We start from the raw sequence: 113,402 nt of genomic DNA on the forward strand, positions 1-113,402 counted from the left end.
AGACGCCGCCGGCCTGCTGAACAAGACCTTCGGCACCGACGCCGTCAAGCGCGGCCTCCTCGTCGGCACCGCCACCATCACCGCACAGATCAAGTAACACCCCGCACCACCACAATCGGCCCGGACCACGCAGCAGCGCGGTCCGGGCCGACTTGCGTTGCGCGAACCGCCGGCGGCCGCCGTCGTCACGGGCTGGGCGACACCTCACGTGCTCACGTTCGCGTGGTCTGTCGCTCAGCGCAAAATCCGCCCCCGCGCCGCACCGCGCCACCGCTCAGCGGCGCCGCCACCACCGCCGCGGCTTCGCCTCGAGCCGTGCCTGCTCCGCAGCCCGCGCGGCCGAAGCCATGCGCACCTCGCGGCGCTCCCGCCAGGCGAGCACCTCGGCCTCGACGTCGCGCATCGGCGTCACCACCGGCGGCCCGCCGAGCAGCTGCCGCCGGGCTTCCTTCACCCGCGCGTTGAAGTCCACGAGGACGTCCCGCACGTCGGACTCCAGCGACAGCGCGTCGAGTGCGTCGTCGAGTTCGGCGTCCTCGGTCCGGAGTGCCAGGGCCGGCGGCGCGATGCCCCGGATGTCCTCACGCTCGATCTTCGACTTGATCCACCAGTCCGGGTCGTGCTGCCCGTCGAGGCCCGGCAGCGGCTTGCCGTGGTACGGGTTGCCCTCGAAGACCCCGCGGCGCTCGGCCTCCGCGATCTGGGCCCGGGCGTGCGCGGCGACGTCGGCGGCCTTGAGCAGCCGACGTTCCTCACGTTCCGACCGCACCTCGTCGGGGTCGAGCGACCCCCGCTCGATCTCCTGGTCGACGAGCTGCTGGTAGCGGTAGCGCGCGGCTCTGCGGAGCCGGTCCATCCGTGCATCGACGTCGTTCATCGTCAGACCATGATGCCCCGCGCCCCCGACGGTTCGTCCAGCCCGGTCAGGACTTCTCTGAGACTTCTTCGATGGTCAGCGCGGCCTGGATGAGGGCCAGGTGCGACAGACCCTGGGGGATGTTGCCCATGAAGTCCCCGTCGACGGCACTGAGCATCTCGCTGAACAGGCCGACGTCGTTCGCCTGCGCGACCATGTCGTCCATCAGCTGCTTCGCGTCGTCGACCCGTCCGACGCAGGCGAGAGCCGCAGCGAGCCAGAACGAGCACGCCACGAACGGCGATTCCTCGTCTTGGATGCCGGAGTACCGGTACACGAGCGGGCCGTGCTGCAGCTGCTCCTCGATCGCCCGGATCGTGGACTCCATGCGCGGTCCACGGTCGAACGCCGACATCGCGTGCAACAGGATCGAGCAGTCGAGCGCGTCGGTGCCCGGGTACATGACGTAGTGGCCGAGCTCCTCGTTCCACCCGTTCTCGGCGACCCAGTCCTCGATGAGCTCGCGGTTCTCGATCCACTTCTCGCGCGGGCCGTCGATCATCCCCGCGTCGTGCAGCTCGACCGCGGCGTCGAGCGCCTGCCAGCAGCCGATCTTGCTCGTCGTGTAGTGCTGCGCCTCCTGCAGCTCCCACATGCCCGAGTCGGGCTCCGGCCAACGGTGGCACGCGTCGTCGGCCAGGTCCTGCAGCACCGAGGCCGTCTTGCGGTCGAGGACGTTGCCGGCTCGGACGTACTGGCGCATGATCTCGAACACGTCGCCCCAGACCCCGAGCTGCAGCTGGTCACCGGCGCGGTTGCCGATCGTGACCGGCCCGATGCCGTTCCAGCCCGGGACGTCACGCTCCTCGACGGTGTCGCTCTTCGACCCGTCGAGCCCGTAGAAGATCGGCATCGTCTCGTCGTGCTCGGCGATCGTGCGCATCACCCACGACACGGCGGCGTGCGTCTCCTCGCGCAGGCCGAAGCGGGTGAGCGCGTGCACCGTGTACGCCAGGTCGCGCACCCAGGCGAACCGGTAGTCCCAGTTCTTCCCGCCGGTGCGGTCCTCGGGCAGGCTCGTCGTCGGGGCTGCGGCGATGGCGCCGGTGGGGGCGAAGATCAGGAGCTTCAGGGCGAGGGCGCTGCGCTGGACCGCGTCCGACCAGGGGCCGTCGTAGCTGAACTCCTTCGACCAGGTCGCCCAGTTCTCGATCGTGCGGTCGACGCCCTCGAGGGTGCGCTCGGGCTCGGGCAGGAAGATCGGTTCGTCGTACGTGCCGACGATGGTCAGGATCGACTTCGAGCCCTCGGTCGTCGAGAACCGTCCGGAGAACCGGGGGCCGTCGTCGTGCACCGGTTCGAAGCCCTGCTCCACGATCGCGATGGTCACGCCGTCGATGCCGATCACCGTGCCGTTCGCGGTGTCGAGTCGGCGCGGTTCCGCCGTGTTCAGGATCGTGCCGGGCACGACCGCCCACTCCATCTCGACCGACCCTTCGACCCCCTGCACGCAGCGGCCGATCTCGGCCCACGGCAGGCGTCCGGCCACACCGGTGACCATGGCGTCGGTCACGGTGGCGGTGCCGGACGGGGTCGTCCACGTCGTCACGAGCACGTTCGTCCCCGGCAGGTAGGCGCGGGACACCTGCGCCTGGTCGTCCACCGGCCGCAGGGCGACGTGTCCGCCGTGCTCGGCGTCGACGATGCTCGCGAACACCGGCGGCGAGTCCATCGACGGGATCGGCAGCCAGTCGATCCGGCCGTCGAGCGCGATGAGGGCGACCGTCCGCCCGTCGCCGATCGCGCCGTACGAACGGAGCGGGACGTACCCGTTCGTTCGTTCCTCGTTCTCGGTCGCGTCGGGGGTGTCTCGCGTGCGCTCGGTCATGCGTCCAGCCTGCCCCGGCCCCGGTGGCGACCATCAGGCGGACGTACCCCTCGTGGAGAACGCACGCCGGGCCTCCCGCCTGTGGAGAACCGCCGGAGCACCCCCCGCGCACCGCCGGAACACCCAAGGACAACCGTCGGCGAACCCCCGGCGCCCAGCCGACACGCCCACGCGACTTGCGCATCCCGGGCGTGTCGCACTAGCGTCGTGCTCCTGCCGATCGGCAGACCGCCCGCCCCGGGCACACCGGAAGGACCGCGCATGCGCACCGTGCAGCACAACGAGGAACGCGTCGAGCTCCAGCTCGCCGCGGCCGCCGTGCTGCCCGAGCAGCAGTGGTCCCTCCGCTATCCCGCGTAGGCACGCGACGTCCCACGACGCCCCGTGCCCACCCGGCCCGGGGCGTTCGTCAGCACCGCTTCCTTCCGTCCGCCACGTCCGGCGACGACCAGGAGGCCCGGCGTACGACCGTCTCGGACCGTCACCTCGACCGTCACGAAAGCGAGACGACTCCATGAAGAAGATCAACGACCGATTGCTCAGCTGGGCCTCGATGCTCGAGGACAACACCGAGCAGCAGGCCCGCACGACCGCGCGCATGCCGTTCGTGTTCCCGCACCTGGCCCTCATGCCCGACGCACACCTGGGCCTCGGGGCCACCGTCGGGTCGGTCATCCCGACCCTCGGCGCGATCATGCCGGCGGCCGTCGGCGTGGACATCGGCTGCGGCATGATCGCGGTCCGCACGCAGTTCACCGCCACCGACCTGCCCGCCGACCTGCAGGGGCTGCGCGAGCAGATCGAGCGCGCGATCCCGCTGTCGGCCGGTGCGTCGAACCGGAAGATCGTGGCGACCGCCGTACCCCGGATCGCCGAGCTCGAGGCGATGGCCGAGACCGCGGGGTTCGACCCCGACGGCGTGCACGGCGGCTGGCGGAACCAGCTCGGCACGCTCGGCTCCGGCAACCACTTCATCGAGGTCTCCCTCGACGAGCAGGACCGGGTCTGGCTCTTCCTGCACTCCGGGTCGCGGGGCGTCGGCAACAAGATCGCGCAGCGCCACATCAAGGTCGCCAAGAAGGCGATGGAGCGATGGTGGATCCAGCTGGCGGACCCCGACCTGGCGTACCTGGTCGAGGGCACGCCGGAGTTCGACCGGTACATCGCCGAGCTGCGGTGGGCCCAGCACTTCGCGCTGCTCAACCGCGAGGAGATGATGGACCGCGTCGTGCGGCAGCTGTCCGAGGCTGTCGGCACGCCCGTCGACGAGCGCGAGCGGATCAACTGCCACCACAACTTCACGCAGCGTGAGACGCACTGGGGCAAGTCCGTGTGGGTGTCGCGCAAGGGTGCGATCCAGGCGAAGGCCGGTCAGCCCGGCCTGATCCCCGGGTCGATGGGCACCGCGTCGTACGTGGTCGAGGGACTCGGCAACAAGCCCTCGCTCGAGTCGTCCCCGCACGGTGCGGGTCGGCTGTTCTCGCGGAGCGCTGCCCGGCGGACCTTCACCCACGAGCAGCTGCGCGAGGCGATGGCCGGCATCGAGTACCGCGACACCGACGCGTTCCTCGACGAGATCCCGGCGGCCTACAAGCCGATCGACCAGGTCATGGCGGACGCCGAGGACCTCGTGTCGATCCGGCACACCCTGCGGCAGGTCGTCAACGTGAAGGGCGACTGAGACGCGCCCACCGACGGACGGGAGGCCCGTGGCGGCACCGCCACGGGCCTCCCGTCCGCCACGTTGCGGACCGCACGGCCCGGCGCGCCCCGGACAGGACGGCACGCGTCGGGCACGCTGGGCCGTGATGAGCGACACGGCGGAGCACGCAGCGAAGGAAACCGGACGACAGGTCCGGCGGGCGGCCGACAGCCGCTGGTTCGAGGTCACGGCACGCGCCGGGTTCGTCGGCAGCGGCATCGTCCACCTGCTGATCGGGTACCTGGCGATCCTGCTCGGGATCGGCAACGCGTCCTCGGGTGGCGAGACGGACCAGTCCGGTGCGCTGCAGCAGATCGCCGCGGTCCCCGGCGGGGTGTTCCTGCTCTGGCTGATCGCCGTCGGCACGGCCGCACTCACCGTGCGCCTGGTCGTCGAGGCGATCGTCGGCGGCCGTTCCGACACCACCCGGGGCTGGCTCGCCCGGCTGAAGGACGTCGCGAAGGCCGTGGTCTACGGCGTGATCGCCTACTCGGCGGCCTCGTACGCGCTCGGTGCCGGGTCGAGCTCGAGCAGCTCGTCGCAGAGTGCCGCGGCGAAGACCCTGGCGACACCGGGCGGGGTGTTCGTGCTGGTCCTGGCCGGGGCGATCGCGGTCGCCGTCGGCATCGGCCTCGTGGTGATCGGCTGCCGCCGGTCGTTCCGCAAGCAGATCACGCGACCGTCGGGCCAGCTCGACCGCGTGGTCACCGTGCTCGGCGTCGTCGGGTACGTCGGCAAGGGCGTCGCCGTGGTCATCGTGGGCGTGCTCATCGCCGTCGCGGGGCTGCAGAGCGACCCCGACCAGGCCACCGGCCTCGACGCCGCCTTCGACGCGGTGCGGAGCATGCCCGGTGGGGTGTTCGTCCTCGTCGCGATCGGCATCGGGTTCCTGGCCTTCGGCGTCTACAGCTTCTTCCGCGCGCGGTTCGCCCGCCTCTGACCCGCGGGCGCACGGACGACCGGGCCGGCGCGGACTTTCGCGCTGCCCGACACCTCACGGGCCGAAGCGGGCGTGAGGTGTCGCTGAGCCCGTGAACTCGCCGCCGCGCCACGCGCGACCGCGCCGCCGCGCACGCCTGAGCGAGCACGGACCGCCCCCGCGGTAGACGGGGTCGATGCGCACCAACGCCACCACCGGCCCCGCGACCGTCTTCGCCGACGCCCGAGCGGTCCTCGCCGAGAGCATCGTCTGGGACCCGTCCGCACAGCTGCTCCGGTGGGCCGACATCACCCTCGGCACCCTCAACACCGCCGAGGCCGACGGCACCGTGCGCTCGAGCGTGCCGCTGCCGCCCCCGTTGGCGAGCTTCCAGCCCCGGGCCTCCGGCGGGTTCGTCGCGGCCCTCGGCGACACCGTCGTGGTGACCGACGAGCAGGGTGCCGTGGAGCGCGAGATCGCCCGCGTCACCCACAGCACCTCGGGCAACCGGTTCAACGAGGGCAAGTGCGACCCGTTCGGCCGGTTCCTGGTCGGCAGCATGAACGTGACGACGGGCGAACCCGACGCTGCGCTCTACTCGATCGAGGCCGACGGCACGACCCGGGTGCTCCGCGGCGGCTTCGGGGTGACGAACGGCATGGAGTGGTCGGAGGACGGCAGCACGATGTACGTCACCGACACCAGCGCCTCGACGGTCTTCCGCGGGTCGTACGGCCCGGACGGCGAGCTCGGCGAACTCGAGCCGTTCATCGTCGGTCAGGCGCACGACGGCCTGGTCCGCGACGACGAGGGCTGCTTCTGGAGCGCGATCTACGGCGGATCCCGCGTCGAGCGCTACGGGCCCGACGGCTCGCACCTGGAGACGGTGGAGCTCCCCGTCGCCAACCCGACGTCGGTGGCGTTCGGCGGTCCGGACATGTCGACGCTCTTCGTCGGGACGGCCCGCGAGAACCTCACCGAGCAGGACCTGGAGCAGGCGCCGCGGTCCGGTGCGGTCTTCGCGGTGCCGACGACGGTGCACGGGTTCCCCGCGAACACCTTCAGCGGCTGAGCACGTCGTCGCCGCCCGCGCGGACGGCGGCCGGGTATCCTGGGCGACCGCCCGACCGGAGGAGACCCACGTGGACGACGAACGCCAGGCAGCCCGGCCGGACCCGGCCGGCGAGCTCGCCCAGGCCGAGGACGCCGACGTCACGGTGCAGGTGGACCGGGTCGCGGTCGACGGCACCTACGTCCGGGTGAGCTCGATCGGTGAGCCGGGCGAGCGGGCCTTCGTGCTCGTCGCGGGGCTCGGCATCGCCTCGACCTACTACGAGCGGCTCGCCCCGCACCTCAACGAGAACGGGCCGGTGCACGCGCTCGACCTGCCGGGCTTCGCCGGCGTCCCGCGGTTCCGCGGCAAGGTCTCGATCGAGCGCTACGCCGACGCGGTCGAGCGGGTCATCGACGACCTCGGGCTCCAGGACCCGGTCCTGGTCGGGCACTCGATGGGCACGCAGGTCGTCACCGAGGTCGCCGCCCGCCGTCCGGGGATCTCCGACCTCGTGCTCATCAGCCCGGTGGTCGACTCGTCGGCACGGACCGTGCGGCAGTCGGCGTTCCGGTTCCTCCGGTCGACGCTGCACGAGCCCGCCGCGGTCCGCTGGCACGGCATCACGGCGTACGCACTGTGCGGCTGGCACTGGTTCCGGAAGGTCCTGCCGCGGATGATCGCGTTCCCGATCGAGGAGCGCGCCGCCCACGTGCAGGCCCGCACCCTGATCGTCCGCGGTGAGCACGACGCGATGGTGCCGCGGGACTGGGTCCGTCGGCTGGCGCGGGTGTTCCCGTACGCGGTCCTCCGTGAGGTCGTCGACGGCGCACACTCGGTCATGCACGCACAGGCCGACGCGGTCGCGCGGCTCGCCGTGGCGCACGTCGACCACCGGATCCCCGACCGGGGCGTGTCGTCGCTGCAGCGGGTGCGCGACGACTCGACGTCGTCGGACCTGGCGCGGCTCAGCCCGGGGGACGCCTGGTTGCTGGTCAAGTCGCGGTTCATCGAGCTGTTCGGGATGGCCCGGAACGACGACGAGACGCTCGAGGCGGCCAAGTCCGCACACGCCGTCGCGATGGCGGACGGCGACGACCTGCCGGTCGACCCGGTCGATCGCCGGGCGGTCGTCGACGAGGTCGCGCCGGAGTCGAAGTAGCGAGCACGGTCGAAGTAGCCAGCGCCGTCGAAGTAGCGACCACGGTCGGACCAGCGTCCGCCGCGATCTGCGGGTGACCGCCTGGAGGCCCGGTGCCGGTCCATCGGACCGGCACCGGGCCTCCAGGGCGTCGCGACCACCGCGACGGGCGAGCGGTCAGGGCGTGATGCGGCCCGGCAGCATGTCGGGCGTCAGCGCGTTCGCCTCGGCGAGGACCTTGCGGGCCTCGTCGGTCTTGTCCCACACGTTCCAGAGCAGCACGCCCCGGACCGTGTCGTCGTCGTCCAGGTAGTAGACGACGCCGGTGACGGTGGGGTCCTGCCAGTCCTCGACCGTGCGGAGCTTCGAGCTGACCTGCCCCACGGCCTCGTACCCCATGTCGAAGACGTCGGAGTAGAACATCGGCGTGTGGTCGTAGGTCTCATCGGCGTCCGCCAGGTTGCGGCCGGCCTGCCGACCCTGCTGCTGGGCGTTGTCAACGTGTTCCACCCGGCGGGTGCCGAGGATGCGGTCCGGGTACTCGGCGACGTCACCGGCGGCGAACACGGAGTCGTCGTCGGTGAGCAGTGTCGAGGTCACCACGATGCCGTCGCGGACGGTGAGTCCGGCGTCGGCGGCGAGCTGCGTGGCGGGTTCGATGCCGAGTCCGGCGACGACCGCGTCTGCCTCGACCACGGAACCGTCGTCGAGCGTCAGTCGCACGCCGTCTGCCGTCTCGGTGCCCTCGGACACCCGACGACCGGTGCGGAGCTCGACGCCGTGGTCGACGAAGCGCTGCTGGAACGCCCGAGCCAGGTCGTCCGGGAACATCCGTCCGCCGACGACCTCGTCCGGGTCGACCAGCGTGACGCGTGTACCGTTCTGCACGATCCCCGCCGTGATCTCCTGACCGATGTACCCGCCGCCCACGACGGCGACGTGCGCTCCGGCGTCCGCGAGTTCGCGCAGCCGGCGGTAGTCCGACGCGCTGCGGTAGTCGAGCACGCGTGCCGACGGGGACAGCCCCGGCAGCCCCCGGGGCTTCCCGCCGGTCGCGAGCAGGAGCCGCTCGTAGCCGTGGGTCGCGCCGTCGGCCGTCGTGACGGTCTTCGCGGCACGGTCGATCGCGGTGACCGCGGTTCCCAGGACGAACTGTGCCCCGGTCTCCTCGGTGTGCAGGTCGACCTTGTCGTCCCAGCTGAAGTCCGGGTCGGTCCAGAGCTTCTTCGAGAGCGCGGGCCGGGCGTAGGGCCGGTCGACGTCCTCGCTGAGGATGCCGATCGACCCGTCGGTGTCGAGCTCGCGGATGCCGCGGGCAGCAGCGTCGGCGACCATCCCGCCGCCGACGATGAGGTAGCGGAAGTCGGTCATGACGCCTCCTGGCGGTGCTGTGGTGCCACGATCAGATCGAGGCGACCGAGCCGGAGTCGACCCGGTAGTTGGCGCCGTTCACGAAGCTGGCCAGGTCCGAGCACAGGAAGGCCACCACGTTCGCGACCTCTTCCGGCTCGCCGCGGCGCTTGAGCTCCATGTACGGCCGCTCCTCTTCGAGGAAGCTGCCGATGGCCTCGTCGAACGAGGTCCCGCGCTGCTTCGCCCGCTTGTCCATCATCGCGTCGGTCATCGGCGTGTGGATGAACGCGGGGGAGACCGTGTTCACCAGCAGGCCCTCGGAGGCGTAGGAGCGCGACAGGCCCTTGGCGAACGAGAGCACCCCGGCCTTCGCGGCGCAGTAGGGCAGTTCGTCGTCGTACGGCTGCGAGGCGTCCTCGGACACCAGGTAGACGATGCGTCCCCAGCCGCCCTGGCGCAGATCGCCGATGAACTCGCGGGTGATCCGCACCGGCCCCATCAGGTCGATGTCGATCGTCTCCGCCCAACCGGCCTCGTCGATCTCGTGGAACATGCCCTGGGCACCGGTGACGCCCGAGGACTGCACCAGGATGTCGATCTCGCCGACGGCTTCGCGCACCTTGTCGTGCAGGGCGGCGAGGCTCTCGGCGCTCCGGACGTCGGCGGCGAACGCGTGCAGCTTGCCGAGCGGCGCCTCGAGCTGGTCGGCACTGGTGTCCAGACGGCTCTGGTCGATGTCGGTGACGACCACGGTCGCACCCTCAGCCAGGAGGATGCGCGCCGTGTTCCAGCCGATGCCGGAGTCGCCGCCGAAGACGAGTGCGGTCTTGCCCTGGATACCGAGGTCCACCCGGGCCCCTACGCGTGTGCCGACGCGTCGGCGACGGCGGGCGTGGTGGCGGAGGCCAGCGGGGTGCTGGGCGCGCGGTTCTCGGCGGAGACCATCCACGCGAGCTGCTCGAGGCGCTCGATGAAGCCGTGGAGCAGGTCCGCGGTCGTCGGGTCTTCCTCGTCGACCTCGTCGTGGACGTCGCGCATGGTGCCCGTCGCCTGGTACAGCCGGAGCGTGACCTGGTCGATGGCGTCGTGCGTGGTGATCTCGCCCGAGGGGAACGCGTCGAGGTGGCTGCCCGCGGAGACGGTCGCCGAGCGGCCGTCCGGCACGAGGTACAGCGCACGCATGCGCTCGGCGGTGTCGTCGGCGAACTCACGGGCTGCGTCGACGATCTCGTCGAGCTGCAGGTGGAGGTCGCGGAAGTTCGTGCCCAGGATGTTCCAGTGGGCCTGCTTGCCCTGCAGGTGCAGGTCGATGAGGTCCACGAGGACCGCCTGGAGGTTCTTGGCCATCTTGTCCGAAGCGTGCATGGTTGTGGCTCCTTTCGCGTCGGTGTGACCGTTCCGGTCTACGCGGTGCCGCAGTGCACGCTCTCAGTGCGCTCGGAGGCAGCGTCCCCCGAGGGCGTTCGGTGCAGCGTCGCTCAGTGCGACGGCGCGGGGTCGACCTGGTCGACGGCGTCGCGCATCTGCTCCAGGAAGCCGGCGACGATCCGCGCCTCGGACGCGGGGAGCCCCTCGGCGATCGACATCATCCGGCGGTGCATCACACCGAGCGTGGCGCGGACCTCGTCGTCGGTCTCGGTCGTCGGCGTGATGACGAGGGCCCGGCGGTCGGTGGGGTGCGGGTCGCGGCGGACGTGGTTCGACTTGACCAGGCGGTCGATGAGGATCGTCGTCGAGGCCGACGAGATCTTGAGGTACGCGGCGAGGTCCTTCGGGCTCACGGCGGTGCCGGAGCGCTGCGCCTGCAGCAGGAAGCGCACGGCGAGCAGGTCGGTCTCGCCCATGCCCATCGAGTCACGGGTCCGGCGGCGCATGGCCGTCTCGGCGGACCGGTACCGGCGCAGGGCGTTCAGCACCGCGACCCCGCGTTGGGTCGCGTCGTCGTCCGGGAACCAGTACCCGGACGCCTCGGTGATCTCCTGCGTCGACATGGCGTTCAGGGTAACCCGTCTCGTATCTCGGTCGTCTAGCGGACTCCCGGGTTCCGCCACGACCGGTGCGTCCGCACCGTCCGATGCGTTCGCAACGACCGTTGCGTCCGCACCGGACGGACAGGAGGCCCGTGGCGGGGTCGCCACGGGCCTCCTGTCCGGTGGTTCGTCGCGTTACGCGGCTGCCTGCTCGTCCGTGCCGGCTGCGGCCTCGGCGAGCGCGGTGAGCGCGCCCTGCACGAGCGTCGTGACCTCGGCGTCCTCACGCGGGTGGGTCTCCGCGAAGCGGACGACCGACTGCGGGATGGCGACCTTGACGTCCTCCAGGACCTTCGCGCCGGCGATGCCGGCGGCCTTGCGGGCGTCGTCGTGGGCCCAGACGCCGCCGTACTGGCCGAACGCCGAGCCGATCACGGCGAGGGGCTTGCCGGACAGCGGCGAGGCGCCGAACGGACGCGAACCCCAGTCGAGCGCGTTCTTCAGGACGGCGGGGATGGTGCCGTTGTACTCGGGGGTGATCAGCAGGACGGCGTCCGCGGTGGCGACGGCGTCGCGGAAGGCGACGGCAGCGGCGGGCGGGGTGTCGCCGTCGATGTCCTCGTTGTAGAACGGCAGGTCGACGATGCCGTCGAAGGTGTGCAGCTCGATGCCCTCCGGCGCGTGGTGCGCGGCGGCCTCGGCGAGCTTGCGGTTGATGGAGTCGGCGCGCAGGCTGCCGACGAGGACGAGGACGTTCGTCATGGAGCTCCTTCTGTTGCGGGATGCTGTTGCTGGACGGAAAGGTGTCAGCGACAACCAATGCGATCGTAGGGGGCGCTATTCCCGGTCCGCTGAGTACGGTGGCGTCGTGACCACGCTTCGGACCCCGGCCAGCACGCCACGAACCACCGACCCGACCTGGTGGCGCGATGCCGTCGTCTACCAGGTCTACCCGCGCAGCTTCGCCGACACGGACGGCGACGGGCTCGGTGACGTCGCGGGCATCACGAGCCGGGTGCCGTACCTGGCGTCGCTGGGCGTCGATGCCCTGTGGCTCTCCCCGTTCTTCCCGTCGCCGCTCGCCGACGGTGGTTACGACGTCGCCGACTACCGCGCCGTCGACCCGAAGCTCGGGTCCCTCGACGACCTGGACGCCCTGGTCAGGGCCGCCCACGAGCACGACCTCAAGGTCATCGTCGACATCGTGCCGAACCACACCTCGGACCAGCACGAGTGGTTCCGGGCTGCGCTGGCGTCCGCGCCGGGGTCGGGGTCGGCCGAGCGTGCGCGGTACGTGTTCCGCGAGGGCTCCGGCGCCTCCGGGGAACTGCCGCCGAGCGACTGGGTGTCGAACTTCGGCGGCAGCGCGTGGACCCGGGTTCCGGACGGGCAGTGGTACCTGCACCTGTTCGCCCCCGAGCAGCCGGACCTGGACTGGTCGAACCCCGAGGTCCGCGCCGACTTCGAGGACACGCTCCGCTTCTGGTCCGACCGCGGCGTCGACGGGTTCCGCGTGGACGTCGCGCACGGGCTGGCGAAGGACCTGTCGACCCCGTACCGGCCGTCGAACGAGCAGGACCTGCCGCTCGACGGTTCCGACCCGCTGTACGACCGCGACGAGGTGCACGAGATCTTCGCCACCTGGCGCCGGGTGCTCGACGAGTACGACCCGCCCCGTGCCGCGGTCGCCGAGGCATGGGCCCCGGCACCCCGCCGTGTCCTGTACGCCCGGCCGACGGAGCTCGGGCAGGCCTTCAACTTCGACCTGCTCGAGGCCCCGTTCGAGCCCGATGTGTTCCGTCGGATCATCGAGCGGAACCTGGCCGCCTCGGAGCAGTCCGGTGCCTCGAGCACCTGGGTGCTGTCGAACCACGACGTCGTGCGGCACCCCACCCGCTACGGCCTGCCGGACGGCACCGACACCGACGCCTGGCTCATGACGGACGGCACGACGCCGGAGCTCGACCGTGCACGGGGGCTCCGTCGTGCTCGAGCGGCGACGATGCTGATGCTGGCGCTGCCCGGGTCGTCGTACGTCTACCAGGGCGAGGAACTCGGGCTGCACGAGGCCGCCGCGATCCCGCGCGACCTGCTGCAGGACCCGAAGTGGCTCCGCACCGGACACACCGTCAAGGGCCGGGACGGCTGCCGCGTACCGATCCCGTGGACGCGCTCCGGACCGTCGTTCGGCTTCGGGGACGTCGCACCGCACCTGCCGCAGCCGCAGGACTTCGGGGAGTCCTCGGTCGAGGCCGAGGACGGCGATCCCGAGTCGACCCTGTCGCTGTACCGCCGGGCGCTGGCCGCCCGGCGTCGGCTGCAGCAGGGGGAGGCGCTGACGTGGCTGGAGTCCGGCTCCGAGGTCGTGGCGTTCGCGCGGCACGACGGCTGGCGGTCGGTCACGAACTTCGGCACCGCGCCGGTGCCCCTGCCGGCCGGGACCGTCGTCGTCGCGTCCGGGCCGCTCGACGGGGTCGCACCGGGGCTGCTGCCGGGTGAGACGACGGTGTGGCTGGCCTGAGCGGTCCGCTCGCGTCGTTCGTCCTCCACAGCCGGGAGGCCCGTGGGGGCGTTCCACAGATCGTCTCGCCGCCGCCCGGGGGTGACGTCCCGGTCGCGAGCATCGGGGCATGACAGATCCCACTGCATCAGCTCCAGCTCCTGCCCCAGCGCCTTCCCTCGACCGGCGGTCGTTCCGCTCGCGGGTCGTCCGCCGTCTCGCCGCGGCGTGCGCCACCCTGACCGCGCTCGGCGTGCTCGCGGCACCCGCGGTCCTGCCGTCCGGGTCGAGTGCGGCCGCCCTCGACTTCCCGTACGTCAACCAGTTCTCCAGTGCGTCCGGCGGTGCCCTGCACGGTGACGCGGCGGTGTCCGGCGGTCGACTGCGCCTGACCGACGACGTCCGGAACCAGGCGGGAGCGTGGTCGACGAACGACACGTTCCCGTCGGACACCGGGCTCGAGATCGAGTTCACGTACGCGATGCACACCGAGAAGGACGACCCCGGCGCCGACGGCCTGCTGCTGTACCTGGCCGACGGCGCTGCGGCGCAGGGCGTCGGGTCCTTCGGCGCCGGTCTCGGGTACGCCTGCCGCAAGGAAGCGACCGAGGGCGGGGGCCGGGAGTGCGACCTGCCGGGCGTCCCCGGGGGCTTCGCGGCCGTCGCGATCGACCACTACGGCAACTTCTCGTCACGCATCAACGGGTCCGGTCCCGGAGCGCAGCCCGACCACGTGGTCGTCCGGGGCTCCGGCAACGGGACCGAGGGCTACCGGTACGTCGCGGGTGCCGCGGCACCGGGCGGCACCGTGACGGCCGGTTCGACGCCCCGGACGGTCCGGATCACCCTGCTGCCCGACGACGGCGGCGGGCTCGCGGTCTCCGTCCGGCTGCAGGTCGGCTCGACCATGCGCACCGTGCTCGACTCGGTCCCGCTGCACGGCGACGGCCAGGCCGCGCTGCCGAGCACGCTGCGCCTCGGGTTCGCCGGTGCCACCGGCAGCCACGTCGACAAGCACGAGGTCGACGCGCTCCGGGTCTGGAAGCCGGCGGACCTGTCCGTCGAGCACGACCTGCCCGCGACCGCGACGGCCGGCGAACCGCTCCGCTACACCGTGACGGCGCGGAACCCCGGCCCGAACGCCGCCGACCCGAGCCCGCTGCAGGTCGACGTGCCCGACGGCGTCGAGGACGTCACCTGGACCTGCACGGCTGCGGACGGCTCCGCCTGCGCGACCGGGTCGGGCACCGGTGACGTCGCGACCGACCTGTCGTTGCCCCGAGGGGGTTCGGCCGTCGTCACGATCGAGGGCCGGGTGGCCGAGGGCACGTCCGGAGCGCTGGAGAGCGTGGCGACCATCGCCCCGCCGACCTCGTTGTCCGACACGAACGAGGCCGACAACGCCTCGCGGGCGACCACCACCGTGACAGCACCGGTGATCGCCGCCGACGTCGAGACCGACAAGTCGGTGTCGCCGTCGACCGTGCGGCCCGGTGACGAGGTCGAGTACCTCGTGACGGCCCGGAACCGGGGGCCGTCCGTGGCGCAGCAGGTCGGGGCGGTCGACGACCTGCCCCGGGCCATGCGGTTCGTGGGCTCCGACGACGGGTGCACGGCCGAGGGGCAGCGGGTGACCTGCAGCTCCGACGTGTCGCTCGAGGTGGGCGAGACCCTGGACTTCCGGATCCGCGCCGAGCTCGACCCCGCGTACCAGGGGGACGGCTCCGACGTGGTGAACGTGGCGACGGCGACCTCGCCGACCGACGCGGACGGCGGCGACCCGTCCACCGGCGTCGCGATCGTCGTGGGTCCGGACGACGAGGGGCCCGCGCCGAGCCCCGCGCCGACGAGCGGCCCCGTGCCGACGACCGGGCCGGCTCCGGACGACGGGGACGCCGGTGGTGACGGTTCCGGCGGCGACGACGGTGACGGCGCCGGTGCCGACGACGGCGGAGCGGGTGACCCCGCAGCCGACCGTCGGGCGGCTGCCCCCGTCGGAGCCCTCGCCTACACCGGCGCCGAAGGGCTCGGCCTCGCCGCGGCGCTCGCCGCCCTGGCCGCCGCCGCCGGGTCCGTGTGCTGGCGGCTCGCGCGACGTCGTGCTCGTCGGAACGCGCCGACCGACGACCCGCAGCAGCCCTGACACCGCCGGGACGGCACCGGACGGCGGTGTCGTCCCGGTGCACGGGTGTGGACGTCCACAGGGGCCGAGTCCGCTCCGGTCGGGCGTCCACCCCACCGGCGGTAGGATCGGATCCACGATCCGCATGCCCGAAAGAGGTCTCGTGTCCGACACCGTGGACGACGCCACCACCGTGGAAGACGCGACCCAGCGCGCGCGGTACTGGCCGATCCCGATCCTCCGGGCGGTCCCCGCAGCGGTCGTCGCGATGGTGATCACCTTCTCGACCAACCACGCCGCGGGCTACGGTCTCCTGCTGTTCGGCGGCTTCGCCCTGATCGAGGGTCTCGTGCTCCTGTTCGGCGGGATCTCCCGACTGCCCCTCGACGGTCGATCGCGTCGCACGACCCTGCTGCAGGCCGTCATCACCCTGCTCGCCGCCGTCGCCGCGTTCGCGTGCAACGGGTTCGGGCTGCCGGCCTTCATCACGGTCATCGTCGCGTTCGCGGTGCTGACCGGGGCCCTCGAGCTGTCGCAGGGGCTCCGTGCCCGTCGACGCTCGCCTTTCGCTCGCGACTGGACCACGATCGGCGGCCTCACGCTGCTGCTCGCGGTCGCCTTCCTCGTCACGCCGCCGGACTACTCCCAGCAGCTCGGTGGCGTGGAGCAGGTCACCGGCACCCTCGACGCCTCGATCGTGCTCGTCGGCCTGCTCGGCGCGTACCTCGCCATCACGGCCGTCTTCCACGTGATCGCCGGCCTCTCGCACAAGTGGGGCACGGCCACGCCGGCCGTCGCCCCGGACGGAGCACCACACGCATGACCACCCCCAGCCGTCGTGACCGTCTGCGCCCGGTCGAGCTCCTCGGGATCTCCGCGATCATCGCGGTGTTCACCGGGCTCGTCGTGCTGTTCTCGACGCGGGAACTGCAGCTGGCCGTGATCTTCCTCGGCGTCGCGTTCATCGTGGTCGTCGTCGTGCTCGCGATGCTGCAGCTCGCCTCGTCGAGCGAGCAGGACGACAACGACATGCTCGGCGGGCACAAGACGCCGGGCGAGGGCGACGGCGACGACTTCCACTGACCGCTGATGTCTGACAGCTGACGGCCGACAGCTGACGGCTCCGGGCGGACACGCCCGAGATCACGAATCCGCCACGGTCCTGTCAGGATCGCGGGTCCTGCCGACACCTCTGAGTGAAGGAGGTGGGATGTGGACGTGACGACCGGCACCGACACGGACGAAGGACTCGTCCGTGCGATGGCACAGGGAGACACCGGCGCGCTCGCCCGGGCGTTCGACCGGTACGCCGCCACCCTCACCCTCACCCGCTACGCGTGGGCGCTGGTCGACGACCGGTCCGACGTCGAGGAGATCGTGCAGGACGCGTTCCTGACGCTCTGGCAGCGCGCCGCGACCCTCGAGCTGCCGGCGGACACGGTGCTGCCGTGGCTGCTCGTCGTGTGCCGCAACCACGCCTTCAACACCGGGCGCAAGCAGGCCCGGCGCCGCACGGACGAGCTGCCGGAGCACCTCGCCTCGCCCGCCGACCACGACGAGGCCCGCGAGACCCTGCGGTGGGTCCGCGCCGAGATCGCCGCGCTCCCGGACCTCGACCGCCGCATCTGCGAGCTCTGCCTGCTCGAGGGGCACTCGTACGCCGAGGCCGCCGAACTCCTCGGACTCACGGTCGGCGCGGTCACCCAGCGGGTGTCCCGCAACCGTCGACGACTCAAGAAGGTGGTGATGCACGATGAACACTGAGCCTCCGCAGGGAGACGACCTGCAGCGCATGCTCGTCTCGATGAAGCAGAACGTCCTCGAACGTGCCACCCCGCTCCCGAAGCGTCGTCGTGGCCGGTCCGGGATCGTCATCGGTGTCGTCGCGCTGCTCGCCGTCGGCACCGCGACCGGCGCCGTCGCCCTGACGCTGTCGCAGCAGAACGCTGACCCGGTCGCCGCTCCCACCCAGACCCAGCAGCCCGAGCCCGCGCCGTCCTCCACGACGCCGAGCTCCGCCCCGATCACGGGTGCCCCGGTCCCGAAGCCCACCCCGACGTCGACACCGACCCCCGCCGCGGCGACCATCCCCACGGACTGTCGCGCGCTGGTCCCCGCCGAGGACTACGACCGCTTCTTCGGTGACACCCCGCTGACGCAGGCCGACCCACCGTCGGGTACCGATCGAGTGCCGGACGGTCAAGACCCGGAGGGCACCCAGTCGAAGGTCTCCTGCTCGTGGCGTGACCCGCGTGCGGACGTGTCCGGGATCGAGGTCCGGGCCGGGACCGCCACCGAGGCGACCATCCAGCGGGAGATCGAGGAGTTCCCCGCGTACGACGGCGGCGGGACCTGCACGGAGCGTGACGGCGGAACCTTCTGCCAGTCCCGCGGGATCGTCGAGCCGTACGGCGTCGAGAAGGCCTACACGTACTTCGCCCGCGGTGACACCTGGATCACCATCGAACAGACCAACGTCCCGACCGACGGGCTCCTGCCCGCCCTCATCGCGACGTTCTGGGGGGACTGACGGCCCGGAGGCACGTGGCGGACCCGACCCGTGCCTCCAGTCCGTCGGTGGGATCCACCCACCGGCGCTGGGTCACCCCACCCGCGCCGCCACGATGTCGCGCGCCAGCGTCCGGACCGCGCGGCTCGGCTCCGGGGACGTCCGGACCGCCAGACCGATGCGGAGCGGGTCGACCTCGTCCTCCAGATCGAGCACCGCTCCGTCGTACCGCACGCCCGAGTCCGGCACGACCCCGACGCCGAGCCCGGCCGAGGCGAACCGGATCACGGCGGGCATGTCGTTCATCTCCGCGACGATGCGCCGACGGATGCCGAGCCGCTCGAGTGCCCCGTCGAGGATGATCCGGTTGCCGAACCCGTGCGCCGTGTCCACGAAGGGTTCGTCGGCGAGTTCGGCGAGCGACACCGACGACCGGCCGGCGAGCGGGTGGTCCGCCGCGGTGAACACCCGGAACGGCATCTCCCGCAACGGCTCCACGACGACGCCGGCGGGCACGGTGGGCAGGCCCGTGTAGGCGATGTCGAGCCGCCCGGCGACCAGGTCCTGCACGAGCCCGGTCGTCCCCGACGGCGAGGTCATCAGCTCCACGGCGACGAGCGGGTGCTGCCGCCGGAACCGCTGCAGCACGCCCGTCAGGTCGACGATGTCCATGCTCGTGAAGATGCCGAGCCGCACCCGACCCCGCAGGTCGGCGTCGTCGGCGGTGGCCAGGTCGCGCATCCGGTCGAGGGACTCGAGCACCGCGCGGGCGTTGGGGAGCAGGTCCTCGCCGGCGGGGGTCAGCACGAGCTGTCGGCCGGTGCGGTCGAAGAGCCGCACGCCGAAGCTGCGCTCGAGCGAGGCGATGCCCGCGGACACCGTGGACTGCGCGGCCCAGAGCCGTTCCGCCGCCCGGGTGACGCTGCCCTCGGCGGCGACGGTGACGAACTGTTCGAGCAGTCGGGTCTCCATCGTCCGAGTATCGAGCAGATAGATCGTGCACATCAAGCGCATCCGTTGGACTCGATGCACCGCGAGCGCGATCATCGGAGCATGTCAACCGTCACCGACACCCCGACGGGCACCGTCCCCGCCACCACCGCCGCTCCCGCATCCGCGAGCGACCGTGTCGTCGCCCCGCGCGGACGCCGTGCCCACACTCGTCGGCGCCACGGTTTCGGCTTCTGGGTCGTCGCCTTCGCGTTCCTCGCGGTGATGGCCTTCGCGACCGTCCCCGCGCCCTTGTACGTCATCTACCAGGCCCGCGACGGCTTCCCGACCTTCACCACCACGGTGATCTTCGCGGCGTACGGGGTCGGGGTCGTCGGGTCGCTGTACCTGGCGGGGCACCTCAGCGACGTGCACGGACGCCGTCCGCTCATCCTGGTGTCGATCGCCCTCGAACTCGTCGCCGCCGTGCTGTTCCTGCTCTGGAACGACGTCACCGGCCTCATCGTCGCCCGGCTCGTGACCGGCCTCGGCGTCGGGACGCTGACGGCGACCGCGACGGCACACCTCGGTGAGCTCCGGGTCCGTGCCACCGGGTCGAGCGACTCCGCGAAGGGTGCGAGCGTCGCTGCCGGGGCTGTGAACCTCGGTGGCCTGTCGCTCGGCGCCCTTGCCGGCGGAGCACTCGCCGAGTTCGTCGGGCAGCCGCTCATGGTCCCGTACGTGGTGTTCGTCATCGCGCTGGCCGTCGCGTTCGTGCTGGTGCTGGCCGCACCGGAGACGGTCGACCGTCCCGAGCAGCCCGTGGCCTACCGCCCGCAGCGCATGCAGGCGCCGGAGGGGCAGGGTGCCGCGTTCTGGGCCGCCGGGGCAGCGGCGTTCGCCGCGCTCGCCGTGCAGGGCCTCTTCACCTCGGTCGCGCCGAGCTTCCTCGGCACCACCTTCCACGTCACCGACCGCCTGGCCGCCGGGGCCACGACCTTCGGGGTCTTCGCCGCGAGCGCGCTCTCGCAGATCGTCTTCGCCCGGCTGTCGCAGCGTGCGCAGATCCGGCTCGGCATGCTGCTCCTGGTCGTCGGCCTGGTCGTCCTCGCCGTCGCCGCGGTCCTGCTGCAGGTCGCCGGGTTCATCGGCGGCGGGGTCGTCGCGGGAGCCGGCGTCGGCCTGCTGTTCCGCGCCGCGATCGGCAGCGCCGCAGCACTGGTCGGCCCGGAGCGCCGGGGCGGCGTGCTCGCCGCCACGTTCCTCATCGCCTACGCCGGGCTCACCGTGCCGGTCGTGGCCGTGGGGGCGGCGCTGCTGGTGATCCCGACGCTCCCCGTCCTGATCGGGTACGTGGTGCTCGTCGCCGTCCTGGCGGTCGTCGCCGGCACCCGGCTGGCCGCGCGCGCCTGACGTGTGGCGGGCCTCCCGTCCGCCCGGAACCAGGTTCCGGACACCGAACCACGCGATCGCGCGGTGCCGTGTCCGGAGCCTGGTTCCGTCGTGCGGTCGAACTCCCGGCATACTGGGCGCGTGCCCCGGAACCGCAACCGTCCCGTGCTCACCGGCGTCGCGGCCGTGGTGGCCGCCGGTCTCCTCGCCGGCGGGTTGTTCCTGACGGCACGGCAGGGCGCGGACGACCCGACCATCGGTGCCGGCTCGGCGTCACGGACGCCGAGCGACGCGCCGACGGCCGCCGGTGACGGCACCGTCACGATCACCCGCACCGGGCCGGACATGCCCGGCAGCACCGCACTCGGCCGGTGCGACACCACGAGCCAGGCGGCCGTCGCGCAGTACGAGACCGAGGCCCTGGGCCGCGTCACCCTGCAGTGCGGCACCGCTGCCCAGGGCTACGAGCACATCCGGGTGCGGCACACCGCCGACTGGCAGGACGTCGTCACCGGGCACGGCTCGCGCGACTGGGACGACGCCATGCTCACCGCGGTGCAGACGGCGCTCGAGGACCCGCGCACCGGGTTCCCGCTCGACGCCGGCGACGGCAAGGTCTGCTACGCCGCACCCGTCCGGTTCGACGACGGTTCACGCCCCGACGACGAGCCCTGGGTCAAGGTGATCGTCTCGGCCACCACCGACCGGGTGATCACGGCCTACCCCACGCGCACCGACGACTGCTGACCGGGCGGGCGGCGGCGCTGCCCACTGACGCCGAACGACACCGCCGATGACGTCCGACATCGGCCCTGTCGCAACCGGTGCCACGCAACAGTCCGCGTGTGCACGAAGCGACGATGTCGTCGTCGTACGACGTCGACCCTGTCGTTCGGCGTCGCCACCCCCGCCGCAGCGCCCCCGATCGCGACGCCCGCACGCCCGCGCGCCCGAGCGCGGACCCCTACGCGTGCACCTCGTACTCGTGCCGCCGGTGCGACACCGGCTCCAACTGGAACGTCGAGTGCTCCACCGGCACGTCGAAGTGCTCCGCCACGCACCGCTGCAGCTCGTCGAGGATCGCCGGGGCGTGCGCCGTCGAGAAGCAGTGGTCGTCGACGACCACGTGCGCGGTCAGGTTCGGCACCCCGGTCGCCACGAGCGTCGCGTGCAGGTCGTGCACCGCGATGACGTGGTCGAGCTCGAGGATGTGACCCCGCACGTCGTCGAGGTCGAGCCCCGGCGGCGTCGACTCGAGCAGCACGTTCGCGGTCTCGCGCAGCAGCCGGATCGCCCGCGGCAGGATGAGCAGGCCGATCAGGATCGCCGCGACGGAGTCCGCCCGCTCCCACCCGGTCAGCATGAGCACGACCGCGGCGATGATGACGGCGACCGAGCCGAGGGTGTCGTTGAGGACCTCGAGCCGGGCGGCGCGCGAGGTGAACCCCTCGCCCGAGGCCCGCAGCAGCACCGCGTAGGCCACCAGGTTGCCGACGAGTCCGACGATGCCGAAGACGAGCAGCGGCCCGGAGTGGATCTCCTCCGGCACGAACAGCCGCTGCACCGCCGAGATGATCACGTAGACCCCGACTGCAAGCAGGATCGCGGCCTGCGCGGTGGCCCCGAGGACCTCGGCCCGCTGGAAGCCCCAGGTGCGCTGCGCGGTCGGGGACCGGCGGGCGAGCCGCGTCGCGACGAGCCCGATGCCGAGTCCGCCGGTGTCGACGACCATGTGCCCGGCGTCGACGAGCAGCGCGAGCGAACCCGTGACCACGGCGCCCACGACCTCGGCGAGCAGGATGCCCGCCGAGATGCAGAACGCGATGAGCAGGGCGCGCTCCGAGGCGTGCCCGACGCCGTGCCCGTGGTCGTGTCCCATGTGCGACATCGTAGGGATCCGCACTGACGACATGCCAGGATCGAACCGTGAGCCGGTCGCCCTACGAGCTGTCCACACCGCCGGACGTGCTGGCCCGGCTGCACCCGCGGCTCCGCACGTACTTCGGCGAGATCCGGCCCGGGCACGTCGGCCGCGGCGAGGGTGTCTTCGACGTCGTCGGCACCCCACGTCGGTGGCTCTGGCCGGTGCTCGCGGTGTTCGCCCGCGACTCCGTCATGTTCCCGGTCTGGGAGCGGGACGTCCCGTTCACGGTCGAGAACCGGCCGGCTCGCGTCCGCCGCGGGTCAGGGGTCAGCCCGGAGGCCCGGGTCGCCGTCCGCGCGCACCGCACCTTCCGGTTCCGCTCCGGGAGCCGCACGATGGTGGACGCCATCACCGCAGAACCCGACGGCCTGGTCGACCACCTGGGTCGCCACGGGCGCGTCAGCGCCCGGCTCCGGGCGGAGGTCGACGTGGACGGTCCCGACGCGGGCGCCCTGCGCCTGGTCTCCACGCGCGTGACGTTCCGTGCGCTGGGACGCGATCTGCGCCTCCCGGCCGCCCTGAGCCCGCGTGTGACGCTCACAGAACGATTCGATGACGAAGCCGACCTGCAGCGCGTGTCCCTGGTGCTCACGGCGCCGGTGCTCGGCACGCTGTACCGGTACGAGGGGGCGTTCCGGTACGAGATCGCGCCGGACACAGAACGGGGATGAGATGAGCGACCAGAAGGGCCGCGTCGTGATCGCGGGAGCGAGCGGCTTCGTGGGGCGGTACCTGCGGGACGCCTTCACGGAAGAGGGGTACCAGGTCGTCACCATCGGCCGGACCGGCGACGCCGTGTGGGGCAACACCATGCGCATCCGGGAACTCGTCGACGGCGCCGCCATGGTCGTGAACATGGCGGGCAAGAGCGTCAACTGCCGCTACGGCCGACGCAACCGTGCGGAGATCATGCGCTCGCGGGTGGACACCACGCTCGAGCTCGCCGAGGCCATCCGCACATCCGAGCACCCGACGCCGCTGTGGATGAACGCCTCGACGGCGACGATCTACCGGCACGCCGACGACCGCCCGCAGGACGAAGCGACGGGGGAGATCGGCGAGGGGTTCTCGGTCTCCGTCGCCCGCGCGTGGGAGGACGCCTTCTTCGGCGCCGACCTGCCCGGCACCCGTCGTGTGGCGCTCCGGATGGCGATCGTGTTCGGCGACGGCAGCGCCCTGCTGCCGCTCCTCCGGCTCGCGCAGGCCGGCCTCGGCGGGCCGCAGTACGACGGGCCGTGGGTGCCGACGCGCTCCCGGCTCCGCGCCGGCACGTACCACCACCACCGGCCCACGTACGGTCGGCAGCGCTTCAGCTGGGTGCACATCGCCGACGTCCTCGGGTCGATCCGGTTCCTCCGCGACCACCCGGAGATCGAGGGGCCGGTGAACATCTCGAGCCCGAACCCGTCCGACAACCGCACCGTGATGGCCACCCTCCGCGACGCCGTCGGGCGCCGGTTCGGCGTGCCCACCTGGCGGTGGATGCTCGAGCTCGGGTCGTTCGCGATCCGCACCGAGACCGAACTCGTGCTGAAGAGCCGGTGGGTGGTGCCGACCCGGTTGACCCAGGCGGGCTACGAGTTCCGGTACCCGCACCTGCGCGGGGCGCTCGCCGGGATCATCGCGGAGCGTCGCCAGCACCGGGGCTGAGCGCCGGGACCGGGACCCCGTCGATCGGGGCCGGGGTCGGCGCCGGGTTCCGGCCCGGCCGCGGCCCGCGGTCCCGCGCCGGTCGCGACGACCACAGCACGGCGGCCACGACGACCGCGCCAGCGAGCACCTCGACCAGGTCGGGCACCTCGCCGAAGGCCGCCCACGACGCGAGCACCCCGACCACGGGCACGAGCATCGAGAACGGCGCGACCGTGCTCGAGGGGTAGGCCGCCAGCAGCCGCGACCAGATGCCGTAGCCCACCAGGGTCGCGACGACCACGATGTAGAGCAGGCCGAGGTCGGCGGGCAGCGCGGCCGACGTGAACGCCGAACCGAGAGCGGTGCCGATGCGGTCCGGGCCCTCGACCACGAGCGACAGCACGGCCATCGGTACGGGCGGCACGACGGACCACCACAGGGTCAGGTGCAGGGGGTTCGCGGCCCCCGCGCGCCGGGTCGCGACGTTGCCGATCGCCCACCCGAGCGCACCGCACAGCGCGAGCACGACGGGCAGCAGCGCGGCGGTCTGGGAGCGGTGCAGGGCGATCGCGGCGAGGGCGGCCACGGCGACGGTGACCCCGACGACCTGCCGGCCGGTCAGCCGCTCGCGCAGGAACACCCCGGCCAGCACCACCGTGAACGGCGCGGAGGCCTGCAGCACGAGCGAGGCCAGCCCCGACGGCATGCCGGACGCCATGCTCAGGTACAGGAACGAGAACTGCAGCACGCCGAGCCCGAGGCCGACGAGCAGCAGCCGCCCGAAGGGGATGCGCGGCCGCGGCACGAACAGCAGTGTCGGGACCGCCAGGATCGTGAACCGCAGCGCGGCGAGCAGGAACGGCGGGAAGTGCTCGAGCGCGAGTGCCGTCGCGGGGAAGTTCAGTCCCCAGACCACGGCGACGACGACGGCAAGGAGGCGGTCCCGGGTGGTCATGCTCTTCATCGTCCCGGGCCCGACGTTGTAGGTCCATCGAAACCTTCGCGAACCACGATGTAGGGTCCCTGCATGGTCGACTTCGACGTGCAGCTGCTGGCGGTCCTGCGGGAGCTCGCCGAGCGCGGCAGCGTCACGGCCGTCGCCGAGGCCACCCACCGCACACCGAGCGCCGTCTCCCAGCAGCTGCAGACCCTGCAGCGGCAGGTCGGCGTCCCGCTGGTCGAACGCGTCGGGCGCGGCGTCCGGCTGACCCCGCACGGCGAAGTGCTCGCGGGCCTGGCGTCCGGGGTCGCGACCGCCATCGCGCGGGTGGACGCCGCCTGGCAGGAGCACCTCGGCGGCACGACCGGACCGGTGTCCCTGGCGATCTTCCCGTCGGCGGCGGAACTGCTGCTGCCCGGCGTGCTCACCCGGATGCAGGCACACCCGGGCATCGCGCTGACCCTGGTCGACGTGGACGTCAGCGAGGGGGAGTTCGCACCGCTCGCCGCCGACCACGACGTGGTCGTCGGGCACCGGTCCGACGGCGTCCGCCCGGCCGACCAGGGATCGGTCGACACCGTGCTGCTGCTCCGCGAACCCCTCGACGTCGCCCTGCCGCCCGGCCACGCCCTGGCCGGCCGCGCACGCGTGGGCATCGACGAGGTCGTCGGGGAACGGTGGATCGGCGTGCCGGAGGGTTACCCGATCGACCGGGTGCTGCACGCCATGGCCGCGGCGACCGACACCCCGCCGAGTGTCGCGTTCCGCACGATCCACCTACCGGTCATCGAGAACCTGGTGGCGGGCGGCCACGGCATCGCCCTCGTCCCGCGGTACACGTCGGGCACGCGGGCCGCCGGGCGCTTCCACCTGGCGGAACTCGCCGACGTCCGTGCCGGACGCCGCATCGAGGCACTGGTCCGCCCCGACCGTGCCGTCCGTCCCGTGGTGCGCACCGTCCTGGAGGCGCTGGTCGCCGTGGCCCTGGACGTCACCACCTGAGACGGTGGCGCCCACTGCCGGGCGCACGCCGTGCCTCCAGGCCGCCTGTCAGCGCACCTGGAACGTCAGCGCACCTGGAACGGCGTGCCGAGCGGCAGGCGCTCCGCCAGCGCCGTGATGTCGTCGTTGTGCATGCGGATGCAGCCGTGCGAGGCGGCGGTGCCGATGCTCGACGTGTCCTCCGTGCCGTGCAGCCCGATCTGGCCGGGGCCACCGCCGAACGAGTTGAGCACGTCCGAGAACGCCGTCGTGCCGTACGCGTACGGGCCGTAGCCCTCGTTGGTCGGCGCGAGCAGCTCGGTCAGCGCGAACCGGCCGGTCGGCGACGGGGTGCCGCCGGTGCCGGTGGCGACGGGGTAGCTGTCGACGACCTTGCCGTCCTTGTACAGGTCGAGCGTCTTCGTCGAGCGGGTGACGACGATCGCGTACGGGTCCTCGGTCAGGGTGACGGCGCTGGTCGGCACCCAGCCGGTGCTGCCGTTCGGGCGTTGTGCGAGCTGCACCTCGGCCCAGCCGTCCTGCTGGTCGACGACCCGGAAGACGAGCGGGGCTCCGGACGCCTGCGGGTTCTCGAGCGTCTGTGTCGCTTTGCCGCCCGCGCTCGCGCTGACCGGGACGGACGCGCCGGTCACGGCGGCGACGGTGGTGCTGGCCGGGGCGTCGACCGCGTCGACGGGTGCTGCCGACCGGGTCGGCTCCGGTGTCGTCGTGGGGGTCGGCGTCGGTGCCGCGACGGACCGGGTCGGTGTCGGGGCGGGCGCTGCTGACAGGGGACCGAGCGCGACGAACGCGACGGCCCCCGCACAGACGACGGCCACGGCGGCGGCGATCACAGTCGCACGCCGCCGTGGCTCGGTCGGGAGGATCGGCAAGATCAGCCCGTGAAGTTCGCCGTTCCGGGCACCGGGACGGCGACCGGTGCCGTGCCCGGGTCACCGGCAGCGGCCGGGTCGGCGATGAAGGTGCCATCGGCCGAAGCGGTCTGGCTCGAGGACCGGCCTTCGAGCGTGGCGGTGTACGCGCCGGCGCTCACCGCGCCCTCGGGCAGGACCACCACGACGACGATGTCGCCCTCGTCGTCCGCCACCGAGGCGTTGGTGCGGATCGAGTAGGTCTCGCCGCCCTGCGTGATGGTCGCGGCGACGGACTCGTTCGGGGCGAAGCCTGCACCCGTCACCTGGAATCCGGTGAGGGTCTGCGACACGCGCACGGACGTCGGGGCGTCGATGGTCGCGGTGGGCTGCGGCGTGAAGTACGTCGTGGTGTCGTCGATGCGCAGCGCGGAGATCGAACCGCTGGCGTCGGCGGCGAGGGACTGACCGTTCGCCTCGAGCGGGGCAGCGAGGCTCTTCAGCTCGCTGCTGGGCAGCGCGCTCGGTGCCGGGGTGCCGTCGACGGTCGGTGCCGGGGTGGGCTCGTCGGTCGGAGCGGGCGTCTCGGTCGGCTCGGGCGTCGGCGGCGCCGTGGTGTCGGCGGCGACGTCGATGCCGACGTAGACGACGTACCCGACGACCTGCGCGTCGGCGGCCTCGAGGTCGGCGGTGAGCTCCGTCGTCGACTCGACCTCGCCGGTCGCGGGGTCGATCCAGTTGCTGGTGCCGTCGGAGATGCCGACGCCGTCACCGGTCTCGGGCGCGTCCGTGGCGAAGACCACGGTCTGCGCGCTGGCGTCGCCGCCCTCCTTGACCGCGAGACCGAAGCTCGTCGCCCCGGTGGTCGTCATGCTGATGCCGGCGGCGAGGGCGGGGACGCTGCTCGCGGGCACGGGCTCGTTCAGGCCGCGGACCAGGCCGACGGCCTCGCCCTCGGAGACGGACAGGCCGTCCTCGTCCAGCGTGGCGTGGTCGGTGATCGAACCGCCACCGTCCAGGTCGGTCACGGACGCCCAGTACCACTGGTCGGTCAGCGGGAAGGTACCGGTCGGCGCGGCGGTGAAGTCGTCGGCCGAGTCGGTCCAGGTGACGATGGCCGAAGCAGCGGTGCTCGTCACCAGGGCGGTCGAGACCGTCGGGACGAGGGCGGCGGAGACGCCGAGCACGGTGGCGCCGACGGCGGCCGCGGTGATGCGAGAACGAAGCACGGTGTGGAGATCCATCCGGTCAGTGGACAGGGTGCATCCACTGCGACGCCCCCCGTGCTGAGATGTACTCAGCGATACGAACCTATCGAACCGCTCAGGATTCCGCACCCCCCGGACGCGGATCCGATGACGGACCGACGACCGTCCGGCCGCCGGTCCGTCGTGCTCAGACGTCGAGGTGGTCGACCAGCTCGTCCGCCAGGCCCGTGTAGGTCGCCGGCGTCAGGTTGGTCAGGCGAGCCTTCGCGCCGTCGGAGATGTCCAGACGGTTCACGAACACGATGAGGTCCTGCTGGCTCACCCGCTTGCCGCGCGTGAGCTCCTTGAGCATCGCGTAGGGGTCCTCGATGTTCGACTGCCCGGCCGTGACCTCGGCGCGGATGACCGTCTGGATCGCCTCGGCGAGGACCTCCCAGTTGTGGTCGAGGTCGTCGGCGAGCTTGGCCTCGTTCACGGCGATCTCGCCCAGTCCGCGGCGCAGGTTGTCGAGCGCGAGCAGCGAGTGCCCGAACGCGACGCCGATGTTCCGCTGCGTGGTGGAGTCCGTCAGGTCGCGCTGCAGCCGGCTCGTCACGAGGGTCTCGGACAGCGTCGAGAAGAGCGCCGACGAGATCTCGAGGTTCGCCTCGGCGTTCTCGAACTTGATCGGGTTGATCTTGTGGGGCATCGTCGACGACCCGGTGGCACCCGCGACGGGGATCTGCGTGAAGTACCCCATCGAGATGTAGGTCCACACGTCGGTGGCCAGGTTGTGCAGGATCCGGTTGGCGTGACGAACCCGGTCGTAGAGCTCGGCCTGCCAGTCGTGCGACTCGATCTGCGTGGTGAGCGGGTTCCACGTCAGGCCGAGGCCCTCGACGAACTCGCGGGACAGCGCGGGCCAGTCGGCCTCGGGGTCGGCGGCGAGGTGTGCCGAGAAGGTGCCGGTCGCGCCGGAGAACTTGCCGAGGTACTCGCCGCCCTCGATCTGGGCGAGCACGCGCTCGAGCCGGTAGACGACGACCGCGAGCTCCTTGCCGAGCGTCGTCGGGGTGGCCGGCTGACCGTGGGTGTGCGAGAGCATCGGCACGCTCTTCAGCTCGACGGCGAGCGTCCGGAGCTTCTCGAGCACGGCACGGAAGCCGGGCAGCCAGACCTGGTCGACGGTGTCCCGCACGGTGAGTGCGTAGGACAGGTTGTTGACGTCCTCGCTCGTGGCAGCGAAGTGGGTGAGTTCGGCGATCGCGTCGAGCCCGAGCTCGGACAGCCGGCGGCGCACGAAGTACTCGACGGCCTTGACGTCGTGACGGGTCGTCGCCTCGATCTCGGCGAGCTCCGCGATCTGGTCCTGGCCGAAGGTGTCGACGATCCGGCGCAGTGCTGCCTTGTCGTCGACGCTGAGCGGCGAGGTGGTGAACATCGCGTGGTCGGTCAGGAAGATGAGCCACTCGACCTCGACCACGATGCGCGCGCGGTTGAGGCCGGCCTCGGAGAGGTGCTCGCCCACCGTGTGCACGATCGGGTAGTAGCGCCCGTCGAGCGGGCTGATCGGCTGCGGGGGAAGGGGGGTCATGGGGCTCCCTGACGGACTGCCGGCTCGAGCTGGTGGAAGAGCGCCCGGCAGGCCCGTTCGACGGTCGAGAGCACTCGGTCGAACTCGTGCCGGTCCGCGTAGTACGGGTCCGGCACGTCGGCCTGCTGGGGCCAGGCGGCGTCGTACCGCAACAGGAGCGTCACCTTGGCGGAGTCGTCCATGGTCGGGGCCCACGAACGCAGGATGCGCTCGTGGGAGCGGTCGAGTGCGACCACCAGGTCGAGGTCCGGGAACCGGTCCGGGTCGAACTGACGGGCGCGATGCCTGCTGCCATCGTATCCGCGCGCCGCCAGCGCTGCGATCGTGCGCTCGTCGGCGGGTTCGCCGACGTGCCAGTCACCGGTGCCGGCCGACTCCACCTGGAACCGGTCAGCCAAGCCGGCGTCCGCGGCGATCTGCGCGAAGACGACACCGGCCATGGGGGAGCGGCAGATGTTGCCGCTGCAGACGAACGAGACGCGGAACGGGGCGTCGACGTCCTGGGTCATGAGCACATCATGACGCAGGGCGGGGTCCTCCGCGAGGTCCGCCGGGGTCACGCCCGCTGGCGGTTGAGCACCGGGCGGGCGAAGAGCCCGATCAGCCAGGCGAAGACCGCGAGCACGAAGGCACCGACGATGCCCCAGCCGAAGGAGTCGACCTCGAGCCCGAAGCCGAACGCCTCCGAGATGCCCGCGACGATGAGCAGCAGGATCGCGTTCACGACGAACGAGATGAGCCCGAGCGTGAGGATGTAGAGCGGGAACGCCACGATCCGGATGAGCGTTCCGATCACCGCGTTCACGAGACCGAACACGAACGCCACGAGCAGGAAGGTGAGGACGGTCGCAGTGGTCCCGCCGTCGCCGAACGGCGTCACGGAGACGCCGCTGACGATGAGCGTGGTGAGCCAGAGCGCGAGGGCGTTGACGACGAGGCGGACGAGGAATCGCATGCGCCCATGATGCCCTCGTTCCCCTCGTGGGTGCCGTGGGCCTGCCGGTAGCCTGAACCCGTGAGCGAGCAGCGTGTGCACATCCGGCCCGAGGTGGCCGTCCTCCCCGCGTACAAGCAGGGGCGACAGGCGTCCGACTCCGCCTTCAAGCTGTCGAGCAACGAGAACCCGTTCCCGCCGCTTCCCGGGGTCGTCGAGGCCGTGCAGGCCCAGACCTCGTACAACCGCTACCCCGACGCCACCGCCCTCGCCCTGCGCGCCGTGCTGGCCAACCGCTTCGGGCTGACCGCCGAGCAGGTGCACGTCGCCCCGGGCAGTGTCGCGATCCTGCACGAACTAGCCCGCGCGACCTCGGGCCCCGGCGACGAGATCGTCTACGCGTGGCGCTCGTTCGAGGCGTACCCGGGCGTCGTCACGGTCGCCGGCGCCACCAGCGTGCAGGTGCCGAACCGCGCCGACGGTGGGCACGACCTCGACGCGATGGCCGCGGCCGTCACCGAACGCACCCGCATGGTGCTCGTCTGCTCGCCGAACAACCCGACGGGGCCGATCGTGACCGCCGCGGAGTTCGACGCGTTCATGGCCGCGGTGCCGCAGTCGGTGCTGGTCGTGCTCGACGAGGCATACGCCGAGTTCGTGACCGACGAGGCCGCCGTGCACGGTCACCCGCTGCTCGCCGCGCACCCCAACCTCGTGGTCCTCCGCACCTTCTCGAAGGCGTACGGGCTCGCCGGGCTCCGTGTGGGCTACGCGCTCGGTCCGGACTACGTGCTCGACGCCGTCCGGGCCTGCGCCATCCCGCTGTCCGTGACCGCCCAGGGCCAGGCGGCGGCGCTCGCCAGCCTGGAACGCGAGGCCGAGCTGCTCGAGCGCGTGACCGAGATCGCGGCCCTGCGCGACCGGATCGTCGTCGAGCTCCGAGCCCAGGGCTGGGACGTCCCCGCTGCCCAGGGCAACTTCCTCTGGCTGCCGACGGGCGAGCGGACGGCGACCGCGGCGGCCGCGTTCGAGGACGCCGGCATCATCGTCCGGGCCTTCCCGCCAGAGGGCATCCGCATCTCGATCGGCGAGCACGAAGCTGTGGAAACGCTCCTCCAAACAGCCCGCTCACTTGTGGGGGACCTCCAGGTGGCCGACTAGTGCCTGGCGCTACGCTGGCCCGCATGTCATTCCGCGCCGCGGCTCCCGCGACGACCACCGTCCGGCTCCTCGACCCCGAGGGTCGGTTCGTGGAGACCGACGAGAACGCCGAGTTCGCCGCCGCCGCGCGGGCGATCCCCGACGAGACCCTGCTGGCGATGCACCGCCGCATGGTGCTCACCCGTCGGTTCGACCACGCCGGCCACAACCTCCAGCGCACCGGCCAGCTCGGCCTGTGGGTGCCCAGCCACGGGCAAGAGGCGGCACAGACCGGCTCGGCCTTCGCCCTGCGCGCCCAGGACCACGTGTTCCCGTCCTACCGCGAGCACGCCGTCACGATGCACCGCGGCGTCGAGCCGATGGAGATCATCGCGATGTACCGCGGGCAGACCCACGGCGGGTGGGACCCGGACCAGCGTGGCAACACGCACATCTCCACCCTGGTGATCGGCTCGCAGACCCTGCACGCCACCGGGTACGCGCTCGGCCAGAAGCTCGACGGCGACGTCGGCACGGGCGACCCGGACCGCGACGCCTGCTCGATCGTCTACTTCGGCGACGGCGCCACCAGCCAGGGCGACGTGAACGAGGCCTTCGTGTTCTCCGCGTCGACCAAGGCCCCGGTCGTCTTCTTCCTGCAGAACAACCACTGGGCCATCTCGGTGCCGGTGTCGGTGCAGTCCCCGACGCCGCTCGTCGACCGCCCGCGCGGCTTCGGGATCCCGAGCGTCCTGATCGACGGCAACGACATCCTCGCGTCCTACACGGCCTCGGTCGTCGCGACCGAGCACGCCCGCAGCGGCCAGGGCCCGGCCTTCATCGAGGCCGACACCTACCGCATCGGTGCGCACACCAGCTCCGACGACCCGAGCCGGTACCGCGCCGACGGCGAGCTCGAGGAGTGGGTCCTGCGCGACCCGATCGTCCGGTCCGAGGCGTACCTCCGCTCGAAGGGTGCGACGGACGAGCAGTTCGCCGCGTTCGACGAAGAGGGCGAGGACATCGCCGCCGACGTCCGACGCCGCACCGTCGCCCTGACCGCACCGTCCGTCGACGTCATGTTCGACAACGTGTACCGCGAACCGCACCCGCGGATCGCCGAGCAGAAGGCCTGGCTCGCCCAGTACGAGGCCGGCTTCGAAGGGGGCGCCCACGCATGAGCACCACCGAGCAGCTCTTCGACTACACCCTGCGCTCCCACCCGGGCGCCGGCGAGGTCCCGAGCGACCCCACCCCGACCCTGCCGATGGCCAAGGCCCTCAACGCCGGGCTCGCCGCGGCCATGGAAGCGGACGACAAGGTCCTGCTGATGGGCGAGGACATCGGCCAGCTGGGCGGCGTCTTCCGCATCACCGAGGGCCTGCAGGACCGCTTCGGGCCCGAGCGCGTGCGGGACACCCCGCTCGCCGAGGCCGGCATCATCGGCACCGCGATCGGCCTCGCCCTGCGCGGCTACCGCCCGGTCGTCGAGATCCAGTTCGACGGCTTCGTGTGGCCCGGGTTCGACCAGATCACCTCGCAGCTCGCGAAGATGGCGAACCGCCTGCCGGCGCACATGTCGCTGCCCGTCGTCATCCGCATCCCCTACGGCGGCCACATCGGCGCCGTGGAGCACCACCAGGAGTCCCCAGAGGCGTACTTCGCGCACACCCCGGGTCTGCGGGTCGTGAGCCCGAGCACCCCGAACGACGCCTACTGGATGATCCAGGAAGCCATCGCGTCGAAGGACCCGGTGGTCTTCCTCGAGCCGAAGTCCCGCTACTGGCCCAAGGGCCAGGTGGACCTGGTCGACGGCCACGTCCCGATGCACACGACCCGCGTCGCCCGCACCGGCACCGAGGTCACGCTCGTCGGGCACGGCGCCATGGTCGCCACCCTGATGCAGGCGGCGGACATCGCCGAGGCCGAAGGCACCAGCTGCGAGGTCATCGACCTCCGCTCGATCTCGCCGATCGACTGGGAGCCGCTGCTCGCCTCCGTCCGCAAGACCGGTCGCCTGGTCATCGCACAAGAGGCCTCGGGCTTCGTCAGCGTCGGCAGCGAGATCGCCGCGACCGTCGCCGAGCGGGCGTTCTACACGATGCAGGCACCGCCGCTGCGGGTCTCCGGCTTCGACGTGCCGTTCCCGGTCTCGAAGCTCGAGCACCTGCACCTGCCGGATGCCGACCGCATCCTCGAGGCCGTCGACCGCGCCCTCGCCTACTGACCCGTCCGACCGAGCACGACCAGATCCGCGAAGGAGCCGTAGTGGCCGCCGCCGAATTCCCCCTGCCCGACGTGGGTGAAGGTCTCACCGAGGCCGAGATCGTGCAGTGGCGCGTCGCGATCGGGGACGAGATCGCCGTCGACCAGGTGCTCGTCGAGATCGAGACCGCGAAGTCGCTCGTCGAGCTGCCGTCGCCGTTCGCCGGCACCGTCACGGGCCTGCTCGTGTCCGAGGGTGACACGGTCGAGGTCGGCAAGCCGATCATCCGCGTCGACTCGGACGCCTCGGTCGCCTCCGGTGCGGCCCTCACGCCGCCTGCGGAACAGTCGGGAGGCGCGGCGCCCGTCGCCGAGACCGCCCCGGTCTCGCCCATGGGCGCGTCCACCCCGCCGGCCCCTGCCGCCCCGTCGGCTCCGGTCGCGCAGACCCCTCCCGCTCCCGCGGCGGTGCCGGCACGCGCCGCTGCCCCCGCACCGGCAGCGCCTGCCCCTGCACCCGCACCGGCGGCGCCGGTCCAGCCGGTCGCGGTCGACGCCTCCGTCCAGGGCACGGACGAGTCCTCCGGTGCCGTCCTCGTCGGCTACGGCTCGGCGACCTCGTCGCCCTCCCGTCGCAAGCCGGGCGCCCGCCGGGCCGCAGCGCTCGCGGCCGAGGCGAGCCGCGCCTCCAGTGTGGACACCGCCGCGGCGGCCGAAGCCTCCGTCGACCCGGGCGAGGAGAGCACCGCCGAGGCGATCAGCGCCCTCGGCACGGGCTCCGCGCACAAGCAGAGCACCGCGACCAACGTGCTGGCGAAGCCGCCGATCCGGAAGCTCGCGAAGGACCTCGGCGTCGAACTGACCGAGATCGTCGCGACCGGTCTGGCCGGCGAGGTCACCCGTGACGACGTCATCCGGCACGCGAAGCAGGCCAGCGTCTTCCGGAACATCGAGACGCCCGAGTGGGGCGAGGTCCGCAGCGAGACGATCCCGGTCAAGGGCGTCCGCAAGGCCATCGCGACCGCGATGACCACGTCCGCGTTCACGGCACCGCACGTGTCGCTGTTCGTCGACGTCGACGCGACCCACACGATGGAGTTCGTCAAGCGGCTCAAGGCCTCGCCGACGTTCGCCGGCGTCAAGGTCTCGCCGCTGCTCATCGTCGCGAAGGCCGTCATCTGGGCCGTCCGCCGGAACCGCTCGGTGAACTCGACCTGGACCGACCGCGAGATCATCGTCCACCACTTCGTGAACCTCGGCATCGCCGCGGCGACCCCGCGCGGGCTCATCGTGCCGAACATCAAGGACGCGCAGGACATGTCGCTGCTCGAGCTGGCGCAGGCACTCGAGGAACTCACCCTGACCGCCCGCGACGGCAAGACCACGCCGAAGCAGATGGCGAACGGCACGGTGTCGATCACGAACATCGGCGTGTTCGGCATGGACACCGGGACCCCGATCCTCAACCCGGGCGAGGTCGCGATCGTCGCCATGGGCACGATCAAGCCGAAGCCGTGGGTCGTCGACGGCGAGGTCCGCTCGCGCATGGTGACCACCATCGGTGCGTCGTTCGACCACCGGGTCGTCGACGGTGACGTGGCGTCCCGCTTCGTGCACGACGTCGCCTCGGTGCTCGAGGAGCCCGCGCTCCTGCTCGACTAGCGTCGGTCGTTCGGTCGTTCCGCTTCGTGAGCAGAAATGGTCGGGTTGCTTCGAGCCACCCGACCATTCCTGCTCACCATCTGCGGGCTTCCGCAAACGTCGCGTGGTGTTCACACGGATGTCGGGGGTCGGCGGCATGATCGGTGCATGGTCCACCAGCTCCTGACCCCCTCGCAGGAGATCCGAACGGATCGCCTCCTGCTCACCCCGCTGACCCCGGCCGACATCGACGACGTGCACGCGCTCTTCTCGGACGCCCGCACGTGGCAGCACCTGCCCACCGGCCGGCACGTGGCGCGGAGCTCGAGCGTGGACATGGTGCAGCGCAAGATCGGCGGTCGTGCACGCCACGGCCTCGGGTCCTGGGCGGTCCGCAGCGCCTCCGACCACGCCTTCGTCGGTGTGGGCGGGGTCGACATGACCGCCGGTGGGGTCTGGAACCTCGGCTACCGACTGGCGCCCGCGGCATGGGGGCAGGGCTTCGCGTCCGAGATCGCCCTCGCTGCCGTGCGTGCCGCCGCCGATACCGCTCCGGACGTCCCGGTGACCGGCCGGGTGCTCACGAACAACCCTGCTTCTGCGGCCGTGCTGCGTCGTGCCGGGCTGTCGCTGGTGTGGCAGGGGGCTCCAGCCGCGCAGAACCGTGCGGCCGCCGGCGTCGAGGGGCAGGTCTGGACCGATCGGCTGCTCTCCGACGAGCAGTTCGCCTGGCTCGTCGCCAACGCCTGACCCGTCAGCGAGCGGGTCCGCTGAGCGTGATGCTCCGTGCGGCGCGCGCTTCGACCGATGACGAGTGCGTCGCGATCAGGACGGCCGCTCCGTCGGCCGCCAGCTCGTCCAGCAGGTCGAGCACCATCGCGGCGTTGCCGTCGTCGAGGGCGCTCGTCGGCTCGTCGGCGAGGATGACCGACGGACGCTTCACCAGGAGCCGCGCCATCGCGACGCGTTGCTGCTCGCCGCCGCTGAGTTCGTGGACGCGGTCCGTTCCGCGGCCGGCCAGACCGACACGGTCCAGGGCCTCACCAGTCCGGACGCCTCGGTGTCTCCGCCGTCCGTCCGGCAGGCGAACCACGTCGACGTTCGACTGGACCGTCATGTCGGGTACCAACCCGAAGTCCTGGAACAGGTACCCGAGGTGGCGCCGCCGGATCAGTCGTGCCCGCCGCTCGTTCGAGCCCGCCGACTCCCCGTTGATCCGGATCGTGCCGCCGTCGAGCGCATCGACGTGCCCGACACAGTCGAGCAGCGTCGACTTCCCGCAGCCGCTCGGCCCGACCAAGCCGACGATCTCTCCGCCTGCCACCTCGAACGTCAGGTCGTGCCACAGTGCACGGCCTCCGCGACGCTTCGATGCGTTCCGTACCTCGATCATCGTGATCCGTTCCCTCGGTTGCGTGTAGTGCTCCGTGCCGTGACGGCCATGACGACGAGGCTGGTGGCGCTCACCGCCGCGAGCGTCACGAGTGCGAGCGCGCCGGCGACTCCGGCCGACTGCGCGACCGGGTCGAGTGCCGATCTGAGCCCGCTTCCGTCCGGGCGTTGCGACCACCAGGTGTTGACGACGGCGGTGACGGCGATCGAGATCAGACCGGCTTCGATCGTCAGCAGGCCAGCATCGGTGCGGACGGGCGAGACGCCACTGGTGATCTTCGCGAACAGCGCACGGCCGTGACGGCGTCGGTGCGCGATCGTGGCGACCATCCCGAGCATGACGCTGACGGCGAGGGTGCTGACCAGGGTGCCCGTCCCGATCGCCACTGCCGTCGCTGCGTGCCGTGCCTGTTCCGCCGCAGACTGACCCACCGCGACGACCGCGCTGAACTCGGCGCGGAGGCCCGACGCACCGATCGACCGCTCGGCGGCAGCACGGGACGTGAAGACGACGTCTCCGGTCGACAACCACGATCCGAGTTCATCGGCCGAGAAGACGTCGACCGGCGTGGGGACGACCACGATCACGGCATCGTCGAGCCACGCGCGCGACGACGCGTCGTCCGGGTACGAGTAGACCTGCTGGCGGGCCAGCGTGCCGCCGGTGACGTGCTCGAGGAGGGCGTCGGGTGCATCCCGCAACTGCCAGTCGGTCAGACCCGCGACGAGACGCTCGCGGGAGAGGTCACTGTCGGCAGGCATCCACACGGCGATCTCCGCGCCGTCGGTGGTGATGCGGGCCCCGTCCTCGGAACGGACGTCCTGCAGGGCGAGGTAGCCCTGGTCGACGACGAGCGCAGGAACCGTCGACTTCCCTCGGCCACTCGACACCTCGACCGCAGCGGCGAGGAACGCATCACGCCGCTCGAGTGCCCCGCCGGCGAAGTCACCGATGCGGTCCCAGTAGGCCTGCTCCTCGACCGGGCGGGGATCAGGGGTGACCCAGAGCTGGACGGTTTCGCCGGCCGCCCGAAGATCCCGTTCTGCCGTTCCCTGTCGCGCGGTGGTCACCGCCCCGGTCAGTTCGAAGACGGCCGCGACGAGCAACAGCAGCGCGGGCACCCGTGCGATCTGTGCGACGAGCAGGAGCGCGCCCGCTGGTCGAGCGCCCCGCAGTGCGCCGGCCAGCGGCTGTCGACACGCGAGCACCGTGCCGATCGTGTGCGCGACGACGACCGGAACGAGCAGCCCCACGCAGAACACGGAGATCGCGGCGGCGAGGGTCGCCGCCGAAGCGAGCCCGTTGTAGAACCAGAGCCCGGTGGCCGCGACGGGCACCCCGATGACGGTGACGAGTACGGAGGTCCGGAGCTCAGCGAGCTCTTGGACGACGATGGCGGCTGTGGTGTCTCCGTGCAGTCGGCGGACTGCGCTGCGGCGAGGGGCCCCGACGGTCGTCATCAGGCAGAGCGCCACGCATCCCGAGACGAGTGCTCCGACCAGGGCCAGGGTCTGATCCAAGCCGTCGGTGACTCCGATGCGTTGCAGGAGCGGCATGCGCTCCACGCTGACCTCGTACCCGGCGTCTGCCAGTGCGGTCACGACGGCTCGCCGAGCGTCGTCGTCCCCGAAGACCGAGTACGAGCCGGTCGGGTCGAACTGGTCGAGTTCCGACATCGGACGGACGGTGGTGACCATCGATCTCGTGAAGTCCTCGTACCCGTCGAGGAGCCAGCCGGCACCGCGGCTCGAGGGCGCGTCGGTGACGAGCGCCACGCGCCGCGTCGTCGGAGCTTCGCGGTCCGCCACCACCCGTGCGATCGTCGCGTGCTCGGCCTCGGCGACCTGCTCGAGTGCGGTCGCGACCCGCTGGTTCGATTCGGTCTCAGCACCGGCGGCAGCGGTCACCACGGACGAGGCGCCCACGATGCCGGCTTCACTGACCTGCACCAGGCCGATGAAGCCCAAGACGGAAGCCAGGAGGGGCGGGACGAGGTAGGCGAGCGTCGCCGATCGGATGTTCATGGTCCCCTTGCGGCGAGGGTGAGCGGGCGCTCCTTCGGGAAGCCAGCTCCTGGCCTCAGCGGTCGCACGTACTTCCTGCGATGCTCGACCGATCGTGGCAGCGGCGCAGCACTGATGTCAAGAATCTGGAATGCATGTTTCACTGAGGCCGAGACGCCCGACGTTGGTCTTCCCGGCCTGACTCGCTACTGTGATGGGAACTGGTCATGTCCGCGCATGACCACCGCCCAGGACCAGCAACGGAGCACGAGGGACGCATGACGAGCCGCATCACCGAGGGTGCCGAACCGAAGCACCAGCAGCTGCGGCGCATCCTGCTCGACCTCGTCACCACGCGACTGGCTCCCGGCGCTGCGATCCCGTCCGAACGTCAGCTCATCGCCGAGTACGGCGTCTCGCGGATCACCGTGCGTGAAGCACTCGGGCAGCTGGTCAACGAGGGCTACCTGGAGCGCGTCCGCGGCAAGGGCACCTTCGTCGCGCACCGGCCCGTGCAGTCGACGCTGCACCTCGCCTCGTTCACCGAGGAGATGCGGGCGATGGGGCACGAGCCGACCACCGTGGTGCTCGTGCGCGAAGAGCGGGTACCGCCGGCCGACACCGCCGCAGCCCTGCGAATCGATCCGGACGTGCCCGCCTTCCACGTGAAGCGCCTGCGGATGGCCGATGGTGCACCGGTGTCGATCGACGACGCCTGGCTCGTGGCCGACGCGTTCCCGGGTCTGCTCGACCACGACCTGTCGGGGTCGGTGTACTCGATCATCGCCACGGAGTACGGCACCCCGATCGACCGCGCGCAGCAGACCGTCGCGGCGAACCCGGCGGCCGACGACGTCGCGACGCTGCTCGGGACGAAGACCGGAGCGCCGGTCCTCGAGTTCGACCGGGTGTCGTACTCGGGGGAGCGACCCGTGGAGCACACCCGCAGCTGGTACCGATCGGACCGCTACCGGGTGCAGATGGAGGTCACCGCGACCCCCGCGGTCGCGTAGCTTGCCGCACAGTTACGTGGGGCCTGATTTCTTGGGGGCGTGAACTGCACGATAGCTGCAATTCGATGCCAAGATGCTTGACAAGTTCGGCCAGAACGGTCAGTCTCGTTTCATCAGCGCGGCAAGGGGTTGCGCGTTATCTCCAGGGGGCAATTATGAGCGTGCGTGAAGCGATTTTGAGTTCGCGTTTGGGGCGCACAGTGGCGTTGACAGGGATGGCAGTTGCGGTTGCTGGGGCTGGGATTGTCCTTCCGGCAGGGGCTCCTGCGCAGGCCGCCGCCTGCTCTCTTGCGCCGAAGGCCGTTGCATATAGTCACACTAAGCGCTGCGGATTGAGCCAAATCAATTACGGATACCAGAAGACGGTTGTGAAGCCGCGGCAGAAGTGCTACTACTTCCTGGCGACTGCTTGGAACCCCTGTTCCACGCCGACACAATACTCGGCTTATGCCTGCAAAGCTATCTAAGGCACGCTGACTGGAACGGCCGGTCGCGCGTTACCGGCGTCGCGACGCCTTTCTGCTCAATGAACGCTCGGCTCAAGACGAGGGGATCCGATGGCCGCAACTAGGGATGAGCGACCAGCGGTGGTGGCTGCAGTCCTCGGTGGGGCTCGAGGAGATCTGGACGGGTGCGTGAGATCACTCACTAGTAGTGGTCTTGGCGTTCAGCTGTTCGACACGACCGTCGATGGACGCCACCAACGATTCCGCTCAAAAACTGTTCACGTGGAACGAGTGACCTGGCCCGGATCATTCGCCGAGGCCCGAAACGAGGCGTTGAATTCAATGCGACGCCGCAGTGTCGGTTCTGCAGTACTCTGGGTCGACTCCGATGAACGACTCGTTGGAGGTTGGCCAAGTGAATTCGAGGCGGTCAGCTCGACCTTGCCACAGGTGGCGTGGTGTCCAACTATCCACGACGCGCGTTTCAGCACCAGCGGTGTTGGTCGAATTCACCAACTTGAGGGCGATTCGAGGTTCACCGGACCCGTTCATGAGTATCTCGTTGACGGAGGTGGCGACCCGCTCGCCTACCGCCCCTGTTCCGTCGTCCTTCATCATGAGGGTTACGAGGGGGTCGATCGATCTGAACGCAACGCCCCGCTTCTCCAGCGAGCTATTGCCGAGGACGAAGAGAATCCGCGGTGGCGTGCCTTCCAGATACGAGATGTTGGCGGGAGCATGCCCACTGCTGAGATCGCTCGGGCTCTCCGAGCGCAGGCTCAACTCAGTGAGTTCGCCGGAACCATCGGAGGTCTCGGATCTGCCGACTACACAAGGATGATTGCATGGCATTCAGCCAATCACATTGTTCAGCGTGGAGGTTCGACTCTACTTGAACCCGCACTACGGAGATTTCACTCGACGGACCTGGAAGTCCAGTCTGAGCTGCTCTATCTGCGCTTGATTGCAAGCGCAGTAGTTGGAATGCTGGACGAGCAACTGATACTTGAGTCCTTCGACCTAAGACGCGCCTCTCTCGAGAGTGCGATCGAAACGCCGTGGCTCGATGCTGGCATAGCTGTTTCTCTAGAACTGGCTGGTCGCAAGGGCGAGGCTGAGGCGTATCGCGCTGACAGTAACCCCTACACGGACGTTTTCTGCTCAGAGTCGCGTCTGAGAGCCGAATGGCGCCCGAACACGAAGGTTCAGACGGGAGCTTTCAAACGAGCACGGGCGGCGCAGCAAGATAAATCGTCGGCTTAGACGCTGAACAGAGTGTCGCCGTCGAGCACTGTGGTGCCTACGCTTCCCTGGTTGATGCTGTCCGGCGTTGAACCGAGCACCACGACCGGGCAGATCGGCGAGTAGCCGGCTGCTGAGATCACCGAGGGGGTGAACCGGACGACGGGGTCACCGGCGGTGACGGTGTCGCCCTCGGTCGCGAGGAGCTCGAACCCCTCGCCGGAGAGCTTCACGGTGTCGATGCCGACGTGCACCAGGACGTCGGTGCCAGCGGTGCCCTGCAGGGCGAACGCGTGCGGGTGCAGCTTGACGATGGTGCCGTCGACCGGGGCCACCGCGGTGACCGCGCCCTCGACGCCCGTCGGGTCGACCGCGACGCCGGCGCCGACCAGCTGCCCGGCGAACACCGGGTCGGGCACGTCGGCGAGGGCGACGACCGGGCCGCCGAACGGGGTGCGGACGACGGTCACAGTTCGTCCTGGATGTCCTGGGCGAGGTTGTCGGCGACCGTGCCGACGATGACCTGCCAGCCGGTGCCGCCTCCGACGACGGCCTGGGCTCCGGCTGCCTGCAGGGCGGCCTTGTCGACCAGGTCGCCGTCCTCGACCTCGACGCGGAGGCGCGTGATGCAGCCCTCGACCTCTTCGATGTTCTCGGCACCGCCGAGTGCGGCGATGATGTCGGCTGCCTTGATGTCGGCCATCGTTTCCTCCTCGTTAAGGGTTTGCGTCGCAGGTTGACACCGGACCGCTCTCGGATCAGACTACGGAACTGGTCATGACCGGACAGGACCGGACCTGGCGACACCGCCGAGGTTACCTGCGCTGGCTGCACGACTCAACTCACCCCGACAGCTCCACCCAATGACGAGAGGACCTCCGATGAGCGCCACCACTGCCACGGATGTGCCGGAGAAGAAGAAGCCGAAGAAGCAGTCACGGCTGTTCGCACAGGCCCAGCGCCTCGGACGGAGCCTGCTCCTGCCGATCGCGGTCATGCCCGCGGCGGGCATCCTGCTCCGCATCGGCCAGCCCGACCTCCTCGGGGCGATCCCCGGCTTCGGTCAGTGGGCCGGAGTCATCTCGGCGGCGGGAAACGGTGTCTTCAACTGGCTGCCGCTGCTCTTCGCGGTGGGCATCGCGATCGGCTGGGCGAAGAAGTCCGACGGCACCACCGCGCTCGCGGCGGTCGTCGGCTACATGGTCATGTTCGAGGTCTGGAAGGTGATGTCGCCGATCGTCCTCGACGGTGTGAAGGACACCAACGGCGACCAGGCGATGATCAATTTCGGTGTCCTCGGCGGCATCGTGATGGGGCTCGTCTCCGCGGTCATGTGGGAGAAGTTCCACCGCACGAAGATGCCCGACTTCCTCGGATTCTTCTCGGGCCGTCGCCTCGTCCCCATCCTCACCGCGGTCGCGGGTCTCGTCATCGCAGTCGCCATGTCGTTCGTGTACCGCTACTTCGACATTGCGCTCACTGCGGCCGGGACTGCTGTCGCCGACAATCCAGTAATCGGTGGCGGCGTCTTCGGGTTCGCGAACCGCATGCTCATCCCGATCGGGCTGCACCAGCTACTCAACTTCTTCCCGTGGTTCCAGCTCGGAAGCTTCACCGCTGATGGTGGTGTGTGGCACGGGGACGTGGCCCGCTTCCTGCATGGAGATCCGACGGCAGGTACCTTCATGACCGGCTTCTTCCCGATCATGATGTTCGCACTGCCCGCCGGTGCCCTCGCGATCTGGCGCAACGCCAAGCCGCAGAACCGCAAGCTCGTCGGCGGCATCATGATCTCCGCCGCACTGACCTCGTTCGTCACGGGCATCACCGAGCCGCTCGAGTACTCGTTCATGTTCGTGGCGTTCCCGCTGTACATCATCCACGCGGTGCTCACGGGCACCTCGCTCGCCCTGGTGAACGCCCTCGGGATCCACGACGGCTTCTCGTTCTCGGCCGGTGCGATCGACTATGTCCTGAACTTCGGCAAGGCGGACGGGGCGATCTGGCTCATCCCGATCGGCCTCGGCTACGCGGTCGTCTACTACTTCCTGTTCAGTTTCGTGATCAAGAAGTGGAACCTCCGCACCCCCGGGCGTGAAGAGGACACGATCGCCGAGAACACGATCGACGCGGCCACCAAGCCGTAGACGCGAGCGTCTCCGAAACGGGAGGCCCGGTGCCAGCTGGCACCGGGCCTCCTGTCCGTCAGGGGGTGCGGTCCACCGCGCGCGCGGACGGAGGCCGAGTCGATCAGGGTCCCGGCGGGGATGCTGCCCAGCCGCTCCGTCTGCAGGGTCCGTTCGCCCAGGTAGTCTCCGGTCACGCGGTTCACGATGACCTCGCGACGGTCGATACCACCGCTGGCAGTGAGGCCGATCGCCGTACCGTGCCGCCCGTCGAGCGACGCCTGGTCGTCGGTCACGACGATGCCGGGCAGATCGGCCAGTGCGTCGAAGACCGCACCACGGAGGTCGTCCGGGACGAGGCCGGTCCGGAGGGAGTCGGCGAGCGTGTCGAACACGTGCTCGGCGTCCGTCGCTCCCTTCGCGCGCGGAGCCGCCTCGACACGACGGACGAGCGCGTCCGCATCACGGGGCAGGGTGGCGATGTCCGCCGGGGTGAGGGTGCCGGCCGGGGTGCCGCCGAGCTCGCCGTTGCCGAACGCTCCACCCGCAGCCCGGTCGCGCACGGGATCGTCGCGGTGGGCCGACGTGGCGTAGTCCCGCTGTGCTGCGTCGCGTGCGGCTCGCCCGCCGTAGATCCTCGTCGCGGGCTCGGACCACGACTCCCGCGTCCAGGTGCCGGACACGTCCCGGGGGATCCAGGTGACCGTCGTCGTGGGGAAGAGGTACCCCTCGTCGTAGTGCTCGCCGTCCGAGGTCACGTACCCCAGGGCGAGCTCGCGGACCGTCACCCGCGTGGCGGCGCCGGGGGCATCCGGCGCGGCGGTCGCGGCACGGGCGGCGTCGTGCAGGGTCGCCGCGGCCGCGGCCGCGGCCGCGGCCGCCGACTCCGGACCCAGCAGGTGCGTCACACCGACCCCGGTGGCGACCAGGGCTCCGGCCGTCACGACGGCGGCTGCGGTCACGAGCGCTGTCCGGTACCGCCGCAGGGGTCGGATGCGCCGGGCGTGCACCGGTGCGGGGCTGCTGGCCGCCTCGAATCGCTGGCGGGCGCGCTGCAGGGCGGCGTCGACCAGTTCGGGTGGGGCCCCGTCGGTCGTGGACCGGACCGAGCGCAGGAGGGTGAGTTCGTCAGGCACGGGCTGCTCCGTTCAGGGGGTCGGTGGTGTCGGGGACGGTGCGGAGCACGGTGCGGGCCCGGTTCAGTCGGGAGCGGACGGTGCCGATGGGGACCCCCGTCGCCTCCGCGATCTGCTCGTAGGTGAGTTCCGCCCAGGCGTGCAGGAGCACGGTGTCGCGGACGGCCGGACGCATCCGGTCGAGCTCACGAATGACGGCTCGGACAGCTCGTTCCTGGTCCACACGGTCGCCGGGGTCGCTCTCGAGCGCTTCCGGAAGGGCAGCGCGGGCCATCGCCCGACGGCCTCGGCTCTCCGACCGCCAGTGCCGCCGGAGCAGGTTCGTCGCGATGCCGAACAGCCACAGCAGCGGTTCGCCCCAGTCCGGATCGCGGGCGTCCCACCGGGTGAGTGCGACCACGAAGGTCTGCCGAGGACGTCCTCCGCCGTCTGCAGGTCCGTCCGGCGCGCGAGGTAGAGCAGGATGCGTCGACCGTGCAGGTCGAAGAGCGCGCCGAGCGCCGCGGACGCGTCGGGTGGTGGGTGTGTGCTGGTCACGATGGGTACTGCCCGGTCCTGCCGTCGGAGTTCCATCACGGTAGGCGGACGGCGAGCAGGTCGGGGTGCTACCGGTTTTGACAATCGTTATCACTAGTGGGTACGGTCTTCGTATGCGCAACCGCCTCCTCGCCCTCCCGCTCGTCGCCGGCGCCGCCGCGCTCGCCCTGACCGGGTGCGCCACCTCGTCCGCCTCGGGGGAGGCCAGCAGCAGTGACGGCACGATCAACGTCGTCGCCTCCACCAACGTCTACGGCTCGATCGTCAAGACGATCGGTGGCGACGCCGTCACCGTGACGAGCATCCTGAGCGACCCGTCGCAGGACCCGCACTCGTTCGAGTCGAGCGCCCGCACGCAGCTCTCCGTGTCCAAGGCCGACCTGCTCATCGAGAACGGTGGCGGCTACGACGACTTCATGACGACACTCGCGAACGCCTCGGACACCAAGGCGGACACGATCAACGTCGTGAAGCTCTCCGGCCTCGACAAGGGCGGCAGCGCCGAGTTCAACGAGCACGTCTTCTACAGCTACCCGACGATGGTGAAGCTGGTCGAGGCGGTCACGAAGGACCTCAGCGCGCTCGACGAGAGCGGCAAGGACGCCTTCGAGAAGAACGCCGCAACGCTCACCACCAAGCTCGAGGACCTCGAGTCCCAGACCGAGGCCGTCAAGAAGCAGGACTCCGGCGACAAGGTGGCGTACACGGAGCCGGTGCCCGGGTACCTGTTCGACGCGATGGGGCTCGAGAACGAGACCCCGCCGGACTTCTCCGAGGCCATCGAGGAAGGCGACGACGTCCCGCCGGCGGCCCTCCGCGACACCCTCGCGCTGTTCACCGGCAAGCGCGTGCAGCTCCTCGCCTACAACAACCAGGCGTCCAGCCCCGAGACCGAGCAGGTCCAGAAGGCGGCCGAGCAGAACGACATCCCCGTCGTCGGTGTCACGGAGACGCTCCCCAAGGGGCAGGATTACGTCTCGTGGCAGCAGGCGAACATCGACGCGGTGAAGGCAGCGCTCCAGAAGTGACGACCTCGACCGCAGCAGCGGCGACCCACAGCCCGGCGACCACCACGGTGGACGACCGGGCTGCGGCTCGTCCGGTCCTCGCGCTCCGCGACGCCGGGTTGTCGTACGGCGCCCGGAAGCTCTGGGCAGGCCTCGACCTCGACCTCGCGCCGGGGGAGTTCGTCGCGGTCCTCGGCCCGAACGGCGCCGGCAAGACCTCACTGCTCCGCACCGTCCTCGGGCAGCAGCGGCTGACGAGCGGCACGATGTCGTTCCTCGGGCAACCGGTGCACCGCGGCCACCGGAAGATCGGCTACATCCCGCAGCAGCGTCTGATGGAGGCGGGCACGCCCCTGCGCGCGCGGGATATGATCGCCCAGGGCGTGACCGGGCACCGGTGGGGCATCCGACGGGCGTCGAAGGCCGACCGGATGCGCATCGACCGGGTCCTCGACGAGGTCGGCGCCACCGCCTTCGCGGACGCCCCGGTCGCCGAGCTCTCCGGCGGAGAACAGCAGCGCACCCGCGTCGGGCAGGCCATCGCAGCCGACCCCGCCCTGCTGCTGTGCGACGAACCCCTCATCTCGCTCGACCTGCGGCACCAGCGCGGGATCACCGAGCTCATCGACCGTGAGCGCCGACAGCGCGAGGCCGCCGTGCTGTTCGTGACGCACGACGTGAACCCGATCCTCGACGTGGTCGACCGGGTCCTCTACATCGCCGGCGGTCGGTTCCGGATCGGTTCACCGGACGAGGTCCTGCGCGCCGACGTGCTCAGCGACCTGTACGGCACGCCCGTCGACGTCGTCCGCACCATGGGACGCATCGTCATCGTCGGGGCGAACGAGGCCCACGAGCACCACCCGGGCGAGGTCGACCCGCACGCCGACCAGCCCGACGAAGGGCGGATCTGATGGACCTGCTATCGACCGTCTTCTCGTTCCAGGACTACGGCGAGCTCCTCGTGCTCGTGCAGAACTCGATCTGGGCCGGCGCGGTGCTCGGCATCGTCGGCGGGCTCATCGGCCCGTTCGTCGTCGCCCGGAACATGCCGTTCGCCGTGCACGGCATCTCGGAGCTCTCGTTCGCCGGGGCCAGCGCCTCGCTGCTGCTCGGAGTGAACGTGGTGTCCGGATCGCTCGTCGGGTCGGTCATCGCCGCCCTGCTCATCGGCCTCCTCGGATCGCGTGCCCGGGAACGCAACTCGATCATCGCCGTCCTCATGCCGTTCGGGCTCGGGCTCGGCATCCTCTGCCTGGCGCTCTACAAGGGCCGGGCCGCCAACAAGTTCGGGCTGCTCACCGGGCAGATCGTCTCGGTCGACAACCCGCAGCTGACGTTCCTGATCGTGGTCGCCGCGATCGTCGTGGCGACACTGCTCGTCATCTGGCGCCCGCTGATGTTCGCCTCGGTCGACCCCGATGTAGCTGCGGCCGCGGGGATCCCGGTGCGGACCCTCGCGATCGTGTTCATGCTCGTGCTCGGACTGGCCACCGCCGTGTCGGTGCAGATCGTCGGAGCGTTGCTCGTGCTCTCCCTGCTCGTCACCCCGGCGGCCGCGGCCCTGCGCCTCAGCTCGCACCCGGTCGTCGTGCCGGTGCTGTCGACGGTGTTCGCGGTGACGTCGGTCGTCGGTGGCATCCTGCTCGCACTGGGCGGCGGCCTGCCGATCAGCCCGTACGTGACGACCATCTCGTTCGCGATCTGGGTGGTCTGCCGGATCATCGGGTCGCGACGCGACAAGCGGGGACGCAACCGCGTCGCCGGCCGGAGCCAGCGTGGCGGGGGCGAGCCGGGCCTCCAGGCAGGGACGACGTCGACAGCCGGTCGGAAGGAAGAGGTGCCAGCATGAACGCCGTGCAGAAGACCAAGCGGAACACGTGGCAGCGCGAAGCGGTGCGCGGAGCCCTCGACTCGACCGAGGGGTTCGTCAGCGCGCAGGCGCTGCACCAGCACCTGCGGGACGAGGGATCGACCATCGGTCTGGCCACCGTCTACCGGGCGCTCGCCGACCTGGCCACCGAGGGTGACGCCGACTCCCTGCAGCAGGACGGCGAATCGCTGTACCGGGCGTGCACGACGGACGCGCACCACCACCACCTGATCTGCAGGAACTGCGGCAGGACCGTCGAGATCGAGGCGGACCCGGTGGAGCAGTGGGCGCAGGACGTCGCCGCCGCCAACGGGTTCACCAATGCCAGCCACGTCGTCGACATCTTCGGCGAGTGCGCCGTCTGCACGGCAGCCCGCGCGACCGCCGGCACCGACGAGTAACCTGCCCCGCATGCACGTCATCCTGGTCCCCGGGTTCTGGCTCGACGCGAGCGCATGGGACGACGTCGCCCCGGTGCTCCGGGAAGCCGGGCACTCGGTGCAGGCCGTCACGCGCGACGGCGACACGCTCGACGAGCAGGTCGCCGCGCTGGTCGCGATCCTGGACGACGTCGCGTCGGCCGACGAACCCGTCGTGCTCGCCGGGCACTCGGGTGCCGGGCCGATCGCGTACATGGCCGCCGACCAGCGCCCGTCGCTCGTCGCGCACCTGCTCTACGTCGACACGTTCCCCGGGCCCGAGGGCGGGTGCGTCAACGACGAGCTACCCGTGGTCGACGGGGTCGTACCGCTGCCGCCGTGGGACATCTGGGAACCCGCCACCGTCCGGGGCATGACGCCCGAGGTCCGGCAGGACGTCGAGCACCGGGCGATCCCCGAGCCCGCCTCGGTGCCGTCCGACCGGTTCCACTACGCCGACCCGACACGGCACACGATCCCGGCGACGATCATCACCTGCGAGATCCCCGCCGCCGAGCTGCTGGCGATGGTGGCGGACCACCAGGCCTGGGCGGCCGAGCTCGTGGCGACCGAGGAGCTCTCCATCGTCGGGCTCGAGACGGGCCACTGGCCGATGTTCACGGCGCCGCAGCAGCTCGGCGAGCTGATGGTGCAGGCGCTGGCGCCCAAGCCGACGCAGGCGCCGTAGGCGCGCAGCGCCGAGCGCGCGGCCTCGAGCGCGCGTCGCCGTCGCCGTCGAGTGTGCAGAAGACGTCGGGCCAGCCTCCGGCACCCGGTGTCTTCTGCGCACTCGAACGCATTGGGGGCGACCACGCGTGTGCGTGAGCGGCCCCGTCCGGCCGCCACGGGCCTCCAGGCCTGGAGGCGCGGCTTGCGACACGCCCGGTCCTCGCGTAACGTGGACCCCTGGTTCTCCGCGTCCGCGCGGCGGACCCGTTGTTCCAAGCCCTCCGACCGTCGCGAACGCCGCGGTCGCGCGGTGTCCGGCTCTCCTTCGACAGGGGATGCGGACCTGGGCGGTGCACACAACCCCCTCGCACGGCCACCCCGGTGGCACTGCGCGTGTGCACCAGGCAAGTGAACTTGGGTGCGGCCGTCCGGTCGCACGGTACTCAGGAGGAAACCATGGCAGCAGTGTGCCAGGTGACCGGCGCCGTTCCCGGCTTCGGTCACAACATCTCGCACTCGCACCGCCGGACGAAGCGTCGCTTCGACCCGAACGTGCAGAAGAAGACGTACTACGTGCCCTCGCTTCGTCGTAACGTCACGCTCACGCTCAGCGCGAAGGGCATCAAGGTGATCGACGCACGTGGCATCGAGTCCGTCGTCAAGGATCTCCTCGCCCGTGGGGAGAAGATCTGATGGCGAAAAAGGGTCAGGACATCCGTCCGATCATCAAGCTCCGCTCGACGGCGGGCACCGGGTTCACCTACGTGACCAAGAAGAACCGTCGGAACAACCCCGACCGACTCGTGCTCAAGAAGTACGACCCGGTGATCCGCAAGCACGTCGACTTCCGTGAGGAGCGCTAAGCATGGCGAAGAAGAGCAAGATCGCGAAGAACAACCAGCGTGCCGTCATCATCGCGCGCTACGCCGAGCGTCGTCTCGAGCTGAAGAAGGCCCTCGTGGACCCGAACGGCACCGACGAGTCGCGTGAGGCCGCCCGCGTGGGCCTGCAGAAGCTGCCCCGCGACGCATCGCCCATCCGCTACCGCAACCGCGACGCCATCGACGGCCGCCCCCGTGGCCACCTCGGTGAGTTCGGCATCAGCCGTGTCCGTTTCCGTGACATGGCCCACCGCGGCGAGCTCCCCGGCATCACGAAGAGCTCCTGGTAAGCACTCGCAGTACACGACGCCCCGTCACCTCCTGGTGGCGGGGCGTTCGCTGTGTACGGGGTACACGCGAGCCGTCATTCGTCACATCTGCCCCTCCAGCACCCCCTCGGAGCCCCGACAACCCCGGAAATCCGGGCGAGTCGGCGGTTTTCACCCCCGGCGGCTGGTAGGTTCAACTCCGGTTCCGCCGGGCCCTCGGCCCACTGGCACCGTGGCACGGGGCACCCGCTCCGGGCGCCGGACGACACGTGCGTCCGACCGATACTGCAAGAAGTCCGAGGAGGACATCCATGGCTGACAAGTCACTGAACCGCACCGAGCTCGTCGCTGCCGTCGCCGCTGAGTCCGGCCAGAGCCAGGCCACCGTCAACGGCGTCGTCGACGCGCTCTTCAGCGTCGTCTCGTCGTCCGTCGCCGACGGCACGAAGGTCACGATCCCCGGTTGGATCGCCTTCGAGAAGACGCACCGCGCCGCCCGCACCGGCCGCAACCCGCAGACGGGTGACGCCATCGAGATCGCCGCGAGCGACTCGGTCAAGGTCAGCGCCGGCTCGAAGCTCAAGGCTGCGGTCAAGTAAGACTGTTCCGCGCATCGGGAGGGACGGCTTCGGCCGTCCCTTTCGTCGTTCCCGGGGGCGCGCGGGCGCGTGGTGCGCGGGTCCTGGCCTGGAGGCCCGTGCCGGTTTGCACAGATCGGCCCGCCCCGTCCGTCCGCCGGGTGGGCACCGCCTAGGCTTGACGGGTGAATCGGATCGCGCGCATCGCCGGTCCCGCCGTGCTCCTGCTCGTCGGGTTCGTGGCGCTGCTCACGGCACTCGTCATCGGTGGGGGCGCGAACCCCGCACTGATCGCCGACCCGGGGCCCGTCGTCCGCTTCGGGCTGCCGATCGCCCGGCTCGTCGTCGACCTGTCCGCGGCCACCACGATCGGTGGGCTCGCACTGGCGACCATCGGCCTCTCGCGCTCCGGCCCCGAGTGGAACCGCGCGATCGACGTCGCCGCCGGGGCCAGTGGTGTCTGGACGGTCGCGTCGGCTGTCGCCACGTTCTGCACGTTCCTCAGCGTCGCCGGTTCGCGCATCAGCATCGACGAGCAGTTCGGGCAGTCGATGGGGGTCTTCCTCACCGGCACCGAGCTCGGGCTCGCCTGGCTCGTCACCGTCCTCGTCGCCGCGGCCGTCACGGTGCTCTGCTTCGCAGTCCGTTCGCGGGGCATGGTCGCCCTGACCGCCGGCGTCTCGATGATCGGCCTCATCCCGCTCGCGCAGCAGGGCCACGCCGCCGGCACCGCCAGCCACGACGCCGCCGTGACGGCCCTGGGGCTGCACCTCGTCGGTGCGGCGCTGTGGGTCGGTGGGCTCGTCATGCTCGTGCTGCTGCGCGGGGTGCTGCCCGGGGACCGGCTGGCCGTGGTCGTGGCCCGGTACTCGAGCATCGCCCTCGGCTGCTTCGTGCTCGTCGCCGTCTCCGGCACCGCGTCGGCACAGATCCGCGTCGGGGCGCTGTCGAACCTGTTCACCCCGTACGGCACGCTCGTCCTGGTGAAGATCGGCGCGATCGTCGCCATCGGTGTCCTCGGCGCGGTGCAGCGCCGTCGGGCCATCCGTGCGCTGACCACCTCGCCCGGTCGGCAGCGGCCCTTCTGGACCCTCATCGTCGTCGAGCTCGCGGTGATGGGTGTGGCGTCGGGGTTCGCCGCGGCGCTCGGACGGACCGCCACCCCGGTCGACCAGATCGCCCTGAGCAAGACCACCGACCCGAGCCCGGCGGAGCTCCTGACCGACGACCTGCTGCCGCACGCGCCCGGTGCGTGGGGCTGGCTGACCCAGTGGAACATCGACCTGTTCTGGCTGATGGCCGCCGTGCTGCTCGCCGCGACGTACGTGGCCGGCGTCGTGCGACTGCGGCGGAGCGGCGTGCGGTGGCCGGCACGACGCTCGATCGCCGCAGCCCTGGCGATCGTGTCCCTGGTGGTCGCGACCTCGGGCTCGCTCCACCAGTACGACCGGTTCCTGGTCTCAGCGAACGTCGGTGCCCACGTGCTGCTCGGCCTGGTGGTCCCCGCCCTGGTGTGGGCGGCGGCACCGGTCGCCCTGATCCGCGCCGCCGTGCACCCCCGGCACGACGACAGCACGGGTGTGCGTGAGTGGACCGACGTCATCGTCGAGCACCCGTCCGTGCGGTACCTGGCCCAGCCGTTCCCTGCGTTCCTGCTCGCGGCGGCCTTGTGGTGGGCGTTCTTCGCCACCGACGCCGTGCGGTGGTCGGTGAGCGACCCCACCGGTCGTACCGTCAGCGACGTAGTGTTCCTGCTGGTCGGGCTGCTGGCCGTCCCGACGCTCTGCACACCGATCCCCGCCGGGCACCGTCGTCCGACCACGGCTGCCGCGGCCGTCCGGATCGTCGGGGCGGTGGTGATCGCGGCGGGCACGGTCTCGCTCGGCATCGCGATGCGTGGGCCGCTCGGGCTGCTGCAGGCCTCGTGGTTCGGTGCGATGGGCCGGACGTGGGGGCCGGATCCGCTCGTCGACCAGGCCCGGGCCGGCCTCGTCCTGATCGTCGCCGGAGTGCTGCTCCTGGTGACGGTGGTCGTGGTGGTGCTCGTGCGGCTGCGGCGTGACGGCGGAGACCCGGTCGACGTCGTCGACGCAGCTGCTGCCGGCGACGCAGCTGTGGCCGGTGCGACCGTCCCCGCCGTCCCTGCTGCCCGGGCCGACCAGGACGATCTGGACTTCGACGACGGCAGCGACGACCTCGAACCATCGCCCGGGGCGGACGCCCGATGAGCATCGAGCTGAGCGACGAACAGCGCGCCGTCTTCGAGTACATCGAGCACACCCGTGACCACGTGTTCATCACCGGCCGGGCCGGCACGGGCAAGTCCACGCTGCTCAACCACCTGTCGTGGAACACCGAGAAGCAGGTCGTCATCTGCGCCCCGACGGGGGTCGCCGCGCTCAACGTCGGCGGCCAGACGATCCACTCCCTGTTCCGGCTGCCGATCGGGCTCATCGCCGACGCGGAGCTGCGGCAGGGCCCGGACACCCGCAAGCTCCTCAACACGATCGACACCCTGGTCATCGACGAGGTCTCGATGGTCAACGCCGACTTGCTCGACGGCATGGACCGGTCGCTCCGCAAGGCCCGCGGTCGGCAGTTCGAGCCGTTCGGCGGTGTGCAGGTCGTGATGTTCGGCGACCCGTACCAGCTCCCCCCGGTGCCCGGCGACGCCGACGAGCGCGCCTACTTCACCGACCACTACCGGTCGATGTGGTTCTTCGACGCCAAGGTGTGGCTCGAGGCCGAGCTCAACATCATCGAGCTCGCCACGGTGCACCGACAGCGCGACGACGCCTTCGCAGCGATGCTCACCGCCGTCCGGCACGGCCGGGTCACCGCGGACATCGCCGAGCAGCTCAACACCGCAGGGGCCCGCCCGGCCCCGGACGACGCCATCACCCTGGCGACCCGCAACGACACGGTCGCCCGGATCAACAAGGCTGCCCTCGAGCGGCTGCCCGGCAAGGTGAAGACCGCCAAGGCCGACGTGAACGGCGACTTCGGTGGACGGAACTTCCCGGCCGACGAAGCCCTCGAGCTGAAGCCCGGTGCGCACGTGATGTTCCTGCGCAACGACGCCGACCAGCGCTGGGTGAACGGCACCCTGGGCATCGTGACGGCCATCCGCGACACGGTGTGGGTCGACGTCGACGGTGAGTCGTTCGAGGTCCAGCCATCGGTGTGGGAGAAGTTCAAGTACTCGTACGACGCGGACAAGAAGGAACTCAAGAAGGACACCGTCGGGGAGTTCCAGCAGTTCCCGCTCCGGCTCGCCTGGGCCGTGACCATCCACAAGTCGCAGGGCAGCACCTACGACCGGGCCGTGGTCGACCTCGGCAACCGGGTGTTCAGCGCGGGTCAGACGTACGTGGCGCTGTCGCGGCTGACCTCGCTCGAGGGGCTGTTCCTCACCCGGCCGCTCCGGCCGCAGGACATCATCGTCGACCTGGACGTCCGACGCTTCATGTCCGAGGCGCCCCGCATCGTCGCCACCGAGCTCGAAGCTCCGAAGAAGCAGCCCGACGCCGAGCCCGACGCCGACTGACGCGTCCGACTGACCCGTCGGGTCCGCTTCGTCTTCACGCCGCCGGGCACGCGCGCCTGCCTGCCCGGACGCACACCGCCGAGCGGTCACGACTCCCCGTCGGTCCTGCGCCGAGTGGTCACTCGTCGTCGACTTGAGACTCTGCATCCGACAGTTCGTGACCGGCCGGCGGACCTGAGCGGGGAGTCGTGACCGGACGACAGCCCCCGCCGGACCACCCCGCCGCCCCGCCTTCACCGTCACGACGACGCCCGCCTGCCGGAGCGGCAGACGGGCGTCGGGAGTGCAGTCGAGCGGGTGCGTCAGGCGCGCGCCGCGCGCAGTGCGCGGAGGTTCTCCTTGTCGGCACCGATCGCGGTGAGGAGCAGGAGCACACCGACGATCGCGTGGAACACGTTGTCCGTGGTGTTCAGCGCGAAGACGTTGGCCGAGGTGTCGACGAAGATGAAGCCGTACACCGCGAAGAGGACGAGCAGGACCCCGACGAGCAGGTTGCCGTTGCGCGATCCGACGGTGTTGCCGAGGCCGGTGATGAGCAGCACCGCGGCGAGCAGTACCCACACCAGGCAGAGCGCCGGGTTCACGCCGAACGCGTTCCACAGCATGCCGCCCTGGCGGTTGAAGAAGCCCGGGTCGCCGTCGGCGGCGAAGAAGAAGCCCAGGACGCCCCAGAGTGCGAGGACGCCGCCGGCCGTGAGTGCGAGACCCCGGTTCGGCGAGGCGATGATGCCCGGTTCCTTGATGGCCACTTCGGTTTCCTCCTCGTACACTGCCGACGCGACGTGCGTCGGTCCCGCGTGGTGCGACGGCCCGGCGGGGATCACCGATCCCCTCGTGTCAGCGCGCAGTGCACGGCCGACGGGGGTGCGGTTCCCAGCCTCCGGCCGGTGCTCCAACGGTATCGTGTCGGACCCCGACCGACCCAATCGCAGCGCCGCCGCCAGTCGTGCGACGAGCCCGACGACGACCACTCCCAGGAGGACCAGCCCGGTGACCTTGACACCCGAGCGCAGTGCATCCGAGTCGCGCGGACCGTGGGTCTCGCGGCGGGGGCGGTGGGCTGCGCTGGCGGCTCTGGGGTTCGTGATCGTGCCTCTCGTCTACGGGGTCGCGGTGCTGACCCCGGTCGGTCAGAAAGCGGAGGACGCCGCGCTCGGCGGGGTCCGGGAGTCCGACCTCTTCAGCTCGGACACTGCGCTCAACGTCATCTCGGTGCCGGTGATCCTGTTGCTCGTCGTCGTGATCGTCGCCGTGGCGTTCGCCAGACGGCGGCTCTCGGTGGGACTCGGCGCGGGGGTCGTGGTACTCGCGTCGGCGGCCACCTCGACGCTCGTCAAGCGTATCGCCGTGCGCCCTGAGATCGCTCAGTCGACGACGCCGAACTCGTTCCCGTCCGGGCACGCGACGATCGCGCTGGCGGCGCTGTTCGCGGTCCTGATGGTCACGCCTCGTCGGTTCCGCCCGCTGGTGACCATCGTCGGCGTCGGGTACGCGGTCTTCGTGGCGAACCAGACCGTGGTCTACGGCTGGCACCGGGTCAGCGACATCATCGGCGCATGCGCGATCGCGGTGTTCTGGCTCGGCATCGTCCGCGCGGTCGGCCCCCGGGTCGACCGGGGGCTCCGGGGCGACCGTGACGGCCGGCGGGGGCCGCGGCGGGTGGTGAGCGTCGTGCTCCTCGTCGCGACCGGGCTCACGCTGGTGATCGGTGTCGCGGCGCTCGTGGTCGGCCTGACCGGTGACGGCGCGTACGACCACGCCGCGATCCTGGTGGCGGGGCGGTTGGCGTCCAGCGCGAGCGTCCTGGCGGTCGTGACCGTCGTGTGGTTCCTCGACGGGATGCACCACGCCGCGCGCACCGACCCGGCCACGCTGCCCGCCGCCGGCTGACCCGGGGAGCCGAGCCGGGCCTCCCGGCCGCCCGTCCGACGGGCGCGAGCCTGGCGGGAATGCCACGCCGTGCGCTACGTTGTATCCAGCAAGTCGATGCAAACGCATCGATATCGCGAAAGGCGGCGCATCATGCAGTTCGGCATCTTCACGGTCAGTGACGTCACGACCGACCCCACGACCGGCACCACGCCGGACGACACCCAGCGCGTCCGCGACATCCTGACGATCGCCGAGCACGCCGACCAGGCCGGGCTCGACGTCTTCGCGACCGGCGAGCACCACAACCCGCCGTTCGTGGCCTCGTCGCCGACCACGCTGCTCGCCTACCTGGCGGCGAAGACGAAGGACATCACGCTGTCCACGTCGACGACCCTGATCACCACGAACGACCCGGTGCGCATCGCCGAGGAGTACGCGATGCTGCAGGTCGTCTCCGACGGTCGCATGGACCTGATGATGGGCCGCGGCAACACCGGTCCCGTCTACCCGTGGTTCGGCCAGGACATCCGCCAGGGCGTCAACCTGGCGATCGAGAACTACGCGCTCGTCCGCCAGCTGTGGGAGAACGACGTCGTCAACTGGCAGGGCAAGTTCCGCACGCCGCTGCAGGGCTTCACCTCGACCCCGCGTCCGCTCGACGGTGTCCCGCCGTTCGTCTGGCACGGCTCGATCCGCACGCCGGAGATCGCCGAGCAGGCGGCCTACTACGGTGACGGCTTCTTCCACAACAACATCTTCTGGCCGATCCAGCACACCGAGCAGATGGTCGGCCTGTACCGCCAGCGCTTCGAGCACTACGGCCACGGCCGCGCCGACCAGGCGATCGTCGGGCTCGGCGGGCAGTTCTTCGCGCGGAAGGACTCGCAGGACGCGATCAAGGAGTTCCGGCCCTACTTCGACAACGCTCCGGTCTACGGTCACGGCCCCTCGATGGAGGACTTCACCGCCCAGACCCCGCTCACCGTCGGTTCGCCGCAGCAGGTCATCGACCGGTACGCGGCGATGAAGGACCACGTCGGCCACTACCAGCGCCAGCTGTTCCTCATCGACCACGCCGGCCTGCCGCTCAAGACGGTGCTCGAGCAGATCGACATCCTGGCGACGGACATCGTGCCGGAGCTGCGCAAGCTCAACGACGAGGGGCGCCCGGCCGACGTGCCGTCGGACCCGCCGTCGCACGCGGCACGCGCCGCTGCCGCGATGGCGGCCGGCACGGTCGGCAGCGACCACGTCGCCGCCGAGGACGAGTGGACGGGCGCGTCCGTCTGACGCTCGTTTCGTGAGCAGGAACGGTCGGGTCCCGCGAGGTGACCCGACCATTGCTGCTCACCATGCGCGGTGGGCGCGACCCACAGACGGACGGGAGGCGCCGTGCCAGCTGGCACCGGGCCTCCCGTCCGGCTCGGCGCGCGTGCTCGGACCGCACTCGCCTCACGGGGTCAGCGACACCTCACGGGATCGCTGGCGCGTGAGCTGTCGCTCAGCGCGTGAGGTCGGCGGCGGGGCGGGCCGGCACGAGCTTGAGGCCCACGACGCACCCGACGATGCCGGCGATGAACAGCAGGCGCAGGACGGTGACGTGCTCCGCGCCGGTGGCCATGCCCCAGAGCACGGTGAGGGCGGCGCCGGTCCCGGTCCACACCGCGTACGCCGTGCTGATCGGGATGTGCTTCAGGACGTAGCCGAAGGCGACCAGGCTGATCACGATCGTGACGGCGAACACGATCGTCGGGCGGAGCTCGGTGAAGCCGTCGCTCTCACCGAGTGCGGTCGCCCAGACGGTCTCGAGCGCGGCGCTGACGAACAGGACGATCCATGCCATGTCAGCTCACCACCTTGAGGCCGATGACGCACGCCACCAGGCCGAAGACCAGGGCGAGGCGGGCGAAGGACGCGGCCTCCTGTCGGCGGAGGATCGCGACGACCACGGTCAGGGACGCCCCGATGCCGACCCAGACGGCGTAGGCGGTGCCGACCGGGATGCTCTTCATCGCGAACGCCAACCCCACCATGCTCAGCGCCATGCCGGCGACGAACACGATCGTGGGGACGACCTTCTTGAAGCCGTTCGAGGCACTGAGGGCGGTGGCCCAGACGGCCTCGAGCACGCCGCTGAGCACGAGGATTGCCCATGCCATGACGATGTCCTTTCCTGCGGGAGTCGTTCGTTCTCGTTGTCGTACGACTGTGCGACAACGACCTCGACGGTAGCACGAGTTCGTACGACTGTGCGAGTATGGCGTCGTGGCCAGGAGCATGGACGTCGACGAACGGCGCCGCACCGTGTCCGAGGCGGCGTGCCGGGTCCTCGTGCGCGACGGGCTCGGAGCGTTGAGCGTGCGGAACGTCGCCGCCGAGGCCGGACTGCCGCCGAGCACGGTCCGCTACACGTTCCCGACCCAGGCGAGCGTCCGCGAGCACACCATCACGCTCGTGTTCGACCGGATCCGCGAGCGCATCGACGCCATCCCCGACGACCTCACGCCGGCCCGACGCGCACGCCGGATCGTGCTCGAGCTGCTGCCCCTCGACGAGGAGCGGGTCGTCGAGCTCGAGGTCTACCTGGCGCTCGGCAACGCCGCGCTCACCGACGTCGGGCTCCGGCCGACGCTCGACCGGACCGTCGCGGCGATGCGGACGTGGTGCGAGGAGGTCCTCGGGCTGCTCGGGGTACCGGCGGACGACCGGGAGTACGAGGCCTGCCGCCTCCACGCGCTCCTGGACGGACTCGCGATGCAGGTCGTCCGACTGGCTCCGGGGGAGTCCGGCGACTGGGCGATCGACGTGCTCGACCGGCACCTCGACGGCGTCACCGCGGGTTGAGCCGCCCCGTGTGCAGCCCCGGGCAGGAGGCGTCACCTATCCTGTCCCGGTGACGACGACCACGCGGCCGCCGCAGCGCACCCGGAGCCTCACCGGCCCCGGCCTGGTGCTGCTCGCCGTCGTCGTCCTGCTGGGCATCCGGCTGTTCTCCCCGAGCATCGGGTCGACCGGGCTGCCGGACGTCGTGCAGGACTTCCTCACACTGGCGATCAGCGTCGTCGTCGAGTCCCTGCCGTTCGTGGTGCTCGGCATCGTGCTGTCGATCGTCGTCGAGGTCTGGGTGCCGGTCGGCGCGCTCGAGAAGGTCCTGCCGCAGAACGCCTTCGGCCGTCGCGCCGTGATCTCCCTGATCGGCATGCTCTTCCCGGTGTGCGAGTGCGGCAACGTGCCCCTCGCCCGCGGCCTGATGATGCGTGGGTTCACGCCGGCCGAGGCCGTCACGTTCCTCGTCGCGGCCCCGATCCTCAACCCGCTCGTCATCATCAGCACCGCGCAGGCGTTCGGTTGGTCCGGGTGGATCCTGCCGGTGCGCATCGTCGGCGGGTTCGTCATCGCGAACCTCGTCGGCTGGATCGTCGCCGCGCACCGCCGTCCGGCCGACCTGCTGCTCCCCGCCTTCGAGGCCCGGTGCCGTGCGGCCGTCGGAGCGCCCCGCGGCCTGCACCGCTGGCGGCAGAGCGCCGCGCAGTTCGGCGGCGAGACGGCGACGATGATGCCGGCACTGTTCGTCGGTGCCGGCCTCGCCGCGGCGATCCAGGTCGCCGTGCCCCGATCGACCCTGGTGGCCGTCGGCTCGAACCCGGTGCTGTCCGTCGCGGCGATGATGCTGCTGGCGATGACGGTGTCGCTCTGCTCGAACGTCGACGCCTTCTTCGCGCTGTCCTTCGCGTCGACGTTCCTGCCCGGGTCGATCACGGCCTTCCTGATCATCGGGCCGATCATCGACGTCAAGATGATCGCCCTGCTGCGCACGACGTTCCGGGTCCGCTTCCTGGTGCTGCTGTCCGTCGTGTGCGTCCTGTTCGCCGGAGCCGTCGGGTTGGTGATGAATGTCCTCGTCTGATGCACGCAGCAACGCGGCCGCGTACCTGGGTCTCGGGTCGGTGCTGGCCGCCGCCCTCTGCACGCTGTGGCTCGCGCTGGTCGGGCACCTCGACCTGTACATCAACCCGCGCTACTCGGTGTTCACGGTCGTGCTCGCCGCCGTCGGGGTGCCCGCGTCGATCGCCGGACTGGTGGCCACCGCCCGCGGGTACGGCCACACGCACGGCGACGACGAGGACGACCTCGATCTGCACCAGCAGCAGCGGACGGGAGGCCGCCGTCGCGCCGTCCGCCTCGCCCTCGGCGGCGCCGCCGCCGTCGTCACGATCGGCGTCACCGTCGCGATGCTCGTCCTGCCGCCGACGACCCTGTCCGCCCGCACCGCCCAGCAGCGGAGCGTGGACTCCGCGACCCTGTCCAACGCCACCGGCTCGGAGTCCGCGGTGCAGCTGCTCGGCAGCGAGGGCGTCGACACCTCGGAGTACGGCGTCAAGGACTGGGCCGCGCTGATCCGGCAGACCACGGACACCACGGCCCTGGTCGGCAAGCAGGTCGAACTGACGGGCTTCGTGGTGCCGGGCGACGACGAGTCCTTCACCCTCACCCGCTTCGTGATCAGCTGCTGCGCCGTGGACGCGCAACCGGTGGGCCTCGGTGTCGTGACCGGCGACGGCGACGGCGCCGGGACCGTCCCCGACGAGGGCCAGTGGGTCACCGTCCGCGGGGCCCTGGCCGCCAACCCGGACCAGTCCGCCGACGCCCGCATCGTCGTCAAGGCCGCGAAGATCACCGACATCGCGCAGCCCGAGGACCCGTATGAGTTCTGAGCGCCGCCCCGTCGCACACCGCTTCCACCGCCGGTACGTCGCCGTCGTGGTGGTCCTCGCCGTGGTCGCCGCGCTCGCCGCCGTCGTCGGCTCGCAGCAGGGCCCGCGGCTCCGCGACGTGTCCTACGACGCGACCGGTCTCGTCACCCGGCCGGCCCAGCGGGTGATCCTGACGGCGAACCAGGCGCTGCAGAAGGTCGCCGCCGCCGACGTCCGGGTCAGCCCGGCTGCGGCGCACACCGTGACCTCGAGCGGCAACACGATCGCGGTCGAGTTCGCCGGACCCCTGGCGTACGACCGCGAGTACACCGTGACGGTCGCGGACGTCCGGGCACCCGGGCAGCGTGCCACGTCCGACCTGACCGCGGCGATCCGCACCGGCAGCACCGACGTGCTCGCACTCGTGCCGGGGCAGGCCGGGGCGAAGGACCGCATCGTCCGGCGCTCCCTCGACGCGGGCGGTGCCACCACGGTCTACGAGGGCACCGCGATCTCCGAGTACGCCCGGCTCGGCCGTTCCCTGGTGGTCGTGAGCGGCACGGACGCGAGCTCGTCCGTGGACATCGTGGCGCTGAGCGGTGGCGTGCAGGACGCCGACGCCCCCGTCGAACACCTCACCCTGCCGACCGCCGAGGGCCGTGTCACGGCGCTCCACGTCGCCGACGACGGTGCCTCGTTCGGGTTCGAGTACGCCGACACCTCGACCGGGCAGTCCCGGAACACCGGCCTGTACGTGGTCGACATGACGGGCACCCACATGCCCACGGCGATCGCGGCGAACGGCAAGCCGAAGACGGGCGCCGTGCCGATGACGGTCGGGCAGTGGGCCTACGTCCCGCGCACCGAGAGCGCGCTGGTCCGGACGGGCAGCGACGACCTGGTGCTCGTCGACATGAGCGGGCGTGCCGACCCGGTCCGGCTCGGCAGCGCCACCTACCTGCACGGCTTCGTCGGCACCGGCACCACGGCCGTCGTCGAGACGGGCACCGGGATCGAGCGGCTGGACCTGACCGACGGGTCGAAGTCTGCGCTGCAGGCGCCCGCCGAGAGCACCGATGCGGCCGTCCTCGGCCGCATCGCCCAGCTGTCCGACGACACGTACCTGCGGGTGCTGGGGGACGTGCGGTCGGACGGCACCATCGCGGCACGGATCGTGCGCGTGGACGGGGGACGGGCCTCCCGGCTGCCCGTGACGATCCCGGACGACGCGAGCGTCACCGCGGTCTGCCCGTCCCCGAACAGCCAGTTCGTCGCGGTCGCGACGAAGTCGGCGACCGGCGAGCTCGTGAGCATCGTCGACGCGGCCTCCGGCGCGCTCGAGGCGAGCATCGACGCGGGCTCCGTCGACTGGTGCGGCGCGCTGCCGTCCGGTGACGAAGTCGGCTGACGGCATCGAGACGACAGACGGGAGGCCCGTTGCCAGCCGGCAACGGGCCTTCCGTCGTTCAGGTGGTGACGACTACGCCAGCGTGGCCGCGTCGATCACGAAGCGGTAGCGGACGTCCGAGGACAGCACGCGCTCGTAGGCCTCGTTGATCTGGTCGGCGCTGATGAGCTCGGTCTCCGGGAGGATCCCGTGCTCGGCGCAGAAGTCGAGCATCTCCTGGGTCTCCTGGATGCCGCCGATGGCGGAACCCGCCCAGCTGAGCCGACGCGGGATGAGCGCGAAGGCCGGCACCTCGAGCGGCTCGGACGGAGCGCCCACGTTGACGAGCGTGCCGTCGACCTTGAGCAGGCCGAGGTAGGAACCCATCGGGATCTTCGCCGAGACGGTGTTGATGATCAGCTCGAAGGAGTTCGCGAGCTTCTCGAACGTCTCCGGGTCCTTCGTCGCGTAGTGGGCCTTCGCGCCGTAGCGGAGCGAGTCCTCCTGCTTCGAGGTGGTCTGCGACAGGACGGTGACCTCGGCGCCGAGCGCGACGGCGATCTTGACGGCCATGTGGCCGAGCCCGCCCATGCCGACGACGGCGACCTTGGTGCCGGGGCCGGCGTTCCAGTGGTGCAGCGGCGAGTAGGTGGTGATGCCGGCGCAGAGCAGCGGCGCGACCTTCTCGATGTCGAGCGACTCGGGGACACGGAGGACGAAGTCCTCGTTCACCACGACGGCCTGCGAGTAGCCGCCCTGGGTGATCGAGCCGTCGGCCGGGTCGACGCTGGCGTAGGTGCCGATGTTGCCCTTGAGGCAGTACTGCTCCTGGCCGGCGACGCAGTTCTCGCACTCGCCGCACGAGTTGACCATGCAGCCGACGCCGACGCGGTCGCCGACCTTGTGCTTGGTGACGTTCGCGCCGACCTCGGTGACGTGGCCGACGATCTCGTGGCCGACGACCTGCGGGTACTGGATGGGGCCCCACTCACCGCGGACGGTGTGGATGTCCGAGTGGCAGATGCCGGCGTAGGCGATGTCGATCGCGACGTCGTCCGGGCCGACGTCCCGACGGGTGATGGTGGTCTTGACGAGCGGCTCGGTCGCTGACGGTGCCGCGTACGCGTTGACGGTGCGCAATGATCTCCTCGTGGGGGTGGTGCGTTGCGGGCCGGTTCCGGCCCGGAACCAGTGTGCGCGCAGCCGCGGCCGGGTGGGAGGTACAACCAGGACACCCCTGTGTCCGCGGACGGGCGCGTCGCGGCGGCTGCCCGGCGCGGCGGGGCGGCTGCGGTGCTCGCGTCGTTCTGCTCGCTCAGGCGAGCCGGGCCAACCGCTGCCCCGCGATCGTGGCGAAGCGCAGCGGGTCGGCGAGGGCGTCGTCGGGCTCGCCGGTGGTCTGCGTCGCGAGCACGGTGAGCGACGCGGCGGCCGCGTAGTCGTGGAGCGGGGCCTCGATCGCGCCGGCGACGAGCATCGAGCGGGCTCCGGGAGCGTGCGCCGCGGTCAGGTCGCGGACCACCGAGGGCACCTTGCCGACGGCGCTCTGGCCGTCGAAGCACCCTTCGCCGCTGATCACCACATCGGCGCCGTCGAGCAGCGCCGGCAGCCCGAGGACCTCGGCGACGGCCGCGGCCCCACCGGCGAGCGTGGCGCCCCACACCAGCAGGCCGAACCCGACACCGCCGGCGGCTCCGGACCCCGGGGTGTCCGGGTCGACGTCGGGGAAGCGCGCGGCCCAGGTGGCGAGCCGCTCGTCGAAGTACGCCACACGGTCGGGCGTGATGCCCTTCTGCGGGCCGAAGACGGCTGCGGCACCGGTCGGACCGAGCAGCGGGGAGGCCACGTCGGTGAGCACGGTGACGCCGAGCGGGGGGAGCGCCCGGAGGTCGCCGGTGCCGGCTCCGTCGCTGTCGAGTCCGAGCGCCTCGAGCACCGGACGCCCGCCGTCGGTGGACGCGCTGCCCCCGATGCCGAGCACGAGCCCCGTGGCACCGGCGTCGAGCGCAGCGGCGATCGCCTCGCCGAACCCGCGGCTCGTCGCCGTGTCCGGCATCGGTGCGTCGAGCAGGGGGAGGCCGCTCGTCGCCGCGAGCTCCACCACCCCACGGCCGTCGGGCAGCCGCAGCCAGTGGGTGTCGACCGGCGTGCCGGCCGGCCCGGTCACGGTGACGGGGACCCGGACGGCTCCGGGGACCGCGGTCTCGAAGGCGTCGAGCGTGCCCTCGCCGCCGTCGGCCATCGGGGCGAGCACCACGTCGTCGTCGGGGCGTTCGGTCAGCCAGCCGGCACGAACGGCCGCAGCGATCGACGCCGCCGTCGCGGTGCCCTTGAACGAGTCCGGAGCCACGATGATGCGCACGGCTCCCACCGTAGCGGCCGGTCGCCAGACGACGGCGTGCGCAGAAGACGACGGCGTGTGCGCGGGTGTGAGACGCCGGTGTGTGCGCAGGACGCCGCGTCGTCCGCGAGACGCCTCCGGATTCGGCGGCGTCTCGACGACATGACGGCGTCGAACGAACAATGCCGGCGTCTGGCGAACGACCGCGCGCTGGCGTCAGGACGCGGGCGCCGGGTCCGGCAGGGCGAAACGCGGGTGCGGCACCCCGCCCGTCGCGAGGTCCGCGAGCATCTCGCCGAGCAGCGGCGCGAACTTGAAGCCGTGCCCGGAGAACCCCGTCGCCACGGTCAGCGGCCCGACCCGGTCGATGACGAAGTCTTCGTCGGGAGAGTTGTCGTACAGGCAGCTGATGAACTCAGGCTTCGTCGCGTCGACCCCCGGCACGTACCGCGCGACGTACGCCTGCAGTCGCTCGGCCTCGGCCGGTACGGGCACGAAGTCCCGGTGGTCCGGGTCGACGACGGGGCCGGTGCCGTGGAACCCGACCTTGACGCCCTCGCCCGGCGTCAGCAGCCCGTACACGTCGTCGCCGTCGGCCCAGTGCACGAAGCTCGGCCAGGCCGCGTCCGGCAGGTGGCTGGGGAAGTGGGCTGGCTGCTCCTGGGTCACGCGGATGGCCGGGAGGCCCGCCCCGCGTCCGGCGAGCAACCCGCCGACCAGCGTGGGGGCCCACGAGCCCACGGCGGCCACCACGGACGCGGTACGGACGGCGCTGCCGTCGGACAGCGTCACGGTGACGGCGTCACCGTGGTCCTCGAGCCCGGTGACCCGGGTGTCGAACCGCAGGTCGGCGAGACCGGTCCCTTCGGCCAGCGTGAGGAACACCTCGATCGTCCGGTCGGAGCGGATGCGTCCGGCGGAGGGATGGGTCAGCACGTTCCCCTCGAACGCGATGCCGGGCCAACGTGCCGCCGCCTGCTCCGGTGTGAGCGACTCGTGGGGGATGTCCGCGTCGGCGAGGGCCGCGGCGATCGCGTCGACGACCTCGGGCCGGCCGTGGTCGACGGCACCCGTGCGGACGATGAGCTCTTCCCCGGCAGCGGCCTCGAGCGCTTCCCACAGCGCCAGTGCCCGCGTGGTCAGCGCGACGTACTCGGGGTCGGCGTAGCCCTGCCGGAAGATCCGGGTCGCACCGTGCGAGGAACCGAGGTGGTGGCCGCGAGCGTGCTGTTCCACGAGCAGGACGCGCTCGCCGCGGGCGGTGAGGGCGTACGCGGTCGCGGCGCCCACGACCCCGGCACCGATGACGACCACGGGTGCGGTGTGTTCGGGGGAACCGGAGGAGGAGGACATGCGGTGAGCGTACGTCCGACGGAGCGAGTGACGGGAATCGAACCCGCGCTACCAGCTTGGGAAGCTGGAGTTCTACCATTGAACTACACTCGCGCGCCCCGCAGAACGGGACTCGGCAAGCCTAGCGGATTCTCGCCTGGAAGCCAGCCGACCGCGCACCGTACGCCGTCTCGCGGGCGCGTGTCGCGCCTCCCGAGTCTCCGCTGTGAGGGTGGGCGCCTGACGGACAGGTGTCGCCCCCGTGTGTACCGTCCAGGGAGTTCCAGCCCCGAACCGAGGAGGACCCGGATGGTCAGGCATCCCCTCATCGACGACGTGGTCGGCTCGGCGATCGTGGTCGAGTCCGCCTCGCCCGTCGTGTGGCTGACCGATGCGCTCGCCTCGCTGCTCCGCCGGTCTGCGGACGCCGGACGGACGGTCGTGCTCCGCACCGGCCGGGCCGCGGCGATCACCCCGGCGCTCCGTCATGCGCTCGGCGCGTACGGTGCCGCGTGGGCGGTGTCCGACTTCGACGGCACGCTGCGTGACGGCCGGACCGGCGTCGCCGCCTCCGACATCGAGGACTTCGTGCACCGCGGCCCCGAACTCGTGGGCACCCCGTCGCCCGAGCACCCCGTCTCGGCCGACTCGGTACGACAGATCAGCATCGACCTGACCCTCCGCCACCACCCCGGCCGTGCGGTCGACATGGGCTCCGCGATCGAGGCGCTGTGCCACACCGTCGGCACCTGCCCGACCCGGTGGGGCACCGCCGAACCGCTCACCGTGCCGTGGGACCGCTGGGTCGTCACGCAGTACGCGAAGCACGAGGCACCCGGCATCTCGACCTCGTACGCCGTCGGCGAGGGGTTCTCCGCGACGATGACCGCGCACCTGGTCGGCGGGGTCGTCGTCGAGACGATGTCCGCCGTGCTCACCGTGCCCGAGGAGAACACCGACCCGGGCCTGGCGAACCGGATGTTCGACGCCGTGCAGCGGGTCGCCGACCAGGTCGTCCCCGTGTTCGGCGTGGTCATGCAGCGCCGCGGCGACGCGGACCACCTGGTCCGGGCCGTCTCGCACGGCGAGCCGTCGCCGCTCGCCGTCGTCGTGGGCCCCGAGGCCGCCGGCTTCCTGGACCGCGACGGCGTCTGGCCGCCACCGCGCACCACCACCGCGACCTTCGCAGCCGGCTCCGGCTCGGCCGCCCGTCCGGATGCCGACGCCGCTGACGACGGCGGCATGATCGTCCGCTTCGAGGACGGCTGGGAAGCGCTCGAGTCGTTCCTCGACCGCATCGACGAGGACCGCTTCCTGCAGCTGGTCGGCGGCGCACCGCTCGACCCCGCGCACGACGAGGGCACACTCGACGGCCACGTCCGCGACGACCGGATGGTGGGCGGTCAGGGTGCCGCGTGACGTCACCATCCTCTGCCGCCAGCCGGTCGAGACGCGCGAGGTGGCGGAGGCGCTCCTGCTGCACGACGAGACCTGGGGTGTCCGGGCGCTCGACGACGGCCCGATGATGCAGGTCTGCCGTGACGCCACCCACCCGGTGATCACCGTGCTCGGCGTGCGCCGCGTGGACTCCTTCGACGAGGTCGAGCGGATCCTGCCGGACGCCCCGACCCTGGCGACGCCGCTGTGGTGGGTCGACACCGTGACCCCCGCCGGCCCCGACGGGGAATCGGGGATCTCGGCCGCGCTCGAGGCCGCGATGGACCTCGACGCGGTCTGCATCGTCCACGGGGACTGACCGGAACCGCGCCCGCCGAGTGGCCGGAGCGGCGGGTCAGTCCCGCTTGCTCATCGCCGCCAGACGCTCGTTGTAGGCCTTGAGTTCGGCGTCGCCGTCCCGGTCGGCCTTGCGGTCGAGGCGCTTCGCGTCGCGCTTGTCCGAGCGCATCCAGTTCCGGACGACGAGCAGGGCCACGAACACCATCGGGAGCTCCGACGCACCCCAGGCGATGCCACCGCCGGTGTGCTGGTCGTCGAGCAGCGCGGCGTCGTTCGTCTGGCCCAGCGCGTGGAACCAGTCGATCGCGAACACCGACTGCGACGTCATGACCGCGACGCCGAAGAACGCGTGGAACGCCAGGGTGGCCAGCAGGGTGATGATGAGCATCGGGTACGGCGGGCGCTGGGGGCCCGGATCGACGCCGACGAAGACCCAGAAGAACAGGTAGCCGCTCAGGACGAAGTGGATGATCATCGCGACGTGCCACTCGTGCGACTGCATCGCGGCCTGGTACGCCGGCGTGAAGTAGAAGACCACGAGCGACCCGGCGAAGATGATCCCGGCGACGGCGGGCTTGCCGAGGAACTGCATCCAGCGGGAGTGCACGAAGAGCATGAGCCACTCGCGGGCGCCGCGTGAGCCGTCGTTCCGGACCGGCAGGGTGCGGAGCGCGAGCAGCACCGGGCCGCCGAGCACGAGCGGCAGCGGGACGAACATCATCAGCAGCATGTGCTGGAGCATGTGCGACGAGAAGTGGATCATGCCGTACACGGCGGGGCCGGCCGACGTGGTCCAGATGAACAGGGCGCAGCCGATCAGCCAGGCGATGGTGCGCCCGATGGGCCAGGCGTCGCCGCGCTTCCGGAGCTTGCGCACCGCCAGCAGGTACCAGACGGCCCCGACGACGGCCAGGCCGAGCCACACCCAGTCGATGTGCCACTGGGTCAGGTACGTCTGCGTGGTCTGTGCCGGCGGGAACGGGAACCCGATCAGGCCGGAGCGGGTGTCCTCGCCCGTCGCCGGGGTCTGCGGGATCGGCGGCTGCGAGCGGGACACGGCGACCGAGACACCGATGGCCACGGCCATGAACACGATCTCGGCCAGGGCGAACCGGGTGAACAGGCGGCGGTCGAGCGGCGCGCGGAGGAGCCCGGGTACGAGCTTCCGGCGCTGCACGATGCCCGCGACGCCGAGCAGCACGAGGATGAGCGCCTTGACGGTGATGAGCCAGCCGTACGTCGTCGTGAACAGGTCGAGTGGACCGGTCAGGCGCAGCGACGCGTTGACGATGCCGGAGAACGCCACGGCCCCGAACGACCAGCCGGCGAGCGTCGAGTACCGGGCGATCACACGTCCGGTCGCGCCCTTGGTGCGGGTGCGGAGCAGGACCACGGCGACCAGGCCACCGGCCCACACGCACACCCCGACCAGGTGGATCGCGAGCGAGTTCACCGCGTTCGCGTGCTCGAGCGACCCGGCCGCGTGGCCGGACAGGGCCAGGGGGAGCAGGGCGAACAGGCCGATCACGGTGGCGAACGCCAGGGTCGTCACCCGGGTGGCGAAAGCGGCGACCACCGTGGCGACCAGGATCGCGGCTGCCGACACCACGAGCGCCTGGCCGATCTCGACCTGGAACGCGAAGAGCATGAAGTTGCGGGCGAACACCGGGCTGGTGAGCGGGACACCGAGGGTGTTCGCGCCGGTCAGGACGATGCTCACCGCGGCGGCCAGGAACCAGACGGCGCCGGTCGCTGCAGCCCACCGGGTCGCACGGTGCTGCACGCTGGACAGGGCGCCGTGGTCCTTCTTCTGCGCGGGCAGCGCGAAGGCGGCGACGATGAGGAGCCCGATGGTCAGCGCTGCCATCGTGTCGTGCACGACGCGGGCGATCGGCAGGCCGTACTCGACGACCTCGCCGGCGGACACCAGCTGCTGGCTCGCGCTGAAGGCACCGGTGATCGTCAGCCCGAGGATCGAGCACGCGACGGCCAGCGGGATCGCGATGACGAGGACCGTCGCGACGGTGGACGAGCGCCCGGTGGTGGGGGCGGCGTCCGGCGCTGACCCCGTGGGCTGGGTTTCGGGTGACGTGACGGTCATGACCGTCCAATCGTAGGCGTGTCGGCTGGACGGCGGCCCCTCGGATGCGCGCTCAGACCCGCCGTTCCCAGATGCCCTCGCAGCCGACGCCGACGAACCCCACGGCCTCGTTCACGTCGAGCATGTGGCGGTTCTCCTCCGCGTTGAACGTGATGACCGAGGGGCGCCCCGGGAACCGCCGGTCGAGCTCCTGGATCCCGACGACCTTGAGCAGCCAGCCGAGCCGGTGGCCGCGGTGCTCGCGGAGCACCAGGGTGTCCCACTGCTGTGCCGGCCGTGCGGGGTCGTCCGGCACGGACAGCTGCGTGAAACCGGCCAGGGTGGTCGTCGGCACGTGCTCGACGGCCACGGTGAGCAGGATGCGCGGTGCCCGGGCGAGCTCGTCCTCGTGCTCCCGGAGTCGTTCGGCGGTCCAGACGTCCTCGGGCTCCTCCATGTCCCCTGCGGGCGCGTCGGTGCTCATCCGGGTCTCGAGCAGGGCGATGCCGTCGAGCCACTGCTCCGGCGTGCGACCGGTCCAGGCATGCACGCGGTACTCCGGCCCGGCGGCAGCAGACGCCCGCTCGTGCAGTCCGCGCACCACGGATGCGTCGGCGGGCAGCGGGAGCCGGCTGATCCGGTTCACCTGGCCGAAGTGCCAGCCGCGGGCGGTCAGGAACCGCACCCCGGCCTCGTCCTCCGGGACGGCGCCGAACCCCGTCGGGGCCTGCACGTACCCGGGCCCGGACGCGGGCCCGACCTGCCGCGAGACGGCGTACGTCTTCCACTGCGTGCGGCCGTCGGCGCGGGCCATCGACTCCAGGTGGTCGGCGAGCAGCGTCCCGACACCGCGGCGCTGGTGCTCGGGGGCGACGCCGACCGACAGCCAGCAGTTGGTGGTGCCGGGCTCCTGCTTCGTGTCGTACGAGCCCGCACCGACCACGGTGCCGCGGTCGTCTCGGGCGACGACGAGCCGGCTCGGGGCGCCCGGCTCGCGGCACAGCGGCAGGTACTCCTCCGGCGTCCAGGCCAACTCGTGCAGCCCGTGCACGGCGGCTTCGGCGCCGTCGGACACCGCGAGCCACTCGGCGAAGGTCGCGACGGTCGCCGGGTCGTCGTCCATGGTGGCGGGCACCGTGATCTCGTCGACGGTGTACGTGGTCATCACTGCTCCGAACGCCGCCCGCCCGGGTGGTGGGCAGCCTGGCAGCATACCGGCGCGACGCCCGCTGCCGCTAGGCTTCGTCCGTGCTGCTCTCCGACCGCGACATCACCGCCCAGCTCGCCGAAGGCCGGATCGGCCTCGACCCGTACGACGCCTCGCTCGTGCAGCCGTCGAGCATCGACGTCCGGCTCGACAAGTTCTTCCGGCTGTTCGACAACCACAAGTACCCGCACATCGATCCCGCTGTGGACCAGCCCGACCTGACCCGCCTGGTCGAGACCGACCCGGACGAGGCGTTCGTGCTGCACCCGGGCGAGTTCGTCCTGGGCTCCACGTTCGAGGTCGTGACGCTGCCCGACGACATCGCCGCTCGGCTCGAGGGCAAGAGCTCGCTCGGCCGCCTCGGCCTCCTGACCCACTCGACCGCGGGCTTCATCGACCCCGGGTTCTCCGGGCACGTGACGCTCGAGCTGTCGAACGTCGCGACGCTGCCGATCAAGCTGTGGCCGGGGATGAAGATCGGGCAGCTGTGCTTCTTCCAGCTGTCGAGCCCGGCCGAGAAGCCCTACGGTTCCGCCGAGTACCAGTCCCGCTACCAGGGTCAGCGTGGCCCGACGGCGTCCCGCTCGGCGCAGAACTTCCACCGGGCGGACGTCTCCGACCCGCGCTGAGCGTGCGCCGCTCCGGCGGCGGACGAAATGTTGGATGCTGTGTATCGTTGCAGCATGTCCGCTGTTCCCCCACGGTCCGCCCCGCCACTGTCGGCCGCGGTGCTCATCCGCGACGCCCGTGAACGCGCCGAACTGACCCAGGTCCAGCTCGCCCAGCGCGCCGGCGTCACGCAGAGCGTCATCAGCACCTACGAGAACGGTCGACGCGAACCGTCGCTCGCAGCCCTGCAGCGGATGCTCCGTGCGGCGGGCTTCACGACGACGATCGACCTGCAGCCGGTCGAGGAGCCGCCGCCGCTCCTCGAGCGCGTGGTCGCGGCCCGACAGGACCTCCTCGAGATCGTGCAGCGGTTCGGCGGGCGGAACCCCCGCATCTTCGGCAGCGTCGCCCGGGGTGAGGACGGTCCGGACAGCGACGTCGACCTGATGGTCGACGTCGATGCGGGGCTCGGCATCTTCGCGCTGATGCGCATCCAGGACGCCGCCGAACGGTTGCTCGGGGTCCGGGTCGACGTGGTCGACGCCGCGGGCATGCGCCCCGGGGTCGTCCGGACCGCGGTGCCGCTGTGAGTGGGCAGCCCGGCATCCGCCGTGCCGTGGCCGACCGCCTCGACGACGTCATCCGGGCGTGCGAGGCGATCCGGCGCTACATCGACGACGAGCGGCTGCCCGAGGACCTGGTGCACGACGCGGTCCGGATGCGCCTGGTCGAGATCGGTGAGGCGGTCCGGGTGCTCCCCGCCGGGGTCACCGCGAGCGAGCCCGGCATCCCGTGGTCGCGCGTGTCCGACCTGGGCGAGCGGCTGACCCGGCGGTACTTCGACACGACGCGTGCGCTGGTGTTCGGCACCGCCCGCACCGACGTCCCGCACCTCGCCGACGCCGCGCGCCGGTTGCGCGCTGCCCACCCCTGACGGACGCGGGCACGGACCGGGCGCGGCCACGTGCCCTGGGCGGACCACACGGCGGACTGGAGGCACGGATCACGACGTGCACCGAGCCTCCCGTCCGCCGTGTGGCCGGCCCCCGGACGACGCAGGACGGCCCCGTCTCGCCGAGGCGAGACGGGGCCGTCCGTGGTGCGGGGGAGATCAGCCCTTCTTGGCGAGCTCCTCGAGGGTGTCGTTGCCCTTGTAGGCCTCGACGGCGTTGTCCTTGGTGACCAGGACCGGCGTGAGCTCGATCGCGGGGACCGTCTTCTTGCCGTTGTAGTTGTTCGTCTTGTCCATCTTCGTGTCGGGCTTGTCGCCCTTCGACAGCGTGGAGACGAGGTCGACGGCCGCCTGGGCCTCCTTCGACGTGTCCTTGAAGATCGTCGAGTACTGCGTGCCCTTCATGATGAGCGGGATGGACGCGGTCTCCGAGTCCTGGCCCGTCACGACGGGGTTGTCCTTGCCGGCGGCCTTGGTCGCGGTGAGGATCGCACGGGCGAGGGTGTCGTTCGGCGACAGGACGCCGTCGAGCTCGGTGTCACCCGTGTAGTACTGCGAGAGCAGGTCGGTCATGCGCGACTGGGCCTTCTGCGCGAGCCAGCCCTGCGTGACGACCTTCTGGAACGTGGTCTGACCGGAGACGACCTTGATCGTGCCGTCGTCGATCTTCGGCTGCAGGACGTCCATCGCACCGTTGAAGAACACGGTCGCGTTGGCGTCGTCCGGCGAACCGGCGAAGAGCTCGACGTTGTACGGCTTGTCGCCCTTCTTCTCCTCGAGGCCCTTGAGCAGCGCCTCGGCCTGGAGCTGGCCGACCTTGAAGTTGTTGAACGCCACGTAGTAGTCGACGTTCTTCGTGTTCAGGATGTTGCGGTCCCAGGCGATGACGACGGCGCCACGGTCCTTGGCGGACTTGACCTGCGCGGTCAGCTGCGAACCGTCGGCGGCACCGATGATGACGGCCTTGGCGCCCTTGGTGATCATGCCGGAGATCTGCGACTGCTGGTCGGGGACCGGGTTGCCGGCGTTGGCGTACTGGATGTCGGCCTTGAAGCCGGCGTCCTCGATCGACTTCTTGAACGCAGCACCCGCGAGGACCCAGTTCTGCGAGGTCTTGGCCGGCAGGGCGACGCCGATGAGGTCGCCCTTCTTGATGCTGCTGGTGCTGCCGGCGTCGTCGGACGAGCCGCGTGCCGAGCAGCCGCTGAGGGCGAGGCCCGCGATGAGCGCCAGGCTGAGGCCGGCGACGATCTTCTTGCGCATGTGATTGCTTTCTCTTCGTTGAGGAGGTGTGGGGCCGAGGCCCCGGTGTGGGGAGTTGGGACTAGGGGAGGGTGATCTTGTCCGGCTGGTCCTCGATGGACCGCGGCTGCTGGGCGGCCACCGTGTTCTGCTCGGTGTCCTTCCGCTGGAACTGCCGCATCATGCCGCCGATCAGTGACGGGCGTCCCTGCGACTTCGAGTAGACGTCGAAGGCGACGGCGACGAGCAGGACGAGACCGCGGATGATCTGCACCTGGTTGGACTCGAGGCCCATCAGCTGCAGGCCGTTCGACAGCAGCGCCATCACGAGACCACCGATGATCGAGCCGGAGATCGTGCCGACACCACCGGCGACCGCTGCACCACCGACGAACACGGCGGCGATCGCGTCGAGCTCCCAGCCGGTGCCGTCCGCGGGGCCCGAGGCGCCGGAGTAGGCGACGAACACCATGCCGGCGATCGCGGCGAGGACCGACATGTTCATCATGACGAAGAAGTTGACCCGCCGCGCCGAGACGCCGGACAGGACGGCTGCGTTGGCGTTGCCACCGACGGCGTAGACCTGGCGACCGAAGATCGTGTTCTTCGTGACGAAGCCGTAGACGATGGTCAGGATGCCGAGGATGATCGCGACGATCGGGACCGAGGTGCCGACCGGACCGGCGCCGAACAGGTACGTGGCGACGAGCGTGACGGCGACCAGGATGCCGGTGCGGACGATCGAGACCCACAGCGGCGGGACCTCGGCCTGCATCTTCCGACGGCGGGCACGGCCACGGGCCTCGATGATGATGAGCGCGAGGATCGTGACGAGGCCGATGAGCAGCGTGCCGTTGCTGAAGCCGAAGTCGGGGCCGAAGTCACCGAGGAAGCCGGCGCCGATCGGGGTGAAGGCGTCCGGGACGGGGACCGACGTCGAGTTGCCGATGATCTGGTTCACGCCACGGAAGATGAGCTGACCGGCCAGCGTCACGATGAAGGCCGGGACCTTCACGAACGCGACCCAGAAGCCCTGCCACGCACCGATCAGGGCACCGCACGCGAGACCCAGGATGATGGCGGCCCACACCGGGAAGTCCCACACGGCCATGGACTGCGCCACGACGATGCCGACGACCGCTGCGACCGAACCCACCGACAGGTCGATGTGCCCCGCGATGATGACCATGACCATGCCGAGCGCCAGGATCAGGATGTAGGAGTACTGCAGGAACAGGTTGATGACGTTGGTCGGCTCGAGGATGAGCCCGTTCGTCGTGATCGAGAAGAAGATCAGCAGCACGATGAGGGCGATGATCATGCCGTACTGGCCGATGCTGTTGCCCTTGCCGAAGAGCAGTTTCAGGTTGTTCATGAGGCGGTGGCGCCCTTCCGCGCGGAGGTCATGCTGCGCATGAGCGATTCGGGATCGGCCTGGTCGGCCGGGAGGTCAGCGGTGATCTGGCCCTCGAAGATGGTGTAGATCCGGTCGGAGAGACCGAGGAGTTCGGGGAGCTCGGACGAGATGAGGATGATGCCCTTCCCCTCGGCCGCGAGCTGCTGGATGATCCCGTAGATCTCGAACTTGGCGCCCACGTCGATGCCGCGGGTGGGCTCGTCGAGGATCAGGATGTCCGGGTCGGTGAACATCCACTTGGACAGGACGACCTTCTGCTGGTTGCCACCGGACAGCTTGCCGACGTTGTCCTCGACGCTCGGCACCTTGGTGCGGAGCATCTTGCGGTACTTCTCGGCGACCGAGTACTCCTCGAGCGAGTCGACGACACCGGCCTTCGAGATCTTCCGCAGGTCGGCGGCGACCGTCGAGCGCTTCACGGTGTCGAGCAGGTTCAGGCCGAGCGCCTTGCGGTCCTCGGAGACGTAGCCGAGGCCGTTCTCGATCGCCTGCTGGACGTTCGTGACCTTGATCTCGCGGCCGTCCTTGATGATCTGGCCGTCGAGCCAGGTGCCGTACGAGCGACCGAACAGGCTCATCGCGAGCTCGGTGCGTCCGGCGCCCATCAGGCCGGCGAAGCCGACGATCTCACCGCGGCGGACGTGGAAGTTCGAGGCCTTGCAGACCAGACGCGACGAGTCGAGCGGGTGCTGCACGGTCCAGTTGCGGACCTCGAAGAAGGTCTCGCCGATCTTCGGGGTGCGGTCGGGGAAGCGCGACTCGAGCGAGCGGCCGACCATGCCACGGATGATGCGGTCCTCGTTGACGCCGTCCGCCTTGACGTTGAGCGTCTCGATGGCCTTGCCGTCGCGGATGATCGTGATCTCGTCGGCGATCTGCTCGATCTCGTTGAGCTTGTGGCTGATGATGATGCTCGCGATGCCCTTGGCCTTCAGCCCGACGATCAGGTCGAGCAGGTGCTGCGAGTCGTTCTCGTTGAGCGCGGCGGTCGGCTCGTCGAGGATCAGGAGCTTGACGTCCTTGTGCAGGGCCTTCGCGATCTCGACGAGCTGCTGCTTGCCGACACCGAGGTTCTTGATCTGCGTGTCCGGGTCGTCGGCCAGGCCGACGCGGGCGAGCAGGTCCTGCGCACGCAGCTGCGCGGCGGTCCAGTTGATGACGCCACCGCGGCCCGGCTCGTTGCCGAGGAACAGGTTCTCGGTGATCGAGAGCTCCGGGATGAGCGCCAGCTCCTGGTGGATGATGACGATGCCGGCCTGCTCGGACTGCTTGATGTTCGAGAAGCGGACTTCCTCGCCCTCGTAGACGATCTCGCCGCTGTAGGTGCCGTACGGGTAGACGCCCGACAGGACCTTCATCAGGGTCGACTTGCCGGCGCCGTTCTCGCCGCAGATCGCGTGGATCTCGCCGGCGCGGACGCTGAGGGAGACGTCGGCCAGCGCCTTCACACCAGGGAACTCCTTGGTGATCGAGCGCATCTCGAGGATCGTCTCGGGTGCGGTGATCGACCGGGTCTCGAGGCCGGTGTCGATCGGGGTTGACGCCACAGTGCATCTCCTTCTGCCGCTTCGGTGCGGCAGTGTGTTCGGGTGGTTCTGCTGCGGCAGCGAAAGCACAGGGGGCCTGTGTGGACTTCGTTGTCGCGTCCGGATCCGGCTCGGTGTGACGCTCATGTGAACGGTCACATCGGCTGGACGGAGGCAATTTACGCACAGCCTCGGTGCGGCTGTCAATTCGGATTGGTCGCGTTTTCGTAACGGCGTGCGTGATCCGGAGGGAACGTCCCCCGGGTTGGGGCCAGGGGGCTCGGGAGCGCGCGTTTCGTTGCGCGAATCCGCATGCGCGGACGGGAGGCCCGTGGCGGGCCCGCCACGGGCCTCCCGTCCGCTTCGTGGTCGCGCCCGGAGCCACGCTCGCCCTGTCGGAGCGGGCTTGGCTGGTGCTTCCGGGCGTCCCTGGTCGGAAGTTCGTGACAGGTACGCCCGTTCCTGGCAGGTACTCCGGGGCGGCCGGGTGGTTCCGGGCGTACCGGGTCGTTCCGGGCGTACCTGGTCGGAAGTTCGTGGCAGGTATGCCCGTTCCTGGCAGGTACTCCGGGGACGCCGGGCGGTTCCGGGCGTACCGAGTCGTTTCGGGCGTACCGGCTCGTTTCGGGCGTACCCAGTCGTTTCGGGCGTACCGGGTCGGAAGTTCGTGGCAGGTATGCCCGTTTGTGGCAGGTACTCCGGGGTGGCCGGGTGGTTCCGGGCGTACCGGGTCGTTTCGGGCGTACCGGGTGTCTCCGGGCGTCCCTGGGCAGAAGTTCGTGGTGGGTACTCCGGGGCGCCGGACCAGCCCGAGCTCCGTCAGCGCGTGCGGGGCGCGCTCGTGGAGGCGCGCACGACCAGCTGCGGGACGATGTCGATCGGGCGGAGCAGTTCACCCTCGCTCGGCAGCAGCAGGTCCACGCAGCGACGCCCGAGTTCGGCGAAATCGACCTGCACCGTGGTGAGCGGTGGCCAGAAGTGCTTCGCCTCGGGGATGTCGTCGTAGCCGACCACGGACAGGTCACCCGGGACGTCGAGCCCGTACGAGCGCGCTGCGTGCATGACGCCGAGCGCCATCTGGTCGTTCGAGCAGAAGATCGCGGTGCAGTCCCGCCACCGCAGCAGCTCGCGGCCGGCGTGGTAGCCGAAGTCGGCGGTCCAGTCGCCCAGGATCGGCGGCGCGACGGCCATGTCGCGGTCGGACATCTCGCGCAGGAACCCCTGCATCCGGGCATCGGCCTCGATCCAGTCCTGCGGTCCGGCGATGTGCCGCACGTACTCGTGACCCAGGTCGAGCAGGTGCGCGGTCGCGAGTCGCGCGCCCTCCATCTGGTCCACCCACAGGGCCGTCGGGTCCTCGCCGACGCTGGCGCGCATGGTGACGTAGGGGGTGCGGATGCCGAGCTCCGCGATCAGGTCGAAGACCCGCTGCTGGGGCGCGATGACGACGATGCCCTCGACGTCGAGGTCGAGCAGGTGCCCGAGTCCTTCCCGCACGGCGGCATCGGTCGCCTCAGCGATGTTCGCCGTCGTGACCGAGTAGCCACGGAGCATCGCGGCGTCCTCGATCGCCTGCAGTGCCACGGCCGGACCGTAGTGGGCGCGGCGGGCCGTCAGGACGCCGATCGTGTGGGTCCGGCTCGTGACCAGGGCGCGTGCGGCCCGGTTCGGCCGGTACTGCAGCTGCTCCATGGCCGCCAGGACCTTGTCGCGTGTCTCGGCCCGGATCGCGTCTGAGTTGTTCAGCACCCGCGAGACGGTCTGGTGCGAGACGCCCGCGATCCGTGCGACGTCACGGATGCTGGGCGAACGCGGTTGCTGTGTCCGCGATGACGCCATTGCTGCTCGTTTCCGCCCGGGTGTCGTGGCACATCGATGTGCACGTTCACATCCGGGCCAGATCATTATGCACGTCCGGCGGATCGACGCCACCTGTGCGCCGATCCGCCGTCCGCTCAGAGCCAGTTGCGCTTGCGGAAGATCGCCCAGAGCACGCCCATCAGCAGGAGCATGCCGAGGATCGCGACCGGGTAGCCGTAGTGCCAGTGCAGCTCGGGCATGTGGTCGAAGTTCATCCCGTAGACACCGGCGATCAGGCCGGGCGCGAACAGGATCGCCGCCCACGACGAGATCTTCTTGACCTCCTCGCCCTGGCGGTGTGCTGCCCGGGCGAGTTGCCGGCTCTCCTCGCCCTGGGCCAGGCTCGCGCTGGTCATCCGGCGCATCGCCTCGTTCTGCTCCTGCGACACCAGGGTGGCGTGCAGGGTCAGAGCGTTCTCGAGCAGGGCGCGGAACGAGTCGACCCGCTCGGTGACACGGAGCGCGTGGTCGTGCACGTTGCGGAGTCGGTGCTGCACGTCGTCGTCCACGCCGTACTTGTCCGCACCGCGGAGCAGCCCCGTGACCATCGCCGGCACCGGGGTGGTGGCCCGCTGGAACGCGAGGACCTCGCTGAGCAGCTGGTAGATGCGCTTCGAGACCCCCGGGTCGACCTGCCCGGCGAACAGCTGGTCCTCGATGGCGTCGATCTGCTCCTGCAGGACCTGGACGACGGGGCCGTAGCCGTCGACGACCTCGTCGAGCACGGCCGCGGTCACGGCCTCGGACCCCTTCGCCAGGAACTCCGGATCCGCCTCGACCTGTGCGCGCAGCACCGCCAGGTCGGGTCGGGCGGCGTGCCGGACACTCACGACGAAGTGGTCGCCGACGAACAGGTGCACCTCGCCGAACTCGACGGTGCCCTCGGACGGGTCGAACCACGCGGGCCGGAGCACCAGGAACAGGGTGTCTCCGTAGCGCTCGAGCTTGGCGCGCTGGTGTCCCTTGCGGGCGTCCTCGACGGCGTTCTCGTGCAGGTCGAACTCGGTGGCGACGGCCTCGAGCTCATGCGGGTCGGGCCGGAGCAGCCCGATCCACGTCAGGTCGCCACGAGCCGGGCGCGACAGGGTCGACGGAGACTCCACGCGGCGTCCCCGGACGTAGATCGCGTTGTCGATCAGTGCCATGTGCGTGCTCCTTCGGTGGGGAGCAGGCGGGCGCGATGGCGCCCCGGAGGCGATCCGGAGCGGGGCAGGGTCAGCGAGCGGGCGCGACGACCGACACGGGCGGCCGGCCCGATCGAGGATGGTCACCCGACATCGCGCCTCACCTGCCCTTCTCGTCTCGTCGTGGCGGCGCCCAGAGCGCTGCCGACGGTCGAGCGTACGCCTGCGGCGCGGGTCGGACAACCCGTCGCGGCAGGCGCAGGAGCGTCAGCGCGTGACGTGCAGCCCGGCGGTCTCGAGTTCGGCGAGCTGCCACCCGAGCCACGGGCTCCAGGCGAACGGCGCGCCGGCGACGGCCTGCCTGAGAGAGTCCTCGGACACCCATGCCCACTCGGCGACCTCGTCGTCCGCGGGCGCCGGGGTGTCGTCGGTCACGGCACGGAAGACAGGGCAGACCTCGTTCTCCACGATGCCCGAGGCGTCGACCGCGCGGTACCGGAACTCCGGCAGCACGACCTCGACGTCACGCACGGTGATGCCGAGCTCGCGGGAGGCCCGACGGCCGATGGCGTCCTCGAAGGACTCGTCCGGACCGGGATGGCCGCAGAAGGTGTTCGTCCACACCCCCGGCCAGGTCTTCTTCGACAGCGCTCGTCGGGTCACCAGGACGTCGCCGTCGGTGTTCCGGACGTGGCACGAGAAGGCCAGGTGCAGGGGCGTGTGGGCAGTGTGGACCGTGAACTTGTCCGCCGTGCCGATCGGGGTACGGTCGTCGGCCAGGAGCACCACGGATTCAGGGAAAGCGTTCATCTGAGTCGATAGGTTAGGCCAATGAGCGAGGAAGCGACCACCGTGCCGCACATCGACCTCGCGCTCGTCGACGACTGCCTCGAGCGCTTCTTCGCCGTGTCGTCGGCACGCGCCGAGCGCTACGGCCGACCGTCCGAAGAACTGTGGCGCGTGCTCCGCAAGGCGAGCATGGGCGGCAAGCGCTTCCGGCCCCGCATGGTCATGACCGCGTACGCCGGCATGGGCGGCACCGACGCGCACGCCGCAGCCAACGTCGCCGCGGCCTACGAACTCCTGCACACCGCACTCGTGGTGCACGACGACGTCATCGACCGCGACTGGTCGCGCCGCGGTCAGCCGAACGTCGCCGGGTCGTTCCGCGACAACGGGACGACGGGCGGCCTGCCGCTGCCGACGGCCGAACACCGGGGGATGAGTGCCGCGGTCATCGCCGGCGACCTGGCCCTCGCCGGTGCACCCCGCTTCATCGAGGCTGCGGGCGTCGACGGCACCCGCCGCGAGCGGCTGCTCGAACTGCTCGACGAGGCGGTGTTCGCCAGCGCCGCCGGCGAGATGACCGACGTCGACCTGGCACTCGGCGTGATGCCGACCGTGGACGAGGTCCTGGCGATGGAGCGGGCGAAGACGAGCGTGTACTCGTTCGAGGCCCCGCTGCAGTCCGGTGCCGTCCTGGCCGGAGCCGACGAGGAGATCGTCACCGCCCTCGGGGCCTTCGGTCGCGAGATCGGCATCGCGTACCAGATCGTCGACGATCTGCTCGGGGTCTTCGGCGACGAGACCATGACCGGCAAGACCGTGCTCGGCGACCTGCGCGAGGGCAAGCGCACCATGCTGATCGCGTATGCGGCGACCACCGACTGCTGGCCCGACCTCGAGCCGTACCTCGGCGACCCGGACCTGACCGAGGCCCGCGCGGACGAGGTCCGTGCGACCCTGGTGTCCTGCGGTGCGCGCGGCGCCGCGGAAGCACGTGTCGCCGACCACACCGCACTCGCCCGGGCCGAGCTCGCCCGGCTGCCGTACGACCTCGCCGACCGCCTGGAGGCCCTCGTGACCGAACTCGTGGAGCGCGCCCGGTGACCCACAGCACCGCCACGGCGACCGGGTCCCGTCCGGCTCGCCTCCAGCTCTACGACGCCACCGCCGAGGCCGCGTCGGGTGTCGTCATCGACCGGTACTCCACGTCGTTCGGCCTGGCGAGCCGCATGCTGGCCCGCGACACGCGCGAGCACATCCGGAACGTCTACGCGCTGGTCCGCGTCGCCGACGAGGTCGTCGACGGTCCCGCGACCGAGGCCGGGCTCGACCGCGAGCTCGCCCGCACGGTGCTCGACGAGCTCGAGGCCGACACGGAACGGGCCATCGCGCTCGGCTTCTCGGTGAACCCGGTCGTCCACGCCTTCGCCCGCACCGCCCGTGCCACCGGCTTCGGTGCCGAGCTCACCGCCCCGTTCTTCGCCTCGATGCGCATGGACCTCGACCGCACCGAGCACGACGACGCCTCGTTCGACGCGTACGTGTACGGCTCGGCCGAGGTCGTCGGCCTGATGTGCCTGCGTGCGTTCGTGTACCGGGCCGGTCGGCCGACGTTCGACCAGGCCGAACTCGTCGCCGGTGCACGTGCGCTCGGCGCCGCGTTCCAGAAGGTGAACTTCCTGCGCGACCTGCACGCGGACTTCGAGGTGCTCGGTCGCTCGTACTTCCCGGGCGTCGACATCCGGTCGTTCGACGAGGCCACGAAGGACCGCCTGGTCGCCGACGTGCAGGCCGACCTCGACCACGCAGCACGCACGATCCGGCTGCTGCCGGCCGACGCCCGCAACGCCGTCGGACTCGCGCACGCGCTGTTCCAGGAACTCAACGACCGACTCGCGCGCACACCGGCGAGCCGCCTCGTCACGACGCGCGTGCGCGTCCCCAATCCGGTGAAGGTGCGCCTCGCGGCGCAGGTCCTCGCCGGACGCGCACCGCTCCGGTCGCGCGTCACCACCCACCGGCCGGGAGGCTCCTCATGACCCCGCCCCGCGCCTCCCGACCGACGACGGTCGCCACCACCACCCGGCGCAAGGTGCCCGCACGCCGCGCCGTCGTCATCGGCGGCGGCATCAGCGGCCTGGCGGCCGCCGCGCTGCTCGCACGCGACGGCTTCTCGGTGACGGTGCTCGAGCAGCGCACGCAGCTCGGCGGCCGTGCCGGTTCGTGGGAGCAGGACGGGTTCCGGTTCGACACCGGGCCGTCGTGGTACCTCATGCCCGAGGTCTTCGACCACTTCTTCCAGCTGCTCGGGACGTCGGCCGAGGCCGAACTCGACCTGGTGAAGCTCGACCCCGGCTACCGCGTCTACAGCGAGGGCCACGACGAGCCGATCGACCTGCGCGCCGACGCCGAGGCCAACATCGCCTTGTTCGAGTCCATCGAGCCCGGTGCCGGCGAGCGGATGCGGAAGTACCTCGCGTCGGCCGAGGACACCTACACGATGGCCGTCCGCCGGTTCCTCTACACGAGCTTCCAGGACCTCACGAAGCTCGCCGCACCCGACGTCCTGCGTCGCCTGCCCAAGCTCGCGCGTCTGCTGCTCGAGCCGCTCTCCACCTTCGCCGAGACCGCGGTGCGCGACCGTCGCCTGTGGCAGATCCTCGGCTATCCGGCGGTGTTCCTCGGCACGAGCCCGTACGCGGCGCCGAGCATGTACCACCTGATGAGCCACCTCGACCTGGCCGACGGCGTCCTCTACCCGAAGGGCGGCATCACCGAGGTGATCTCCGCCGTCGAGCGGGTCGCCCGGGCCGAGGGCGCGAAGATCATCGCCGGTGCGAAGGTCGAACGGATCGTCGTCGAGGACGGCGTCGCCACCGGGGTCGTCCACCGCGACCGCGACGGCGTGCAGCACACGGCCCCCGCCGACCTCGTGGTCAGCGCTGCCGACATGCAGCACACCGAGATGCAGCTGCTCGAGCGTGAGCACCGCACCCACGGCGCGGACCACTGGAAGAAGCGCGACCCGGGCCCGAGCGCGGTGCTCGTGTACCTCGGCATCGACGGTCCGACGCCGGGCCTGCTGCACCACACCCTGATGTTCACCGCGGACTGGAAGGCGAACTTCGGCGCGATCTTCGGGGACGACCGCCACGTGCCGGACCCCGCCTCGATCTACGTCTGCGCCCCGTCCGAGACCGACCCGAGCGTCTCGCCGCCCGGCACCAGCAACCTGTTCATCCTGGTGCCCCTGCCCGCCGACCTGTCGATCGGCAAGGGCGGCATCGACGGTGCCGGTGACTACCAGGTCGAGCAGATCGCCGACCGTGCCATCGACGTGCTGGCCGAGCGCGCCGGGGTGCCGGACCTGCGCGACCGCATCCGGGTCCGTCGGACGATCGGGCCGCGCGACTTCGCCGACGACCTGAACGCCTGGAACGGCTCGATGCTCGGCCCGGCGCACACCCTGAAGCAGAGCGCGTTCTTCCGCGAGAAGAACGCGTCGAAGAAGGTCGAGGGGCTGTACTACGTCGGTGCCTCGACGATCCCGGGCATCGGTCTGCCGATGTGTCTGATCAGCGCCGAGGTCCTGCTCAAGCGCATCCACGGCGACCGGAGCACCGAGCCGCTGCCGACGCCCCTCGGGGCCCCGCAGGACCGGACCGAGACCGCCTGATGCCCGGGGTCTACCTCGCCGGCCTGGTGGTGTCCCTGGTCGGCATGACCGTGCTGGACGCCCGCTTCCGGCTGTTCTTCTGGCGGGCACCGTGGCGGGCGGCTGCCGTGATGGTCGTCGGTGTCGCGTTCTTCATGGTGTGGGACGTCGCCGGTGTCGCTGCCGGGATCTTCTTCATCGGGCCGCAGAACCTGCTCACCGGGGTGCTCCTGGCGCCCGAGGTCCCGCTCGAGGAGCTCTTCTTCCTGCTGCTGCTCTGCTACTCGACGATGGACCTGGTCGGCTTCGTCCGGCCCCTGGTGCAGCGGGCGACCGATCGGCGGCGGGCGTGAACGGCACCGGGGCGTACGCGCTCCTGGCCCTGCCGTTCTTCGGCGTCACGGCCGTCGTGGCCGTGGTCGCCGGCGTCGTCGCCGCCCGCCGGGCCCGTGCGGCGGGTCGACGGCCTGCGGTCGGGCGCCGGGTGGCGGTGCTCACGTCCGTGATCGCGGGCGTCGCGCTGCTGGTGATGACGATGGTGTTCGACAACGTCATCGTCACGTTGCGGATCGTCGCCTACGACCCCTCGCTCATCAGCGGTGCGAAGATCGGTGCGATCCCGGTCGAGGACCTCGCCTACGCGATGTCCGCCATCGTGCTGCTGCCCAGCCTGTGGGTCCTGTTCGACCGGACCGGCGGACACGACCGGACGGGCGCACGCGACCGGACCGGCGCGCGCCCCGCGCTCGGCCCGACCACAGCACCAGCAGAGGACATGAAGTGAACGCCAGCACCGCCTCCCGGCCGTCGACCCTCCGCGCCCTGTTCGTGTCGTCGCGCCCGATCAGCTGGGTGAACACCGCCTACCCGTTCGGCGCCGCGTACCTGCTCGGCAGCGGGGTCGGTGTCGAGGGCGGCGGCGGGTTCTCGCTCGTCGCGTTCCTGGTCGGCGTCGTGTACTTCCTGGTGCCCTACAACCTGGCGATGTACGGCATCAACGACGTCTTCGACTACGAGTCCGACCTGCGCAACCCGCGCAAGGGCGGCGTCGAGGGCGCCCTGCTCGACAAGAGCGTCCACCGCACCACGCTGTGGGCCGTCGTCGTCACGAACGTCCCCTTCCTCGTCGCGCTCGTGGTGCTCGGCGCGGTCAGCGGCAACGGGCCGTGGTCGTGGTTCGTCCTGGCGATCAGCGTGTTCGCGGTCATCGCGTACTCGGCACCGGGGCTGCGGTTCAAGGAGAAGCCGTTCCTCGACTCGCTCACGTCGAGCACGCACTTCGTCTCGCCGGCGATCTACGGCCTCGCCCTGGCGGGCCCGCACTGGACCGGTGAGCTCGTCGCCGTCTGCATCGCGTTCTTCCTGTGGGGCGTGGCCTCGCACGCGTTCGGTGCCGTGCAGGACGTCCTGGCCGACCGTGCCGGTGGCATCGGCTCCGTCGCGACCGTGATCGGCGCCCGGGCCACCGTCCGCCTGGCCTTCGTCGCCTACCTGGTCGCCGGCGTCGCGCTGCTGTTCTCGGCGTTCCCCGGGCCGATCGCCGCGATCGTCGTCATCCCGTACGCGCTCAACGTGCTGCCGTGGTGGAACATCACGGACCAGGGCGCCGAGGCCGCGAACGCCGGGTGGAAGCGCTTCCTCTGGATCAACTACCTGGCGGGCTTCATCGTCACGATGGCACTCATCGCGTACGCCTTCACGCACTGACAGACTGGACGCACGCACCGCGGCGTCCGTGGTGCGTCACCAGTCACGACGGCAGTCACGAAGGAGTGCGCGCATGAGCGTCCGGATCATCCACGTCGGTCTCGGAGGGTGGGGCGGCAACTGGGCCCGCACCGCCATCCCAGAGGTGTCGGAAGTGCAGGTGGTCGGGATCGTCGACCCGTCGGCACCGACGCTCGAGGCCGTACGGACCGACCTCGGGCTCCCGGCCTCCGCGGCGTTCGGGTCCCTGACCGAGGCGCTCGCCGCGGTCGAGGCCGACGCCGTCGTCATCACCGCCCCGGCCGTGACGCACGTGCCGCTCGCGCTCGAGGCCCTCGATGCCGGCAAGCACGTCCTGGTCGAGAAGCCGTTCGCCAACACCACCGACGAGGCCGTCACCGCGGTCCGTCGCGCCGAGGAGCTCGGCCTGGTGCTGCAGGTCAGCCAGAACTACCGCTGGTACCCGGCACCGCGGGTCGTGCAGGAGATGCTCGAGGCGGACGTGGTCGGCGAGGTCTCCGCGATCAACGTCGACTTCCGGCAGTGGGACAACGACCAGCCCGCCGAGACGTACCCGCACTACCGGTTCCCGCACGCGATGATCAACGACATGGCGATCCACCACTTCGACCTGCTCCGGATGATCACCGGGCAAGAGGCCGTCCGGGTCTTCGCCAAGGCCAGCTACCCCGCCTACAGCAAGTACCAGGACGAAGCGGTTGCCTCGATGATCATCGAGCTCGACGGCGGCACGGTCGTCAACTACCGCGGCAGCTGGCTGAGCCGTGGCCCGCGCACCGCCTGGGCCGGCGAGTGGAGCATCGAGGGCGAGGACGGCGAGCTCTGGTTCACGAGCCGCGATGGTGAACCGAACGCGGTCGACGGCGACCGGGTCACCGTCCGCCGCACGCAGGACGACGTCGCCGAGCCGGTCGAGCTGCCCGTGCTCGCGCACACCGACCGCCAGGGCGGGCTGCAGGCGTTCGCCCGATCGGTGCAGGGCGGCCCCGCCCCCGAGACGAGCGGTCGTGACAACCTGCGGAGCCTCGCGCTGATGGAGGCCGCCGGCCGCTCCGCGGCGTCCGGCCTGCCCGAGGACGTCGTCGTCCCGTCCTGACCGCACCCACCCACGGCCTGGAGGCGCGGGGCGGGCCCGCACCGTGCCTCCAGTCCGGCTCTGGTCGCGTCCACCGCGTCGGTGACGTTCCGCGCACGCCCCTACGGCGACGTTCCGCGCCCACCGACAGTCCACGCGTCGGAGCGCCCGTGAGGTGTCGCTGAGCGCCTGGACTCGCGAGCTGGTCGCCGCGTCAGGCGGCCCCGGCCGCCTGCCGCGCCTGCGCGACGGCCCGCCGCACACCGAGCGACCAGCCCGGCCCGTGGCCGGGCAGCACGTGTTTCGCCTCGGTGTCCGCGAGCCGGTCGAGCGACGCGACCGCCGTGTCGACGTCGGAGGTCGCCGCGGGTGCGACGATCCGGGGTCCGATCCCGCCCGTGTACGGGTCGAAGGTGACGAGCGCGTCCCCGGCGATCACGGCGTCACGGTCGGCGAAGTGCAGGGCCACGTGGCCGTCGGTGTGCCCCGGGGTCTCGATGATCCACGGGTTGCCCGGTACATCGGCGCGGTTCTCCAGCGGTTCGGTGTCCGCGATGCCGTCGACCGTGACCGCACCGGCCAGCAGCATGCGGCCCAGGGGGCGCAGACCACCCGGGTGGAGTGCCACGAACCCGAAGCGGTTCGTCTGCGGCCGGTACGAGTACGGGTGCGCGGCGAGGTGTCGATCGCCCGGGTGGACGAACACGGGTGTGCCCCAGTCGCGGTGCATCCGTGCGGCGGTGCCGACGTGGTCGAAGTGCCCGTGCGTGAGCAGGAGCCCCTCGACCTGGTCGGGCGTGTAGCCCAGGTCGTGCACGGCGAGCTGCAGGTGCGGCCACGCGGCGGGCAACCCCGCGTCGACGACGAGCAACCGATCGCCGGTCTCGACGAGGTACGTGTTGGTGTGTGCGATCTCGAGGCGGTGGATCCCCTCGGCGGCGTCCCGGAAGAGCATGTGCGGCACGGTAGACGCGGCCTGCTGGGCACGATCCCGGGTGGGACGTGTACGAAATGGGGAATGGCCAAGGACAGTCTGCCCGAGCTCGAACTCGCCAACGTGCGCACCCGCGAGGGCATCACGGACACCGTGACGGAGCTGAAGCGACGCGCGGACCTGCCCGCCCGGACGCGGCTCGCGGTCGCCAAGACGAAGCAGCGGTGGCACCGCGACCCCACGCCGCTGGTGGCGATGGGCATCACCGGGCTGACCGGTGTCGCCGCGATCGTCCTCGGCATCGCGCTGCGGAACCGCCCCGCCGGGCACCTGGCCCAACCGCCGGCGAACTCGGCCTTCACCGCGCTGCTGCCGTTCGGTGCGCGTGGCGACGCCCCTTCGGCGAAGGAGCAGGCGCAGGCAGGTCGCAAGGGCCGGAAGGCGCGGGCCAAGGCGGCCGAGGAAGCGCTCGAGCAGGACCCGGCGCACCGCGCACGCGTGAAGCAGCAGGTCGGCATCGCGGCGGTGCAGCGACGGGCGAACAAGAACCGCAAGCAGGCGGTCAAGCGGTCGAAGCAGGCCGTGAAGGCGAGAGGGTAGTCACATGGCGCACGAAGAGCACAAGCCGGATCCGGACGACGCCCGGAAGCCCGACAACCCCACCGACCTCAAGAAGCCGACGCTCGTCTACACGCTGAAGAAGACGCTGCGCGAGTTCACGAGCGACCAGTGCACCGACCTGGCGGCGAGCCTGACGTACTACTCGGTGCTCGCGCTGTTCCCCGGGCTGCTGGCGGTCGTGTCGATCCTGGGCCTGGTGTCGGACCCGGCGAAGACCATCGAGACCCTGCTCCAGGTGATCCGCAACGTCGGCGGCGGTGACGTCGCGAGCCTGCTGAAGGAGCCGGTGAACGGCCTGGTCCGCTCGCCCGCTGCGCCGGTGACGTTCATCGTCGGTCTGCTCGGCGCCCTCTGGTCGGCCTCCGGCTACGTCGGCGCGTTCGGCCGTGCCATGAACCGGATCTACAACGTCCGTGAGGGCCGCCCGATCTGGAAGCTCCGCCCGACCATGCTCGGCGTGACCGTCACCACCATCGTCCTGCTCGTGGTCGGTCTGCTGGTGCTGGTGAGCGCTCCGCTCGCCCGCAGCTTCGGCGACGTCATCGGCCTCGGCGACGTGGCCGTCACCGTCCTGTCGATCGTGCAGTGGCCGATCCTGCTCGTCATCGCGATCATCGTCGTCGCGGTGCTCTACTACTGGTCGCCGAACGTCAAGCAGCCGAAGTTCACCTGGGTCAGCGGCGGCTCGATCCTGGCGCTCCTCATCTGGATCATCGCGAGCGTCGGCTTCGGGTTCTACGTCGGGAACTTCTCGAACTACAACGCCACGTACGGCTCCCTCGGTGGGGTCATCGTGTTCCTGCTGTGGATCTGGATCACGAACAACGCCCTGCTCTTCGGTGCCGAGTTCGACGCCGAGATCGAGCGGGGTCGCGAGCTGCAGGCCGGCATCCGTGCGGAGGAGGACATCCAGCTCCCCGAGCGCGACACCCGCCAGATCGAGAAGCAGGACGAGAAGCGGGCGCAGGACGTGCTCGAGGGCATCCGCATCCGCCAGGGCGTCGACAACGACTGACCGCGGCTCGTCCGACCACCGCTGACGGGCGCTCTCCGGGTCGGGGCGCTACGGTGCGAGCGTGCCGTCCTTCCTCGAGGGGCTCCCGTTCCGGTGGCTCGTCCTCGCGCTCTTCGTGATCGTGTTCTGCCGTGCGCAGGCCACGTACTGGGTGGCGCGGCTCGCGGTGACGGGTGCGTCCCGATCACGGTGGGGCGGCTGGCTGCGGTCACCGGCGGTCCGCCGCGGGTCGGCGCTGCTGGATCGCTGGGGGTTGCCCGTCGTGACGGTGAGCTTCGTCGTGGTCGGCCTGCAGACGGTGATGAACGCCGCAGCGGGGCTGGCACGGGTCGCCTGGTGGCGGTACACGATCGCGATGGTGCCCGGGTGCGTGGCATGGGCGTTCCTGTACGCGACGGTCGGGCTCGCCGTGTTCTGGGCGGTCGTCGCGGCGCTCGCCGGTTCGCCGTGGGGCATCGCGGCGCTCGTGGGCCTGGTGGTCGTCGCCGGCGTCGCGCTGACGGTCCTGCGTCGTCGCCGCGACCGCACAGGAGGCCCGGCCCGGCTTCCGTAGGCTGGCATCCGTGACGACAGACCAGCTCCAGAACCGTCCGGTCGCCCTGGTGACCGGAGCCACCCGCGGCATCGGACGCGCGATCGCCGCCGACCTCGGCCGCACCCACCACGTGCTCGTGGGCGGCCGGTCCGCCGACGCCGTGGACGCGCTCGTCCAGGAGCTGCCGAGCGCGGCACCGTTCGTCGGCGACCTGGGCGCGGGCGAGGTCCCGGCGCTGCCGGATCGGCTCGACGTCCTCGTGCACTCGGCCGGTGTCGAGCAGGGCACCACCGTCGCCGACACCCCGCGCGCGGTGTGGGAGCAGGTCTTCGCGACGAACGTGTTCGCGGTCGCCGAGCTCACCCGGCTGGCGCTGCCGGCACTGCGGGCGGCCCGGGGCATCGTCGTGCCGATCAACAGCGGCTCCGGGTTCCAATCGGGCCCCGGCGGTGGCGTGTACGCGGCGTCGAAGTTCGCGCTGCGGGCCTTCGCCGACGCCCTGCGCGAAGAGGAGCGGGCGAACGGCGTGCGGGTGTCGAGCGTGCACCCGGGCCGGACCGACTCGGACATGCAGCGGCAGCTCGTGGCGAAGCTCGGGGAGTCCTACGACACCGACTACTACCTGGCACCCGAGGACGTGGCCGCCGCGGTCCGCACCGTCGTCGACCTGCCCGAGCGCGGCACCGTCGAGTCCCTCGCGATCCGGCCGACCCGACGGCGCTGATGTTCGGACGGCGCTGACGCGCTGACGGCGACGACTACCGACTACCGCAGCTCGATCCGTTCGTCGAGCTCGAGCCGTTCCAGGAACGTCTCGTCGTGGCTCACCACGACGAGGGCTCCCCGGTAGGCCCGCAGCGCGTCGACGAGCTGGTCGACGCTCGTCAGGTCGAGGTCGTTCGTCGGCTCGTCGAGCACGAGCAGCTGCGGCGGCGGGTCGGCGAGCACCAGGGCCGCCAGCGCGACCCGGAACCGCTCGCCGCCGGACAGGTCCCCGGCCGGGCGGTCGACGGTGTCCCCGCGCACCAGGAACTTCGCCAGCCGGTTGCGGACCTCGGCGACGGGCACGTGCGGGGCGTCCCGGCGCACGTTGTCGAGCACCGTGGCGGTGTCGTCCAGGCTGTCCTTCCGCTGCGGCAGGTACGCGATCCGGTCGACGTGGGCGACGGCCGCGGTCTCGGGCAGCGGGTGCTCCCGGGCCGCGGGGTCGCCGACGAGCTGCTCGAGCAGGGTGGACTTGCCGACGCCGTTGTCCCCGGTGACGGCGATCCGTTCCGGCCCCTGCACGATGACGTCCCGTCCGCGGACGGTCACGGTGGCGATCCGACGCGATGCCGGCACGTCCGGGTCGGGCAGGGTGACGTGGATCGACTCGTCGTCGCGCAGGCGGAGCTCGGCCTCGCGCTTGGTGGCGAGTGCGGCGGCTTCGTCGTCCGCGTACCCGACGCGCAGTCGACCGGCGGTCTCCTGCGCCTTCTTCCGCTGCTCGTTCGCCAGGATCTTCGGCATCGAGCGGCCCGCCTTCTCACCGGCCTTGGCACGACGCGCGATCTTCGTCTCCGCCTCGATGCGCTGCCGCTTCTCGGTGCGGTGCCGCTGTTCGGCGACCCGGACCTCGCGCTCGACGGCTGCCTGCTGCACGGCCAGGTGCTCCTCGAACGCGCTGAACGTCCCGCCGAACACGGTCATCGCCCCGGCGCGGAGCTCCACGGTCTCGTCGACGTGCTCCAGGAGTTCCCGGTCGTGGCTGACGAGCACCAGGGTGCCGCGCCAGTCGTCGACCAGGTCGAGGAGCAGCCCGCGGGCCCGGCGGTCCAGGTTGTTCGTCGGCTCGTCCAGGAACACGATCGGCCGGGCGCGCAACCGCACCCCGGCGACGGCGACGAGCACCGACTGCCCGCCGGACAGCGTCGACACCGGCCGGTCGAGGTCGGTGCCGTCGAGCCCGACCCGGTCGAGCACCGCGGCGGCCCGTTCCTCCAGGTCCCAGTCGTCGCCGACAGCCTCGAGCTGTGTGGACGTGGCGTCGCCGGCCAGGACGGTCCGGAGCGCGGTGAGTGTGGGCCGGATGCCGAGCAGGTCGGCGATGGTGTCGTCGATCCCCGTTGCAAGGCGTTGCGGCAGGTGGTCGACGGGACCCGACGTCGTGATGCTGCCCGACGTGGGGTGGAGCTGGCCGGTCGCGAGCCGGACCAGCGTGGACTTGCCGGCCCCGTTCCTCCCGACCAGGCCGGTCCGGCCACGTCCGAACGCGGCGGTGAGGTGGTCGAGCGCGACGGTGCCGTCGGGCCAGGCGAAGGTGACGTCGTGCAGGACGACGGACGGACTGGTGGGCATGGAGATGTCTCCCGGTGTCGATGCTGGGCGCACGACACCGAGGCCACCGCGGTGCGGTGGAGCGCCCGACGGGGCGCGCGATCACGGTGTCAGCGCGTGGGCTGAGCGGTACCGGTGATCGACAGCAATCCGTCTGCTTCCGTCGGGGGACCCCCGTGTCCGCCATCCGTTCCGCCGGTCGGTCTCCCGCCCCGGCGGCCCCGCGATGACGACGAGGTGACCTCCACGGTAATCCCGTGACACGGGCACCCGCAAGGGATGACAGGCTGGGGGCATGCCGGAGAACCTGTTGCCGACCCCGTCGTCGAACCCCGAGACCTTGCTGTCCGCCGAGCCGGAGGTGACCGCCGCGATCGAGGCGGAGGCCCCCGTCGCCAGCGTGGTGGTGTCCTACCCGTCGTCGAGCCTGGCGTGGGCGCTGCTCGCCGACGAGGCGTGGGCGCGCGGCGCGACCCTCGAGTCCTACGCGTACGCCCGTGTCGGGTACCACCGTGGGCTCGATGCCCTGCGCAAGGCCGGCTGGCGCGGTGTCGGCCCGGTGCCGTGGTCACACGAGCCCAACCGTGGCGTGCTGCGGGCGCTGTTCGCCCTGCGGCGTGCGGCCGAGGCGATCGAGGAGCCGGGCGAGGCCGAGCGCCTGACCGACTTCCTGAACGCGAGCGACCCCGAGGCCCTGCGCGCCCTGTCCGCCGGCGCGTAGCTCCCGCACGCAACGACGAAACCAGGTTCCGGACACGGAACCACGCCGATGCGCGGTGCTGTGTCCGGAACCTGGTTCCGGTAGCGCCGACCCCGCCTAGCCCAGCAGCACGCTCCAACTGAAGGCCTGCGGCCAGAGCTGGTGCTCCGGCAGCACATCGAGCCCGCACGCCCGGCTGCCGAGCCCGTGCTGCGCAGCGTCGAGGTACAGGTACAGGTGGTCTGACGTCGGCAGCTCGTACGGGTGCTCGGCGCGGTCGATCTGCTGCGCGGTCCACGGCGACAGGGTGAACCCCGCACGGCGCGACCCGACCGTCGACACCGTGAACGGCCCGACGGACAGCGCCCGCAGGTCGGGCCGGTGCCCGGTCTCCTGCGGCCGCGAGTACTCCACCCCGAGCGAGCGCACCGGCGCGGTGAACCGCCCGACACGTGCAGCGTGCGAGGAATCGGCGTACGACTCCAGCGGTCCGGTCCCGAACCAGGTCGCGTCCCCATCCGCCAGCGATGCCGGCAGGTCGAACCGCACCCCGATCCGCGGCCACGTGACGTCCCAGGCGCCGAACGGCACCGCGTCGGTCTGCAGCACGAGCCCGTCGGACGTCAGGGTCCAGCGGTGCGTGACCTCGAGGCCCCACCCGCTGTTCGCCGCCGCGACGCGGACACGCTGCTCCAGACCGGAGTCGGTGCGCGACACCGACACCAGCCGGTGCGTCAGCCGGTCCAGCCCTCGGTCGCGCCAGCGCGTCGCAGACGGGGGAGCGGTCGGGTCGCCGACCCCGTGCGTGAGCACCGGGTCCGCGGTCTCGTAGCCGCCCTGTGACGCCAGGCTGTCGTTGTCCGTCGGCGCACGCCACAGTTCCAGGCGGGGCCCGGCGACCTCGTGGCCCTTCCAGGACACCAGGTCACCGCGGGCGCTGAAGGTGCCGTCACCGAGTCGGTCGCCGTCCCACCCCTGCCGGGAGGCCCGTGGTGCGTCCGCCGCGCGCGCTGCGACGAGCCGCTGGGTGCGTGCGACGACGTGGCCGGTGTCCGCCCACGCGGTCGGCCCCGCCAGTTCCACGGTCAGGTCGAACCAGAGCTCGTCGCCGGGTGCGAGTTCGGACGTGGCCGCGGCGAGCACCTCGGAGGGCACCGGGACCGTCGCCGACTCCCGAGCGGCGACGATGCCCGTGGACAGGCGCCCCGAGGCCTCGACGACGCCGTTCCGCGACAGGGTCCAGCACAGCCGGAGCCCGGCGGTCGAGGCCGAGTGGTACCGGTTCTCGACCAGCACCGTGGTGTCCGAGACCGCCAGGCGGATCGGGGCCACGACGGCGACGAACTCGGCGAGCCCGGGTGTCGGGGTGTCGTCGGGCAGTACCAGGCCGTCCATGACGAAGTTGCCGTCGTGCACGACCTCGCCGAAGTCCCCGCCGTAGGCGTAGTAGTCCTCGCCCGTGGGCGTCTTCGCGAGCAGGCCGTGGTCTCGCCACTCCCACACGAACCCGCCGTGCAGCCGTGGGTACCGGTCGACCAGGGCCTCGTACTCGGCGATCTGCCCGGGACCGTTGCCCATCGCGTGCACGTACTCGCAGTGGATGAAGGGCTTCGACCGCTGCCGTGCGGCCTCGGCCGGGCCGCAGCCGAGCAGGGGCGTCGGGGTGCCGCCGCCGATGGACTCGGTCTCCTGCAGCGTCGGGTACATCCGCGAGTAGACGTCGGTGTACTCGCCCGTGTAGTCGCCCTCGTAGTGCACGGGGCGCTCGGCGTCGCGGTCGTGCACCCACTGCGACATGGCCGCGAGGTTCCGGCCGGTGCCGGACTCGTTGCCGAGCGACCACATCACGATCGATGCGTGGTTCTTGTCGCGCTCGACGGTGCGGGCGATGCGGTCGAGGTAGGCCTCGGCCCACGCCGGGTCGTCGGAGGGGTTGCCGACCCAGTCGGTGAACAGGAACCCGTGGGTCTCCAGGTCGCACTCCAGGATGACCCAGAACCCGAGCTCGTCGGCCAGGTCGAGCACGCGGGGGTGCGGCGGGTAGTGCGAGGTGCGGATGGCGTTGACGTTGTTCCGCTTCATCAGCGTCATGTCGGCGCGGGCGTGCTCCTCGTCGAACACCCGGCCGCGCACGGGGTGGGTCTCGTGCCGGTTCACGCCGTGGAACACCACACGCTCACCGTTCACCAGGAACCGGTCGCCGACGATCGACACGGTGCGGAACCCGAGCCGGAGCGAGACGACCTCGCCACCGGCGGCACCGCCCGAGCCGCCCGCCGCGGAACCGGTCGCCAGCGTCGCGTCGTACAGCTTCGGCAGCTCGGCGCTCCACGGTTCGACGCCCTCGACCTCGATCGGCGCGACGTCGTCCGCCGTGGCCCAGGTCACGTCGACGCCCAGGTCGGGCACCGCGAACCGCACCGGGAACACCGCGTCGAGCGTCGGGAACGTGATCGTCCCGGTCCCCGTCTCCGGCCGTCCCGACGCCGCGGTGCCCGCCGAGGCGGCCGTGCCGAGCGTCGCTCGCCAACCGGCCTGGACGAACACGTCGTCGATCGGCGCCGTGGGCCGGGCGAGCAGGGTGACGTCACGGAAGATGCCCGGCAGCCACCACTGGTCCTGGTCCTCCAGGTAGGACGCCGCCGACCACTGGTGCACCCGGACCGCGAGCTCGTTCGCCCCCGGGCGCACCAGTTCGGTGACGTCGAACTCGGTCGCCAGGCGCGAGCCCGTCGACCACCCCACGAGCGTCCCGTTCAGCCACACCCGGAAGTGTGACTCGACCCCGTCGAACCGCAGCAGCACCCGGCCGGCGCCGTCGAACGACGACGGCAGCTCGAAGGTGCGGCGGTGGTCACCGGTCGGGTTCTCCTCCGGCGGGTGCGGCGGGTCGATCGGGAACGGGTACTGCAGGTTCGTGTAGCTCGGTGCGCCGTGTCCGTGCAGCACCCAGTGCGACGGCACCGGGAGCTCGCCCCAGGCCGGGTCGTCGTCCTCCCCACCCTCGGTCGCGAGGTCCTCGGAGACCGAGGCGACGGGCGACCACCGGAACCGCCAGTCCCCGTTCAGCGACAGGGACGGGGCGTCGGTGTGCAGCCAGGCACGGGGTGCCAGCCGCGAGTCGGAGCCGGGTGCGGTGGACGAGAGTGCGGAGTGGGTCAACCCTTGACCGATCCTTCCGTGAGGCCTCCACGCCAGAAGCGCTGGAGGACGATGATGGCGATGACGAGCGGGATGACCGAGACGAGCACCCCGCCGGTGGTGAGCTGGTAGAACTCCGGCAGGCGGTCGACCTGCGAGCGCCAGTTGTTCAGACCCAGTGTTATCGGGTACAGCTTCTGGTCTGCCAGCATGATGAGCGGCAGGAAGAAGTTGTTCCAGATCCCGACCACCTGGAACAGGAACACGGTGACGAGCGCCGGGGTCATCTGCCGGAGCACCACGGTGTGGAAGATCCGCAGTTCGCCGGCACCGTCGATGCGTGCCTGTTCGAGCAGGGTGGTGTCCACCGACGCGGCGGCGTACACCCGGCACAGGAACAGGCCGAACGGTGACACCAGGCTCGGGATGAGCACGCTCCAGTACGTGTCGGTCAGGCCCATCGACGAGAACAGCAGGAACAGCGGCAGTGCCGTCGCGGTCCCCGGCACGAGCACGCCGCCGAGGATCGTGCCGAACACGAACTGGCGCCCCCGGAAGTCGTACTTCGCCAGCGCGTACCCGCCGGCCGCGGCGAAGTAGGTCGCCAGGACGGCACCGACGCCGGAGTACAGGATGCTGTTCGCGATCCACCGGACGAAGATGCCGCCGTCGTAGGTGAACACCTGCTGCAGGTTGCTCCAGAGCGCGAACTCGCCGCCGAACCAGAACCCGTTGGTCGAGAACAGCGCGCCCGTGGTCTTCGTCGCGGCGATGACGACCCAGTACAGCGGGACGATGAAGTACAGCGCGACGACGACGAGGATGCCCGTCACCACGATCTGCGAGCGCGGCGACCGGTCGAGCTTGCGGCGCTGGTGCGCCGAGATCGACGTGGTGTCCACGGGGACGGCGGTCTTCGCCGTGGCCGGCGCTTCGATGGCTTCGCTGGTCATCGGTCAGTCCCTTCGGTGGTCGCGACGCGACCGGCCTGGAGGCCCGGGTCGGCTTGGGTGGTGACCGTGCTGCCCGCCGCAGCGCGCGTCTGGAGCGCGGTGCGGGCCTCCCGGCCGTCGCGCCGTGCGCGCTTGCGTCGGTCGCGTTCGTCCTTGGGCGGTCGGTTCGTCAGCGCGAGGAACGTGAACGACAGGATGAACGCGGCCAGCGCGATGATGACCGCCTGCGCACTCGCGACGCCGTACTCGTTGAACGCGAACGCGTTCGTGTAGGCGGCGTAGTTCGGCGTGTACTCGGTGTCGATCGCCGGGGCCACGGTCGACAGGATCTGCGGCTCCGCGAAGAGCTGCAGGGTGCCGATGATCGAGAACACCGTCGTGAGCACCAGGGCCGGTGCGATGAGCGGGATCTGGATCCGCCACGCGACCTGGAACGCGTTCGCACCGTCCACCTTGGCGGCCTCGTAGACCTCGCCGGGGATGGACTTCAGCTGCGCCACGATGATGAGCATGTTGTAGCCGGTGTAGGTCCACGTGACGATGTTCGCGATCGACCACAGCACACTGTTGGCGCCGAGGAAGTCCGGCTGCAGCCCCATCGACTGCAGCAGCGACACGATCGGCGACAGGCCGGGCACGTACAGGAACGACCACAGGATCGTGGCGATGACGCCCGGGACGCCGTAGGGCATGAAGTAGATCGCCCGGAAGAAGCCCGGCCAGCGGGCGCTCGCCGACTCGAGCAGCAGCGCGAGGATCGTGCAGGCGATGATCATCACCGGGACCTGGACGATGCCGAACAGCAGCATGCGGCCGATCGAGGCGACGAACCCGCTGTCCTGCAGGGCGATCGCGTAGTTGTCGAACCCGGCGAACCGGCCGACCACACCGTCCTCGCCGAACAGGCCCTCACGGTCGACGGTGGTGAACGACTGGAACAGGGCGCTGATGATCGGGATGACGAACGTCAGCAGGAACAGGGCCAGGAACGGGGCGAGCAGGATCCACGGGGCACGCTTCTGCGCGCTCGTGGCCTTCGTGCTCGTGCGGAACGCGGGCGTGCCGCCGGCCGGTCGGCCGGTGGACCGTGGGGTGGTGGTCTGCTGGGTCATCGTGCCGTCCTGACGCTGAGGCCCTTGTCCTTGAAGGACTGGACGATCTCCCGCTGTGCGAGCTCCACGGCGTCACTGAGCTTCAGGCCCGAGGTGAGCTTGCGGCGGAACTGGTTCTGCAGGCTGGTGAAGGCCGACTGGGTCACCGGGGACCACGACCAGTCGACGTTCTGTTCCTTCGAAGCCGGCACGAAGACGTCCTCGTTGTAGTTCTGGCCGGAGAACCACTTCGACGGCTTCTCGCGCTGCGCCCCGATGTAGTCGACCGCGGGCGACCAGCCGATGCCGCAGTGCTTGATCATCGCGTCGATGCCCTCCTTCGAGGTGGTCATCCACGTGATGAACTCGAGCGCCTCCTTCGGGTGCTTCGCGTTCGCCAGCACCGCGGCCGTCGAACCGCCGATGGCGCTCGATCCGAAGCCGTCGTCGCCCCACTTCTGCATCGGGGCGACCTTCCACTTGCCCTCGCCGCCCTGCACCGACTCGATCAGGGCGTCACCCCAGCTCGCGCTCGTGACCGCGGCGATCTTGCCGCTCGCGGCCGCGGCGTACCACCCGGGGGAGTACGCACCGGCACTCGTGTCGACCAGCTTGTCGTCGATGACCCCGTCGAAGAAGTCCGCGACCATCAGGGTCTTGTCGTCGGTCATGTCGACGACCCACTCGTCGCCGTCGACCTTGAACCAGCGCGCTCCGGCCTGCTGTGCGTACGCGGCGAACGGCGACGCGTCGGCGACCGGGAACACCTCGAGGTAGTTCTGCTTGCCGGTGCTCCGGACCTTGTCGGCCAGGTCACGCCACTCGTCCCACGTCGCCGGGGGTTCGCCGCCGGCCTGCTCGAGGATCGCGGTCTGGTAGTAGAACCCCATCGGGCCGGTGTCCTGCGGGATGCCGTAGATGCCGTCGACGAACGACACCTGCGCCCACGCAGCCTCGTCGTACTTCGACTCGAAGTCCTTCGCGCCGTACCGGGCCAGGTCGACCAGGCCGTTCGCGAGCATGAACTCGGGGATCTGCCGGAGCTCGACCTGCCCGATGTCCGGGCCGCCGCCGGCCGCGAGCGCGGAGTACATCTTCTGGTACCCGCCGCTGTTGCCGCCGGGGATCCAGTTCGCCGACACCTGGATGTCCGGATGTGTCCTGTTCCAGACGTCGCAGACCTTCTGCAGGTCCTTGAGCCAGGCCCAGTAGGTGAGCTGGACGGTCTCACCCGAGGCCGCGGCGGGCACGAGGGCCGCCTTGTTGACGTTGGTCGAGCCCGGGACCGCACAGCCGGCGAGGAGTCCCGCCGCCGCGGTGCCGAGGCCGAAGCCCAACAGGTGTCGTCTCGTGATGGGTCGTGGTCGTGGCGCCATTGCCGCACTCCGTTCGTCGTTGATCGGGGTTGTCGACACCCAATCACAGAACCGAACGCCGTTGTGGTTTCGTGACCGTACCGACACTGCGCGTTCCCTGCGCACCTTGGAACGGCCCCAGGCCTGGGCGCGGACGGTGGGGTCACAGAGCAGACACCGACGCCCCGGACGGCGAAGGCCGCCGGTGGCACGACCGGGAGGAGAAGCGATGACCGAACGCGGGAACACCACCCATCGCCCCGAACTCGACGAGCAGCTCGCGCACGAGGCGCAGAGCATCGTCCAGGGGCACGGCAGCAACGCCCACGTCGAGGAGTTCCGGCAGTCCGAGCCGGTCCCCGACGACACCGACGGCCCGGAGACCCTCGCCGCGTCGGGCTACGACGGCGAGCTCGAGGGCGAGCTGCAGGACGACACCACCGACGTGCTCCCCGAGGACGACGCCGACCGGGCCGACCCCCTGCCCACCGGCGACGGCGACGGAGCCGACGCGACCGTGTACCGCACCGAGACCGGGGAGGGCAGCGCCGATGGCTCTGACGCAGAATGACGCCCCGCACCTGCAGTCCGGGATCGCCGAACGCCTGAAGCGCGGGGGCACGTGGACGTGGGCCTACGTCGACGCGTCCGGTGACCGTGAGGACCCGCAGCACCTCGCCGCCCTGCAGCGCCGGAAGGCCGAGGACGTGCTGCGGTCGGCCGGGGCGGACGCCGAGGTCATCGACACGGTGATGGCCGAACTCGAGGAGACGCCGGGGGTGCCCGCGCCGGTCAGCCGGTACGTGCTCGTGCACGACGGTGAACTCGTGCTCAGCGAGGTCCTGCCCGGGGCGATGCACGCCCCGACGTCGATCGGCCACGACCCCGTGCCCGACCTGCTGCCGCTCCTGGCGCACCGGCCGCTCGACCTGCCGTTCCTGATCGTCGAGGTCGGTCGCGAGGGCGGTGGCTACCGCGCCTACCGCCTGGGCCACGCCGACGTGCCGGACCGTCGCGACGAGCAGCGCGTGCAGGGCCGCACCGACACGCTCCACAAGTTCCAGGGCGGCGGCTGGTCGCACCTGCGGTGGCAGCACCACACCGAGGAGATCTGGCGCGACAACCAGAACGAGGTCGCCACGTCCGTCGACGAGGCCTTCCGGCGGCTGCAGCCGAAGCTCATCGTGGTCGCGGGGGACATCCGCGCACGGGGGCTCCTGCTCGACCAGTTGTCCACCGAGGCGCGCGCCGTCGTCTCCGAGGTCCCGGTCGACCCCCGGGCGTCGGATGCGTCGGAGACCGCGCTCGTCGAGCACGTCGACATCGCGCTCGCCCGGGTCATCGCGACCCGCCGGCACGACTTCGAGGACCTGCTCCGCACCCACGTCGGCCGCGGGGACAACCAGACCGTCACCGGCCTCGGGTCCGTCGTCGAGGCGCTGCAGCAGGCGCAGGCCTCGGTCGTCGCGATCGACGCCGCCGCGATCGGCGATCGAACCCTGCTCGCGCTGGGAGCGGTGCCGTGGATCGCCACGGCACCCGAGCAGGCGGCGGGTGCGCCGGCCATCGGACCGGTCCCGGCCGTGTGCGCGATCGTCCGGGCGGTCGCCCTCACCGACGCGGAGCTGCTGCTCGTGAACGCCGCGTCGCTGCCGAACGGCGCGCCCGCCGCGGCGTTGCTGCGGTGGCCGGTGGGACCGGCGGTGCCGGCCGCCTGAGCGGTGACCGGACGACGGACGGGAGGCCCGGCACCAGCTGGTACCGGGCCTCCCGTCCGTCTCGGCGCGATCCTGCGGGCCGCCACGACGGCCGCGTATAGCGTCCCCGCCATGACCGACGACCGCCGACGTGAGCTCGGCACCAGCGACGCACCCGTGGAGGACGAACTCGCGGAGTCCTTCGACGCGACCATCGAGGAGGGCGCGGAGCGGCTGCAACGGACGACCCGGGCCGTCCTCGTCACGGGGTTCTTCGGTGGCCTCGAGGTCGGGCTCGGGGTGATGGCGTACCTCGCCGTGCTCACCGAGACCGACAGCCACCTGCTCGCCGGGCTGGCCTTCGGCATCGGCTTCATCGCGCTGCACCTGGCGCACAGCGAACTCTTCACCGAGAACTTCCTGATGCCGGTCGCCGCCGTGGTCGCCCGCGAGGGGACCGTGCTGCAGCTCGTGCGACTGTGGGGTGGCACCCTCGTGGCGAACCTGGCCGGGGGATGGGTGTTCATGTGGCTCGTCGTCCAGGCGTTCCCGCAGTGGCACGCCACGCTCTCGGAGTCGGCGCACCACTACGTCGACGCGCCGTTCGGACTGCAGAGCATCGTGCTGGCGGTCCTGGGCGGCAGCACCATCACCCTGATGACGCGGATGCAGCAGGGCACCGACTCGGACCCCGCGAAGCTCGTCGCCGCCGTCGCCGGAGGCTTCCTGCTCGCCGGGCTGCAGCTCTTCCACTCGATCCTCGACTCGCTGCTCGTCTTCGGGGCGATCCAGTCGGGCGCGGACATCACCTACGGGCAGTGGCTCGGCTGGTTCGGGTACACGCTGCTGTTCAACGTCCTCGGCGGGCTGGTACTCGTGACGGCGCTGCGCCTGCTCCGGACGAAGGAGCTCATGCAGGACCGCCGACGAGAGTCCCAGGACGATCCCCAGCGCGCCGACCACGAACAGGGGTGACGAGCGCGCTCATCGGCCTAGGCTGACGGCGTCGTTCGCGGTCAGTCGTGCGAGCGGTCGCGTCGGGGCACCAGGGGGACCGCGAGCAGCGGGAGCGCCGCCACGATGCCGAACGTCGCCGCGAACCCGAGCGCACCGACCAGCGCCCCGATGCCCGGACCGACGGCGCTCGCCGCGATGAACTGCCCGGTGTTCTGCGCCCCGAGCGCCCGGCCGGACCAGAACGGCCCCGCCGCCTCGGCGACCGACGTGTACGCCAGCCCGTTGTCGGCGACCGTCACGCTCGTCGCGAGCACCAGGAACACCGCGGCCCCGGCCAGGTGCGTCGCGTCGACGACCGCGAGCACCGCCATCACCACCGCGGCGCTCACCGCGACGATGCGCAGGGGTCCGACGCGCGATCCGGCACGGTCGCTCCAGCCACCGACCAGGATCCGGCCGATCGCCCCGACGAACTGCGCGGCGCCGACGAGCAGCCCGGCCGCCGGTGTCGACCAGCCGAGACCCACGAGCCAGACGAGCCCGTACGTCGACAGGGTGAACTGCGGCACCACGAGCAGGACCGAGACCGCGTGCACCCGCCACAGGAAGCCGCTCGATCGGTAGGGGTTCGCGGTCGCCGTCGTCGCCACCGTGGCCCGGGCAGGGCGTGGCGGGTCGGTGATCCCGATCGCGCAGCAGACGGCGAGCACCGCGCACAGCACGATCGGCAGGACCAGGGCCGTGCGGATCCCGGAGCCCTCGGCGAGCTGCGGCACCGTGACCGCCGCGAGTGTCACGCCGAGCGGCTGCGACATCTGCCGGATGCCCATCGCGAGACCCCGGCGCTCCTTCGGGAACCACCCCACCACGACCCGACCGCTCGCGGCGTTCGTCGAGGCACTCGTCATCCCACCGGCCAGGAACGCCAACCCGAGCAGCACCGGGTCGCCCGCAGCGAGCCAGGCGCCCACCACGGCCAGCGTGGTGAGCACGAGTCCGCCGGCGATGACGACGCGCTCGCCGAACCGGTCGGTGATCGCGCCCCAGGCGATGAGCGTCAGCACCATGCCGAAGGTCGGGGCGGCCGCGAGCAGCCCGGCGACCGGCAGGGACGTGCCGCGGCTGAGCAGGTGGGGGATGAGGAGCGCCGGCGCGGACACGACGAGCGTCCCCGCCGCCTGGGCCGCGACCCCGAGGGCGAGCATCGTCCAGGCGCGGGCGGAGACCGGCGGCGTCGTGGTGGATCGCTGCGGGGCGTCGGTCGTGGGCATGGGTCGTGTCGGCCGTTCGTCGTCGTTCCATCGCGGAACGGATTGGTATACCAGAACGGTATACCATTCCCGCCGTCACGCCGCTAGGCTTGTCCGCCGTGACCGACACGACCGACGCCGCGCCCGTGTCGCAGACGGCCCAGCTCTACGACAACCTGCGCGCAGCCATCCTGACCCTCGACATCGCACCGGGGGAGCGCATCTCGGAGCGCGGGCTCGAGGCACGGTTCCACGCCTCGCGCACACCGGTCCGCGCCGCACTGTCGCGGCTCGAGCGCGAGGGACTCATCCTGCACGAGGGTCGTTCGTGGACGGTCACCCCGATCGACCTCGACGAGATCGCCTCGCTCGCCGAGCTCCGCGGCATCCTCGAGCCCGCTGCCGTCCGGTTGGCCGTCCAGCGTGCCACCCCCGAGCAGCTGGCCGAGGTCCGCGGGCACCTCGACGCGCTCCAGCCCACCCCCGACCAGCAGGCCGGCATCCGCATGGGGTCGACGTTCCACCTCGACCTCGCCGCGCTCGGTGGCAACCGGTTCGTCACCGACGCCATCGCCGATGCCCTGACGCGGCTCGAGCGCACGCGCTGGATCGAGGTCCGCACGCCCGAGGCGCGCGACGCCGCGTGGGACGAGCACAGCGCCATCATCGACGCCGTGCGCGACGGCGACGCGGACCGCGCAGCGGACCTCGTCGCCGCGCACGTCGCCGGCACGAACGACCGGCTCCTCAGCTGGATCGCGCAGGAGCGCCGACGCCTGCGCGGGGCAGGCATGACGATCGTGGGCGCGACCGAGCGCTGAGTGCCCGCGGACGTGAGCGGTCCGCGGGCGCCTGCCCGGGCCTCCTGGCCGTGTCCGGGGGGAGGCCGGGCGCGAGCCGCTAGCGCAGGTCCGTCGTCTCCTGCGGTGCGTCGAGGTCGTCGAACGTGCGGATCGAATCCGTGCGTTCGAGCAGCGCGTCGCGCACCTCGGCCTCGTCGTGGCTCGCGCGGAGTGCGAGCTTGCTCCCGGAACGTGTCGACTGTGACATGTCGTGTCCTTCCCCTGTGTGTGGGCAACCTGATCGGTGCGGGCACGCGGCCCGCTGGTGCGCTTCCTCACGGGACGTACTGAGGTCGGAACAGTGTCGCGCGACCCCCGCTGTCCCGCAAGCGTTTCCGGCACCGTGTGGAGAACTCCCGGCACACGGCATGCCTAGGATGGTCCGGCCGCACAGCGCGAGGCGCGGCACCAGCGGACGTCGAAGGGGAGGCACGGGTTGGCCGACCAGCGCACCGCACCTCCCACGGTCTACGACGTCGCGTCTGCAGCCGGCGTCTCCATCGCCACCGTCTCGCGCGTGCTCCGCACGCCCGACGCCGTCCGCGAGGGCACGCGGGACCGCGTGCAGGCGGCGATCCGGAGCCTCGGCTACGTCCCGTCCGGCAACGCCCGTGCCCTCGCCGGCAAGCGCACCGGCGTCGTCGGACTGCTGCTGCCCGGGTTCGACGTGGCACCCGACGAGCGGCCCGACCTGGTCACCGACGGCGGCGTCCGCGTGGTCGACGACCGGCGCCACGTGACGCAGCCGTTCTCGTCCAACCTGTACTTCGACGAGGTCCTGCGCGGTGCCGAGACCGAGGCCTGGCAGCGGGGGCTCGCGCTCATGGTCGCCGCCGGGCGGGGCTCGTCGCGCGACGTCATCGTGAACGACGTCGCCGGCCGGGTCGACGGGCTCGCCGTGCTGGCGCAGACCGTGCCCGACGACCTGCTCGAGCACGTCGCCCGCCGCATCCCCGTCGTGGTGCTCGCCGACGACCGGCGCTCGCACGGGTTCGACTCGGTGAGCGTGGACAACGCCGCGGGCATGCGGACCCTCGCGTCGCACGTCATCGGGCGCCTGGGGATCCGGTCACTCGCCTACGTCGCAGGGCCGATCGACTCGCCCGACGACATGGAGCGCTCGGCGGGGTTCCGTGCGGCGCTGGCCGACCACGGGGTGCCGGCGTCGGCGGTGCGCACCGTGCACGGCGACTTCGGGCGGGCCCGGGCGCGGGAGCTCGCGGTGTCGCTGCTGGCCGACGACGTCCCGCGCGCCGTCGTCTGCTCGAACGACCAGTCCGCGCTCGGGGTGCTCGACGCCGCCGCTGCCCGGGGGCTCCGCGTGCCCGAGGACCTCGTCGTGACCGGGTTCGACGGCATCGACGCCGGTCGGTTCTCGTCGCCGCGCCTGACGACGGTGCACCAGCCGATGGGGGCGCTCGGGCGCGCAGCCGTCCTGGCGATCGTCGACCGGCTCGAACGTCGCGAGGGGCCGCCGCGCGCCGTGCGCCTGCCCGTCGAGGTGCTGCTGCGCGAGAGCTGCCCGCCCGCGCTGTAGCGTGCGTGCCATCGCGAGGTCGCACCGTGCGAGGGGCGTGTGGTGCGAGGTTTCGTGTTCGGTGCGAGCCTCGCGACCTCGCACCACGGACGGAACCTCGCACCACGCGCGACGCCCCTCGCACCGTGCGACGCCCCGCGCCGACGACACCTCGCACCGTGCCGCCCCGCGAAACAACACCCGCAGTTGCACGCCACGATGTAAGCGCATACATTGAGCACGTACCGAATCGACATGGAGGTCGACCGAGCAATGACGCTTCCCCCACAGCGCACGCGCGGCACGCGTGACCCAGGCCCCCGCCGCCGAGGCCGCCTCGTCGCGGCCATCGCCGGCCTCGCCGCAGTGGCCCTCGTGGCCACCGGCTGCAGCATCCAGGTCCGCTCCGAACCCGATCCCACCATCGGCAAGGACACGATGCTCATCAACGCGGACCGCGGCAACCCGCTGTTCGACCGCAACTTCAACCCGTACATCGCGAACGCCCGCACGGCCTCCAAGTGGATGTACGAGCCCCTCATCGAGGTGAACCCCCTCGACGGCAAGCGCAACCCGTGGCTCGCCAGCGCGTGGAGCCAGCCCGACGCGAAGACGATCGACATGACGATCCGCTCGGGTGTCGAGTGGTCGGACGGGTCGCCGTTCAGCGCGAAGGACGTCGTCTTCACCTTCGACCTGCTCAAGAAGTTCCCCGCCATGGACGTCAAGGGTGCCTGGCAGCACATCAAGAGCATCGAGCAGGACGGCGACCACGTCGTCTTCCACCTCAAGAGCGAGGACGTCCCGAGCCTGACGATCATCGGGCAGACGTACATCCTCGGCGAGGACCACTGGGGCGGCGTGAAGGACCCGACGACCTGGCGCGACCCGAACCCGGTCGGCACCGGGCCGTTCGTCCTCGGCAACTACACCGACCAGCAGTACTCGATGAACAAGAACCCGAAGTACTGGCAGGCCGACAAGATCGCCATCAAGCACCTCATCCTGCCGGCGACGAACACGCAGCTCGACACCGTCACCCGCGGCTACGACTGGGCGTACTCGTTCATCTCCGACGTCAAGGGCACCTGGGGCGCCGCGTCGAAGACGAACGAGTGGTGGTTCCCGGCCGGCGGTGTGATCGGCCTCATCCCGAACCTCACGAAGGCGCCGTACAACGACGTCAACGTCCGCCGGGGCATCTCGCTCGCGCTGGACCGCGACGCCATCGCCGAGACCGCGTCCGAGGGCAACCTGTCGGCGGCGGGCCAGACCGGCCTGATCCTGCCGAACCAGGAGCGCTACCTCAACCCGGACATCCCCGACAAGGGCATGATCACGCAGGACACGAAGGCGGCGCTCGCCAGCCTCGAGAAGTCCGGCTACACCGTGCAGGGCGGCAAGGTCGTCAAGGACGGCAAGCAGCTCGCCATCACGATCATGACCGCGAACGGTTACTCCGACTGGCTCCGCGCCGCGCAGGAGGTCCGCCGCGAACTGACGGCCATCGGCATCAAGGTGACGATCCAGGCGCCGCAGCCCGCCGGGTACCAGCAGAACATCAACAACGGCACGTTCGACATGGCGATGGGCGGCATGGGCAACGGTGACGTCTACCAGGCGTTCAACTCCCTGCTCAGCAGCGAGTTCTACCAGCCCGTCGGCAAGTCGACGGTCAACAACTACGAGCGGTACAAGAACGCCGACACCCAGAAGCTCCTCGACGAGTACAAGGCGACGACGGACACCGCGAAGCAGCAGGAGATCCTCGACCAGCTGCAGCAGACCGTCTACGACGAGCTCCCCGTCATCGGCATGTACTACGGCGGGCTCTGGGGCCTGTTCAACACCGGCAAGTTCGTCGGCTGGCCGAGCGCGAAGGATCCCTACATGGCACCGCAGAACTACGACTCGGCACCGCTGCTCATCTTCACGAAGCTCCGTCTGCGCGACAGCGCCGCCGGCAAGCAGATCCTGCAGGAGCAGGACGCCGCGCAGCAGGAGGACCAGAAGTGAAGTACATCCTCCAGAAACTCGTCCTCTTCGTCCTGACCCTCTGGGCCGCGGTCACGCTGAACTTCGTGCTCCCGCGCCTGATGCCCGGCAGCCCGGCCGACGCCGCACTCGCGAAGCTCAGCCAGAACGGCCCGGTCACCGACGCCACCAAGAAGGCGATCGAGGCCCAGCTCGGGGTGCCGACCGGCAACCTCTGGGACCAGTACGTCAGCTACCTGCACCAGGTCATCACCCTCGACTTCGGCACGAGCTACACGTTCTACCCGCAGCCCGTCGGTGACCTCGTGTCGAAGGCCCTGCCCTACACGCTGATCCTCGTCGGGGTCGTCACGATCCTGGCGTTCGTCCTCGGCACCCTGATCGGTGTCGCGGCGGCGTGGAAGCGCGGCACCTGGCTCGACTCGCTGCCCACCCTGTCGGGCAGCTTCATGTCGACGTTCCCGTACTTCTGGACCGCCCTGCTGCTGCTGTTCTTCCTCGGCTACGTGCTGCACTGGTTCCCGACCACGGGCGCCTACTCGGCGACGACGACGCCAGGGCTCAACGGCGCCTTCTTCGGCGACGCCCTGCAGCACGCGGTGCTGCCGGCGGTCACGATCCTGGTGACGAGCCTCGGCGGCTGGATCATCGGCATGCGCAACGCGATGATCAACACCCTCGGTGACGACTACGTGACCTTCGCCGAGGCCAACGGCCTCCGCGGACGCACCGTCGCCATCCGCTACGCGGCCCGCAACGCGATCCTGCCGAACCTGACCGGCTTCGGTCTGGCGCTCGGTGGCGTGGTCGGCGGTTCCGTCCTGGTCGAGCAGGTCTTCGGCTACCCGGGCATCGGCTACCTGCTGTTCAACGCCGTCATCGGGCAGGACTACCCGCTCATGCAGGCCCTCTTCCTGATGATCACCGTGTCGGTGCTCATCGCCAACTTCATCGTGGACGTCATGTACGGCGTCCTGGACCCGAGGACGCGTCGATGACCAACAACATCACGAAGGCGGCGTGCTGCGCCCACATCAAGCACCCGGGGGCACGTCGATGACCAACACCACCACCCCGGACGCCACAGTCGCAGTCCGCACGCAAGAAGAAGCAGCCCAGGCGCCGAGCAAGCTCCGCGCCGCCGCCCGCCAGTTCGGCGTCGTCTGGTCGAACAAGAAGGCCCGGATCGGCATCATCATCCTCGGCGTCTTCGTGTTCGTGGCGATCTTCGCCCCGCTCCTGGCCCCGTACGGCGCCAGCCAGAACGGCTTCGCCCGGTCCGCCGACGCGACGCCCGACCACTGGATGGGCACCACCGCCGCCGGCGAGGACGTCCTGTCCCAGATCATCTACGGCGCCCGCATCTCGGTCATGGTCGGCGCGGTCGCGGGCATCCTGTCCACGCTCGTCGCCGTCGCGATCGGCCTCAGCTGGGGCTACGTCCGCGGCTGGATCGCCGAGGTCATCGGGTTCATCGTGAACCTGTTCCTCGTCATCCCGGGCCTGCCCCTGATGATCGTCATCGCCGCCTACCTGCAGAACGGCGGCATCGCGGTGATCATCGCGGTCATCGTCGTCACCGGGTGGGCGTGGGGTGCTCGTGTGCTCCGCTCGCAGACGCAGTCGCTGCGCGGCCGGGACTTCGTCACCGCCGCCCAGTTCTCGGGTGAGGGCGCGACCCGCATCGTGTTCCGCGAGATCCTGCCGAACATGACGAGCCTCATCGTCGGCAGCTTCTTCGGGGCCGCCACCAGCGCCATCCTCGCGGAGGCGGGCCTCGAGTTCCTCGGACTCGGCGACTCGTCGATCGTCAGCTGGGGCACGATCCTGTACTGGGCGCAGAACTCGAACGCGCTCCTCACGGGGCAGTGGATCCTGCTCTTCGCGCCGGGTCTCTGCATCGCGCTGCTCGCGATGAGCCTCACCCTGATCAACTTCGGCGTCGACGCCGTGTCCAACCCGCGGCTGCGCGACGGCGCACGGCCCCGTAAGGAGAAGCGCGCATGAGCGGCTTGCCAGAAACGCACCCGGCAGACGGCCTGGAGGCGCCCACCGGCGCCGCCACGGGCCTCCGGTCCGACGCCCGTCACGACCAGGGCGACGCCTCCGTCCTGCTCGACGTCCGCGACCTGTCGGTCGTCTACGAATCGGCCGGCCAGACGGCGGTCCAAGCCGTCGACCACGTGTCGTTCCAGCTCAAGAAGGGCGAGTTCGTCGGCCTGGTCGGCGAGTCCGGTTCCGGCAAGTCGACGCTCGGCTACGCGCTGACCCGGCTGCAGAAACCGCCGGCGCGCACGAACGGCGGCAGCATCGTGTTCGCGGGCAAGGACATCCGCGACCTCGACGACGAAGCCCTGCGCCAGCAGCGGCAGGGCGGCTTCGCCATGGTGCTGCAGTCCGGCATGAACGCGCTCAACCCGGTGCGCACCATCCGGAACCACTTCATCGACGTCTTCAAGGCGCACGGCCACGTGTCGCGCGACCGCTGGGACGCCCGGATGAAGGAGCTCATCGAGAAGGTGAAGCTGCCGACCTCGATGCTCGCCCGGTTCCCCGGGGAGCTCTCCGGCGGCATGCGGCAGCGCGTCTCCATCGCCCTGGCGCTCTCGCTCGAACCGCAGCTCATGGTGTTCGACGAGCCGACGACGGCGCTCGACGTGCTCGTGCAGCACGCCGTGATGGACACCATCATCGAGCTCCAGCGCACCGAGGGCTTCACGGCGATCCTGATCAGCCACGACCTCGGCATCGTCCTCGAGGCCACCGAGCGCGTCCTCGTCATGCACGAGGGCCGGATCGTCGAGGACGGCGGCTCCCGCGAGATCCTCCGCGACCCGCAGGACGAGTACACGCAGATGCTCCTGTCGCACTACGCCGACCCCCGCGCCGAGGTGGTGTCGCTGCCGGGCTTCCCGGACCGCTCGCTCCGCGCCGAGGCCGGCGAGAAGCGGCAGGAGACGACCTCGTCGTTCAGCACCGTCGGCTCCCGCGAGCGCAGCGCCGCCCGCAACCCGATCGTCGTCGACCACATCGTGAAGACCTACCCGGCTCCCCGCCGCGGTGAGCAGCCGGTGCAGGCCGTGCGCGACGTGTCGTTCACCCTCGAGCCCGGACAGTCGCTCGCCCTGGTCGGCCAGTCCGGTTCGGGCAAGTCGACCATCGCGAAGCTGCTCACCGGCGTCGAGAAGCCGACCACCGGCACCGTCCGGTTCGGGGACCTCGACGTCGCCCGCCTCGGCAAGCGCGGCCTACGGGACCTCCGCTCCGAGGTCCAGATGGTGTTCCAGGACCCGTACTCGGCGCTCAACCCGCTGCACACGGTCGAGTACACGCTGTCCCGGCCGATCGCGAACTACACCGGGCTGACCGGCCGCGATGCCCGGCGCCGGGTGCTCGAGCTGCTCGAGACGGTGGGGCTCACCCCCGTCGAGCAGTTCGCGCAGAAGCTCCCGCACCAGCTCTCCGGCGGGCAGCGGCAGCGCGTGGTGATCGCCCGGGCGCTCGCGAGCGACCCGCAGGTGATCATCGCCGACGAGCCGGTCTCGATGCTCGACGTGACGCTGCGCGCCGGTGTGCTCGCGCTGCTCGAGGACCTCCGCGAGCAGTGGGGCGTCTCGCTCCTCTACATCACGCACGACCTGCTGAGTGCGCGGCTCATCACGGACGACATCATGGTGCTCCACGAGGGCGCCGTGGTCGAGCGGGGTCACACGGCCCAGGTGCTGCAGGACCCGCAGGACCCGTACACGATCGCCCTCCTCGACGCCGTTCCCAACCCGCGGAGGACCCTGCGCGCATGACGAACCTGCACGACTTCCCGACGGTCCCGCCGTTCGGGCACCTGCCCACCCCGGACGGCGTCGACGTCGTCGGGATCGACGTCCCGGTCGGGCGGCTCACGGCCTACCGGATCGTGCCCGAGGGGGTGTCGAAGGGCACCGTGCTCATCGTCCCCGGGTACACCGGCTCGAAGGAGGACTGGCGGACCTTCCTGCCCGTGCTCCGCGACGCCGGGTGGACCGCGGTGGCGATCAGCCGGCGTGGTCAGGCCGACTCGGCCGCGCCGACCGAGCCGCGGGACTACTCCCTCGACGAAGAAGCCGCCGACGTCGTCCGGGTCGCGCGCCTGCTCGACGACGGTGCCCCCGTGCACTTGATCGGGCATTCGCTCGGCGGTGTGATCGTCCGGGCCGCCGCGCTCCAGGACCCGACGGCGTTCCGCGACGTCGTGCAGTTCTGCTCCGGGCCGCACGGGTGGCCGTACCGCAAGGTCGCCGAGCTGACGATCCTGCACGACACCGGGGGGAACCTCCGGCAGCTGTTCGACTCGACGAACCCGCTCTGGGCGTACCGGCCCGACGAGGAGCTGCCCGACGACGTCCGGATGGTGCGCGACCGCTTCGACGCGACGAGCCCGCTCAGCGTCGTCGCCGGTGGACACATCCTCGAGGACCACACCGACGCCTCCGACGCCCTGCGCGCCACGGGCCTGCCGGTCCTCGTCGCCCACGGCGAGTGGGACAACGCCTGGCCGATCCCGTGGCAGCGGGCGATGGCCGAGCAGACCGGCGCCGAGTACGTCGTCATCCCCGCGAGCTACCACGGCCCCCAGGTCGAGAACCCGCTCGGGACGGTCGCCGTCTTCGACGCATTCCTGAGCCAGCACTGACCTGAGCCAGCACTGACTCGAACAAGCACTGAAAGGCACCATCATCTCCACGCTGCAGTTCCCCGACGGCTTCCTCTGGGGTGCCGCCACCGCCGCCCACCAGATCGAGGGCAACAACGTCAACAGCAACTGGTGGGTGCACGAGCACGAGCCGGACACCACCATCGTCGAGCCCTCGGGTGACGCGGCGGACAGCTACCACCGGTACCGCGAGGACATCCGCATCGCCGCCGAGCTCGGGCTGAACTCCTACCGGTTCAGCATCGAGTGGGCCCGCATCGAGCCCGAGCGCGGGTTCGTCAGCCGTGCCGAGGTCGACCACTACCGCCGCATGGTCGATGCCTGCCACGAGTTCGGCATCGAGCCGATCGTCACCCTCATGCACTTCACGGTGCCGCGCTGGTTCGAACGCGACGGTTTCTGGCGGGCACCCGACGCCGCCGACCTGTTCGCCCGCTACACCGAGGCCGCGCTCCCCGTGGTGCAGGACGGTGTCCGCTACGTCTGCACGATCAACGAGCCGAACATCGCGGCCATGCTCGCCGGCGGCGAGGACGCGGCCAACCTGGTGGCGTTCGGCCTGCCGAACCCGGACCTGGGGGTCGCCGACGCCCTGCTGGCCAGCCACAAGCGGTCGCGCGAGGTCCTGTCACAGGTGTCGGGCCTCCA

Annotated in this window: 109 protein-coding genes, 1 tRNA gene and 1 pseudogene (1 of these 111 running past the window's edge); 67 read left to right on the plus strand and 44 right to left on the minus strand. The window is 71.0% G+C overall.

The window, feature by feature from the left end; translation table 11 throughout:
• Positions 1–274 precede the first annotated feature (274 nt).
• Positions 275–877 (minus strand): DnaJ family domain-containing protein, encoded by a 603-nt coding sequence (locus HP445_RS02230; RefSeq protein WP_110864991.1) that lies wholly within the window; start codon positions 875–877, stop codon positions 275–277.
• Between the two features lie 46 nt (positions 878–923).
• Positions 924–2,744 carry a glycoside hydrolase family 15 protein gene (locus tag HP445_RS02235; RefSeq protein WP_128781429.1) on the minus strand — a complete coding sequence of 607 codons (1,821 nt, stop codon included), beginning with the start codon at positions 2,742–2,744 and terminating at the stop codon, positions 924–926.
• 514 nt (positions 2,745–3,258) lie between these two features.
• Between HP445_RS02235 and HP445_RS02240 the strand changes: the two genes are divergently transcribed.
• The 4 genes from HP445_RS02240 to HP445_RS02255 all read left to right on the plus strand — a co-directional run bounded on the left by HP445_RS02240 (position 3,259) and on the right by HP445_RS02255 (position 7,578).
• Positions 3,259–4,425: an RtcB family protein gene (locus tag HP445_RS02240; protein ID WP_111032963.1), complete on the plus strand. Its 1,167-nt coding sequence runs from the start codon at positions 3,259–3,261 to the stop codon at positions 4,423–4,425.
• Positions 4,426–4,552: 127 nt separating this feature from the next.
• Positions 4,553–5,386: a DUF1206 domain-containing protein gene (locus HP445_RS02245; protein WP_111039758.1), complete on the plus strand. Its 834-nt coding sequence runs from the start codon at positions 4,553–4,555 to the stop codon at positions 5,384–5,386.
• 175 nt (positions 5,387–5,561) lie between these two features.
• Positions 5,562–6,437, plus strand: coding sequence for an SMP-30/gluconolactonase/LRE family protein (locus HP445_RS02250; RefSeq protein ID WP_128781430.1), 876 nt, complete (start codon positions 5,562–5,564; stop codon positions 6,435–6,437).
• A 70-nt stretch (positions 6,438–6,507) separates the two neighbouring features.
• Positions 6,508–7,578: an alpha/beta fold hydrolase gene (locus tag HP445_RS02255; RefSeq protein WP_128781431.1), complete on the plus strand. Its 1,071-nt coding sequence runs from the start codon at positions 6,508–6,510 to the stop codon at positions 7,576–7,578.
• A 156-nt stretch (positions 7,579–7,734) separates the two neighbouring features.
• Here the strand turns inward: HP445_RS02255 and HP445_RS02260 are convergent, their stop codons facing one another.
• From HP445_RS02260 to HP445_RS02280, 5 genes are all read right to left on the minus strand, one after another.
• Positions 7,735–8,928 (minus strand): NAD(P)/FAD-dependent oxidoreductase, encoded by a 1,194-nt coding sequence (locus HP445_RS02260; RefSeq protein ID WP_128781432.1) that lies wholly within the window; start codon positions 8,926–8,928, stop codon positions 7,735–7,737.
• 31 nt (positions 8,929–8,959) lie between these two features.
• Positions 8,960–9,760: an SDR family NAD(P)-dependent oxidoreductase gene (locus tag HP445_RS02265; RefSeq protein WP_128781433.1), complete on the minus strand. Its 801-nt coding sequence runs from the start codon at positions 9,758–9,760 to the stop codon at positions 8,960–8,962.
• Positions 9,761–9,768: 8 nt separating this feature from the next.
• Positions 9,769–10,275: a Dps family protein gene (locus tag HP445_RS02270; protein WP_017886495.1), complete on the minus strand. Its 507-nt coding sequence runs from the start codon at positions 10,273–10,275 to the stop codon at positions 9,769–9,771.
• Between the two features lie 113 nt (positions 10,276–10,388).
• Positions 10,389–10,901 (minus strand): MarR family winged helix-turn-helix transcriptional regulator, encoded by a 513-nt coding sequence (locus HP445_RS02275; RefSeq protein ID WP_111024711.1) that lies wholly within the window; start codon positions 10,899–10,901, stop codon positions 10,389–10,391.
• A gap of 174 nt (positions 10,902–11,075) precedes the next feature.
• Positions 11,076–11,642, minus strand: coding sequence for an NADPH-dependent FMN reductase (locus HP445_RS02280; RefSeq protein WP_027464982.1), 567 nt, complete (start codon positions 11,640–11,642; stop codon positions 11,076–11,078).
• A 106-nt stretch (positions 11,643–11,748) separates the two neighbouring features.
• Between HP445_RS02280 and HP445_RS02285 the strand changes: the two genes are divergently transcribed.
• The 6 genes from HP445_RS02285 to HP445_RS02310 all read left to right on the plus strand — a co-directional run bounded on the left by HP445_RS02285 (position 11,749) and on the right by HP445_RS02310 (position 18,032).
• Positions 11,749–13,401, plus strand: coding sequence for a glycoside hydrolase family 13 protein (locus HP445_RS02285; protein WP_128781434.1), 1,653 nt, complete (start codon positions 11,749–11,751; stop codon positions 13,399–13,401).
• A gap of 109 nt (positions 13,402–13,510) precedes the next feature.
• Entirely contained in the window at positions 13,511–15,523 is a 2,013-nt protein-coding gene (locus tag HP445_RS02290; protein ID WP_128781435.1) for a lectin-like domain-containing protein, read from the plus strand.
• Positions 15,524–15,665: 142 nt separating this feature from the next.
• Positions 15,666–16,325 (plus strand): DUF308 domain-containing protein, encoded by a 660-nt coding sequence (locus tag HP445_RS02295; protein WP_111032974.1) that lies wholly within the window; start codon positions 15,666–15,668, stop codon positions 16,323–16,325.
• Complete coding sequence (locus HP445_RS02300; RefSeq protein WP_071404886.1) at positions 16,322–16,585, plus strand: hypothetical protein; 264 nt, start codon at positions 16,322–16,324, stop codon at positions 16,583–16,585. The genes HP445_RS02295 and HP445_RS02300 overlap by 4 nt, the downstream gene beginning before the upstream one ends.
• A gap of 135 nt (positions 16,586–16,720) precedes the next feature.
• Complete coding sequence (locus tag HP445_RS02305) at positions 16,721–17,266, plus strand: RNA polymerase sigma factor (protein WP_128781635.1); 546 nt, start codon at positions 16,721–16,723, stop codon at positions 17,264–17,266.
• Positions 17,256–18,032, plus strand: coding sequence for a hypothetical protein (locus tag HP445_RS02310; RefSeq protein WP_146237731.1), 777 nt, complete (start codon positions 17,256–17,258; stop codon positions 18,030–18,032). Before HP445_RS02305 ends, HP445_RS02310 begins: the two co-directional genes overlap by 11 nt.
• A 72-nt stretch (positions 18,033–18,104) precedes the next feature.
• On the opposite strand, the gene HP445_RS02315 is transcribed toward HP445_RS02310, so the two are convergent.
• Complete coding sequence (locus HP445_RS02315) at positions 18,105–18,983, minus strand: LysR family transcriptional regulator (protein ID WP_175330769.1); 879 nt, start codon at positions 18,981–18,983, stop codon at positions 18,105–18,107.
• Positions 18,984–19,064: 81 nt separating this feature from the next.
• On the opposite strand from HP445_RS02315, the gene HP445_RS02320 reads away from it, so the two are divergent.
• Both HP445_RS02320 and HP445_RS02325 read left to right on the plus strand, forming a co-directional pair.
• On the plus strand, positions 19,065–20,354 hold the full coding sequence (locus tag HP445_RS02320) for an MFS transporter (RefSeq protein WP_128781439.1): 1,290 nt from the start codon (positions 19,065–19,067) through the stop codon (positions 20,352–20,354).
• Positions 20,355–20,474: 120 nt separating this feature from the next.
• Entirely contained in the window at positions 20,475–21,080 is a 606-nt protein-coding gene (locus HP445_RS02325) for a hypothetical protein (RefSeq protein ID WP_128781440.1), read from the plus strand.
• 217 nt (positions 21,081–21,297) lie between these two features.
• Here HP445_RS02325 and HP445_RS02330 read toward each other — a convergent pair whose 3' ends face one another.
• Positions 21,298–22,212 carry a cation diffusion facilitator family transporter gene (locus tag HP445_RS02330; RefSeq protein ID WP_111030904.1) on the minus strand — a complete coding sequence of 305 codons (915 nt, stop codon included), beginning with the start codon at positions 22,210–22,212 and terminating at the stop codon, positions 21,298–21,300.
• A gap of 47 nt (positions 22,213–22,259) precedes the next feature.
• On the opposite strand from HP445_RS02330, the gene HP445_RS02335 reads away from it, so the two are divergent.
• Both HP445_RS02335 and HP445_RS02340 read left to right on the plus strand, forming a co-directional pair.
• Positions 22,260–22,928, plus strand: a complete 669-nt coding sequence (locus HP445_RS02335; protein WP_128781441.1) for a DUF4166 domain-containing protein — start codon at positions 22,260–22,262, stop codon at positions 22,926–22,928.
• Between the two features lies 1 nt (position 22,929).
• Entirely contained in the window at positions 22,930–23,907 is a 978-nt protein-coding gene (locus HP445_RS02340; protein ID WP_128781442.1) for an epimerase, read from the plus strand.
• Here HP445_RS02340 and HP445_RS02345 read toward each other — a convergent pair.
• Positions 23,876–24,844: an EamA family transporter gene (locus tag HP445_RS02345; RefSeq protein WP_128781443.1), complete on the minus strand. Its 969-nt coding sequence runs from the start codon at positions 24,842–24,844 to the stop codon at positions 23,876–23,878. The two genes, HP445_RS02340 and HP445_RS02345, sit on opposite strands and share 32 nt — an antisense overlap.
• A 72-nt stretch (positions 24,845–24,916) precedes the next feature.
• On the opposite strand from HP445_RS02345, the gene HP445_RS02350 reads away from it, so the two are divergent.
• Positions 24,917–25,831, plus strand: a complete 915-nt coding sequence (locus HP445_RS02350) for a LysR family transcriptional regulator (RefSeq protein WP_128781444.1) — start codon at positions 24,917–24,919, stop codon at positions 25,829–25,831.
• Between the two features lie 65 nt (positions 25,832–25,896).
• On the opposite strand, the gene HP445_RS02355 is transcribed toward HP445_RS02350, so the two are convergent.
• The 5 genes from HP445_RS02355 to HP445_RS02375 all read right to left on the minus strand — a co-directional run bounded on the left by HP445_RS02355 (position 25,897) and on the right by HP445_RS02375 (position 30,418).
• A complete protein-coding gene (locus tag HP445_RS02355) occupies positions 25,897–26,703 on the minus strand; it encodes a L,D-transpeptidase family protein (RefSeq protein WP_217499663.1) in 807 nt (268 codons plus the stop codon).
• Between the two features lie 2 nt (positions 26,704–26,705).
• A complete protein-coding gene (locus HP445_RS02360) occupies positions 26,706–27,911 on the minus strand; it encodes a hypothetical protein (protein WP_128781445.1) in 1,206 nt (401 codons plus the stop codon).
• 166 nt (positions 27,912–28,077) lie between these two features.
• The gene (purB, locus tag HP445_RS02365) at positions 28,078–29,463 is read right to left on the minus strand and encodes an adenylosuccinate lyase (RefSeq protein WP_128781446.1); all 1,386 of its coding nucleotides are present in this window, start codon (positions 29,461–29,463) and stop codon (positions 28,078–28,080) included.
• A complete protein-coding gene (locus tag HP445_RS02370) occupies positions 29,460–29,972 on the minus strand; it encodes a low molecular weight protein-tyrosine-phosphatase (RefSeq protein ID WP_017886476.1) in 513 nt (170 codons plus the stop codon). Before HP445_RS02370 ends, purB begins: the two co-directional genes overlap by 4 nt.
• A 47-nt stretch (positions 29,973–30,019) precedes the next feature.
• Positions 30,020–30,418, minus strand: a complete 399-nt coding sequence (locus HP445_RS02375; protein WP_071404898.1) for a phage holin family protein — start codon at positions 30,416–30,418, stop codon at positions 30,020–30,022.
• Between the two features lie 60 nt (positions 30,419–30,478).
• On the opposite strand from HP445_RS02375, the gene HP445_RS02380 reads away from it, so the two are divergent.
• From HP445_RS02380 to HP445_RS02400, 5 genes are all read left to right on the plus strand, one after another.
• Positions 30,479–31,558, plus strand: a complete 1,080-nt coding sequence (locus HP445_RS02380) for a histidinol-phosphate transaminase (RefSeq protein WP_128781447.1) — start codon at positions 30,479–30,481, stop codon at positions 31,556–31,558.
• Between the two features lie 23 nt (positions 31,559–31,581).
• A complete protein-coding gene (locus HP445_RS02385) occupies positions 31,582–32,718 on the plus strand; it encodes a thiamine pyrophosphate-dependent dehydrogenase E1 component subunit alpha (RefSeq protein ID WP_027464965.1) in 1,137 nt (378 codons plus the stop codon).
• An 86-nt stretch (positions 32,719–32,804) separates the two neighbouring features.
• On the plus strand, positions 32,805–33,764 hold the full coding sequence (locus HP445_RS02390; RefSeq protein ID WP_128781637.1) for an alpha-ketoacid dehydrogenase subunit beta: 960 nt from the start codon (positions 32,805–32,807) through the stop codon (positions 33,762–33,764).
• 41 nt (positions 33,765–33,805) lie between these two features.
• On the plus strand, positions 33,806–35,404 hold the full coding sequence (locus HP445_RS02395) for a dihydrolipoamide acetyltransferase family protein (RefSeq protein WP_128781448.1): 1,599 nt from the start codon (positions 33,806–33,808) through the stop codon (positions 35,402–35,404).
• 147 nt (positions 35,405–35,551) lie between these two features.
• Positions 35,552–36,133 (plus strand): GNAT family N-acetyltransferase, encoded by a 582-nt coding sequence (locus tag HP445_RS02400; protein ID WP_111030920.1) that lies wholly within the window; start codon positions 35,552–35,554, stop codon positions 36,131–36,133.
• Positions 36,134–36,137: 4 nt separating this feature from the next.
• Here HP445_RS02400 and HP445_RS02405 read toward each other — a convergent pair whose 3' ends face one another.
• Positions 36,138–36,776 carry an ABC transporter ATP-binding protein gene (locus HP445_RS02405; protein WP_128781449.1) on the minus strand — a complete coding sequence of 213 codons (639 nt, stop codon included), beginning with the start codon at positions 36,774–36,776 and terminating at the stop codon, positions 36,138–36,140.
• Positions 36,773–38,800 carry a hypothetical protein gene (locus HP445_RS02410; protein ID WP_128781450.1) on the minus strand — a complete coding sequence of 676 codons (2,028 nt, stop codon included), beginning with the start codon at positions 38,798–38,800 and terminating at the stop codon, positions 36,773–36,775. The genes HP445_RS02405 and HP445_RS02410 overlap by 4 nt, the downstream gene beginning before the upstream one ends.
• Before the next feature lie 257 nt (positions 38,801–39,057).
• On the opposite strand from HP445_RS02410, the gene HP445_RS02415 reads away from it, so the two are divergent.
• Positions 39,058–39,792 (plus strand): GntR family transcriptional regulator, encoded by a 735-nt coding sequence (locus tag HP445_RS02415; RefSeq protein ID WP_128781451.1) that lies wholly within the window; start codon positions 39,058–39,060, stop codon positions 39,790–39,792.
• Between the two features lie 1,705 nt (positions 39,793–41,497).
• On the opposite strand, the gene HP445_RS02420 is transcribed toward HP445_RS02415, so the two are convergent.
• Both HP445_RS02420 and HP445_RS02425 read right to left on the minus strand, forming a co-directional pair.
• A complete protein-coding gene (locus HP445_RS02420; protein WP_128781452.1) occupies positions 41,498–41,950 on the minus strand; it encodes a PTS sugar transporter subunit IIA in 453 nt (150 codons plus the stop codon).
• Complete coding sequence (locus HP445_RS02425; protein WP_017886464.1) at positions 41,947–42,183, minus strand: PTS sugar transporter subunit IIB; 237 nt, start codon at positions 42,181–42,183, stop codon at positions 41,947–41,949. Before HP445_RS02425 ends, HP445_RS02420 begins: the two co-directional genes overlap by 4 nt.
• A 178-nt stretch (positions 42,184–42,361) precedes the next feature.
• Here HP445_RS02425 and HP445_RS02430 point away from each other — a divergent pair, with 178 nt between their 5' ends.
• Positions 42,362–43,627, plus strand: coding sequence for a PTS transporter subunit EIIC (locus HP445_RS02430; protein ID WP_128781453.1), 1,266 nt, complete (start codon positions 42,362–42,364; stop codon positions 43,625–43,627).
• Here HP445_RS02430 and HP445_RS02435 read toward each other — a convergent pair.
• Together HP445_RS02435 and HP445_RS19060 are read right to left on the minus strand one after the other, a co-directional pair.
• Positions 43,522–44,742, minus strand: a complete 1,221-nt coding sequence (locus HP445_RS02435) for a CU044_5270 family protein (protein WP_128781454.1) — start codon at positions 44,740–44,742, stop codon at positions 43,522–43,524. The two genes, HP445_RS02430 and HP445_RS02435, sit on opposite strands and share 106 nt — an antisense overlap.
• The gene (locus HP445_RS19060; RefSeq protein WP_164941260.1) at positions 44,735–45,142 is read right to left on the minus strand and encodes an RNA polymerase sigma factor; all 408 of its coding nucleotides are present in this window, start codon (positions 45,140–45,142) and stop codon (positions 44,735–44,737) included. The genes HP445_RS02435 and HP445_RS19060 overlap by 8 nt, the downstream gene beginning before the upstream one ends.
• 250 nt (positions 45,143–45,392) lie before the next feature.
• Here HP445_RS19060 and HP445_RS02445 point away from each other — a divergent pair, with 250 nt between their 5' ends.
• The 11 genes from HP445_RS02445 (at position 45,393) to HP445_RS02495 (ending at position 54,522) form a co-directional block, all read left to right on the plus strand.
• Positions 45,393–46,307, plus strand: coding sequence for a metal ABC transporter solute-binding protein, Zn/Mn family (locus tag HP445_RS02445; RefSeq protein ID WP_128781456.1), 915 nt, complete (start codon positions 45,393–45,395; stop codon positions 46,305–46,307).
• Between the two features lie 47 nt (positions 46,308–46,354).
• The gene (locus HP445_RS02450) at positions 46,355–47,200 is read left to right on the plus strand and encodes a metal ABC transporter ATP-binding protein (RefSeq protein WP_051596603.1); all 846 of its coding nucleotides are present in this window, start codon (positions 46,355–46,357) and stop codon (positions 47,198–47,200) included.
• A complete protein-coding gene (locus tag HP445_RS02455; protein WP_111033015.1) occupies positions 47,200–48,138 on the plus strand; it encodes a metal ABC transporter permease in 939 nt (312 codons plus the stop codon). Before HP445_RS02450 ends, HP445_RS02455 begins: the two co-directional genes overlap by 1 nt.
• Positions 48,135–48,560, plus strand: a complete 426-nt coding sequence (locus tag HP445_RS02460) for a Fur family transcriptional regulator (RefSeq protein ID WP_128781457.1) — start codon at positions 48,135–48,137, stop codon at positions 48,558–48,560. Before HP445_RS02455 ends, HP445_RS02460 begins: the two co-directional genes overlap by 4 nt.
• Before the next feature lie 10 nt (positions 48,561–48,570).
• Positions 48,571–49,266: an alpha/beta fold hydrolase gene (locus HP445_RS02465; protein ID WP_164941261.1), complete on the plus strand. Its 696-nt coding sequence runs from the start codon at positions 48,571–48,573 to the stop codon at positions 49,264–49,266.
• Positions 49,267–49,703: 437 nt separating this feature from the next.
• On the plus strand, positions 49,704–49,940 hold the full coding sequence (rpmB, locus tag HP445_RS02470; protein WP_027464952.1) for a 50S ribosomal protein L28: 237 nt from the start codon (positions 49,704–49,706) through the stop codon (positions 49,938–49,940).
• Positions 49,940–50,110 carry a 50S ribosomal protein L33 gene (rpmG, locus tag HP445_RS02475; RefSeq protein ID WP_017886456.1) on the plus strand — a complete coding sequence of 57 codons (171 nt, stop codon included), beginning with the start codon at positions 49,940–49,942 and terminating at the stop codon, positions 50,108–50,110. Before rpmB ends, rpmG begins: the two co-directional genes overlap by 1 nt.
• 2 nt (positions 50,111–50,112) lie before the next feature.
• On the plus strand, positions 50,113–50,418 hold the full coding sequence (gene rpsN / locus HP445_RS02480; protein WP_017886455.1) for a 30S ribosomal protein S14: 306 nt from the start codon (positions 50,113–50,115) through the stop codon (positions 50,416–50,418).
• 290 nt (positions 50,419–50,708) lie between these two features.
• Positions 50,709–50,996 (plus strand): HU family DNA-binding protein, encoded by a 288-nt coding sequence (locus tag HP445_RS02485; RefSeq protein ID WP_017886454.1) that lies wholly within the window; start codon positions 50,709–50,711, stop codon positions 50,994–50,996.
• 164 nt (positions 50,997–51,160) lie between these two features.
• A complete protein-coding gene (locus tag HP445_RS02490; protein WP_128781459.1) occupies positions 51,161–53,203 on the plus strand; it encodes a bifunctional copper resistance protein CopD/cytochrome c oxidase assembly protein in 2,043 nt (680 codons plus the stop codon).
• Complete coding sequence (locus HP445_RS02495; RefSeq protein ID WP_111030936.1) at positions 53,200–54,522, plus strand: ATP-dependent DNA helicase; 1,323 nt, start codon at positions 53,200–53,202, stop codon at positions 54,520–54,522. The genes HP445_RS02490 and HP445_RS02495 overlap by 4 nt, the downstream gene beginning before the upstream one ends.
• Before the next feature lie 302 nt (positions 54,523–54,824).
• Here HP445_RS02495 and HP445_RS02500 read toward each other — a convergent pair whose 3' ends face one another.
• Positions 54,825–55,271: a DUF4383 domain-containing protein gene (locus HP445_RS02500; RefSeq protein ID WP_164941262.1), complete on the minus strand. Its 447-nt coding sequence runs from the start codon at positions 55,269–55,271 to the stop codon at positions 54,825–54,827.
• Positions 55,272–55,512: 241 nt separating this feature from the next.
• On the opposite strand from HP445_RS02500, the gene HP445_RS02505 reads away from it, so the two are divergent.
• Positions 55,513–56,412, plus strand: coding sequence for a phosphatase PAP2 family protein (locus HP445_RS02505; protein ID WP_164941263.1), 900 nt, complete (start codon positions 55,513–55,515; stop codon positions 56,410–56,412).
• Positions 56,413–56,544: 132 nt separating this feature from the next.
• Positions 56,545–57,684: a CE1758 family FMN-dependent luciferase-like monooxygenase gene (locus HP445_RS02510; RefSeq protein ID WP_128781462.1), complete on the plus strand. Its 1,140-nt coding sequence runs from the start codon at positions 56,545–56,547 to the stop codon at positions 57,682–57,684.
• Between the two features lie 211 nt (positions 57,685–57,895).
• Here the strand turns inward: HP445_RS02510 and HP445_RS02515 are convergent, their stop codons facing one another.
• The gene (locus HP445_RS02515) at positions 57,896–58,237 is read right to left on the minus strand and encodes a DMT family transporter (protein ID WP_128781463.1); all 342 of its coding nucleotides are present in this window, start codon (positions 58,235–58,237) and stop codon (positions 57,896–57,898) included.
• 1 nt (position 58,238) lies between these two features.
• The gene (locus HP445_RS02520; RefSeq protein WP_027464946.1) at positions 58,239–58,553 is read right to left on the minus strand and encodes a DMT family transporter; all 315 of its coding nucleotides are present in this window, start codon (positions 58,551–58,553) and stop codon (positions 58,239–58,241) included.
• Between the two features lie 106 nt (positions 58,554–58,659).
• Here HP445_RS02520 and HP445_RS02525 point away from each other — a divergent pair, with 106 nt between their 5' ends.
• From HP445_RS02525 to HP445_RS02540, 4 genes are read left to right on the plus strand one after another with little or no spacing between them, the layout of a single operon-like run.
• Positions 58,660–59,238, plus strand: a complete 579-nt coding sequence (locus HP445_RS02525; protein WP_164941264.1) for a TetR/AcrR family transcriptional regulator — start codon at positions 58,660–58,662, stop codon at positions 59,236–59,238.
• Between the two features lie 49 nt (positions 59,239–59,287).
• Complete coding sequence (locus HP445_RS02530) at positions 59,288–60,301, plus strand: permease (protein ID WP_071246228.1); 1,014 nt, start codon at positions 59,288–59,290, stop codon at positions 60,299–60,301.
• Positions 60,288–61,109 carry a TIGR03943 family putative permease subunit gene (locus HP445_RS02535; RefSeq protein WP_128781464.1) on the plus strand — a complete coding sequence of 274 codons (822 nt, stop codon included), beginning with the start codon at positions 60,288–60,290 and terminating at the stop codon, positions 61,107–61,109. Before HP445_RS02530 ends, HP445_RS02535 begins: the two co-directional genes overlap by 14 nt.
• A complete protein-coding gene (locus HP445_RS02540; protein WP_128781465.1) occupies positions 61,099–62,496 on the plus strand; it encodes a hypothetical protein in 1,398 nt (465 codons plus the stop codon). Before HP445_RS02535 ends, HP445_RS02540 begins: the two co-directional genes overlap by 11 nt.
• Before the next feature lie 72 nt (positions 62,497–62,568).
• On the opposite strand, the gene HP445_RS02545 is transcribed toward HP445_RS02540, so the two are convergent.
• The 4 genes from HP445_RS02545 to HP445_RS02560 all read right to left on the minus strand — a co-directional run bounded on the left by HP445_RS02545 (position 62,569) and on the right by HP445_RS02560 (position 66,262).
• Positions 62,569–63,615, minus strand: coding sequence for an NAD(P)-dependent alcohol dehydrogenase (locus HP445_RS02545; protein ID WP_128781466.1), 1,047 nt, complete (start codon positions 63,613–63,615; stop codon positions 62,569–62,571).
• Between the two features lie 175 nt (positions 63,616–63,790).
• Entirely contained in the window at positions 63,791–64,837 is a 1,047-nt protein-coding gene (locus HP445_RS02550) for a glycerate kinase (RefSeq protein ID WP_128781467.1), read from the minus strand.
• Positions 64,838–65,032: 195 nt separating this feature from the next.
• Positions 65,033–66,169: an FAD-dependent oxidoreductase gene (locus tag HP445_RS02555; RefSeq protein WP_128781468.1), complete on the minus strand. Its 1,137-nt coding sequence runs from the start codon at positions 66,167–66,169 to the stop codon at positions 65,033–65,035.
• A 22-nt stretch (positions 66,170–66,191) separates the two neighbouring features.
• Positions 66,192–66,262, minus strand: a tRNA-Gly gene (locus HP445_RS02560).
• 195 nt (positions 66,263–66,457) lie between these two features.
• Here HP445_RS02560 and HP445_RS02565 point away from each other — a divergent pair.
• Positions 66,458–67,567, plus strand: a complete 1,110-nt coding sequence (locus HP445_RS02565; RefSeq protein ID WP_071404923.1) for a DUF6177 family protein — start codon at positions 66,458–66,460, stop codon at positions 67,565–67,567.
• Entirely contained in the window at positions 67,557–67,904 is a 348-nt protein-coding gene (locus HP445_RS02570) for a hypothetical protein (RefSeq protein ID WP_027464937.1), read from the plus strand. Before HP445_RS02565 ends, HP445_RS02570 begins: the two co-directional genes overlap by 11 nt.
• A gap of 36 nt (positions 67,905–67,940) precedes the next feature.
• Here the strand turns inward: HP445_RS02570 and HP445_RS02575 are convergent, their stop codons facing one another.
• Together HP445_RS02575 and HP445_RS02580 are read right to left on the minus strand one after the other, a co-directional pair.
• Positions 67,941–69,986 (minus strand): bifunctional copper resistance protein CopD/cytochrome c oxidase assembly protein, encoded by a 2,046-nt coding sequence (locus HP445_RS02575; RefSeq protein ID WP_128781469.1) that lies wholly within the window; start codon positions 69,984–69,986, stop codon positions 67,941–67,943.
• Positions 69,987–70,038: 52 nt separating this feature from the next.
• Positions 70,039–71,130: a GNAT family N-acetyltransferase gene (locus tag HP445_RS02580; protein ID WP_164941265.1), complete on the minus strand. Its 1,092-nt coding sequence runs from the start codon at positions 71,128–71,130 to the stop codon at positions 70,039–70,041.
• 83 nt (positions 71,131–71,213) lie between these two features.
• Here HP445_RS02580 and dcd point away from each other — a divergent pair, with 83 nt between their 5' ends.
• Genes dcd through HP445_RS02595 form a run of 3 tightly spaced genes read left to right on the plus strand, consistent with a single transcriptional unit; the run spans position 71,214 to position 72,715 of the window.
• Entirely contained in the window at positions 71,214–71,801 is a 588-nt protein-coding gene (gene dcd / locus HP445_RS02585) for a dCTP deaminase (protein WP_027464935.1), read from the plus strand.
• A gap of 54 nt (positions 71,802–71,855) precedes the next feature.
• A complete protein-coding gene (locus tag HP445_RS02590; RefSeq protein WP_111029679.1) occupies positions 71,856–72,371 on the plus strand; it encodes a helix-turn-helix domain-containing protein in 516 nt (171 codons plus the stop codon).
• Positions 72,368–72,715 (plus strand): HepT-like ribonuclease domain-containing protein, encoded by a 348-nt coding sequence (locus tag HP445_RS02595; protein WP_128781471.1) that lies wholly within the window; start codon positions 72,368–72,370, stop codon positions 72,713–72,715. The genes HP445_RS02590 and HP445_RS02595 overlap by 4 nt, the downstream gene beginning before the upstream one ends.
• Before the next feature lie 177 nt (positions 72,716–72,892).
• Here the strand turns inward: HP445_RS02595 and HP445_RS02600 are convergent, their stop codons facing one another.
• The 6 genes from HP445_RS02600 to idi form a co-directional block, all read right to left on the minus strand.
• Entirely contained in the window at positions 72,893–73,996 is a 1,104-nt protein-coding gene (locus tag HP445_RS02600; protein WP_071404928.1) for a substrate-binding domain-containing protein, read from the minus strand.
• A 61-nt stretch (positions 73,997–74,057) separates the two neighbouring features.
• Positions 74,058–75,350: a multiple monosaccharide ABC transporter permease gene (gene mmsB / locus HP445_RS02605; RefSeq protein ID WP_071404929.1), complete on the minus strand. Its 1,293-nt coding sequence runs from the start codon at positions 75,348–75,350 to the stop codon at positions 74,058–74,060.
• The gene (mmsA, locus tag HP445_RS02610) at positions 75,347–76,870 is read right to left on the minus strand and encodes a multiple monosaccharide ABC transporter ATP-binding protein (protein ID WP_128781638.1); all 1,524 of its coding nucleotides are present in this window, start codon (positions 76,868–76,870) and stop codon (positions 75,347–75,349) included. Before mmsA ends, mmsB begins: the two co-directional genes overlap by 4 nt.
• Before the next feature lie 867 nt (positions 76,871–77,737).
• Positions 77,738–78,757, minus strand: coding sequence for a LacI family DNA-binding transcriptional regulator (locus tag HP445_RS02615; protein ID WP_017886425.1), 1,020 nt, complete (start codon positions 78,755–78,757; stop codon positions 77,738–77,740).
• A gap of 116 nt (positions 78,758–78,873) precedes the next feature.
• Complete coding sequence (locus HP445_RS02620; protein WP_071404930.1) at positions 78,874–79,923, minus strand: magnesium and cobalt transport protein CorA; 1,050 nt, start codon at positions 79,921–79,923, stop codon at positions 78,874–78,876.
• 246 nt (positions 79,924–80,169) lie between these two features.
• Complete coding sequence (gene idi / locus HP445_RS02625; RefSeq protein ID WP_110864939.1) at positions 80,170–80,712, minus strand: isopentenyl-diphosphate Delta-isomerase; 543 nt, start codon at positions 80,710–80,712, stop codon at positions 80,170–80,172.
• Positions 80,713–80,733: 21 nt separating this feature from the next.
• Between idi and HP445_RS02630 the strand changes: the two genes are divergently transcribed.
• The 7 genes from HP445_RS02630 to HP445_RS02660 all read left to right on the plus strand — a co-directional run bounded on the left by HP445_RS02630 (position 80,734) and on the right by HP445_RS02660 (position 87,167).
• The gene (locus HP445_RS02630) at positions 80,734–81,792 is read left to right on the plus strand and encodes a polyprenyl synthetase family protein (protein WP_163343195.1); all 1,059 of its coding nucleotides are present in this window, start codon (positions 80,734–80,736) and stop codon (positions 81,790–81,792) included.
• Positions 81,789–82,727, plus strand: coding sequence for a phytoene/squalene synthase family protein (locus HP445_RS02635; protein WP_128781472.1), 939 nt, complete (start codon positions 81,789–81,791; stop codon positions 82,725–82,727). Before HP445_RS02630 ends, HP445_RS02635 begins: the two co-directional genes overlap by 4 nt.
• Positions 82,724–84,364 (plus strand): phytoene desaturase family protein, encoded by a 1,641-nt coding sequence (gene crtI / locus HP445_RS02640; RefSeq protein WP_128781473.1) that lies wholly within the window; start codon positions 82,724–82,726, stop codon positions 84,362–84,364. Before HP445_RS02635 ends, crtI begins: the two co-directional genes overlap by 4 nt.
• A complete protein-coding gene (locus tag HP445_RS02645; RefSeq protein WP_027464925.1) occupies positions 84,364–84,696 on the plus strand; it encodes a lycopene cyclase domain-containing protein in 333 nt (110 codons plus the stop codon). Before crtI ends, HP445_RS02645 begins: the two co-directional genes overlap by 1 nt.
• The gene (locus HP445_RS02650) at positions 84,693–85,127 is read left to right on the plus strand and encodes a lycopene cyclase domain-containing protein (RefSeq protein ID WP_164941267.1); all 435 of its coding nucleotides are present in this window, start codon (positions 84,693–84,695) and stop codon (positions 85,125–85,127) included. The genes HP445_RS02645 and HP445_RS02650 overlap by 4 nt, the downstream gene beginning before the upstream one ends.
• On the plus strand, positions 85,124–86,050 hold the full coding sequence (locus tag HP445_RS02655; protein WP_128781475.1) for a prenyltransferase: 927 nt from the start codon (positions 85,124–85,126) through the stop codon (positions 86,048–86,050). Before HP445_RS02650 ends, HP445_RS02655 begins: the two co-directional genes overlap by 4 nt.
• Positions 86,051–86,123: 73 nt before the next feature.
• On the plus strand, positions 86,124–87,167 hold the full coding sequence (locus HP445_RS02660; protein WP_027464923.1) for a Gfo/Idh/MocA family protein: 1,044 nt from the start codon (positions 86,124–86,126) through the stop codon (positions 87,165–87,167).
• Positions 87,168–87,360: 193 nt separating this feature from the next.
• Here the strand turns inward: HP445_RS02660 and HP445_RS02665 are convergent, their stop codons facing one another.
• Positions 87,361–88,101, minus strand: coding sequence for an MBL fold metallo-hydrolase (locus HP445_RS02665; RefSeq protein ID WP_128781476.1), 741 nt, complete (start codon positions 88,099–88,101; stop codon positions 87,361–87,363).
• A 63-nt stretch (positions 88,102–88,164) separates the two neighbouring features.
• Here HP445_RS02665 and HP445_RS02670 point away from each other — a divergent pair, with 63 nt between their 5' ends.
• The 4 genes from HP445_RS02670 (at position 88,165) to HP445_RS02685 (ending at position 90,975) form a co-directional block, all read left to right on the plus strand.
• A complete protein-coding gene (locus HP445_RS02670; RefSeq protein WP_110864933.1) occupies positions 88,165–88,680 on the plus strand; it encodes a hypothetical protein in 516 nt (171 codons plus the stop codon).
• Positions 88,681–88,684: 4 nt separating this feature from the next.
• Positions 88,685–89,716, plus strand: coding sequence for a YihY/virulence factor BrkB family protein (locus HP445_RS02675; protein ID WP_128781477.1), 1,032 nt, complete (start codon positions 88,685–88,687; stop codon positions 89,714–89,716).
• 61 nt (positions 89,717–89,777) lie between these two features.
• Positions 89,778–90,269, plus strand: a complete 492-nt coding sequence (locus HP445_RS02680) for a VTT domain-containing protein (protein ID WP_027464919.1) — start codon at positions 89,778–89,780, stop codon at positions 90,267–90,269.
• Positions 90,270–90,279: 10 nt separating this feature from the next.
• Positions 90,280–90,975: an SDR family oxidoreductase gene (locus tag HP445_RS02685; RefSeq protein WP_128781478.1), complete on the plus strand. Its 696-nt coding sequence runs from the start codon at positions 90,280–90,282 to the stop codon at positions 90,973–90,975.
• Positions 90,976–91,016: 41 nt separating this feature from the next.
• Here HP445_RS02685 and HP445_RS02690 read toward each other — a convergent pair whose 3' ends face one another.
• Positions 91,017–92,588 carry an ABC-F family ATP-binding cassette domain-containing protein gene (locus HP445_RS02690; protein ID WP_128781479.1) on the minus strand — a complete coding sequence of 524 codons (1,572 nt, stop codon included), beginning with the start codon at positions 92,586–92,588 and terminating at the stop codon, positions 91,017–91,019.
• Between the two features lie 274 nt (positions 92,589–92,862).
• Here HP445_RS02690 and HP445_RS02695 point away from each other — a divergent pair, with 274 nt between their 5' ends.
• Entirely contained in the window at positions 92,863–93,288 is a 426-nt protein-coding gene (locus tag HP445_RS02695; protein WP_128781480.1) for a DUF3151 domain-containing protein, read from the plus strand.
• A gap of 96 nt (positions 93,289–93,384) precedes the next feature.
• Here HP445_RS02695 and HP445_RS02700 read toward each other — a convergent pair whose 3' ends face one another.
• The 4 genes and pseudogenes from HP445_RS02700 to HP445_RS02715 form a co-directional block, all read right to left on the minus strand.
• Positions 93,385–96,429 (minus strand): glycoside hydrolase family 2 TIM barrel-domain containing protein, encoded by a 3,045-nt coding sequence (locus tag HP445_RS02700; RefSeq protein WP_128781481.1) that lies wholly within the window; start codon positions 96,427–96,429, stop codon positions 93,385–93,387.
• Entirely contained in the window at positions 96,426–97,361 is a 936-nt protein-coding gene (locus HP445_RS02705; RefSeq protein ID WP_027464914.1) for a carbohydrate ABC transporter permease, read from the minus strand. The genes HP445_RS02700 and HP445_RS02705 overlap by 4 nt, the downstream gene beginning before the upstream one ends.
• 152 nt (positions 97,362–97,513) lie before the next feature.
• Positions 97,514–98,473, minus strand: a pseudogene (locus HP445_RS02710) (carbohydrate ABC transporter permease); the annotation flags it as partial.
• Positions 98,470–99,828 carry an extracellular solute-binding protein gene (locus HP445_RS02715; protein WP_128781482.1) on the minus strand — a complete coding sequence of 453 codons (1,359 nt, stop codon included), beginning with the start codon at positions 99,826–99,828 and terminating at the stop codon, positions 98,470–98,472. The pseudogene HP445_RS02710 and the gene HP445_RS02715, both read right to left, overlap by 4 nt.
• A 208-nt stretch (positions 99,829–100,036) precedes the next feature.
• Between HP445_RS02715 and HP445_RS02720 the strand changes: the two genes are divergently transcribed.
• The 3 genes from HP445_RS02720 to HP445_RS02730 all read left to right on the plus strand — a co-directional run bounded on the left by HP445_RS02720 (position 100,037) and on the right by HP445_RS02730 (position 102,479).
• A complete protein-coding gene (locus tag HP445_RS02720; RefSeq protein ID WP_128781483.1) occupies positions 100,037–100,378 on the plus strand; it encodes a hypothetical protein in 342 nt (113 codons plus the stop codon).
• Entirely contained in the window at positions 100,359–101,525 is a 1,167-nt protein-coding gene (locus HP445_RS02725; RefSeq protein ID WP_128781484.1) for a baeRF2 domain-containing protein, read from the plus strand. The genes HP445_RS02720 and HP445_RS02725 overlap by 20 nt, the downstream gene beginning before the upstream one ends.
• Positions 101,526–101,636: 111 nt before the next feature.
• Positions 101,637–102,479, plus strand: a complete 843-nt coding sequence (locus HP445_RS02730; protein ID WP_128781485.1) for a formate/nitrite transporter family protein — start codon at positions 101,637–101,639, stop codon at positions 102,477–102,479.
• A 41-nt stretch (positions 102,480–102,520) separates the two neighbouring features.
• Here the strand turns inward: HP445_RS02730 and HP445_RS02735 are convergent, their stop codons facing one another.
• Complete coding sequence (locus tag HP445_RS02735) at positions 102,521–103,732, minus strand: MFS transporter (RefSeq protein ID WP_128781486.1); 1,212 nt, start codon at positions 103,730–103,732, stop codon at positions 102,521–102,523.
• Positions 103,733–103,830: 98 nt separating this feature from the next.
• Here HP445_RS02735 and HP445_RS02740 point away from each other — a divergent pair, with 98 nt between their 5' ends.
• Positions 103,831–104,532 carry a GntR family transcriptional regulator gene (locus HP445_RS02740; RefSeq protein ID WP_239001395.1) on the plus strand — a complete coding sequence of 234 codons (702 nt, stop codon included), beginning with the start codon at positions 103,831–103,833 and terminating at the stop codon, positions 104,530–104,532.
• Between the two features lie 79 nt (positions 104,533–104,611).
• Here the strand turns inward: HP445_RS02740 and HP445_RS02745 are convergent, their stop codons facing one another.
• Positions 104,612–104,761, minus strand: coding sequence for a hypothetical protein (locus HP445_RS02745; protein WP_155896754.1), 150 nt, complete (start codon positions 104,759–104,761; stop codon positions 104,612–104,614).
• A gap of 228 nt (positions 104,762–104,989) precedes the next feature.
• Here HP445_RS02745 and HP445_RS02750 point away from each other — a divergent pair, with 228 nt between their 5' ends.
• From HP445_RS02750 to HP445_RS02780, 7 genes are all read left to right on the plus strand, one after another.
• Positions 104,990–106,090 carry a LacI family DNA-binding transcriptional regulator gene (locus tag HP445_RS02750; RefSeq protein ID WP_111110423.1) on the plus strand — a complete coding sequence of 367 codons (1,101 nt, stop codon included), beginning with the start codon at positions 104,990–104,992 and terminating at the stop codon, positions 106,088–106,090.
• 252 nt (positions 106,091–106,342) lie between these two features.
• Positions 106,343–108,085 carry an ABC transporter substrate-binding protein gene (locus HP445_RS02755; protein ID WP_217499664.1) on the plus strand — a complete coding sequence of 581 codons (1,743 nt, stop codon included), beginning with the start codon at positions 106,343–106,345 and terminating at the stop codon, positions 108,083–108,085.
• The gene (locus tag HP445_RS02760; RefSeq protein ID WP_017886395.1) at positions 108,082–109,062 is read left to right on the plus strand and encodes an ABC transporter permease; all 981 of its coding nucleotides are present in this window, start codon (positions 108,082–108,084) and stop codon (positions 109,060–109,062) included. Before HP445_RS02755 ends, HP445_RS02760 begins: the two co-directional genes overlap by 4 nt.
• 58 nt (positions 109,063–109,120) lie before the next feature.
• Entirely contained in the window at positions 109,121–110,071 is a 951-nt protein-coding gene (locus tag HP445_RS02765; RefSeq protein ID WP_111224784.1) for an ABC transporter permease, read from the plus strand.
• Positions 110,068–111,864: an ABC transporter ATP-binding protein gene (locus HP445_RS02770; RefSeq protein WP_111022714.1), complete on the plus strand. Its 1,797-nt coding sequence runs from the start codon at positions 110,068–110,070 to the stop codon at positions 111,862–111,864. The genes HP445_RS02765 and HP445_RS02770 overlap by 4 nt, the downstream gene beginning before the upstream one ends.
• Positions 111,861–112,733 (plus strand): alpha/beta fold hydrolase, encoded by an 873-nt coding sequence (locus tag HP445_RS02775; protein WP_111029705.1) that lies wholly within the window; start codon positions 111,861–111,863, stop codon positions 112,731–112,733. The genes HP445_RS02770 and HP445_RS02775 overlap by 4 nt, the downstream gene beginning before the upstream one ends.
• Positions 112,734–112,773: 40 nt before the next feature.
• Positions 112,774–113,402, plus strand: the 5' portion of a protein-coding gene (locus HP445_RS02780; protein ID WP_128781487.1) for a glycoside hydrolase family 1 protein. 568 nt of this gene lie beyond the right edge of the window; the window shows 629 of its 1,197 coding nt (coding positions 1–629); it begins with the start codon at positions 112,774–112,776; its stop codon lies off the right edge, out of view.

Origin of the sequence: Curtobacterium flaccumfaciens (assembly GCF_013359815.1) — a bacterium.
In the GTDB taxonomy this organism is placed as follows: Bacteria; Actinomycetota; Actinomycetes; order Actinomycetales; family Microbacteriaceae; genus Curtobacterium; species Curtobacterium flaccumfaciens.

Bases quoted from the DNA above. Each gene is read 5' to 3' on its own strand.
- HP445_RS02230 (WP_110864991.1), bottom strand. From the start codon at position 877: ATGAACGACGTCGATGCACGGATGGACCGGCTCCGCAGAGCCGCGCGC.
- HP445_RS02235 (WP_128781429.1), bottom strand. From the start codon at position 2,744: ATGACCGAGCGCACGCGAGACACCCCCGACGCGACCGAGAACGAGGAA.
- HP445_RS02240 (WP_111032963.1), top strand. From the start codon at position 3,259: ATGAAGAAGATCAACGACCGATTGCTCAGCTGGGCCTCGATGCTCGAG.
- HP445_RS02245 (WP_111039758.1), top strand. From the start codon at position 4,553: ATGAGCGACACGGCGGAGCACGCAGCGAAGGAAACCGGACGACAGGTC.
- HP445_RS02250 (WP_128781430.1), top strand. From the start codon at position 5,562: ATGCGCACCAACGCCACCACCGGCCCCGCGACCGTCTTCGCCGACGCC.
- HP445_RS02260 (WP_128781432.1), bottom strand. From the start codon at position 8,928: ATGACCGACTTCCGCTACCTCATCGTCGGCGGCGGGATGGTCGCCGAC.
- HP445_RS02270 (WP_017886495.1), bottom strand. From the start codon at position 10,275: ATGCACGCTTCGGACAAGATGGCCAAGAACCTCCAGGCGGTCCTCGTG.
- HP445_RS02275 (WP_111024711.1), bottom strand. From the start codon at position 10,901: ATGTCGACGCAGGAGATCACCGAGGCGTCCGGGTACTGGTTCCCGGAC.
- HP445_RS02280 (WP_027464982.1), bottom strand. From the start codon at position 11,642: ATGACGAACGTCCTCGTCCTCGTCGGCAGCCTGCGCGCCGACTCCATC.
- HP445_RS02290 (WP_128781435.1), top strand. From the start codon at position 13,511: ATGACAGATCCCACTGCATCAGCTCCAGCTCCTGCCCCAGCGCCTTCC.
- HP445_RS02300 (WP_071404886.1), top strand. From the start codon at position 16,322: ATGACCACCCCCAGCCGTCGTGACCGTCTGCGCCCGGTCGAGCTCCTC.
- HP445_RS02310 (WP_146237731.1), top strand. From the start codon at position 17,256: ATGAACACTGAGCCTCCGCAGGGAGACGACCTGCAGCGCATGCTCGTC.
- HP445_RS02315 (WP_175330769.1), bottom strand. From the start codon at position 18,983: ATGGAGACCCGACTGCTCGAACAGTTCGTCACCGTCGCCGCCGAGGGC.
- HP445_RS02320 (WP_128781439.1), top strand. From the start codon at position 19,065: ATGTCAACCGTCACCGACACCCCGACGGGCACCGTCCCCGCCACCACC.
- HP445_RS02330 (WP_111030904.1), bottom strand. From the start codon at position 22,212: ATGGGACACGACCACGGGCACGGCGTCGGGCACGCCTCGGAGCGCGCC.
- HP445_RS02340 (WP_128781442.1), top strand. From the start codon at position 22,930: ATGAGCGACCAGAAGGGCCGCGTCGTGATCGCGGGAGCGAGCGGCTTC.
- HP445_RS02345 (WP_128781443.1), bottom strand. From the start codon at position 24,844: ATGACCACCCGGGACCGCCTCCTTGCCGTCGTCGTCGCCGTGGTCTGG.
- HP445_RS02350 (WP_128781444.1), top strand. From the start codon at position 24,917: ATGGTCGACTTCGACGTGCAGCTGCTGGCGGTCCTGCGGGAGCTCGCC.
- purB (WP_128781446.1), bottom strand. From the start codon at position 29,463: ATGACCCCCCTTCCCCCGCAGCCGATCAGCCCGCTCGACGGGCGCTAC.
- HP445_RS02370 (WP_017886476.1), bottom strand. From the start codon at position 29,972: ATGACCCAGGACGTCGACGCCCCGTTCCGCGTCTCGTTCGTCTGCAGC.
- HP445_RS02375 (WP_071404898.1), bottom strand. From the start codon at position 30,418: ATGCGATTCCTCGTCCGCCTCGTCGTCAACGCCCTCGCGCTCTGGCTC.
- HP445_RS02385 (WP_027464965.1), top strand. From the start codon at position 31,582: ATGTCATTCCGCGCCGCGGCTCCCGCGACGACCACCGTCCGGCTCCTC.
- HP445_RS02390 (WP_128781637.1), top strand. From the start codon at position 32,805: ATGGCCAAGGCCCTCAACGCCGGGCTCGCCGCGGCCATGGAAGCGGAC.
- HP445_RS02400 (WP_111030920.1), top strand. From the start codon at position 35,552: ATGGTCCACCAGCTCCTGACCCCCTCGCAGGAGATCCGAACGGATCGC.
- HP445_RS02405 (WP_128781449.1), bottom strand. From the start codon at position 36,776: ATGATCGAGGTACGGAACGCATCGAAGCGTCGCGGAGGCCGTGCACTG.
- HP445_RS02410 (WP_128781450.1), bottom strand. From the start codon at position 38,800: ATGAACATCCGATCGGCGACGCTCGCCTACCTCGTCCCGCCCCTCCTG.
- HP445_RS02415 (WP_128781451.1), top strand. From the start codon at position 39,058: ATGACGAGCCGCATCACCGAGGGTGCCGAACCGAAGCACCAGCAGCTG.
- HP445_RS02425 (WP_017886464.1), bottom strand. From the start codon at position 42,183: ATGGCCGACATCAAGGCAGCCGACATCATCGCCGCACTCGGCGGTGCC.
- HP445_RS02430 (WP_128781453.1), top strand. From the start codon at position 42,362: ATGAGCGCCACCACTGCCACGGATGTGCCGGAGAAGAAGAAGCCGAAG.
- HP445_RS02445 (WP_128781456.1), top strand. From the start codon at position 45,393: ATGCGCAACCGCCTCCTCGCCCTCCCGCTCGTCGCCGGCGCCGCCGCG.
- HP445_RS02455 (WP_111033015.1), top strand. From the start codon at position 47,200: ATGGACCTGCTATCGACCGTCTTCTCGTTCCAGGACTACGGCGAGCTC.
- HP445_RS02460 (WP_128781457.1), top strand. From the start codon at position 48,135: ATGAACGCCGTGCAGAAGACCAAGCGGAACACGTGGCAGCGCGAAGCG.
- HP445_RS02465 (WP_164941261.1), top strand. From the start codon at position 48,571: ATGCACGTCATCCTGGTCCCCGGGTTCTGGCTCGACGCGAGCGCATGG.
- rpmB (WP_027464952.1), top strand. From the start codon at position 49,704: ATGGCAGCAGTGTGCCAGGTGACCGGCGCCGTTCCCGGCTTCGGTCAC.
- rpmG (WP_017886456.1), top strand. From the start codon at position 49,940: ATGGCGAAAAAGGGTCAGGACATCCGTCCGATCATCAAGCTCCGCTCG.
- rpsN (WP_017886455.1), top strand. From the start codon at position 50,113: ATGGCGAAGAAGAGCAAGATCGCGAAGAACAACCAGCGTGCCGTCATC.
- HP445_RS02485 (WP_017886454.1), top strand. From the start codon at position 50,709: ATGGCTGACAAGTCACTGAACCGCACCGAGCTCGTCGCTGCCGTCGCC.
- HP445_RS02495 (WP_111030936.1), top strand. From the start codon at position 53,200: ATGAGCATCGAGCTGAGCGACGAACAGCGCGCCGTCTTCGAGTACATC.
- HP445_RS02510 (WP_128781462.1), top strand. From the start codon at position 56,545: ATGCAGTTCGGCATCTTCACGGTCAGTGACGTCACGACCGACCCCACG.
- HP445_RS02515 (WP_128781463.1), bottom strand. From the start codon at position 58,237: ATGGCATGGATCGTCCTGTTCGTCAGCGCCGCGCTCGAGACCGTCTGG.
- HP445_RS02520 (WP_027464946.1), bottom strand. From the start codon at position 58,553: ATGGCATGGGCAATCCTCGTGCTCAGCGGCGTGCTCGAGGCCGTCTGG.
- HP445_RS02535 (WP_128781464.1), top strand. From the start codon at position 60,288: ATGTCCTCGTCTGATGCACGCAGCAACGCGGCCGCGTACCTGGGTCTC.
- HP445_RS02540 (WP_128781465.1), top strand. From the start codon at position 61,099: ATGAGTTCTGAGCGCCGCCCCGTCGCACACCGCTTCCACCGCCGGTAC.
- HP445_RS02555 (WP_128781468.1), bottom strand. From the start codon at position 66,169: ATGTCCTCCTCCTCCGGTTCCCCCGAACACACCGCACCCGTGGTCGTC.
- HP445_RS02565 (WP_071404923.1), top strand. From the start codon at position 66,458: ATGGTCAGGCATCCCCTCATCGACGACGTGGTCGGCTCGGCGATCGTG.
- HP445_RS02575 (WP_128781469.1), bottom strand. From the start codon at position 69,986: ATGACCGTCACGTCACCCGAAACCCAGCCCACGGGGTCAGCGCCGGAC.
- HP445_RS02580 (WP_164941265.1), bottom strand. From the start codon at position 71,130: ATGACCACGTACACCGTCGACGAGATCACGGTGCCCGCCACCATGGAC.
- HP445_RS02590 (WP_111029679.1), top strand. From the start codon at position 71,856: ATGTCCGCTGTTCCCCCACGGTCCGCCCCGCCACTGTCGGCCGCGGTG.
- HP445_RS02600 (WP_071404928.1), bottom strand. From the start codon at position 73,996: ATGCGCAAGAAGATCGTCGCCGGCCTCAGCCTGGCGCTCATCGCGGGC.
- mmsB (WP_071404929.1), bottom strand. From the start codon at position 75,350: ATGAACAACCTGAAACTGCTCTTCGGCAAGGGCAACAGCATCGGCCAG.
- mmsA (WP_128781638.1), bottom strand. From the start codon at position 76,870: ATGCGCTCGATCACCAAGGAGTTCCCTGGTGTGAAGGCGCTGGCCGAC.
- HP445_RS02615 (WP_017886425.1), bottom strand. From the start codon at position 78,757: ATGGCGTCATCGCGGACACAGCAACCGCGTTCGCCCAGCATCCGTGAC.
- HP445_RS02620 (WP_071404930.1), bottom strand. From the start codon at position 79,923: ATGGCACTGATCGACAACGCGATCTACGTCCGGGGACGCCGCGTGGAG.
- idi (WP_110864939.1), bottom strand. From the start codon at position 80,712: ATGAACGCTTTCCCTGAATCCGTGGTGCTCCTGGCCGACGACCGTACC.
- HP445_RS02630 (WP_163343195.1), top strand. From the start codon at position 80,734: ATGAGCGAGGAAGCGACCACCGTGCCGCACATCGACCTCGCGCTCGTC.
- crtI (WP_128781473.1), top strand. From the start codon at position 82,724: ATGACCCCGCCCCGCGCCTCCCGACCGACGACGGTCGCCACCACCACC.
- HP445_RS02645 (WP_027464925.1), top strand. From the start codon at position 84,364: ATGCCCGGGGTCTACCTCGCCGGCCTGGTGGTGTCCCTGGTCGGCATG.
- HP445_RS02660 (WP_027464923.1), top strand. From the start codon at position 86,124: ATGAGCGTCCGGATCATCCACGTCGGTCTCGGAGGGTGGGGCGGCAAC.
- HP445_RS02665 (WP_128781476.1), bottom strand. From the start codon at position 88,101: ATGCTCTTCCGGGACGCCGCCGAGGGGATCCACCGCCTCGAGATCGCA.
- HP445_RS02670 (WP_110864933.1), top strand. From the start codon at position 88,165: ATGGCCAAGGACAGTCTGCCCGAGCTCGAACTCGCCAACGTGCGCACC.
- HP445_RS02675 (WP_128781477.1), top strand. From the start codon at position 88,685: ATGGCGCACGAAGAGCACAAGCCGGATCCGGACGACGCCCGGAAGCCC.
- HP445_RS02690 (WP_128781479.1), bottom strand. From the start codon at position 92,588: ATGCCCACCAGTCCGTCCGTCGTCCTGCACGACGTCACCTTCGCCTGG.
- HP445_RS02695 (WP_128781480.1), top strand. From the start codon at position 92,863: ATGCCGGAGAACCTGTTGCCGACCCCGTCGTCGAACCCCGAGACCTTG.
- HP445_RS02705 (WP_027464914.1), bottom strand. From the start codon at position 97,361: ATGACCAGCGAAGCCATCGAAGCGCCGGCCACGGCGAAGACCGCCGTC.
- HP445_RS02715 (WP_128781482.1), bottom strand. From the start codon at position 99,828: ATGGCGCCACGACCACGACCCATCACGAGACGACACCTGTTGGGCTTC.
- HP445_RS02720 (WP_128781483.1), top strand. From the start codon at position 100,037: ATGACCGAACGCGGGAACACCACCCATCGCCCCGAACTCGACGAGCAG.
- HP445_RS02725 (WP_128781484.1), top strand. From the start codon at position 100,359: ATGGCTCTGACGCAGAATGACGCCCCGCACCTGCAGTCCGGGATCGCC.
- HP445_RS02730 (WP_128781485.1), top strand. From the start codon at position 101,637: ATGACCGACGACCGCCGACGTGAGCTCGGCACCAGCGACGCACCCGTG.
- HP445_RS02735 (WP_128781486.1), bottom strand. From the start codon at position 103,732: ATGCCCACGACCGACGCCCCGCAGCGATCCACCACGACGCCGCCGGTC.
- HP445_RS02745 (WP_155896754.1), bottom strand. From the start codon at position 104,761: ATGTCACAGTCGACACGTTCCGGGAGCAAGCTCGCACTCCGCGCGAGC.
- HP445_RS02755 (WP_217499664.1), top strand. From the start codon at position 106,343: ATGACGCTTCCCCCACAGCGCACGCGCGGCACGCGTGACCCAGGCCCC.
- HP445_RS02765 (WP_111224784.1), top strand. From the start codon at position 109,121: ATGACCAACACCACCACCCCGGACGCCACAGTCGCAGTCCGCACGCAA.
- HP445_RS02770 (WP_111022714.1), top strand. From the start codon at position 110,068: ATGAGCGGCTTGCCAGAAACGCACCCGGCAGACGGCCTGGAGGCGCCC.
- HP445_RS02775 (WP_111029705.1), top strand. From the start codon at position 111,861: ATGACGAACCTGCACGACTTCCCGACGGTCCCGCCGTTCGGGCACCTG.